Source organism: Merdimmobilis hominis (assembly GCF_900104615.1).
Taxonomy (GTDB): domain Bacteria; phylum Bacillota; class Clostridia; order Oscillospirales; family Ruminococcaceae; genus Merdimmobilis; species Merdimmobilis hominis.
This window is the reverse complement of record NZ_LT629939.1, coordinates 1,976,200-2,076,645: the sequence shown is the minus strand read 5'-3', so window position 1 is coordinate 2,076,645 and position 100,446 is coordinate 1,976,200. Positions and strand designations below refer to the sequence as shown.

The 100,446-nt window shown below is 56.2% G+C and carries 95 protein-coding genes, 2 tRNA genes and 1 riboswitch; of the genes, 34 read left to right on the top strand and 63 right to left on the bottom strand.

All coding sequences use genetic code 11. The annotated features are described in order from the left end of the window. From BQ5353_RS13080 to BQ5353_RS10005, 4 genes are all read right to left on the bottom strand, one after another. Positions 1–285: hypothetical protein (locus tag BQ5353_RS13080; protein WP_204211304.1), on the bottom strand; the 285-nt coding region annotated here is incomplete at its 3' end. A gap of 31 nt (positions 286–316) precedes the next feature. Next, positions 317–1,114, bottom strand: coding sequence for a 23S rRNA (guanosine(2251)-2'-O)-methyltransferase RlmB (gene rlmB / locus BQ5353_RS10015; protein ID WP_054331578.1), 798 nt, complete (start codon positions 1,112–1,114; stop codon positions 317–319). Between the two features lie 362 nt (positions 1,115–1,476). Continuing rightward, positions 1,477–1,740 carry a hypothetical protein gene (locus BQ5353_RS10010; RefSeq protein ID WP_054331577.1) on the bottom strand — a complete coding sequence of 88 codons (264 nt, stop codon included), beginning with the start codon at positions 1,738–1,740 and terminating at the stop codon, positions 1,477–1,479. A gap of 464 nt (positions 1,741–2,204) precedes the next feature. After that, complete coding sequence (locus tag BQ5353_RS10005) at positions 2,205–2,864, bottom strand: DUF6062 family protein (RefSeq protein WP_071428098.1); 660 nt, start codon at positions 2,862–2,864, stop codon at positions 2,205–2,207. A 252-nt stretch (positions 2,865–3,116) separates the two neighbouring features. Here BQ5353_RS10005 and BQ5353_RS10000 point away from each other — a divergent pair, with 252 nt between their 5' ends. Both BQ5353_RS10000 and BQ5353_RS09995 read left to right on the top strand, forming a co-directional pair. Then, positions 3,117–4,016 carry a DNA-3-methyladenine glycosylase family protein gene (locus BQ5353_RS10000; RefSeq protein WP_071428096.1) on the top strand — a complete coding sequence of 300 codons (900 nt, stop codon included), beginning with the start codon at positions 3,117–3,119 and terminating at the stop codon, positions 4,014–4,016. Then, positions 4,016–4,834 (top strand): MerR family transcriptional regulator, encoded by an 819-nt coding sequence (locus tag BQ5353_RS09995; RefSeq protein WP_054331575.1) that lies wholly within the window; start codon positions 4,016–4,018, stop codon positions 4,832–4,834. The genes BQ5353_RS10000 and BQ5353_RS09995 overlap by 1 nt, the downstream gene beginning before the upstream one ends. Before the next feature lie 121 nt (positions 4,835–4,955). Here BQ5353_RS09995 and BQ5353_RS09990 read toward each other — a convergent pair whose 3' ends face one another. Beyond that, positions 4,956–5,915 (bottom strand): hypothetical protein, encoded by a 960-nt coding sequence (locus tag BQ5353_RS09990; protein ID WP_054331574.1) that lies wholly within the window; start codon positions 5,913–5,915, stop codon positions 4,956–4,958. Positions 5,916–6,312: 397 nt separating this feature from the next. Here BQ5353_RS09990 and BQ5353_RS09985 point away from each other — a divergent pair, with 397 nt between their 5' ends. After that, entirely contained in the window at positions 6,313–6,714 is a 402-nt protein-coding gene (locus BQ5353_RS09985) for an ArsR/SmtB family transcription factor (RefSeq protein WP_054331573.1), read from the top strand. Here the strand turns inward: BQ5353_RS09985 and BQ5353_RS13420 are convergent. Then, a complete protein-coding gene (locus tag BQ5353_RS13420) occupies positions 6,686–9,955 on the bottom strand; it encodes a hypothetical protein (RefSeq protein ID WP_143117215.1) in 3,270 nt (1,089 codons plus the stop codon). The two genes, BQ5353_RS09985 and BQ5353_RS13420, sit on opposite strands and share 29 nt — an antisense overlap. Here BQ5353_RS13420 and BQ5353_RS09975 point away from each other — a divergent pair. Beyond that, complete coding sequence (locus BQ5353_RS09975) at positions 9,936–12,269, top strand: heavy metal translocating P-type ATPase (RefSeq protein WP_233424515.1); 2,334 nt, start codon at positions 9,936–9,938, stop codon at positions 12,267–12,269. The two genes, BQ5353_RS13420 and BQ5353_RS09975, sit on opposite strands and share 20 nt — an antisense overlap. Positions 12,270–12,563: 294 nt before the next feature. Here the strand turns inward: BQ5353_RS09975 and BQ5353_RS09970 are convergent, their stop codons facing one another. Next, the gene (locus BQ5353_RS09970) at positions 12,564–13,652 is read right to left on the bottom strand and encodes a hypothetical protein (protein ID WP_071428092.1); all 1,089 of its coding nucleotides are present in this window, start codon (positions 13,650–13,652) and stop codon (positions 12,564–12,566) included. A gap of 222 nt (positions 13,653–13,874) precedes the next feature. Here BQ5353_RS09970 and BQ5353_RS09965 point away from each other — a divergent pair, with 222 nt between their 5' ends. Continuing rightward, positions 13,875–14,138, top strand: coding sequence for a hypothetical protein (locus BQ5353_RS09965; protein ID WP_054331569.1), 264 nt, complete (start codon positions 13,875–13,877; stop codon positions 14,136–14,138). Positions 14,139–14,156: 18 nt separating this feature from the next. Here BQ5353_RS09965 and BQ5353_RS09960 read toward each other — a convergent pair whose 3' ends face one another. Next, on the bottom strand, positions 14,157–14,507 hold the full coding sequence (locus BQ5353_RS09960) for a sporulation initiation factor Spo0A C-terminal domain-containing protein (RefSeq protein WP_054331568.1): 351 nt from the start codon (positions 14,505–14,507) through the stop codon (positions 14,157–14,159). 304 nt (positions 14,508–14,811) lie between these two features. Here BQ5353_RS09960 and BQ5353_RS09955 point away from each other — a divergent pair. The 9 genes from BQ5353_RS09955 (at position 14,812) to BQ5353_RS09915 (ending at position 22,025) form a co-directional block, all read left to right on the top strand. Beyond that, positions 14,812–14,899 (top strand) — tRNA-Ser (locus tag BQ5353_RS09955). Between the two features lie 47 nt (positions 14,900–14,946). Continuing rightward, positions 14,947–15,037: transfer RNA gene (locus BQ5353_RS09950), tRNA-Ser, on the top strand. 481 nt (positions 15,038–15,518) lie between these two features. Beyond that, the gene (locus BQ5353_RS09945; protein ID WP_071428090.1) at positions 15,519–16,316 is read left to right on the top strand and encodes a DUF169 domain-containing protein; all 798 of its coding nucleotides are present in this window, start codon (positions 15,519–15,521) and stop codon (positions 16,314–16,316) included. Positions 16,317–16,321: 5 nt separating this feature from the next. Then, on the top strand, positions 16,322–17,131 hold the full coding sequence (locus BQ5353_RS09940) for an ABC transporter permease (protein ID WP_071428088.1): 810 nt from the start codon (positions 16,322–16,324) through the stop codon (positions 17,129–17,131). A gap of 23 nt (positions 17,132–17,154) precedes the next feature. Further along, a complete protein-coding gene (locus tag BQ5353_RS09935) occupies positions 17,155–18,213 on the top strand; it encodes an ABC transporter substrate-binding protein (protein ID WP_162273132.1) in 1,059 nt (352 codons plus the stop codon). Positions 18,214–18,262: 49 nt separating this feature from the next. Next, positions 18,263–19,276, top strand: a complete 1,014-nt coding sequence (locus tag BQ5353_RS09930; protein WP_054331566.1) for an ABC transporter ATP-binding protein — start codon at positions 18,263–18,265, stop codon at positions 19,274–19,276. 474 nt (positions 19,277–19,750) lie between these two features. Beyond that, positions 19,751–20,413 (top strand): amino acid ABC transporter permease, encoded by a 663-nt coding sequence (locus BQ5353_RS09925; protein ID WP_207733423.1) that lies wholly within the window; start codon positions 19,751–19,753, stop codon positions 20,411–20,413. A gap of 22 nt (positions 20,414–20,435) precedes the next feature. Next, positions 20,436–21,170, top strand: coding sequence for an amino acid ABC transporter ATP-binding protein (locus tag BQ5353_RS09920; RefSeq protein WP_071428083.1), 735 nt, complete (start codon positions 20,436–20,438; stop codon positions 21,168–21,170). Between the two features lie 51 nt (positions 21,171–21,221). Further along, positions 21,222–22,025, top strand: coding sequence for a transporter substrate-binding domain-containing protein (locus BQ5353_RS09915; protein WP_071428081.1), 804 nt, complete (start codon positions 21,222–21,224; stop codon positions 22,023–22,025). Positions 22,026–22,313: 288 nt separating this feature from the next. On the opposite strand, the gene BQ5353_RS09910 is transcribed toward BQ5353_RS09915, so the two are convergent. From BQ5353_RS09910 to BQ5353_RS09880, 7 genes are read right to left on the bottom strand one after another with little or no spacing between them, the layout of a single operon-like run. Continuing rightward, a complete protein-coding gene (locus BQ5353_RS09910; protein ID WP_143117214.1) occupies positions 22,314–22,880 on the bottom strand; it encodes a putative phage tail protein in 567 nt (188 codons plus the stop codon). Beyond that, complete coding sequence (locus BQ5353_RS09905; RefSeq protein WP_233424514.1) at positions 22,880–23,941, bottom strand: baseplate J/gp47 family protein; 1,062 nt, start codon at positions 23,939–23,941, stop codon at positions 22,880–22,882. Before BQ5353_RS09905 ends, BQ5353_RS09910 begins: the two co-directional genes overlap by 1 nt. Continuing rightward, positions 23,931–24,290: a DUF2634 domain-containing protein gene (locus BQ5353_RS09900; protein WP_233424513.1), complete on the bottom strand. Its 360-nt coding sequence runs from the start codon at positions 24,288–24,290 to the stop codon at positions 23,931–23,933. The genes BQ5353_RS09905 and BQ5353_RS09900 overlap by 11 nt, the downstream gene beginning before the upstream one ends. 4 nt (positions 24,291–24,294) lie before the next feature. Continuing rightward, a complete protein-coding gene (locus BQ5353_RS09895; protein ID WP_054332566.1) occupies positions 24,295–24,528 on the bottom strand; it encodes a hypothetical protein in 234 nt (77 codons plus the stop codon). Next, positions 24,525–25,451 (bottom strand): XkdQ/YqbQ family protein, encoded by a 927-nt coding sequence (locus BQ5353_RS09890; protein WP_071428075.1) that lies wholly within the window; start codon positions 25,449–25,451, stop codon positions 24,525–24,527. The genes BQ5353_RS09895 and BQ5353_RS09890 overlap by 4 nt, the downstream gene beginning before the upstream one ends. An 11-nt stretch (positions 25,452–25,462) precedes the next feature. Next, on the bottom strand, positions 25,463–26,215 hold the full coding sequence (locus BQ5353_RS09885; RefSeq protein WP_071428073.1) for a phage baseplate protein: 753 nt from the start codon (positions 26,213–26,215) through the stop codon (positions 25,463–25,465). Then, positions 26,215–27,210, bottom strand: a complete 996-nt coding sequence (locus BQ5353_RS09880; RefSeq protein WP_071428071.1) for a hypothetical protein — start codon at positions 27,208–27,210, stop codon at positions 26,215–26,217. The genes BQ5353_RS09885 and BQ5353_RS09880 overlap by 1 nt, the downstream gene beginning before the upstream one ends. Before the next feature lie 78 nt (positions 27,211–27,288). Here BQ5353_RS09880 and BQ5353_RS09875 point away from each other — a divergent pair, with 78 nt between their 5' ends. Beyond that, positions 27,289–27,507, top strand: a complete 219-nt coding sequence (locus BQ5353_RS09875; RefSeq protein ID WP_071428069.1) for a hypothetical protein — start codon at positions 27,289–27,291, stop codon at positions 27,505–27,507. Positions 27,508–27,692: 185 nt separating this feature from the next. Here BQ5353_RS09875 and BQ5353_RS09870 read toward each other — a convergent pair whose 3' ends face one another. From BQ5353_RS09870 to BQ5353_RS09850, 4 genes are all read right to left on the bottom strand, one after another. Continuing rightward, positions 27,693–28,115 carry a phage tail assembly chaperone gene (locus tag BQ5353_RS09870; RefSeq protein WP_071428067.1) on the bottom strand — a complete coding sequence of 141 codons (423 nt, stop codon included), beginning with the start codon at positions 28,113–28,115 and terminating at the stop codon, positions 27,693–27,695. A 330-nt stretch (positions 28,116–28,445) separates the two neighbouring features. Further along, complete coding sequence (locus BQ5353_RS09860) at positions 28,446–28,913, bottom strand: phage tail tube protein (protein ID WP_054332571.1); 468 nt, start codon at positions 28,911–28,913, stop codon at positions 28,446–28,448. Beyond that, positions 28,913–30,205 carry a phage tail sheath subtilisin-like domain-containing protein gene (locus BQ5353_RS09855; RefSeq protein WP_071428063.1) on the bottom strand — a complete coding sequence of 431 codons (1,293 nt, stop codon included), beginning with the start codon at positions 30,203–30,205 and terminating at the stop codon, positions 28,913–28,915. Before BQ5353_RS09855 ends, BQ5353_RS09860 begins: the two co-directional genes overlap by 1 nt. Further along, positions 30,202–30,672, bottom strand: a complete 471-nt coding sequence (locus BQ5353_RS09850) for a phage tail terminator family protein (RefSeq protein WP_204211302.1) — start codon at positions 30,670–30,672, stop codon at positions 30,202–30,204. The genes BQ5353_RS09855 and BQ5353_RS09850 overlap by 4 nt, the downstream gene beginning before the upstream one ends. 55 nt (positions 30,673–30,727) lie before the next feature. Here BQ5353_RS09850 and BQ5353_RS09845 point away from each other — a divergent pair, with 55 nt between their 5' ends. Further along, positions 30,728–31,546, top strand: coding sequence for a metallophosphoesterase family protein (locus BQ5353_RS09845; RefSeq protein WP_071428061.1), 819 nt, complete (start codon positions 30,728–30,730; stop codon positions 31,544–31,546). A 140-nt stretch (positions 31,547–31,686) separates the two neighbouring features. On the opposite strand, the gene BQ5353_RS09840 is transcribed toward BQ5353_RS09845, so the two are convergent. Beyond that, on the bottom strand, positions 31,687–32,859 hold the full coding sequence (locus BQ5353_RS09840; protein WP_071428059.1) for a M20 family metallopeptidase: 1,173 nt from the start codon (positions 32,857–32,859) through the stop codon (positions 31,687–31,689). Positions 32,860–33,225: 366 nt separating this feature from the next. Here BQ5353_RS09840 and trkA point away from each other — a divergent pair, with 366 nt between their 5' ends. After that, positions 33,226–34,587 (top strand): Trk system potassium transporter TrkA, encoded by a 1,362-nt coding sequence (gene trkA, locus BQ5353_RS09835; RefSeq protein ID WP_054332495.1) that lies wholly within the window; start codon positions 33,226–33,228, stop codon positions 34,585–34,587. A gap of 26 nt (positions 34,588–34,613) precedes the next feature. Then, on the top strand, positions 34,614–36,113 hold the full coding sequence (locus BQ5353_RS09830) for a TrkH family potassium uptake protein (RefSeq protein WP_341484278.1): 1,500 nt from the start codon (positions 34,614–34,616) through the stop codon (positions 36,111–36,113). A 137-nt stretch (positions 36,114–36,250) separates the two neighbouring features. Here BQ5353_RS09830 and BQ5353_RS09825 read toward each other — a convergent pair whose 3' ends face one another. Both BQ5353_RS09825 and BQ5353_RS09820 read right to left on the bottom strand, forming a co-directional pair. Beyond that, entirely contained in the window at positions 36,251–36,733 is a 483-nt protein-coding gene (locus BQ5353_RS09825) for an HAD family hydrolase (protein ID WP_233424512.1), read from the bottom strand. Positions 36,734–36,802: 69 nt separating this feature from the next. Next, on the bottom strand, positions 36,803–37,912 hold the full coding sequence (locus BQ5353_RS09820; protein ID WP_071428057.1) for a M20/M25/M40 family metallo-hydrolase: 1,110 nt from the start codon (positions 37,910–37,912) through the stop codon (positions 36,803–36,805). A 451-nt stretch (positions 37,913–38,363) separates the two neighbouring features. On the opposite strand from BQ5353_RS09820, the gene BQ5353_RS09815 reads away from it, so the two are divergent. After that, positions 38,364–41,786, top strand: coding sequence for a pyruvate carboxylase (locus BQ5353_RS09815; protein WP_071428055.1), 3,423 nt, complete (start codon positions 38,364–38,366; stop codon positions 41,784–41,786). A gap of 122 nt (positions 41,787–41,908) precedes the next feature. Here the strand turns inward: BQ5353_RS09815 and BQ5353_RS09810 are convergent, their stop codons facing one another. Genes BQ5353_RS09810 through BQ5353_RS09800 form a run of 3 tightly spaced genes read right to left on the bottom strand, consistent with a single transcriptional unit; the run spans position 41,909 to position 42,969 of the window. Next, positions 41,909–42,331, bottom strand: coding sequence for a DUF3796 domain-containing protein (locus BQ5353_RS09810; RefSeq protein WP_054332492.1), 423 nt, complete (start codon positions 42,329–42,331; stop codon positions 41,909–41,911). A 56-nt stretch (positions 42,332–42,387) separates the two neighbouring features. After that, positions 42,388–42,591 (bottom strand): helix-turn-helix transcriptional regulator, encoded by a 204-nt coding sequence (locus BQ5353_RS09805; RefSeq protein ID WP_054332491.1) that lies wholly within the window; start codon positions 42,589–42,591, stop codon positions 42,388–42,390. A gap of 12 nt (positions 42,592–42,603) precedes the next feature. Beyond that, positions 42,604–42,969 carry a DUF2178 domain-containing protein gene (locus tag BQ5353_RS09800; protein ID WP_054332490.1) on the bottom strand — a complete coding sequence of 122 codons (366 nt, stop codon included), beginning with the start codon at positions 42,967–42,969 and terminating at the stop codon, positions 42,604–42,606. A gap of 245 nt (positions 42,970–43,214) precedes the next feature. Between BQ5353_RS09800 and BQ5353_RS09795 the strand changes: the two genes are divergently transcribed. Further along, complete coding sequence (locus BQ5353_RS09795) at positions 43,215–44,234, top strand: peptidylprolyl isomerase (RefSeq protein ID WP_054332489.1); 1,020 nt, start codon at positions 43,215–43,217, stop codon at positions 44,232–44,234. 67 nt (positions 44,235–44,301) lie between these two features. Here the strand turns inward: BQ5353_RS09795 and BQ5353_RS09790 are convergent, their stop codons facing one another. The 3 genes from BQ5353_RS09790 to cuyB (BQ5353_RS09780) form a co-directional block, all read right to left on the bottom strand. After that, complete coding sequence (locus BQ5353_RS09790; RefSeq protein ID WP_267888296.1) at positions 44,302–44,937, bottom strand: amino acid ABC transporter permease; 636 nt, start codon at positions 44,935–44,937, stop codon at positions 44,302–44,304. A 119-nt stretch (positions 44,938–45,056) separates the two neighbouring features. Then, a complete protein-coding gene (locus BQ5353_RS09785) occupies positions 45,057–45,935 on the bottom strand; it encodes a transporter substrate-binding domain-containing protein (protein WP_054332488.1) in 879 nt (292 codons plus the stop codon). A 160-nt stretch (positions 45,936–46,095) separates the two neighbouring features. Beyond that, complete coding sequence (cuyB, locus tag BQ5353_RS09780; RefSeq protein WP_071428051.1) at positions 46,096–46,791, bottom strand: cysteate racemase; 696 nt, start codon at positions 46,789–46,791, stop codon at positions 46,096–46,098. A 294-nt stretch (positions 46,792–47,085) separates the two neighbouring features. On the opposite strand from cuyB (BQ5353_RS09780), the gene BQ5353_RS09775 reads away from it, so the two are divergent. From BQ5353_RS09775 to BQ5353_RS09755, 5 genes are all read left to right on the top strand, one after another. After that, entirely contained in the window at positions 47,086–48,162 is a 1,077-nt protein-coding gene (locus BQ5353_RS09775) for a DUF6612 family protein (protein WP_071428049.1), read from the top strand. Between the two features lie 262 nt (positions 48,163–48,424). Then, positions 48,425–49,219: a glutamate 5-kinase gene (gene proB / locus BQ5353_RS09770; RefSeq protein ID WP_054332485.1), complete on the top strand. Its 795-nt coding sequence runs from the start codon at positions 48,425–48,427 to the stop codon at positions 49,217–49,219. Then, positions 49,216–50,451, top strand: coding sequence for a glutamate-5-semialdehyde dehydrogenase (locus tag BQ5353_RS09765; protein WP_054332484.1), 1,236 nt, complete (start codon positions 49,216–49,218; stop codon positions 50,449–50,451). Before proB ends, BQ5353_RS09765 begins: the two co-directional genes overlap by 4 nt. A gap of 18 nt (positions 50,452–50,469) precedes the next feature. Beyond that, positions 50,470–51,183 carry a hypothetical protein gene (locus BQ5353_RS09760; protein ID WP_143117213.1) on the top strand — a complete coding sequence of 238 codons (714 nt, stop codon included), beginning with the start codon at positions 50,470–50,472 and terminating at the stop codon, positions 51,181–51,183. A 41-nt stretch (positions 51,184–51,224) separates the two neighbouring features. Beyond that, positions 51,225–51,304: riboswitch (ZMP/ZTP riboswitch) on the top strand. A 44-nt stretch (positions 51,305–51,348) separates the two neighbouring features. Beyond that, entirely contained in the window at positions 51,349–52,524 is a 1,176-nt protein-coding gene (locus BQ5353_RS09755; protein WP_054332482.1) for a phosphoribosylaminoimidazolecarboxamide formyltransferase, read from the top strand. Between the two features lie 173 nt (positions 52,525–52,697). Here BQ5353_RS09755 and BQ5353_RS09750 read toward each other — a convergent pair whose 3' ends face one another. The 19 genes from BQ5353_RS09750 to BQ5353_RS09655 form a co-directional block, all read right to left on the bottom strand. Continuing rightward, positions 52,698–53,486: a TatD family hydrolase gene (locus tag BQ5353_RS09750; RefSeq protein ID WP_054331828.1), complete on the bottom strand. Its 789-nt coding sequence runs from the start codon at positions 53,484–53,486 to the stop codon at positions 52,698–52,700. Between the two features lie 13 nt (positions 53,487–53,499). Further along, positions 53,500–55,461, bottom strand: a complete 1,962-nt coding sequence (metG, locus tag BQ5353_RS09745) for a methionine--tRNA ligase (protein WP_071428045.1) — start codon at positions 55,459–55,461, stop codon at positions 53,500–53,502. A gap of 260 nt (positions 55,462–55,721) precedes the next feature. Next, positions 55,722–57,008: a hemolysin family protein gene (locus BQ5353_RS09740; RefSeq protein ID WP_054331827.1), complete on the bottom strand. Its 1,287-nt coding sequence runs from the start codon at positions 57,006–57,008 to the stop codon at positions 55,722–55,724. A 240-nt stretch (positions 57,009–57,248) separates the two neighbouring features. Then, entirely contained in the window at positions 57,249–57,476 is a 228-nt protein-coding gene (locus tag BQ5353_RS09735; protein ID WP_054331826.1) for a helix-turn-helix domain-containing protein, read from the bottom strand. A gap of 13 nt (positions 57,477–57,489) precedes the next feature. Then, entirely contained in the window at positions 57,490–58,110 is a 621-nt protein-coding gene (locus BQ5353_RS09730) for a hypothetical protein (protein ID WP_054331825.1), read from the bottom strand. Positions 58,111–58,340: 230 nt separating this feature from the next. Continuing rightward, the gene (locus BQ5353_RS09725) at positions 58,341–60,455 is read right to left on the bottom strand and encodes a polyribonucleotide nucleotidyltransferase (protein ID WP_071428041.1); all 2,115 of its coding nucleotides are present in this window, start codon (positions 60,453–60,455) and stop codon (positions 58,341–58,343) included. A gap of 187 nt (positions 60,456–60,642) precedes the next feature. After that, the gene (rpsO, locus tag BQ5353_RS09720; RefSeq protein ID WP_054331824.1) at positions 60,643–60,909 is read right to left on the bottom strand and encodes a 30S ribosomal protein S15; all 267 of its coding nucleotides are present in this window, start codon (positions 60,907–60,909) and stop codon (positions 60,643–60,645) included. A gap of 172 nt (positions 60,910–61,081) precedes the next feature. Beyond that, positions 61,082–62,005 (bottom strand): riboflavin biosynthesis protein RibF, encoded by a 924-nt coding sequence (gene ribF / locus BQ5353_RS09715; RefSeq protein WP_071428040.1) that lies wholly within the window; start codon positions 62,003–62,005, stop codon positions 61,082–61,084. An 18-nt stretch (positions 62,006–62,023) separates the two neighbouring features. Next, positions 62,024–62,944 carry a tRNA pseudouridine(55) synthase TruB gene (truB, locus tag BQ5353_RS09710; protein WP_233424511.1) on the bottom strand — a complete coding sequence of 307 codons (921 nt, stop codon included), beginning with the start codon at positions 62,942–62,944 and terminating at the stop codon, positions 62,024–62,026. Next, positions 62,934–63,875, bottom strand: coding sequence for a DHH family phosphoesterase (locus BQ5353_RS09705; RefSeq protein WP_054331821.1), 942 nt, complete (start codon positions 63,873–63,875; stop codon positions 62,934–62,936). The genes truB and BQ5353_RS09705 overlap by 11 nt, the downstream gene beginning before the upstream one ends. 10 nt (positions 63,876–63,885) lie before the next feature. Next, positions 63,886–64,236, bottom strand: a complete 351-nt coding sequence (rbfA, locus tag BQ5353_RS09700; RefSeq protein ID WP_054331820.1) for a 30S ribosome-binding factor RbfA — start codon at positions 64,234–64,236, stop codon at positions 63,886–63,888. 148 nt (positions 64,237–64,384) lie between these two features. Then, positions 64,385–66,319: a translation initiation factor IF-2 gene (gene infB, locus BQ5353_RS09695; RefSeq protein WP_407657167.1), complete on the bottom strand. Its 1,935-nt coding sequence runs from the start codon at positions 66,317–66,319 to the stop codon at positions 64,385–64,387. 281 nt (positions 66,320–66,600) lie between these two features. Then, positions 66,601–66,951, bottom strand: a complete 351-nt coding sequence (rbfA, locus tag BQ5353_RS09685; protein ID WP_054331820.1) for a 30S ribosome-binding factor RbfA — start codon at positions 66,949–66,951, stop codon at positions 66,601–66,603. A gap of 148 nt (positions 66,952–67,099) precedes the next feature. Next, positions 67,100–69,550: a translation initiation factor IF-2 gene (gene infB, locus BQ5353_RS09680; RefSeq protein ID WP_074026327.1), complete on the bottom strand. Its 2,451-nt coding sequence runs from the start codon at positions 69,548–69,550 to the stop codon at positions 67,100–67,102. Continuing rightward, positions 69,547–69,876 (bottom strand): L7Ae/L30e/S12e/Gadd45 family ribosomal protein, encoded by a 330-nt coding sequence (locus BQ5353_RS09675; RefSeq protein ID WP_054331816.1) that lies wholly within the window; start codon positions 69,874–69,876, stop codon positions 69,547–69,549. The genes infB (BQ5353_RS09680) and BQ5353_RS09675 overlap by 4 nt, the downstream gene beginning before the upstream one ends. Then, entirely contained in the window at positions 69,869–70,138 is a 270-nt protein-coding gene (rnpM, locus tag BQ5353_RS09670; RefSeq protein WP_054331815.1) for an RNase P modulator RnpM, read from the bottom strand. Before rnpM ends, BQ5353_RS09675 begins: the two co-directional genes overlap by 8 nt. 61 nt (positions 70,139–70,199) lie before the next feature. Next, positions 70,200–71,252, bottom strand: coding sequence for a transcription termination factor NusA (gene nusA / locus BQ5353_RS09665; protein ID WP_054331814.1), 1,053 nt, complete (start codon positions 71,250–71,252; stop codon positions 70,200–70,202). Next, positions 71,252–71,743, bottom strand: coding sequence for a ribosome maturation factor RimP (locus BQ5353_RS09660; protein ID WP_054331813.1), 492 nt, complete (start codon positions 71,741–71,743; stop codon positions 71,252–71,254). The genes nusA and BQ5353_RS09660 overlap by 1 nt, the downstream gene beginning before the upstream one ends. A 202-nt stretch (positions 71,744–71,945) precedes the next feature. Continuing rightward, positions 71,946–72,485, bottom strand: coding sequence for a stage V sporulation T C-terminal domain-containing protein (locus BQ5353_RS09655; protein WP_054331812.1), 540 nt, complete (start codon positions 72,483–72,485; stop codon positions 71,946–71,948). Positions 72,486–72,799: 314 nt separating this feature from the next. Between BQ5353_RS09655 and BQ5353_RS09650 the strand changes: the two genes are divergently transcribed. Continuing rightward, positions 72,800–73,798, top strand: a complete 999-nt coding sequence (locus BQ5353_RS09650; protein WP_071428033.1) for a zinc ribbon domain-containing protein — start codon at positions 72,800–72,802, stop codon at positions 73,796–73,798. Between the two features lie 642 nt (positions 73,799–74,440). On the opposite strand, the gene rpoD is transcribed toward BQ5353_RS09650, so the two are convergent. The 6 genes from rpoD to BQ5353_RS09620 all read right to left on the bottom strand — a co-directional run bounded on the left by rpoD (position 74,441) and on the right by BQ5353_RS09620 (position 81,283). After that, positions 74,441–75,529, bottom strand: coding sequence for an RNA polymerase sigma factor RpoD (rpoD, locus tag BQ5353_RS09640; protein WP_071428031.1), 1,089 nt, complete (start codon positions 75,527–75,529; stop codon positions 74,441–74,443). 11 nt (positions 75,530–75,540) lie between these two features. Continuing rightward, positions 75,541–77,298 carry a DNA primase gene (gene dnaG, locus BQ5353_RS09635; RefSeq protein WP_071428029.1) on the bottom strand — a complete coding sequence of 586 codons (1,758 nt, stop codon included), beginning with the start codon at positions 77,296–77,298 and terminating at the stop codon, positions 75,541–75,543. A gap of 22 nt (positions 77,299–77,320) precedes the next feature. After that, a complete protein-coding gene (locus tag BQ5353_RS09630) occupies positions 77,321–78,316 on the bottom strand; it encodes a deoxyguanosinetriphosphate triphosphohydrolase (RefSeq protein WP_054331805.1) in 996 nt (331 codons plus the stop codon). Positions 78,317–78,498: 182 nt separating this feature from the next. After that, positions 78,499–79,131: a YigZ family protein gene (locus BQ5353_RS09625; RefSeq protein WP_054331804.1), complete on the bottom strand. Its 633-nt coding sequence runs from the start codon at positions 79,129–79,131 to the stop codon at positions 78,499–78,501. 82 nt (positions 79,132–79,213) lie between these two features. Beyond that, the gene (gene rpmE, locus BQ5353_RS12460) at positions 79,214–79,417 is read right to left on the bottom strand and encodes a 50S ribosomal protein L31 (RefSeq protein WP_074026324.1); all 204 of its coding nucleotides are present in this window, start codon (positions 79,415–79,417) and stop codon (positions 79,214–79,216) included. Between the two features lie 114 nt (positions 79,418–79,531). Next, positions 79,532–81,283 (bottom strand): phospho-sugar mutase, encoded by a 1,752-nt coding sequence (locus BQ5353_RS09620; protein WP_054331839.1) that lies wholly within the window; start codon positions 81,281–81,283, stop codon positions 79,532–79,534. 445 nt (positions 81,284–81,728) lie between these two features. Here BQ5353_RS09620 and BQ5353_RS09615 point away from each other — a divergent pair, with 445 nt between their 5' ends. The 3 genes from BQ5353_RS09615 (at position 81,729) to BQ5353_RS09605 (ending at position 84,322) form a co-directional block, all read left to right on the top strand. Continuing rightward, the gene (locus tag BQ5353_RS09615; protein ID WP_143117212.1) at positions 81,729–83,246 is read left to right on the top strand and encodes a YifB family Mg chelatase-like AAA ATPase; all 1,518 of its coding nucleotides are present in this window, start codon (positions 81,729–81,731) and stop codon (positions 83,244–83,246) included. Between the two features lie 54 nt (positions 83,247–83,300). Beyond that, entirely contained in the window at positions 83,301–84,044 is a 744-nt protein-coding gene (gene cuyB / locus BQ5353_RS09610; RefSeq protein ID WP_204211328.1) for a cysteate racemase, read from the top strand. 62 nt (positions 84,045–84,106) lie between these two features. Beyond that, the gene (locus BQ5353_RS09605) at positions 84,107–84,322 is read left to right on the top strand and encodes a DUF4177 domain-containing protein (protein ID WP_233424509.1); all 216 of its coding nucleotides are present in this window, start codon (positions 84,107–84,109) and stop codon (positions 84,320–84,322) included. A 141-nt stretch (positions 84,323–84,463) separates the two neighbouring features. Here BQ5353_RS09605 and BQ5353_RS13445 read toward each other — a convergent pair whose 3' ends face one another. The 3 genes from BQ5353_RS13445 to BQ5353_RS09595 all read right to left on the bottom strand — a co-directional run bounded on the left by BQ5353_RS13445 (position 84,464) and on the right by BQ5353_RS09595 (position 87,282). Continuing rightward, positions 84,464–84,631 carry an HAD hydrolase-like protein gene (locus tag BQ5353_RS13445; protein ID WP_407657166.1) on the bottom strand — a complete coding sequence of 56 codons (168 nt, stop codon included), beginning with the start codon at positions 84,629–84,631 and terminating at the stop codon, positions 84,464–84,466. Next, positions 84,625–85,113 (bottom strand): HAD hydrolase-like protein, encoded by a 489-nt coding sequence (locus BQ5353_RS09600; protein ID WP_321164295.1) that lies wholly within the window; start codon positions 85,111–85,113, stop codon positions 84,625–84,627. The genes BQ5353_RS13445 and BQ5353_RS09600 overlap by 7 nt, the downstream gene beginning before the upstream one ends. 69 nt (positions 85,114–85,182) lie before the next feature. Further along, complete coding sequence (locus BQ5353_RS09595; protein ID WP_054331802.1) at positions 85,183–87,282, bottom strand: sodium-translocating pyrophosphatase; 2,100 nt, start codon at positions 87,280–87,282, stop codon at positions 85,183–85,185. Positions 87,283–87,701: 419 nt separating this feature from the next. Between BQ5353_RS09595 and udk the strand changes: the two genes are divergently transcribed. Further along, positions 87,702–88,319, top strand: a complete 618-nt coding sequence (udk, locus tag BQ5353_RS09590; protein WP_054331801.1) for a uridine kinase — start codon at positions 87,702–87,704, stop codon at positions 88,317–88,319. A gap of 237 nt (positions 88,320–88,556) precedes the next feature. Next, positions 88,557–89,897, top strand: coding sequence for an APC family permease (locus BQ5353_RS09580; RefSeq protein WP_054331837.1), 1,341 nt, complete (start codon positions 88,557–88,559; stop codon positions 89,895–89,897). A gap of 45 nt (positions 89,898–89,942) precedes the next feature. On the opposite strand, the gene BQ5353_RS09575 is transcribed toward BQ5353_RS09580, so the two are convergent. From BQ5353_RS09575 to BQ5353_RS09565, 3 genes are all read right to left on the bottom strand, one after another. Further along, entirely contained in the window at positions 89,943–91,832 is a 1,890-nt protein-coding gene (locus BQ5353_RS09575; RefSeq protein WP_204211300.1) for a DUF2207 domain-containing protein, read from the bottom strand. A gap of 80 nt (positions 91,833–91,912) precedes the next feature. Beyond that, positions 91,913–92,464, bottom strand: coding sequence for a LemA family protein (locus BQ5353_RS09570; protein ID WP_054331836.1), 552 nt, complete (start codon positions 92,462–92,464; stop codon positions 91,913–91,915). 130 nt (positions 92,465–92,594) lie between these two features. Beyond that, positions 92,595–92,828 carry a hypothetical protein gene (locus BQ5353_RS09565; protein WP_054331799.1) on the bottom strand — a complete coding sequence of 78 codons (234 nt, stop codon included), beginning with the start codon at positions 92,826–92,828 and terminating at the stop codon, positions 92,595–92,597. Positions 92,829–93,017: 189 nt separating this feature from the next. On the opposite strand from BQ5353_RS09565, the gene BQ5353_RS09560 reads away from it, so the two are divergent. The 3 genes from BQ5353_RS09560 to BQ5353_RS09550 all read left to right on the top strand — a co-directional run bounded on the left by BQ5353_RS09560 (position 93,018) and on the right by BQ5353_RS09550 (position 95,777). Further along, entirely contained in the window at positions 93,018–93,803 is a 786-nt protein-coding gene (locus tag BQ5353_RS09560) for a ZIP family metal transporter (RefSeq protein ID WP_054331798.1), read from the top strand. A gap of 31 nt (positions 93,804–93,834) precedes the next feature. Then, positions 93,835–94,665: an MYG1 family protein gene (locus BQ5353_RS09555; RefSeq protein WP_071428022.1), complete on the top strand. Its 831-nt coding sequence runs from the start codon at positions 93,835–93,837 to the stop codon at positions 94,663–94,665. A 305-nt stretch (positions 94,666–94,970) separates the two neighbouring features. Then, a complete protein-coding gene (locus BQ5353_RS09550) occupies positions 94,971–95,777 on the top strand; it encodes a hypothetical protein (RefSeq protein ID WP_054331797.1) in 807 nt (268 codons plus the stop codon). 575 nt (positions 95,778–96,352) lie between these two features. Here BQ5353_RS09550 and BQ5353_RS09545 read toward each other — a convergent pair. The 4 genes from BQ5353_RS09545 to BQ5353_RS09530 all read right to left on the bottom strand — a co-directional run bounded on the left by BQ5353_RS09545 (position 96,353) and on the right by BQ5353_RS09530 (position 99,798). Further along, a complete protein-coding gene (locus BQ5353_RS09545) occupies positions 96,353–96,886 on the bottom strand; it encodes an amidase domain-containing protein (protein WP_054331796.1) in 534 nt (177 codons plus the stop codon). Positions 96,887–96,980: 94 nt separating this feature from the next. Next, the gene (rlmH, locus tag BQ5353_RS09540) at positions 96,981–97,463 is read right to left on the bottom strand and encodes a 23S rRNA (pseudouridine(1915)-N(3))-methyltransferase RlmH (protein WP_054331795.1); all 483 of its coding nucleotides are present in this window, start codon (positions 97,461–97,463) and stop codon (positions 96,981–96,983) included. Positions 97,464–97,477: 14 nt separating this feature from the next. Next, entirely contained in the window at positions 97,478–98,269 is a 792-nt protein-coding gene (locus BQ5353_RS09535) for an MBL fold metallo-hydrolase (RefSeq protein WP_071428020.1), read from the bottom strand. Between the two features lie 245 nt (positions 98,270–98,514). Continuing rightward, the gene (locus tag BQ5353_RS09530; protein WP_071428018.1) at positions 98,515–99,798 is read right to left on the bottom strand and encodes a UDP-N-acetylglucosamine 1-carboxyvinyltransferase; all 1,284 of its coding nucleotides are present in this window, start codon (positions 99,796–99,798) and stop codon (positions 98,515–98,517) included. Between the last annotated feature and the right edge of the window lie 648 nt (positions 99,799–100,446).

Genomic DNA, 100,446 nt, shown 5'->3' with positions numbered 1-100,446 from the left:
TGCCGGGGCAGCCCCTTTGGCGAGGGCCTCCTGCTGGGAACGCTTGGCGCTGCTGAACAGCTCCTCCGGCGCCCGCTGGCGGGGCTTGGAGGCGGGTTCTTCCTCTTTCCCGCCGCGGATAGCCTCCGTTGGGGCGGGCCTTTCCTGCTGGGGGCGTTTGGCGCTGCTGAACAGCTCCTGAGCGGATTGAGGCGCCTTGGCTGGGGCTTCCTCTCCCTGGGCTCGGGCCGCCTTCTTCCGCTTGATTTCTTCGAGAATATCGTCAACGCTCTGGTTCTTGTCCATCTCAATTCTCTCCTTTGCTGTAGTTGCCGGGCTACTTTGCCTTGAGCCCCATCCGCTGGCGGGCGATCTCATAAATCACAATGCCGGCAGCCACCGACGCGTTGAGGGAGTTGATCTCCCCCCGCATGGGCAGCGCCACCGTAAAATCACAGCTTTCTTTGACCAGGCGGCTGACCCCCTGTCCCTCCGAGCCGATAATCAGGGCGACCCCGCCGGCGTAGTCCACCGAGCACCAGGGCTGGCCGTCCATATCGGCGCAATAAGCCCAGATGCCCTTCTTTTTCAGCTCTTCAATGGTGGACACCAGGTTGGATACCCGGGCCACTGGAAGGTGTTCCATCGCCCCAGCCGAAGTCTTGGACACAGTGGCGGTGAGCCCCACCCCCCGCCGCTTGGGGATAATGAGCCCATGGGCCCCGGCGGCTTCGGCGGTCCGCATAATGGCCCCCAGGTTGTGGGGGTCTTCGATTTCGTCGGCGATGATAATAAAGGGGGCTTCCTCCCCGGCGCGGGCTAGGATGTCCTCCACCGTGCTGTAGGTATAAGCCGCTGTAATGGCCGCCACTCCCTGGTGGTTGTTGGGCCCGCTCAAGGAGTCCAGCTTCAGGCCGTTGACCTCTTTGACCGGTATGCCCCTCTCTCGGGCCATAGCAGCTATGCGGGGGATGCTTCCCTTCATCTCCCCTTTTTGTATGTAAACCGTCTCCACTTCCCGACCGCTTTTGAGCAGTTCGGTCACCGCATTGCGGCCCAGGACCACGTCCTCCCGCAGCTGAAACTCTTTCTCCTCCCGCGGTTTGGGGGAGAATGGTTTTTGTTGTTCCCTCATGGTTCCTCCTATCGTCCGATGTGAACGGTATGTAAGGGGATCAGCTCCCCATTCTGTCAACGTTATTTCTGTCTAAGGCTGGGGATTCTTCCCCAGTGGCCGCCTTGCGACCATTGTACCACAAAGTCTGCACAGACCATAAGAATTGCGGAGCGGCTCTCGCCGCAAAGGGCTTCACCCTGCAAGCAATTCTTCGAATGTCACAGTTTCACTGTGGCTATTATACCATAAAGTCTGCACAGACCGGAAAAATTCCGATTGCCGCTTTGCGGCGGGAGGGCGCTCCGCCCGAGAGGGATTTCTTCCCCAATGATCGCTTTGCGATCATTGTACCACATTTTTCCCCTTAGAAAAACAGTTTTCTACATTCTTAAAAAAATGGCGGCAGCAGTCGCCCCCAGGGCAGCTGCGGAACCCAGCTTCAGCGCAGAGTACACCAGCGGCTTCTTCAGCCGGGCTGCAGCGGGCTTGTAGCTGATGCCAGAGAGATACTCTCGGGCTTTTGTTTTCAGCACGCCCTCGTCCCCATCGCTGTGGCCTGGACGGATGAACAAAATCGCCTTTTCAAAATATTGGTTCTCGGTCTCAAGAACCTCGATGATGCTTTTATTTACGCCTCTTAACATGGCTCCACCTCCGCTAGTTGAATGGGAAGCACGGCGGAAATCCTTCCCTTTCCTGCACCTGGCCGTGTTCCCTGGCAGTTGTTAGTGTGGACGCCATCCGGGACGATATACATTTTTTCCAGGTTGGGGTAATTTGCCTTGCCGGGAATAAGACATACCAAATCTTGTGTTTTTTGTAAAAAACGTGTCAATTCTGGCACAAGATGTGTTTGTCAAGAGGGTCATTTTCCTGATTTCCCCATTTTTTGCCGGAAAAAGGCAAAATCCCCTATGGATTATACTAATTGTAAAAATTTGCTTCCCTGAACTACCGGTGAAAAACTTGGGATAAGCCTGTGGAAAACTCTGTGGAAAGTGTGGAAAGATCAGATCATGCCCACCTTTTTGTTTTTTCTACCTTTGGGGAAAACACTCCCTGGGGCTTGTGCGAAAAAATTTTGTTACAAATAGTTTTATACAGCGGATTATTCAGACTTCCCGGCAGACAGCTTTTGGACAGCATTGGACACCGCCCCTTTCTCCTGTAAGGTCAGTGCATTTTTTCCTGCATTCCGGTAATCAAAGGAGGAGCAGAACGCCCCGATCTCCCCCTCCAATTTGGCCAGCGAGCGGTCCAATGCCTCGGCGGCCGCCTGGTGGAACTCCCGGCTACGACGGCCCTTCCCCGCCGTGAGGAGCAGCCATCCATGTTCTGGGCAAAGGCTGTCCAACTGGGCAAACACCTCCCGGAAGCGGGGATCCTCTGCCCAGCAGAGGGCTACATTCTCCGCCATGGCTGCCATCGACCGCTCCAGCTGCTGGCAGAGGTAGCATCCCCCCAACAGTCTATCCAATCGGGGGCCGCCAATCCGCTGGCTTCTCAGTTCCCGGCGCAGCTCCCCTACCCGCGTTTGAAGCAGAAGGGCAAAGGGGAGCTTTCCCTCCTGGCGGGCCAGCATCCCCATGTGACGGGGGCAGAAGCCCAACCGATTGGTCTCTTCCCGGATGGAGGGCTCCATCATGGCGGGGCCCAAAATGCCGCTCAGGGCCTGCTTCTCCAAGATTTGATAAATCCGGCAGAGGGGGCACCCCTCCCCCGAGCCAAATCCATCCCATACCGGGATGGTGTACAGCGTTTCCCTCATCCACAGCGCTCCTTTCGTTGTTCGTTGTTCTAAGTATATGGGAGTGACCAGTTCCTTGCAAGAACAAGCTCCCAAAATTGTCACAAAATAAAGTTATTTTTTCCCTTTTGCGACTATATTGTGTCCACAAAAATACAAAAATTCTATAAAAATTTTCTGATTTAGTCAATAATTGACAAAAAATTTTGTTTGCTTTTTTCTCTCACTGTGTTATTATGGGATACATTGGCTGTTGATCGTGGAGGGATAGAAATGAAGATTTTAGAGCGGGATGGAAACCTGGTTGTCTGCGGCGTGACCGACTTGGATTTAGCCCAAACGCTGGACTGCGGTCAATGCTTCCGATGGGAAGAACTGCCCGACGGTTCATTTTTCGGCGTCGCCTTAAACCGGCCTTGCCATCTTGCCATGGAGGGGGAAGAGCTCACCTTTTACAACTGCACCCGCGAGGAATACGACGCCTATTGGGAGCCCTACTTTGACCTGGGTACCGACTACACCGCGGTCAAAGAGGCCCTTTGCCTGGACCCCGTTTTAAAAAAAGCCATTGACTTCGCCCCCGGCATCCGGGTGCTGCGCCAGGACAGCTGGGAGGCCTTGTGCACCTTCATCCTCAGCCAGAATAACAACATCAAGCGGATCAAGGGAATTGTGGCCCGGCTGTGTGAAACCTTTGGGGAGCCTTTGGCCGGCGGCTGTTATGCCTTTCCCACACCTCAGCGGCTCGCCGCCCTGGAGCCGGAGGATCTGGCACCGCTGCGTTGTGGGTTCCGGGCCCGCTATGTCATCGACGCTGCCCGCCGGGTGTACGATGGCCGTGTGGACTTGGAATCCCTGAAAACCCTCCCCCTCCAAGAGGCAGAAGAGTCCCTGATGCAGATATTGGGGGTGGGGATCAAAGTGGCGGACTGTGCCCTCCTCTACGGCTGCGGGCGCACCGACTGCGTCCCGGTGGACGTGTGGATCCGCCGGGCTATGGAGGAGCTTTTCCCCGGCGGCCTGCCGGACTGCGCCCGACCCTACGCAGGCCTGGCACAACAATATCTCTTTCATTATGTACGCCTCTGCCCGGATGCCCTGCCCCAGCACCTCGCCCAAGATTCCACTGGAAAAAAGGCCCACAAGCCCCATCGGAAGGAGAAGGAACTGTAATGCAACTTTATTCCATTGGCGATACGGCACAAAAGTCCCGCACCACCATTGAAACACTGCGGCATTATGATCGCATTGGATTGCTAAAGCCCGCCTGTGTTGCCGCCGGTTCCGGATACCGGTATTATTCCAACCGGGAGCTGCTTACCTTGTTGATCATCCAATACTGCAAGCGCCACGGTGCCTCGTTAAAAGAGATCTCCGCGCTGCTGAGTCAAGAGGATCCAACTGTATTTCTCTCCTTTTTCCGGGAATCGGAGAAAAATATCGATGAGGAAATCGCCTTCCTCCAGGAGGAAAAGAACTGCTTCCGCGCCTTGCGCCGGGAATACGAGCTGCAAATGCAGCTGTTCAGCCACCCGGAGGAGCCCAGCTACAGCTTGAGCGAGACGCCAGTGCGGCATATTTTCCTCTCCAATTCCCTCAGCGATCCCACGCCGGAAAACTTCTGCCTTCTGGAAGAGGAAATCCGCCAGCGGGCCGCCTATCCCCGCAAGATGGTTCTAGACCAAGGCCTGCGGCGAATCACCTGGTTCACCCCTAAGGGGAAGAAATCCCGGCTGTTTTCCATCTGCCGCCATTACTCCCCGCTGGAGACAGAGGTGCGCGATCTCTCCCCCAGCCGGTATCTGATCCGCTCTTGTCCCAAGGACAAGCTGGAGGAAGCTTCCAAAGACCTTCTGCGGGTCGCCCAGGAAGAATACCAGTCCTCCCCAACCTTCTTGGTGCAGTCGGTGGTGTTCACCGGCGTATCCCGCTGGGATTACCGCCTTGAAGTCCCTTTGGACCGCCGCGGGCAGGATTTTTTCATCGAATAGCAGGATATAACCATTGGACAGGGCTTTCGCCCTGTCCATTTTGTTATCTCTCCGGATTTTAACCGGTGTTTTAGAAAGACAGGTGCAAAAAAGGCAGGGCCTGGCCCCGCCTTTTCTTTGACTATTCCGCTTTTTGGGGAAACAGGGCATCGCCGGTCAGCTCCCTGCCGTTGTAGAGGATGGAGCTCTCTTCCCCTATGTCCCAGGCACCGTCCCGTTCCTCGGGGAAAACATGGCGGTAGGTGAAGCCATGGTTGTCCAGCACCTCCACTACAAACTCCACCTGATCCCCTTCCGCCACGGGGATCGCGGTCTTCATCTTCGCTTCGGCCTCATAACTAATATCCCCCATGTCCTCGAAAGAGATGGGGGAAGACTGGACTGCCTCCCCGTTTTTTACCAAGGTCAACGTGCCGGAGACCGGATACTGATCCGGCCGGTCGTCATAAAACTTATCGTAGCAATGGATAAGGAAGTCCATATTCCACTCCGTTTTCGCCCCGCTGCGGCTGCTGCTGCCCGACCGGGAGATGCTGACTTCCATCAGGAACCGGTCCCGAACCGGTTCGTACCAAGGCAGGTACTCCACCGTCTTGACCCCGTTTTTCTCTACAATCATCTGCACCCGAAGCTGTTCGATCAGCGGAATGGAGGCAGTGGCGGTGTAGGTGAGGCCGTCCTCCGCCAGTGAGGCTGGCAGGGTCATGCTCCAATCCGGGTAGGCATCATCCAACAGGCGGACCGATACCACTGCCCCAGGGGTGACCTGTTTGGGGACAACTGCCAAATCCACAGTGGTAGTTGGCTCCTCCCCATCGGTGTTCAAGCTTCCGATGGCGATCCGGCCGTCAGCCAGCATCGACGCCTGCTGGTCCAAGATATTCTGCATCTGGGAAAGGCCGTTTTGAATCTCCCGCTGGGTCCTGCTGTCAAGCTGCCCCACTGTGTTCTGCATTTGGGTCATCCGATCATCCAGCCGGCGGATGGTGGTATGGGCCAACATCAAAGCCGCACCCAACAGGATGACCACCCCGATAAGGACGGTTTGCCGTTTTAATAATTTATCAAGTTTTTCTTCCATGGCGATTCCTCCTTCTCTCCATCTTTCCTCCACAATCTGTACAGACCGGAAAAATCCCGGTGCCGCTTTGCGCGGGAGGGCGGTCCCTCAAAATTGCGTGCCACTGTGTGGCTAAAAGCAATTTTGCGCATGTTACAAGCAGCGCTTGTAACAATGGACTGTGGATTTCTTCCCCAATGATCGCTTTTCGATTATTGTATCATAAAGGTGGGTTCCCCGCTAGAAAAACTGCCTCCCAATTGGGCTACCGGAAAAACATTGTTCAAAATGCCGATAATTTTCGGCAAAATTTTCTATCGAAACCATTGACAGAATAAAGCCCATTGAGTATGATAAAAGCGAAACATGAATATATATTCATATGTTCAGATTAAGCGGACACACAAGGAGGTACGCCATGAGCAAGGACATCTACCAAAGTATTGATGAAACCGAGGAAATCCTCTGTGAGGAATACCATCCCCACGAAAGCAGCATTCAGGCCGCCATCCAGGAGATGCCCAGCGACGACGAACTGTTCGACTTGGCGGAGACCTTTAAAATCTTCGGGGATTCCACCCGCATCCGCATCATCTGCGCCCTATTGCCTGGCGAGATGTGCGTCTGCGATCTGTCGGATCTGCTGGGGATCTCCCAATCAGCCATCAGCCACCAGCTGCGGCTGCTGCGGGCCAGCCGTCTGGTAAAAAACCGGCGGGAGGGCAAATCCATCTACTATTCTCTGGATGACCAGCACATTTATTCCATCATCAGCCAGGGCTTAAAACACATTAGAGAGGAAGATCATCATGAGCACTAAGGTATCTGAACAAGAAAACCAAGGCGTTTCGACCTGCTCCTGTGGACATTCCCATGAGGAAGAGAATGAGTTGACCGGCCACATCCACTGCACCTGCGGCTGTGAAGACGGTCACCATCACCACCATGAGCACAAGCACGAGCACGGCGAGTCCTGCTCCTGCGGCCATGACCACTCCCACGAAGATGAGGACGACAGCCTGACCGGCCACATCCACTGCACCTGCGGCTGTGAAGACGGCCACCATCACCACCATGAGCACAAGCACGAGCACGGCGAGTCCTGCTCCTGCGGCCATGACCACTCCCACGAAGATGAGGACGACAGCCTGACCGGCCACATCCACTGCACCTGCGGCTGTGAGGACGGCCACCATCACCACCATGAGCACAAGCACGAGCACGGCGAGTCCTGCTCCTGCGGCCATGACCACTCCCACGAAGATGAGGACGACAGCCTGACCGGCCACATCCACTGCACCTGCGGCTGTGAGGACGGCCACCATCACCACCATGAGCACAAGCACGAGCACGGCGAGTCCTGCTCCTGCGGCCATGACCACTCCCACGAAGATGAGGACGACAGCCTGACCGGCCACATCCACTGCACCTGCGGCTGTGAGGACGGCCACCATCACCACCATGAGCACAAGCACGAGCACGGCGAGTCCTGCTCCTGCGGCCATGACCACTCCCACGAAGATGAGGACGACAGCCTGACCGGCCACATCCACTGCACCTGCGGCTGTGAGGACGGCCACCATCACCACCATGAGCACAAGCACGAGCACGGCGAGTCCTGCTCCTGCGGCCATGACCACTCCCACGAAGATGAGGACGACAGCCTGACCGGCCACATCCACTGCACCTGCGGCTGTGAGGACGGCCACCATCACCACCATGAGCACAAGCACGAGCACGGCGAGTCCTGCTCCTGCGGCCATGACCACTCCCACGAAGATGAGGACGACAGCCTGACCGGCCACATCCACTGCACCTGCGGCTGTGAGGACGGCCACCATCACCACCATGAGCACAAGCACGAGCACGGCGAGTCCTGCTCCTGCGGCCATGACCACTCCCACGAAGATGAGGACGACAGCCTGACCGGCCACATCCACTGCACCTGCGGCTGTGAGGACGGCCACCATCACCACCATGAGCACAAGCACGAGCACGGCGAGTCCTGCTCCTGCGGCCATGACCACTCCCACGAAGATGAGGACGACAGCCTGACCGGCCACATCCACTGCACCTGCGGCTGTGAGGACGGCCACCATCACCACCATGAGCACAAGCACGAGCACGGCGAGTCCTGCTCCTGCGGCCATGACCACTCCCACGAAGATGAGGACGACAGCCTGACCGGCCACATCCACTGCACCTGCGGCTGTGAGGACGGCCACCATCACCACCATGAGCACAAGCACGAGCACGGCGAGTCCTGCTCCTGCGGCCATGACCACTCCCACGAAGATGAGGACGACAGCCTGACCGGCCACATCCACTGCACCTGCGGCTGTGAGGACGGCCACCATCACCACCATGAGCACAAGCACGAGCACGGCGAGTCCTGCTCCTGCGGCCATGACCACTCCCACGAAGATGAGGACGACAGCCTGACCGGCCACATCCACTGCACCTGCGGCTGTGAGGACGGCCACCATCACCACCATGAGCACAAGCACGAGCACGGCGAGTCCTGCTCCTGCGGCCATGACCACTCCCACGAAGATGAGGACGACAGCCTGACCGGCCACATCCACTGCACCTGCGGCTGTGAGGACGGCCACCATCACCACCATGAGCACAAGCACGAGCACGGCGAGTCCTGCTCCTGCGGCCATGACCACTCCCACGAAGATGAGGACGACAGCCTGACCGGCCACATCCACTGCACCTGCGGCTGTGAGGACGGCCACCATCACCACCATGAGCACAAGCACGAGCACGGCGAGTCCTGCTCCTGCGGCCATGACCACTCCCACGAAGATGAGGACGACAGCCTGACCGGCCACATCCACTGCACCTGCGGCTGTGAGGACGGCCACCATCACCACCATGAGCACAAGCACGAGCACGGCGAGTCCTGCTCCTGCGGCCATGACCACTCCCACGAAGATGAGGACGACAGCCTGACCGGCCACATCCACTGCACCTGCGGCTGTGAGGACGGCCACCATCACCACCATGAGCACAAGCACGAGCACGGCGAGTCCTGCTCCTGCGGCCATGACCACTCCCACGAAGATGAGGACGACAGCCTGACCGGCCACATCCACTGCACCTGCGGCTGTGAGGACGGCCACCATCACCACCATGAGCACAAGCACGAGCACGGCGAGTCCTGCTCCTGCGGCCATGACCACTCCCACGAAGATGAGGACGACAGCCTGACCGGCCACATCCACTGCACCTGCGGCTGTGAGGACGGCCACCATCACCACCATGAGCACAAGCACGAGCACGGCGAGTCCTGCTCCTGCGGCCATGACCACTCCCACGAAGATGAGGACGACAGCCTGACCGGCCACATCCACTGCACCTGCGGCTGTGAGGACGGCCACCATCACCACCATGAGCACAAGCACGAGCACGGCGAGTCCTGCTCCTGCGGCCATGACCACTCCCACGAAGATGAGGACGACAGCCTGACCGGCCACATCCACTGCACCTGCGGCTGTGAGGACGGCCACCATCACCACCATGAGCACAAGCACGAGCACGGCGAGTCCTGCTCCTGCGGCCATGACCACTCCCACGAAGATGAGGACGACAGCCTGACCGGCCACATCCACTGCACCTGCGGCTGTGAGGACGGCCACCATCACCACCATGAGCACAAGCACGAGCACGGCGAGTCCTGCTCCTGCGGCCATGACCACTCCCACGAAGATGAGGACGACAGCCTGACCGGCCACATCCACTGCACCTGCGGCTGTGAGGACGGCCACCATCACCACCATGAGCACAAGCACGAGCACGGCGAGTCCTGCTCCTGCGGCCATGACCACTCCCACGAAGATGAGGACGACAGCCTGACCGGCCACATCCACTGCACCTGCGGCTGTGAGGACGGCCACCATCACCACCATGAGCACAAGCACGAGCACGGCGAGTCCTGCTCCTGCGGCCATGACCACTCCCACGAAGATGAGGACGACAGCCTGACCGGCCACATCCACTGCACCTGCGGCTGTGAGGACGGCCACCATCACCACCATGAGCACAAGCACGAGCACGGCGAGTCCTGCTCCTNAGCACGGTGAGTCCTGCTCCTGCGGCCATGACCACTCCCACGAAGATGAGGACGACAGCCTGACCGGCCACATCCACTGCACCTGCGGCTGTGAGGACGGCCACCATCACCACCATGAGCACAAGCACGGTGAGTCCTGCTCCTGCGGCCATGACCACTCCCACGAAGATGAGGATGACAGCCTGACCGGCCACATCCACTGCACCTGCGGCTGTGAAGACGGCCACGACCACCATCATCCCCACGAGGATGACGACAGCATCACCGGACATGTGAAGTGCAGCTGTGGATGCGAGGACGGTCACGACCATCATCACCACCATCACTCCCACGACGACAGCATCACCGGACATGTAAAATGCAGCTGTGGCTGCGAAGATGGGCACGAGCACACCCATGAACACTCCCACTCCGCTGTAGCCACCGCGGAAAAGCCTGCATTGACCACAAAAAAAGAGTTCCACTTTATGGACCTCTATTACGATTACCCCGAGCGGATGGTGGCGGCAGCCGCAGTCATCTATTTGGCTGTGACCTTCCTGCCCCTGCCCCAAGTGGCAAAGCTCCCCTTGATGGTGCTGGCCACCCTGACCGCCGCTCTCCCCTTGCTGTGGGGCGGCGTCAAGAAGATCTGCCGACTGAAATTCGATGAGACCTCCCTGTTGACCATCGCGGTCATCGCCGCCTTCTTGATCGGCGAGTACTCTGAAGCGGTCATGGTCACCATCCTGTTCCGGGTGGGCAACCTGATTGAGGATTCTGCCATCGCCCGCAGCAAACGGGATATTGAAGCACTGACCAAGATCCGCCCCAACACCGCCAACCTGGTCCGGCCGGACGGCTCGGTGGTTGCCGTGGCTGCCAAGAGCGTGAAGATCGGCTCCACCATCGTAGTCAAACCCGGCGAAAAGGTGCCTGTCGACTGTGTCATCCTGGAGGGCGGTTCCGCTATGGACACCTCGGCCCTCACCGGCGAAAGCCTGACCCGCAACGTGGAAAAAGGCGATACCCTCCTCTCTGGTATGGTCAATGTGGACGGCATGCTGACCTGTAAGACCACCGCCAGCTTCCACGATTCCGCCGCCAGCCGCATCATCCAGATGGTTAAGGATTCCACTGCCAAAAAGGGCAAAACCGAGAACTTCATCTCCCGGTTTGCCAAGGTCTACACCCCCTTTATCATCTTTGCCGCCGCGGCGCTGGCCTTCCTGCCCCCGCTGCTGGGCATGGGCGAGCTCTCCATGTGGGTGGGCCGTTCCCTGGTGTTCCTAGTGGCCTCCTGCCCCTGCGCCCTGGTCATCTCCATCCCTCTGTCCTTCTTCGCCGGCATCGGCGCCAACTCCAAAATCGGCGTACTGGTCAAAGGCTCCAAATACATTGAAACTCTGTCCAAAGCCAACTGTGTGGTCTTTGACAAAACCGGCACCCTTACCAGCGGCAAGCTGTCGGTCACCTCGGTGGTGTCCTGCTCCGACCTGTCAGAAGAGGAAGTCGCTGAGCTGGCTGCCATCGCCGAAAGCTACTCCAACCATCCCATGGCCCAGGCCGTGGTGGCCAACCACCCCAATGTGGACCTCTCCGGCGTCAGCGATTACAGCGAGATCACCGGCAAAGGCGTCTCCCTCAAGAGAAACGGCCAGGATGTCCTCTGCGGCTCCCACCGTCTCATGGAGGACAACGGGGTGGACATCTCCGGCCAGCCGGAAGCCAACATCTATCTGGCGGTCTCCGGTAAGCTGGTGGGCTATATCACCCTGTTTGACAACCCCCGAGAGGATGCCAAGGAGACCATCCAGAACCTGAAGAAACTGGGTGTTTCCAACACCGTGATGCTGACCGGCGACTCGGCCTACGCCGCCGGCAAAGTCCAGGAGATGGTCGGCATCGACAAGGTTTACGCCGAACTGCTCCCCGAGGACAAAGTCTCCCATCTGGAAAAAATCAAAAACGAGAATGGTGTCACCCTCTTTGTGGGCGACGGCATCAACGACGCTCCAGTTCTCGCCATGGCCGATGTGGGCGTGGCAATGGGCTTCGGCACCGATGCCGCCATCGAGGCCGCAGATGTGGTCCTCTTATCCGACAAGCCCTCCAGCCTGCCCCGCTGCATTGAGATCTGCCGCCGCAATATGTCCATCGCCAAATTCAACATCGTCTTCGCCCTTAGTGTCAAAGCTGTTGTGCTAGCCTTGGGTGCCCTGGGCATGGCCCAGATGTGGATGGCTGTTGTGGCCGACGTAGGTGTCAGTGTCTGCGCAGTGCTCAACGCGACCCGCATTATGCGCGTCAAACAATAACCCTTTGTCTCCCCTTTTTCCTTTATAAAAGGCCCTCCGGCAGATACCGGAGGGCCTTTTCCTATTTCTGTTGTATTCCATGGAGCCCTAAAGGGAATCCACGCAAAACCGGGGCTACCCGGCATCGCGGCCGCACTTTGAATAGGGAACGCAGAAAACTCCCACCGCTCCGCCTCCCCTTGGGGAATGGCCATCCCCTGGCACCGGGGCTGCTCCTGGGGCAACCCGTCGATCGAAAATAGTTTCCGTCCCTTTTGTGGCATAAGATCCCCCTCCTTCCCCTCGCAAAAATTCCTATCCTTGTTCCTCTGGGCGCAGAGGTTCCTGGAGCGTCGGGGTCTTGGGCGCATCCTCCCCAGAGGGCTGGTCTAGGATGGCCGCCTCCCCCTTCGGCCCCACGGCGATGGGGTAGCTTTTTCCCGTGGCCGGGTCGACCGCCTCAAAGGTGCGGTAGGAGCCGCCGCCCATGGCGTCCAGTTCCCCCAGCAGCTTGACCGACTCATACCGGCAGATGCTCTCCCCCAGCTTTTTCGGTACCGTTTGAAACAGAATCTTGGGGAGAATCGTGTTGACCATCAGCACAAAGACAAGGGCGGCTAGGACCGGGTTGGCATAGAACAGATTTTTTACAAAGTCCGCCGCCCGTTCATTGAGGTGGAAGGGGTCGGTAAGCAGCTCGCAGCAATGGGTGAAAATCGCCTCATATTCCATATTCTCCACTGGCTGGGGAACATCGTCCTCCCAGGCGCCGTCAAACATCCCCCAGCGGCGTTGGGCATAGCCGGAGAATGCCTGGCCCACCGCCTCCACTTGGAGGGCATTCTGTTCCCACCAGGCGGGCTCCAAAGCGCGCAGTAGCCCTCCGGCGGCAGCGGCAGCGTCAAAAATGCCAGGCAGATCCTGTCCCCAGAGCCGGGAGACACGGGAAGCCTCTTCCAGCGCCTGCTGTAGCCCGCCTATATCCTTTGCTGCAGAGAACGCGGAATTTGCGGAGCGAAGGGCTCTCTCCATTCCGGATATAGGGTGATTGATCTCCCAATTCCTCTGCCACTCCAGCGCGGGCTCTATCCCCTGGAGAACCTGCGCCAAATTCTCCTGAGCCAGGAAGTTCCCCATTGGCAGAGAATCCGCCAGCCCAGCGGCGGCGCTGGATAAGCCAGCTGTCCCCCAATGGGTTTGCTGAGCAAACGCCTCCCCCACACCCAGTAAAATCTGGCTGATTCCGCTGTGGGGGAAGTTGTCCTGTATCCGCAGTGAATCCTCCCACGCGGAAAAAAGGGACGTGTCAAAGACCTGGAATGCCGCAGAAGAAAGCGCCCGCTGGGCTGTGTCCATTGCTTCCAGCGCGCCTTGGAGCCGCAGAGATTGTTTTAATGTCGCCATGGGACCCTCCCCTTTCCCCTTGATTATAGCCTAAATTTTGGTAAACGAAAAGACGGGTTTCCAGCTGGTTTTCCCCATGCTCTCTGCCCATTTTCAAAAAACTGTTTTAAGAGGAAGGAAAACAAAATATCTTCGAGAATTTGTCGAAAAACACTATTGAATGGCGAACTGATGTTCGATATAATAAAAATAAGCTATCATGTCGAAAAGGGAGGCATGGGGATGGTATGTCAGCAGTTGCAGCATTGGCTCCAAGCAGCCCACCGGCTGGTAGAGGAATGGGACACCCCTGAAATGGTGGCAAAGCGGGCAGGCAAACAAGAAATTCAGCTGTACCAGGTGTTCCATTCCCTGAGTGGGGAACGGATTCTTGTAGAGGCAAACAGCATCGACGCCGCCAGGCTGCGGGCCGGGTTGGCTGTGGGTCTCACCGCCCAACAGGCCAGGCGGGAGATGATCGCCTACCGCCTCCCCAAAATGGATTGAGACGGCGTGACTCCCCCCCTACTTTGCCAGAACAGCAGCGTTTTCCTGCTCTTTCAAGTAGGTCACCAAATAGTAGATCAACTCATTGGGCAAAGGCTTTTCCACCAAACGCCGGCCGGCGATTTCCTGAAGAAAGATTTTATCTCCGTGTACCCAGATGTCTTCCACCGTCCTGGCAATGGATCGGGTCACTGCATCTGGGGTGGTGTCAAACTTCTCCGCCACTTTGCTGTAAATCTCGTTGATCAATTTGCGGAAGGGGAACTCCTCCATCTCCAGAAGGAGTTCCAGTGCATAAGCGAGGTAACGGTATCCCGCATTGGTGGAATTCCCTCCAATTCTGCGCAATGTTCGTTCGATGTGATTCATGATGCGTCATCCTTTCGTTGTATGGGTTAACGCCAGAATACCGTAATTTCCGCATATTGGTGAAAATCAGTCAAAACAAGTCATTATTTGACCACAAAATTGTAGGGAATTAAGAAGAATCAAAAGTTTTTCGAAGAATTCCCCCAATCATTCTACAATCCGGTAAATGCTATAAAATAACAGAAAAATCAATAGGAGCCCGTCCCTTTTCTATAGAAAAAATTTGATGCCAGAACACTGGATTTTTTGGAAATTCTCTTGACTATTGGGCAATACTATGGTAGTATAACTATTGTCGCTATATGGAGAGGTGTCCGAGCGGTTTAAGGAGCTGGTCTTGAAAACCAGTGACTCGTCGAGAGCCGTGGGTTCGAATCCCACCCTCTCCGCCAAATTCTCCATGGCATACAATTCAATAACTGGAATGGCAAGTCACTATGGAGATGTACTCAAGTTGGTGACGAGGCGCCCCTGCTAAGGGCGTAGGTCGGGAAACCGGCGCGAGGGTTCGAGTCCCTCCATCTCCGCCAAACCTGCGGTCAGCAATTCGCGACCGCAGGTTTTTTCTATTTTAAAGTTTTGTGCCCGTGCCCAAACGGTATCTATTTTGTAACAGTTATATAATCATATCCACAGCATTCTGTGCAAACGATGTTGTGGTCATAAGGAAGAGGTCCTGTTAAAGCAGACCTTTTCCTTTTTTCAATCCTTATAACTCGCCTGCTATCTAGGATGCTTTAACTGACACAAACCAATATCAAGGGAAAACCCCCGGCCAGGTTCTATCGCCTGACTGGGGGTTTTCCCTTTTTGTGCCTATTCCCTCTCTGTGGCGGTCTTGTTATGCTTTTTAACTAAGAGACAATCTTATTATATTCTTCTTTCATATTTTGTCGAAATTTGTATCAACAGAATCTATATGCCTCGGCTTTCCATTGGATTAATCAATTGGAAATATTCAGTCTTGTAAGATAGAATATAAAAAGTTACAAAAAATAAGGAGGGCTCAATATGGATGGGCAACAGGATATTACCAAACGAGCATACGCACTGTTAGATCTTGACCGGCGTATCGTCGGAGTCCAGTTTATCTACGAAAAAGAAAGGTTTGACTGCATAGACGCTATTGAGCCGCTCCGCCCCATGTATTACTGCCAGGCTGTAGCCTCTGCCAGCAGCGGAAACCGGATTAAGCTTACCAAAGATACCTCAGGCTGTAGCGGTTCTTCCAGGGCTTTGGGGTTCGTACCACCTGCTCCACAATACTATACCGGTGAATCGGGTATGGCCCTGGGCCTCTATGAAAACCAGCAGGTTGCCAAGTCAGTAGCTTTGAAATTTGCCATTCTAAACCGCCCGCTCTACGGAATTGTCATCATGCCGCTAGAGTGTTTTGAAGAAGAACCCGACGTGGTGCTGTTTATAACAAATACCAGGGAAGCTATGAGAATTGTCCAGGGTTATACCTGCACCTACGGACTACAGAATAATTTCTGCATGAGCGGGAACCAAGCAGTCTGTGTGGAGTGCACCAATTACCCTTATATCAACCAGTGTATTAACCTTTCCGTGTTCTGTGCTGGTACTCGCTACCGGACAAATTGGAAGGAGAGTGAGGTCGCCATTGGGGTTGCCTACAGCAAATTTGCCGGTTTGGTGCGGGGAATACAAAACACAGTCAACGCCATTGAGCGCAATCGCCGAAAGGCGGAGATAGAACGGGACCTTCGCCGGGACTCCCTCTACGACCTGGATATCCAGTATGGGCGCACCTACTTTTTAAAAAACGATCGGTCTTCAAAGGAGTAATGGATATGGCCACAAACAGAGGGAGACGAAATCGGGCGGCAGTGACGGCAGGTGTGCGGTATGCTATTATTTTCGCCCTCTTGGCTCTTTGGGAATACAATACTCGCATTGGTGTATTGAACCCTTTTTACACAAGCTACCCCAGCGCAATATTGGCGGATTTGTATGAGTTTACCATGAGCGGTGAACTGGCCCACCATGCTTCCATTACCATTGGAGAAGCTTTGTCCGGGTTGTTTTTTGGTACCGCATTCGGAGTTGGGTTCGGAGTGCTGTTTAGCCAAATCAAATTTTTAGGCAGCGTGATAACCCCTATCCTGACAGCTATTGCCGGAATTCCCCAGCTTACTCTATCGCCTCTTTACATTCTATGGTTTGGGTTTGGATTTAAGTCCAAGGTAATCCTCGCCGGGATGATGGTGTTTTTTGGTGTGTTCGGCTCCACCTATAACGCCATTAAAAACCTGGATCAGCGCTGGATTGAAGCATCTAGCTTGTTGGGGGCAAATGCATTCCAAACACTGACCTTAGTGGTTATTCCCGCTTGCGCCCCCTGGATCATCTCCAGCATCCGGAGCGGGATTGGCTCGTGCATGGTAGGCGCCATCATGGGGGAATACATCGGAGCCTCCGGTGGCTTTGGATGGATGATATCCTTTGCTGCCTCCTACTTTGACCTCGATCGCGTTTTGGCCTGCGTCTTGATCTTATTGGTTTTTAACCGCACTCTCAACTGGGTTCTCGACCGTTTGGAAGGGCGGATCCTCCACTGGAGGACGGAGAGCAACCTTTCCTTAAAAACGGCAGCCGATTAAAACAAATGAAAGAAGAGGGAAACATGATGAAAAAACGTATCTCCATTTTGCTGGCAGCTGTGCTGATGTTCTCAGCTTTGTTCGCCGGCTGCGGCAACACCACAAACCAAAACAGCACCCCCTCCGGCAGTTCTTCCTCCACTGGGGAACTGCAAAAGGTCGTTGTCACCGAATTCCGCGGCGTAAGCTGGACCCCTATGTACCTGGCTTACCAGCTGGGTTACTATGAGGAGGAGGGCCTGGACGTCCAGCTCCTTCGCATCGACGATGGCCCCAACTGCTTCAAAAGCATGCACACTGGGGATTCCCAGTTCTGCATCCTGTCTCAAGAGGTCTCGCTGAAAGCCCAAGAGCAGAACCAGCGCTCCACTGTTATCGCCACCATGCTGGACACCCGCTATTACTCCTTTGTCAGCACCTCCGATATTGAAAAGGTGGAAGATTTGAAGGGCAAAACCGTCTTTGCAAGCACCCCTGGCTCCGCCCCCTACACCTTCTGTGTCGCCATTTTGGAGGAAGCCGGCCTGGAAGTCGGTAAGGATGTCACTCTGGTCAATTTGAACAAGGGTGCGGTTGTCGCTGCACTGCAGAAGAATGAAATCCAGGCTGCGTTCATCAATGCAGACAACTACAAAGAGGCCGATGAGGTGGAGGGCATCCGCTATCTGGTGGATACCCGCAGACCGGAGGACGCTGCCCGCTATCTGAAGAGCGATTCCTTCCCTGCCGAGGTCATTCTCTGCACCGAAGCCTATAAAAACGAGAATCCCGAGATCGTCCAAGCATTTGTCAACGCCACCTGCAAGGGGCTTGACTGGCTCCAGAACCACACCTCCCAAGAGGCGGCCGAAGTCCTCGCGGAGCTGTTCCCCGGCATGGCCACCGAAGATCTTGCCGATAAAATTGAAATTATGCGCGGCGCATTCAGCAAGAATGGCTATGTGAGCGAGGAAGGGCAAAACGCCGTGGTAGATTTTGCCAAACGTTCCGGCATCATCACCTCAGACCTATCCTACGAAGACACAGTAGACATGAGCTTTGTGGAAAAAGCCATCGAAAACGGCTACGCCCAGGCAAACTAGCCTCAGCTCTCCAACCGGGCCCAATTCTCACGTTTTATGGGAGGCATCCATGAGTTATATTGAAATCCAAGGGGTAAACAAAACCTTTGAAGACGGCAGGCAGATTCTCAAAGGGATCAACCTGTCCATTGAAAAAGGAGAATTCATCACCTTGCTGGGGGCATCCGGCTGTGGCAAAACTACCCTGCTGCGGAGCATCGCTGGATTGGTGGGCATCGATTCTGGCAGCATCCGGATCGACGGAGAGGACATCACTCATGTAAGCCCCCGCCAACGCAACTTGGCCATGGTCTTCCAGCAGTACAGCCTCTTCCCTTCCATGAATGTATACGACAATATTGCGTATGGGCTTCGCATTCAAAAGATGCCTCGGAACGAGATTGACCAAAAGGTGAAAGAGGCCCTAGCCCTCATCGAGATGGAGGGCAGTGAGGCAAAATACCCCTCTCAGCTCTCCGGTGGGGAACAGCAAAGGGTCAGCCTAGCACGTGGGATTGTGACAAACCCCAAGGTCCTGTTGCTAGACGAGCCCTTCAGCGCCATCGATGCCAAGTTGCGCAAAGCACTGCAAATCCGCATCAAAAACATTCACACATCCCTGGGGATCACTACTATATTCGTCACCCACGACCAGGAAGAAGCCATGCGGATGTCCGACCGGATCTATCTGATGAACGCAGGGCGCGTTGAACAGAGCGGCTCCCCCATGGAGCTCTACCTTTCCCCAAAGACCCACTACGCGGCCAGCTTCATCGGCCATTACAATATCATCCCGGGGGAACTTTGGGCTCTCCTTGGCTTTACTCAGGATCCCAGTGGCAGTTATGCCGTGCGCCCAGAGAGCATCTGCCTTTCCGATACCCCTCCTTCCCAAGGACAATTCACCCTGGAAGGCGTGGTCAAGCAGGTGATCTATCAAGGCAACGTCATCCGTTACACAGTGACGGCAGGTCAGCTGCAGTTGGATGTGGACCAACTTTATGAGGGGCAACATCAGTTTTATAGAGGCGATACTGTTTATCTTATGCTAGACAACAAAGATGTCATCCATTACGAAGCATAACTCTTGCTACTCCATTTCTCCCTGGGGCATACACACATATAAACGCCGGTCTTTCAACCATTTTTACAGGTGATCACCTCCAGATATCCGCTTTTTGTTTGCTGGAAATCCGTTTTGGGGAGTCATATAAAAAGAATCCACATAAACTGTGTTTATGTGGATTCTTTTTATACTATCGAACACAGGACAATTTTTCATTTCTTCTATATCCCTATTTAGACATATTAAAAAACTCCGAATAATTCCGAAAAGAATATTTCCGCCTTTCACTTTTCACAATTGCAAAATCAAAAATTCAAATTCTCAACCATTTCAAAAATATATAATAAAAAATATGTTCAAATTTTGTGAAAAACAGAGGAAAAATAGAAAAAGTCAATTGAATTTTCGGTTCAATTCAAAAAAACAATTTGATTTCTGGTGGCATTCGACGTAAGCTGATAAAAGTCAAACAATTAAAAAGGAGAGGACATTTTGGATTTCGAATTTATCGTCAAAATCATCCCACAGCTGATTGCTGCAACAAAGCATACAATCAGCCTGGCAATCCTATCATTGGTCATTTCTCTGACCTTAGCAATTATAATTTCATCCATTATCTACTATAACGTAAAAATAATTACGCCTATTCTTAAAGTGTATGTTTCCTTTTTCCGCGGCACCCCAGCTCTCTGCCAATTGTATTTGATTTATTTTGGGCTTGGCAACATGGGGATTCCCTTCTTTGCCAAAATGACCGGCTATACTGCCGTGGTAATTGCCCTGTCTTTGAATATGTCCGCCTATATGGCGGAAAACCTGCGGGGCGCCCTCTCATCTGTAGAAAAGGGCCAAAGTGAAGCAGGCATTTCCATTGGCATGAGCAGCTTGCAAATTTTCTCCTTGGTTGTCTTCCCACAGGCCTTCCGGGTTGCCGTACCTTCTCTGAGCAATAGTTTTGTGGACCTGGTAAAAGGCAGTTCGATGGCGTTTACCATCGGTGTGGCGGAGCTGATGGCTTCCGCCAATATGGCCGGTATTGCAACTTACAACTTCTTTGAAGCTTTTTTTGTGGCCGCCATCATCTACTGGATCATCACCATCTGCATCAATTTCCTGCAAAAGATGCTGGAAAAACGACTGAATCGGGCGTACTAAAACCGCTTGGGGAGAAAATATCATGATTAAAATTACCAATCTGCATAAAAAGTTCGATCAGCTGGAGGTCCTTCGTGGGATCGACCTTGAGATTCAAAAGGGGGAGGTAGTCGCAGTCATCGGACCCTCCGGCACTGGGAAGTCCACTCTGCTGCGCTGTATCAACTATCTGGAACAGCCCGAGCAAGGGACCATCGCCATCGGGGAGGTTTCGGTGGATGCCCAATCCTCTACCCCTAAGGAGATCAAAGCTCTGCGCCATCAATCCGCTATGGTGTTCCAAAGCTACAACCTATTTAAAAATATGACTGTCCTGGATAACGTCCTCCAACCGCTGGTGACCGTCCAAAAGATGCCCAGGGGCAAGGCCCTGGAAGAAGCCCGCGGCTATTTAAAACAGGTGAGCTTACTGGACAAAGAAAACGAGTATCCCTCCCGCCTCTCTGGTGGCCAACAGCAGCGGGTTGGTATTGCCAGGGCTATGGCTGTAAAGCCCCAGATCATACTCTTTGATGAGCCCACCGCAGCCTTGGACCCCAGCCTGGTGGGAGAAGTTCTGGAGGTTATCCGCGACCTGGCCAAAAAGCACACCACCATGCTGATTGTCACCCATGAGATGCGCTTCGCCCGGGAAGCGGCAGACAAGGTGGTCTTTATGGCCGATGGCCAAATTGTGGAGCAAGGCCCTCCCGAGCAGATCTTCGGCAACCCTCAAAATGAGAGAACAAAGAACTTCCTCCAATTATCCCAGCGGTAAGAGAAGGAAATTTTTTGTCAATAAAAGTGAAGTAAAAGCGAGGAATAACAGATGAAAAAAACAAAAAAAATTCTGGCACTTCTCCTGACCGCGGCGCTGGTCGGCAGCGCATTTATGGGCTGCTCCAATGGAAATGAACCGGAGGCGTCGGAAGACCCCTCCAATCCTACCACCATCAAAGTAGGCTCCTCTTTCACCTACTATCCCTTCGACTATATGGAAGGCGACCAAAAGGTCGGCTTTGAGGTAGACGTCTGGAAAGAGATTGGTGAGCGCAGCGGTTTGGAGGTTATCCATGTACAGGCTGCCTACTCCGGCCTTTTCGGCATGGTGGATAAGGGCGACATCGACACTATTGCGAACCAAGTTTCCAAAAACCCTGAACGGGAAAAGAACTACAACTTCTCCGTCCCCTACTGCTACAACCCTCTAAAGATTGTTGTCCCCAAAGGAAATCCGGAAAATATTCAGAGTCTGGACGACCTCATCGGCAAAAAGGTGACCTGCGGCGTTGGCGGCAATGAAACCGACATGCTCAAGGAGATGTATCCCAACGGGGAAATCGAGCTTATCCCCGTGGAAACCGGCAACCTTCTCCAGGTAACAACAGGCAAGACCTCCGCTTGCATTCAGGGTGCTGCCGCTTCCTCTGTCGAAATCAAAGACAACGATCTTCCTCTTGAAATCGTCGGCGACGCCATTTACCTGGAGGAAGATGCCTATCTGTTTGCCAAAACCGAACGCGGCGATGCCCTGCGCGCCAAGGTGGATGCCGCCCTGACTGAAATGCACGAAGATGGCACCTTGACTGAGCTCTCCAACAAGTGGTTTGGCTACGATATCTCAAAAAAATAAATCCATATGTTGTTTCCCCCGGCCCTCCACCAAGGAGGGCCGGGGGATTTGTTGTTGTCCGCTTAACTGCATCAATGACGGCGGTCTAATCCAGCCTGCTTGTCCAAGGTATTTTGGGGGCACAAGAGGGGAGCCGGCTATTGTAGCCGGCTCCCCTCTTTATAAATATGCAAAACGGTGCATTTTCCACCCTAAAAAAAGGCGGACGCTGCTGTCCAGCACCGGCATGTTGTCGATGAGAACCCCACGCAGACAGTGTACTCATAATGAGGCAAGGCCACATACAAGTTAGCGGTTCCCGCTGGCATTGTTGTCTCCCCTTCGCAGTTGATCCCAGCTCCCCTGTTTGGCGGTTCCCCAACTCTTGGAAAGCACTTCTCCCCAGGTGACATAGACGTAGGCAATCTCCAAGATCAGGTTTGCTGGAATGGTCTCATAGGCGGTGGCATACAGCGGGGCCAGGTCAGCAATCCGGCTCTCTCCCCTGTACCGCACCTTGACGGTGTAGCCATCCAGGTAGATCTCCACGGTTACCCCCATATATGCTTCGATGATCTCTTTCAGGGTTATCAGGTTGATGGGCGGTTTGGTCCGCAGCTTGGCGAGCACCGCCTCCCGGCGGGCCTTCAAGCTGCTGTTGAGAGGGGAGGAGACCCCCAGCAGTTTTTCCCATCGGGCGATGCCCTCCTCATCCGCGGCCTGAGGGAACCGATTGTACACTAGCCGGCGCAACTCCCCTTTGATGTTGTCAATCTCCGGGTTGACCGCCTGGGCAATGGCTGCCACCTCTTCGATCTGGTCCCACATCTTGGGCAAAAAGGACGCGTAATCCGACTGAGAATCCCACCACAGCATTACACCACCTCCGAAACGGTGATCGTGCCAGTTTTGGCCACCTGATAGCTGTCAAAAGTTTTGGAGAGGGCGAGGTTTGCACTCCCACCCCCCAAGGTGACAGTTCCCACATCCAGGATGCTCTCATGGCTGGTAAGGATGGCCGATACCAACCGGGCATAAAAGACAGTGGGGGCTTCAAACCCAATGGAGGAGATGTAATCTCGGATGGCCTCCTCCACATAGGGTTTCACCAGATCCAGGTTGGCGCCGCTTTTGAGGGAAAGCTGGGCGTCCACTGGAATTTCCAGACTGGTACAGGACTTCACGGTGACGGTGTGGCCAATGGGTGCGATCCCCGATCCATCCACCCCCATGAGGGTTTGGACTTTGTCCACCAGTTCGGTTGTAGCTGGCTCCTTCTGCTCGTCGGCGATGACGATGCCCACCTGGCCGGCTCCCAAAGAAGGAGCTCCAAAGACAGCGGCGGCCCCCACCCCCTCAATCGTCAACGTCTTTTCCCGGTAGTCGGCGATGTTGCCGCCATAGGGGGTCTCCCGCACCGATTGGGCAAACCTCGCCCGGAACTCCTCATCGGTCTCGGCGTCCCGGGCAGGGATTAAGACTTCTCCCAGTTCCGCCCGGCCCAGGCCGGAGATGTTGTCGATGGGCAGCAAGTCCCCGGATAGGAGGTTGGCAGCTGACCCCGCCGTCTGGGCCACCGCCTGGTACACCCCGAAGGAGATCTCCTTTTCAATCTGAAAGATCATCCCCCCCAAGCCGAGGCGGGCCCCCACCGGCACTGCCATAGGCTCACCGGCAGAATCGGTACAATCCACCTTGCGCACGCTGTAGGTGGCCGTCTCCCGATCCAGCCCAAAGGCGGAACAGGAGAGGTCCAAAAAATCCCCGGTGGCTGTATCGGGGAATACTAGGCTCACCGCCCAGCTCAAAATGTAATGGCACTGGGCAATGGCCCAAGCCACCGGCGCCAGCAGGGTATACAAAACACTGCCCTCCCGTTTGTCGTACCGGCTGGGCAGCCGGGCAAGCATCCTTTGTAAAATTACGTTATACTCCAAGCTCCATTCTCCTTTCCATGGTAAAGCTGCCTTCGGCGGAAACCACGGTAAATTGGCAGATCACTTCATCCCCGGAAAATTCCAAAGAGAAGTCCTCCACCCCCTCAATCCGGTCGTCTTGGGTGAGGGCCTCGGCAATGAGCCTCTCCAGTTCCCCCCGGATCAAGTCCCGGTGCTTCCCCCGCAGGGTATCCACCTCGCTCCCGTATTCCCCGGAGAAGATGACATGCCGGAATCGCGGGGTTTCCAGCGCTAGCTTTGCCGCCTGCTGTACCGCCGCCAGGCCGTCTACCTCCCCAAAAATCCGGCCACGTTCAAAGTCGAGGCCAAGGGTCAAACTCGGTTCCATTCCATCACACCTTTCCCAAAATGATACAGGTTTGCCCATGGCGCAATACGGCAACCTTATCCCCTACCTTCGGCATATACTCCAGCGGGTGTTTGACCGCCACACAGGCCCGGGCCCCGCTTTGACCCTCTAGTTTTACTTCGACGGGGCCAGTCATCACCCCGATTTGGATAGCCGGTTGGTCGCTGTTATCCAGCACCCCGGCCGCAATCTCTTTCACCAGTTCTACAATGCTCATTGAGCACCTCCTACCAGCTCCACTTCCATGGTGTGATCCCCATGGCGGATGGTGTGCCGCACCCGATCCACCACCATCCAGCCGTCCAGGGAGAGATCCGGCAGCACTACACGCACCCCCCGTCCTCCCCGGACCCGCAGATCGCCCAGGCAGGAGAGGGACAACGTCTTTCCAACTCGGTTCTTCTCCTGCAGCAGCGATTTGCCCAGCTGGTCGGCCTGGGCCTGATTCTCCCCACCATCCAATTTTTCCAGGTGCTGCAAAACGCCCCAGTTCTTCATGGAGGCATTGTCCTCATAGAGGAGCGCCCCGTTGCCCGGCTGCACCAGCTTGATCCGGTTGGCGGCATTTTCCAGGCTCTCCTCCTGGCTGTAGCCGGTGATCAAACTGCCCTCCCCCAAGATGATCGGCTGCCGCAAATCCTGGAGCAGAGCGAGGCGGATGGCTCCAAAATCGTCGTAGAGGCAGTATTCCGCCCCGGTGAGCCGTTTCAATTCCTGGATGGAATCATACAGCACGTCCAGCCAAACTTTGTTGTCAAAGGTCTTGTCCGGCAGCGGGAACCCGGTGGAGGCGCACTCCCCCAGCCGGAGGCCCAGCGCCATGCACCCTTGTGCCAGTAAGGCTTCCAAAGTCATCCCTTTGCGGAAGATGACATCCTGGGCTTTCAGGTACCGCAGCTGGTCGTAGGCGGTGAGCCGCACCGTTCCCGCCCCCTCCCTCCGGATGGAGAACACCCGCCCGCTGAAGGCCTGCTGGCCGTCCTGTTCAAAGGTGATCAGATCCCCAGGGGAGAATCCCCCTCCCAGCACCGTCACTTCCAGTCGGGCCGCGCCGCTCCGATAGGTGGATTCCCAGGTGATACCAGTGGCGGCATCGGTCAAATCGAACACTTTTCCGGAGGATTCTATGTACAGTTTCAACAAACTCCCCCCTACATCTGGTTGCCAAAGTCATAATCATCCGGCAGATTCAGCTTTTGGATTCTGTCCTTCACATCATTGGCAATGCCCACCCATTGGCGCATCTTTTCTCGGTCGGCGGCCAGGTCAATGGCGGAGTCATGTACCTCAGTGGGTACAATCTGAATCGGCACAAACGCCGGGGCAATCGCCGGGTTGATCACCTTTCCCATGGCAAAGGCGAGGACAGTTTTTGCCCCAGTTTCCACCGCCTTCTTCTGGGAGGGGGTGAGCTTATCCTGCAACGTCTCCCCGGGGGAGAGGGTCACCGTCTTGGGTTCCGGCACCGTTCCGGGCCGGGGCAGACTGGGGATATCGGTGGTTTTCACCCCAAATTCCCGGTATTCTTTCAGCCGGATCGAGACTTCATAGTCTCCGTCCTCGCCCCCTTGTTCGGTGGTGTCCATCTGTTCCAAGGTCACCCGCATGGTCAGCTTATCGCCGCCCACCGCCACAAACCGGAAGGGCTTTTTCTCCTCCTGGAGCGCCCGCAGTTTGGCAATCAGCTTCCCTGGGCTCTGGAAGGCGGATTCCTCCACATAACTGTACACCTGGCCGGGGAACTCGGTGGTGAAGGAGACCGTCCGCAGCTCCCGGCTGTCCGGGGTCTGCACCCGCCCCTGGCCCAGCACGTCGTATTCCCTGGATTTCATCCCGTGCTGCACCGTCAATTTGTCGGTGCCCACCGGCAGATGGATGCCGTCTAAAAACAGGCTGTATCCCATTAGTAAGCCACCCCCAGTCTAGCGCCGTCCAGTTCCGCCCGCATCCGGCGGTACAGCTCTCGGATGCAGTAATCGGCGGTTTCCTCCCGGTCTACAGCAAAGGAGTTGTTCATGGTGATTTGGTAGACGGTGTCGCCCTGCGGTTGCAATGAACTCCATGGCTGTTGAACCTCCAACATGGCGCTTCTGTCAGTAAACGATGCGTCAGTGCCCAACTCCCTTGAGGTGGCGTTCATTTTCTCCATTGCTAGGCTGGAGATGCTCTCAATTTTTCTACTGGCTGTAGGAAGAGATTCCTTAATGCTGTTGGATACCTTTGGCGTAATGGCTTCTGTGACATTCTTTTTCATGCCCCAGAAAGAAAAATCAAAATTTTTGCCTGTTGCCCATTTCATGACGGCGTCAACAAGCTTTTTTCCCAAAAAAAGAATTGCCCCAAGCCCCAACAACGGCATCAAATATGGTATAATGGCAGTAAAGGCGGCGGATAACGCCCCCATTATGCTTCCACCAAAACCCGACAGCGCCGCCTTGACCGCGGAAATCCAACCGGGCAAGGTGCCGGAGCTGATCCCCTCTTTGACCGAAGGCAGCAGCGTAAACCCTTCCACCATTTGTTTAAAGCTTTCTGGGTTTCCGCTCACCCGCCCAGCTTCCGGTCCAAAAATTTCCCTGAGAAATGGCATCGCTATTTTTTTTATTTCCTTCCAGTTGTTTTTGACTCCTGCAATCGCACCGAGCCATCCTATAGCGTCTTTGGCCAATGAAATAAGATCAATGCTATCCTCTCTTTTTTCTGCCTTGTTTTCGACTCCGTATTGGTTGATGAAACCAAGTGTATTGTTCCGGATGCCTTTAACATCATCAGCAATCCCGTCCAGCTCCACCGCCATCAGGGTTATGGGAGTCAATAGGTCTGGGCTCTTTAGGTAATCCAAAAAACCGGTTTCCATGGTATCTTCCCAGTGGGTAATCGCCCCTAGAAATCTATCCATATTTTCCTCCTTTCTTCGTTGAAAGTTCTGTACTTGTATACTATCATTGAATTAATAGAAACAAAAGGAGATTTATTTATGATCCGTGTTGCACATATCTATTTACCTCATTTGAGTGATGATAAAAATGCTAAATATCTTGAAGATTACATAAACAAACATGGAATCACAAAAAATGATATAGTACAATTCATTGCTAATGATTCTGTCAGCACAATCTTTTTGGTGTATGAAGATAACAAACCGTATATCCCCGAAACCGAATCCACAGAATCTGAATCATCATCTCCCCAATAACGGAAAAGGGCGGGTTACCCCGCCCTAGTTCCGTTTCGCCAGGGCCCGTTTCTCCTCCTCCAAATAAATGGCGCAGGAGGCAATGGTCAGCGCCCGTTCCTCGCGGCTCATGGCGGCGAATTCCCCAAACCGGATATGCAGTTTCTGCAGGGCATAATGGGCAAAACCGAATTCATTGCCCTCTTTTATGCCCTGCCGGATGCGTTTTTTGCTTCATCCAGCAGGTCACCGGGGCTTTCCAGCAGGCCGTTGACTTGGCATGCCGCCTGGTAAGCCGCGGCGAATTCACCCATTACCGGCAAAAGGGCTTTCATGGTTTTCACCTCATCGCCCTGGGTGCCCAAGGCTTCCTGCAAAGCGGCGTCAGAGAGGTCGGGGTAAACGATAGAGGCCGCTACCAACCCCTCTTTATAGCCCTGGAGGTCGAAGTGTTCGCCTTTGCTGTCCCGCCGCATGCAGCGCCGGTTGATGGCCTCATTTTCCTTGTGGGAGATGGGGCGGAATTCCCACAGGATGGGGTTGCCCGCCTCATCCAAATACCGCTGGGATACTGGTGTTTGAATCGGTTCCAAGGGAATGGGATTTAGAAACGCTTGAATGCTGTTCATTGCACATCCTCCTAATACATAAATTTGGCAGTTGTTTTTTCCGGGCCACCCGCGCCCCGCCGGAGATTGCAGAAAAAAATCCGGTTCACCCCCGCGAGGGCATCCGCGCCAGCGGAAAGATGGATTACCCTGTGCTTTCCAAGTTCACTCCCTCCAGCAGAGGGGGATTTTTAAGGGGGGCCGGACTTCAGCTGTGCCGCGTGCTGTGCGGCCCCCCTTAAACACGCTTTTGGGTCCAGGGCCTTTTTCGTGTAAAAAGGCGCCTGGCCGGGGGTGCGGGGGCTGGAAGCCCTAGCGAATTGGGGTTATAAGGCCCCCGCCTTAAAAGCCCTATCGAACCTCTGGTTCCACAAACCGGCTGAGGATTTCAAAATCCCCGGCGGTGAAGTCGGTGTCAAAGGTGGCGGCGTCATCGGTGGAGTCGTCGATGTGGACGAGTGCCGCCTTGGAGAGAACCACATCTTTCAAGAGGATTTCACTGCGGCCCACCGTGGACTGGGGGTCCTCCATCACCGTCTGGATGGTGATGGGCTCCAAAACGCCGGTCTCCTTGTAGGATTTGGCGTAATCGATAAAGTCGCTGGTCATCAGGTAGGCGGTCAAACTGCCGGTGATCTTCATGCCGGTGGGCTTGGTCTGTTCCACCCGGTTGCCCAGCATCTGTTTGGTTTTGGTTTTGATTTCCACGTTGGCGCTGAGCTTGGAGAGTTCAAACAACCGGCGGTTCTTGCCGTTTTTGGTGATATATGCACGGCCCTCCTGGGCGTTGACCGTATCGGTCAGACGAGTGTATTCCATTATCGCACCTCCGCAGTCAGATAGAATTTATCGCCGGTGTCCACCGGGCTGATGGCGTAGTTGACCACAATGGCGTCGCTGTCGGCGCCCTTGAGCACCTCCACGTCGCTGGCCGCTTCAAAGTTCTCAATGCTGCCCTGGTCCTGTAAGGTGGAGAAGTACTCCGCCAAGCGGCCCTTGACCCGGGAGCGGCCCTCTTCGCTGTTGGCCACCTTTCCCAGGAATTCCTTTTTCAGTATGTCGGCCACATCCCGGGCGCTGGTGTCAATCACCCGCAGGATCTTGTTTTTTCGAAGGGATTTGGGCTTCTCGCTGTTGTAGGTGGTCAGGGTGTTGATGTCATAGACCAGCCGCACCCCGTCTGCGTCCACATCAAAGACGCACTGGCCGTCCAGCACTGCGGTCTCCTGCATCAAGCGGGTGTACCGGGGCCTCACATCCTTCATGCCGGATACCACCTTATAGGTGTTGCTCTCGGTCATCTTGGCCCCTGCGGCGGCTCCGGCCAGCCAGCAAGCAGCCATGCGGGCGGGGATTTCCACCCCGTCTTCATCTACAAAACCCTGCCGCAGGGAGAGAACCCCCTCGTGGTCGGCTTTCTCATCCACCACCACACACTGGATGAACTGTTCGTTCTGCCGGCGGGTCTTCACCCAGGGGATCAGCTTGGCTTTTACCCCAGTGTCCTCCCCGCAGTAGACGATGACGTCGAAGTCGCAGAGCTCATAGGCGGCGAGAGCGGCCTCATAGTCTGCGGCCTCCGGGTTCCCACCATCGGTGCCGCCGGTGAGGGTCACGCTGGCCTCTCCCAAACTGCCGGAGCCCTCCAAGGTGATCCAGCCGTTCTCTTGAAAGTCCCCAGCGGAAGCAACCATCTGGGCATCCACCGCTTTGCCCGCCAGGTAGGTAGTGATTTCAAACAGTTCGCCGTCCGCTTTGACCGCCACCGACAGGTCGTTGCCCCGGCTGCCGCCCCATTTGGCTTTGGCGGTTAGGCCGCTTACCAGCTGGGCGCTGGCCTGTACCCCCTCATTGAGGCGGTAGACAAAGGCTTTGGTGGCATTCTGGAAGAGCAGCTTCAGGGGCAGCATGGCGCTGTCCTCCATGGCGTAGCCCATCTTGGCGGTGAGGGTCACATCCTCCACCTCCAACACCTTTTTGGGCTCGCCCCAGGGGAACACCCCAAACACTGCCACCCGGCCCCGCTGGCCAGGGGTGAAGGCGTGAAGGCCCGAAGCGGTGAAGTTGGCATACACCCCGGGCAAAATCTTGTTTTGGCTGATAAAGCTCATCGAATCGCTCCTTTCGTTGTCTCACGCTGCATAGTCTGTGCTTCTTCTGCCACAGGGGCCTCCCGATATCGGACTTCAAATCCCACCGTGGCTTGGTCTTTTCCCACTGTGGCAATCATCCCTTGGGGGATCACCAATCCCGAAGCGGTCTCCAGCCGGTCCAATTCCCGCAGCAGGTTCATGGCAACTGTCAGGCTGTCGGCAGATTCCATTCCGGCCAGGAAGGCCACCTGGAATTTGGCGAGGAATTCCCGCGCCCCCATCCGTTTGCGTCCAGCCTGTATAGACGGGCAGTCCACAAAGAAACAGGGCGGGCTCTCCCCGGCTTGGACCGGCCCGCGATGCCGGGGCACATCCTGGTACAGCGCCTCCAACCTCTGGTCGATCCCATCTAAGATCTCTGGTACGATAGTTGTTCCCCCCTTTTCCACTCCAGCTTTCCGCCGGAGCACACTCTTATGAAACACCCAATCAACCGTCTTATTCGTCCTGTTATAAGCCCTATATCAAGGAGGAAGTATTATGCTCATGCCCTTTGCCCACATCAGTGACACCCATCTGGATTGCCCTGGCAGCAGCGACTTCATCAAAAGGCTCCACCGGGAGGTTCGGGATCCCTTGGAGAATCTCACCTGCTGCCTTCAGGAACTCGCCGCCCGTAAAGTGGCCTTTGTCCTCCACACCGGGGATATGGTTCACGAGGGCGACGCTGGAGATTACGCCATCCTGCGCCGCCTGTTTGATAAATACCTCCCCGGTGTGCCGGTGATTGCCGCTATGGGCAACCACGACCACCGCGCCGCCTTCCGGGAGGGATTCTTGGGGATCCCTTCCCCCGGCGATGAAGATTTTACCCAGGAAGTAGTGCTGGATGGCCTTCGCATCCTGGTCCTGGACTCCGCCAAATCAGGGCTCATCGGTTCGGTAAGCGATGCCCAAGTGGACTGGCTGGAAGAACGGCTTGCCTCCCCTGCACCTCGGGGCACCTTTTTGATGATGCACCACCCCACTGTTTGCGAACATCCTGCTATGGCCTTGGAAGTTTCACCCGAATTCTCCTCCCTGGTGGAGAATTCGGATATTCACGCCATCTTTACCGGCCACACCCATTCCAACTACAACGGTTTTTTTGCCGGGAAGCCTCTTTACACTGCCGATTCCCTCGCCTTTGGGATGCTATATATCCAATCGGAGGTCATCTACACCTCCCGCAGCTCCTACAACCTCTGCTGGCTGGATGAACAGGGCCGGGTCACCACTCACAACCAGCTGCTCTATCCGGAGGTGCAGGTCCTCCAGCGAAAATCCATTGCCCAAATGATACAGGGCCTCCCCCGTTAGATGTTACCTAGTCCCTCAAAAGGGCTACAAACGGTCTGCATTCCTTATATTCCCGCCGCACACCACGTGTAAAATCCAGAAAAAACCACCCCAGTGGCAATGCCACTGGGGTGGTTTTCTTCAACATACGCTTTAAATGGTTATTTTAGCCGGCCCAGGTTGAGGATCACCGCCACGATCATCTCAGTGCGGGTGAAAAGGCTCTCCACCACCGCATACTCCCGGTCGGTGTGGTTCCACTGGCCCTGTACCCCAAAGGAGCAGATGCTGGGGGTTCCCGCCATGGTCAGGTAGGAGGCGTCGGAACCGCCGCCCAAAGTGGTGTACCCCACTTCTCCAAATCCGTTTTCCAGCGCCACATCGTGAACCATGTTGTAGAAGTTCATCCCCGCGTCGGTCACTTCAAACACCGGCATAGTGACCCGCAGTTCCAACTGGGTAGAAGTGCCCTCCACATGGGTTTGGGCACAGATCTCCTTCGCCGCCTCCATGACGCGGTTCATCTCCGCCATCTTCTCGAACCGCATGTCGATCTTCATCTCACAGCGGCCGGGGATGGCGTTTTGCACCGTGCCGCCCTGGATGACGCTGCATGTGACAGTACTGCCTTTGTCAAGATCGGTCAGCTTCTGCAAATCAATGATTTTATAGGCCATCTCCTCGATGGCGTTGCGGCCGCTGGGGAAGTCATTGCCCGCGTGGGATTCCACGCCGGTGACCACACAGTGGCCGAACACCGCCGCCTTTCTTCCCACACAAAGGCGGCCGTCCACCAAACCGGTCTCCATATTAAAGGCGCAGATGCCGCCCTCCCCCTCCTTCAGGTAGAGGTCCGACCCGCTGGAGTTCCGGTGGCCAATCTCCTCATCCGAGACATAAATCACCTTGATGGGGTGTTCGTTGAACCCGATGCTCTCCAACGCTTTGATCACATATAGGGAGATGACGATGCCGCCCTTCATGTCCAAAGCGCCGGGACCGTAAGCTTTGCCGTCCTCGATACGGAAAGGGTTCGCCCCAAAGGTGCCTTTGGCAAACACTGTGTCAAAGTGCCCGGAGAAGATCACCGGCTTGCCGGGGCGGTCCGCTCCAATGGTCCCCACCAGGTATTTTCCAGCATTGGGCCCGACATCCGCCAGGCGGCAGTCCATGCCGGTCTTCTCAAACTCTTCTTTCAGGCGCTGGGCAACCTTGTCCAAGTTCTCCACTTCAGGGGCGTTGCCCTCCAGGTTGACCAGGTCCCGCCACAGGGCGATCATTTCATCCCGATGGCTCTGCACATATGCTTTTATGGCTTCCAGTCGTTTGTCCATGGTATTTTTCTCTCTTTCTCTCAAACTGCGGGTTTCCATTCTTTGGGATGCTTGATCTAATCATAATCTGCCCTTGGGTAGGCTGTCAACCGCTTTGCCCATTCCCGCAGATACTCCCGCTAAAAATCTACAAATATTCCATAGTAGAATCTTGTTTTTTATTAAATTCCCTAAGATGTGTGGCATTTTCGTATTTTTTCTGAATTTTTTTCGAATTTCTTCTTGTCAGTTGCCAGAATAATGCTATACTGGTCATAGATTAAGAACGCATAAAGGAATACCCCAATTTTACCCCAAAATCATCAATTTCCATTAAAACCCTGTAAAGATCCATCTATAATTTTATTGCAGAAAGGGATCCGAACCATGAACATCGTCATTGTGGGGGACGGCAAAGTCGGTGCCGCCTTAACCCAGCAGCTTTCCAAAGAAGGACATGACATCACCGTGATCGACAACAACGCCGAAGTGCTCACCAATTCCATGGAACTCTATGACATCATGGCCGTCCAAGGGAACGGTGCCAGTCTGACGGTGCAGAAGGAAGCCAACGTGGGCTCCAGCGATCTGGTCATCGCCGCCACCAGCGCCGATGAGATCAACCTTCTGTGCTGCATTCTTGCCAAAAAATTAGGCGCCCCGCACACCATCGCCCGGGTCCGCAACCCGGAGTATGCGGAGCAGTTGATCTTTTTGAAAGAAGAGCTGGGCCTTTCCATGACTATCAACCCGGAGCGCACCTCCGCCCGTGAGATTTTCCGCATCCTCCAGTTCCCAACCTTTATCAAGCGGGACTCCTTTGCCGGTGGCAAAGTGGAGATTGTGGAACTGCGCATCTCGGACAAAAGCAAGCTCCATGGCAAACCCCTGAGCGAGCTATATGAGACTGTCAAAGTCCAGGTTCTGGTCTGCGCTGTGGAACGGGGCGGGGAGGTCACCATCCCCACCGGCGCTTTTGTCCTACAGGCCGGTGATAAAATCTATGTCACTGCCGCCACCAACCTGCTGGCGGACCTGATCAAAAACTTGGGGATCATCCCTCAAAAAACCAAGAGCGTCATCATCGTAGGCGGCAGCCGCATTGCCATTTATTTGGCTATCATGTTGCTCCACGCGGGGATCCGGGTAAAAATTGTAGAGCGGGACCGGGCCACCTGCCTCAAATTGGCGGACCTTCTCCCCAAAGCCCAGATCATCTGCGGGGACGGCAGCCAGCAGACCCTTCTTCACTCCGAGGGGCTGGAGGAGGTCGACGCCATCGTCACCCTGACCAACATCGATGAGGAGAATTTGATCATCTCCATGTACGCCCACCACCTGGGAGTTCCCAAGGCCATCACCAAGGTCAACCGGTTAGAGTATGTGGGGGTCTTTAAAGACATGGGGATTGACAGCGTCATCAGCCCCAAGTCCCTCACCGCCAACGAGATTGTCCGGTATGTGCGGGCCATGGAGAACACCACTGGTTCTTCCGCCCTCACCCTGCACCGCATCGCCAATGACCAGGTAGAGGCATTGGAGTTCCTTGTCACCGGATGCACCCGCCACCTGGGGGAGTCCCTGGCAGAGATCTCCCTGAAGAAAGGGATTTTGGTGGCCTGCATCAGCCGCCCCGGCAAACTGATCATCCCCAAGGGCAGCGACCATTTCCAAAAGGGCGACCACATCATCGTAGTCACCACCGCGGACCGGGTCATCGGCGACATCAACGACATTTTTGAGGACTAGCGGGGGATAAAAGGATGAATTATCGAATGATCGCATATGTCCTCAGCCGCTTGCTGGGCATTGAATGCCTGTTTATGCTGCCAGCGGCCGCCATCTCCTATTTTCAAGGAGAGGGTTCCTCGGTCAGCGCCTTCATTGCCGCCATCTGCATCATGTTGATGGCCGCCGGGCTTTTAGCCCTTTTCAAACCCCGCAAAAAGGCAATCTATGCCCGGGAAGGTTTTGTGGTAGTCGCCCTCGCCTGGATTCTCATGTCCCTGTTCGGTTGCCTGCCCTTCTATATCAGCGGGTATATCCCTCACTTTGTGGACGCATTCTTTGAAATCGTCTCCGGCTTCACTACCACTGGGTCCACCATCCTGACCGATGTGGAGATCCTCCCCATGGGCCTCCTCTACTGGCGCAGCTTCACCCACTGGGTGGGCGGCATGGGGGTTCTAGTCTTCCTGCTGGCCATCGTTCCCATGGCAAAGGGGGAGGGCTCCACCATCCACATCTTAAAGGCGGAAAGCCCCGGCCCCGTGGTGGGCAAGCTGGTTCCCCGGATGCACCAGTCGGCTAAAATCCTCTACAGCATCTATATCGTCATGACCATTGTGGAAATTATCCTTCTCCTCTTAGGGGGAATGCCGTTGTTTGACAGTGTGCTACACTCCTTTGGCACCGCGGGCACTGGAGGTTTTGGCATCAAAAACGCCTCCCTTGCCGCTTATGACAGCTACTACCTCCAATCGGTGATCACCGTGTTTATGGCTTTATTTGGGGTCAACTTCAACATCTTCTATTTCCTGCTGATCAAAGAGTATTCCCAGGCCCTGCACAATGAGGAACTGCGGCTGTACTTCGGCATCATGTTCGCCTCCATCGCCGCCATCACCTGGAATATCCTGCCCACCTATGGCGGCAGCTTCCGGGACGCCCTGCACCATGCGGCCTTCCAGGTCTCCTCCGTGATGACCACCACTGGCTATGCCACTGCTAACTTTGACCTGTGGCCGGAGTTCTCCCGGCTGATCCTCCTGCTTTTGATGTTCATTGGGGCGTCGGCGGGCTCCACTGGAGGAGGCATCAAAGTGGCCCGGCTCCTGATATTGATCAAATCCGCCGCCCGGGACATCCGTTCCCTCCTCTCCCCCCGCACCGTCAAAGTGGCCAAAATGGACGGCAAGGTGCTGGATGACCAGGTCATCCGCAGTGTGGATGTCTACATGATCTGCTATTTCCTGATTTTCGGGTTTTCCATGTTGTTCATCTCAGTGGACAATTTTTCCATGACCACCACCATCAGCGCCGTGGCCTCCTGCCTCAATAACATCGGCCCGGGGCTGGATATTGTCGGCCCGGTAGGCAACTTCTCCCAGTTTTCCGATTTCAGCAAGTTGGTGCTCACCGCCGATATGCTCATCGGCCGGCTGGAGATCTTCCCCATTTTGTTTCTGTTCGCCCCCTCGGTGTGGCGCCAGAAACAAAAAACAGCGGAGATCGCCGGCAGCTACCGGGAAGCCACCAGCAACATCGACCTGTAACCACACCAAAAACTCCCCTTGGAAGACAGTTTCCAAGGGGAGTTTTTTCTTTGTCTGTATGGCCCAATATAGAAGGTATCACCTGTGATCCCGTGGCCCTTTTCCGCGTTTTACCCAGGAGAGATGATCTCCCCTTCTTACCCCCGCAGGGTAGCCTTGAGCCGGTGGGGTTTCAGCAATAGGTCCAGGCCGTCCTCAATGGACGGCACCAGGATATCCGCCACAGCCAACGTTTTGGCAGAGCACCCCTCTTTGCCCAGAACTGCCACGGAGATTCCCGCTCCTTCCAGCATCTCCCGGTCGTTGTTCCCGTTGCCGATGGCCATGGTGGACTCCCGGCCCAGCCGCTCCACCAGGCGGAGCTTCTCCTTGGCTACCGCTCCACCGCCGTATACCAGCACCTCCAATGGGAGCCCGGCGCACTGGGCCTTGACAGTGCCGTTGGTGTCGGCGGTGATTACAAACACCTGGATCCCCTGGGCTGCTATTCTTTCAATCCTCTCCGCCGCGCCGGGCAAGAGTTCCCCATCCAGCGCAATGGTTCCGTTGTAATCCAGCACCAGGTTTTCAATGGCCGCCTCTCCCCAGCCGGGGATTTCCAGCTCCAGCATCCCATCCATCCTTTCTTCGCCTCACAAGGCAGATAAAAGGGGCCGGTCTTTCCCCGGCCCCTTTCAGAAGCAGTGTTTTTATTCGGTCATCAAGGTGACGACAATCCGCACCGTCTGGGCAAACTCCGCCAAGTTCAGCTTCTCTTTGGAGCTGTGGACGTCGGTCATGCCGCAGGCCAGTCCACAGGCCATATAGCCATGTCCCGCCATGATATTGGAATCTCCGCCGCCTCCGCCGATGATCTGTTTGGGGGTGATCCCCTCTTTCACGTAGGCGGCATAGCACTGTTTGTACACAAAGGATTCCGGGTCCAGCTTCTTGGTGGGGTAGTCGTAGCTGACCTGGACATCCACCTGGGCGCCGAATGCAGCGGCGGCCTCCTCACAGGATTTGCGGACCTTCTCAATCTCCGCCTCCAGGGTTTCGGCGCTGTGGGAGCGGATTTCCGCAGTAAAGAAAGCGCTGTCCGAGACCACATTGGTCTGTCCGCCGCCTTCCACCCGGCCCACATTGGAGGTGGTCTCCGGGTCGATCCGACCGAAGTGCACCCCGGCGATGGCTTTGGCCATGGCGCAGCAAGCGTTGACGCCTTTTTCCGGCTCGATGCCCGCATGGGCCTTTTTGCCGGTGAAGGTGGCAACTATCCCCACCTTAGCGGGGTTCTTCATGGTCATGACACCAGGGGAGCCGGCAGAATCGATGACGTAGATATTTTTCGTGGGCAGTTTGGAGAAATCAAAGTTTTTAATGCCCATCATGTTCAGCTCTTCACAAATGGTAAAGAGGAAGTACATCTCCCGGTGGGGGATGTTGTTTTCCTTGACGTAGTCGTAAGCCTCCATAATGGTGGCGATGCCAGCTTTGTCGTCAGCGGCCAAAATGGTGTCCCCACTGGAGACCAGGTAGCCGTCTTTGACCACCGGCTTGATGCCGCGGCCGGGTTCCACCGTATCCTGGTGGGCATTGAAGCAGATCGCCTCCCCTTCCATAGTGCCGGGGATGTGGACCAAGATGTTGCTGCCGTTGCCGCCGAATTTTTCACCGGCCTGGTCCCGGTAGACCTCCAGCCCCTTATTTTTAAAGTAGGTTTCCAAAAAATCCGACATGGGCTTCTCTTCATAGGATACGCTGTCGATGGCGATCATCTCCAGCAGCCTATCCAAAAGGCGTTTTTCATTGACCTGCATAAAAGCTCCTTTCCTCCGGCGGTGGCGCCGGCTGCGCGCTTGCAAGATTTTCCTTTTCTCCAGTATACCAGCCCCAGCGCGGCATTGCAACGGACCGCCCCTGCAAAATCACTAGGAGGAATTTTGTGCAATTCCCCACGGATTTTCCAAACAAGAACAACCGTCTCCTCTGGAAGTACTGCCCGGTAGTTCCCATCCTGCCGCTTCCGGCAAAAAAATGGAGAAATCTTGTCCTCAAAAGGAAAATAAGCCAAAATCAGCGGTGATTTATCAAAAACTTCGGTGAATTTAGATAATTTTTTTCTCTAGTAAAAAAAGGGGTATCTTTTTTCACCCGATCGTGATAGAATGAAAAAAATGAAATTTAATAGATTCAAAATTTCAAATTTTATTCCTCTTTTTCTTTTTTTCACTTATTTTTCCTGCATTTTGATTTTTTGAGGTGATTTTCATGCAAAAACAAATCAAAAAAGTTCTTGTGGCCAACCGGGGTGAAATCGCCATCCGGGTGTTCCGCGCCTGTTATGACCTGGGCCTCTCCACCGTGGCCATCTACTCCAAAGAGGATAAATACAACCTGTTCCGCACCAAAGCGGATGAATCCTACTTAATCGGAGAGACCAAAAGCCCCCTGGGCGCCTACCTAGCCATCGATGAGATCATCCGATTGGCCAAGCGCAAGGGGGTGGACGCCATCCACCCCGGCTACGGTTTCCTGTCGGAGAACGCTGACTTCGCCCGCGCCTGTGAAGAGGCCGGCCTCATCTTCATCGGTCCACCCTCCTCGGTGCTGGCCGGCATGGGCGACAAATTGAGCGCCAAAGATATCGCCCTTCGCTGCGGCGTCCCCACTATCCCTGGCACTACCGAACCCCTGGCCTCTCTGGAGGATGCCCTACAGAAGGCCTCCGAGTACGGCTATCCTGTGATCTTGAAGGCTTCTGCCGGCGGTGGCGGCCGGGGCATGCGGCGGGCAAACACCCCCCAGGAGCTGGCCGACGCCTTCCAGCTGGTGAAAAACGAGTCCCGCAAAGCCTTCGGCAGCGAGGACATCTTCCTGGAAAAATACCTGGAAAATCCCAAACACATCGAAGTGCAGATCCTCGCCGACCAATACGGCAACATCGTCCACTTGTATGAGCGGGACTGTTCAGTCCAGCGCCGCTACCAGAAGGTGGTGGAGTTCACCCCCGCCTTCACCCTGCCCGAGGAGCTGCGGCGGGAAATCCACTCTGATGCGGTAAAGATCGCCCGGGAGGCCGGTTATGTCAACGCCGGCACAGTGGAATTCCTGGTGGCTGCCGACGGCCGTCACTACTTTATTGAGATGAACCCCCGCATCCAGGTGGAGCACACCGTCACCGAGATGGTCACCGGCATCGATATCGTCAAGGCCCAGATCAACATTGCTCAGGGCCTGCCCCTCTCCCACCCATCCATCGGCATCCCCAGCCAGGAGGCGGTGAGCCAGCGAGGTTACGCCATCCAGTGCCGGATCACCACCGAGGACCCCCGCAACAATTTCGCCCCGGACACCGGCAAGATCACCACTTACCGTTCCGGCGGAGGCTTCGGCGTCCGTCTGGATGCGGGCAACGCCTTCACTGGGGCAGAGATCACCCCTTACTACGACAGCCTCCTGGTCAAGATCACCACCTTCGACAACACCTTTGAAGGCACCGCCCGCAAGATGCTCCGGGCCATTGCGGAAATCCGCATCCGGGGCGTCAAAACCAACATGTCCTTCCTCAACAACATCCTAACCCACCCGGTGTTCTTGTCCGGCCGGTGCCACACCAAGTTCATCGACGACACCCCTGAGCTGTTCGCCACCACCGAGTCCAAGGACCGGGCCACCAAGGTGCTCAAATACCTGGGCAACATCATCATCCAAAACCCGGAGGCCCCGGAACGCACCTATGAAGCCCCACGGGTGCCGGATTTCACCGACGTCCCCCGCCCTACCGGCCTGAAACAGTACCTGGACCAGCACGGCCCCGAGGGCCTCAAGGATTGGATCCTCAGCCAGAAGAAGCTGCTGATCACCGACACCACCTTGCGGGACGCCCACCAGTCTCTGCTGGCCACCCGGGTCCGCTCCCGGGATCTGATTACCATCGCAGACGCCACCAGCCACATTTTAAACGGCGCCTTCTCTTTGGAGATGTGGGGCGGCGCCACCTTCGACGTGGCCTACCGGTTCCTCCACGAATCCCCCTGGGAACGGCTGGATGAGCTGCGGCGCCGCATCCCCAACATCCCTTTCCAGATGCTGATTCGGGGCGCAAACGCCGTGGGCTACACCAACTACCCGGACAACGTCATCAAGGAATTCATCCGGGAGGCGGCAAGAAGCGGCATTGACATCTTCCGGGTGTTCGACGCCCTCAACTGGATTCCCGGCATGGAGCTGACCCTGGAAGAAGTAGCCGCCGCAGGCAAAGTGGCCGAGGCTTCCATCTGCTACACCGGTGACATCCTCGACCCCAAAGAGGATAAATACCCCCTCCAATACTATGTAAACCTGGCCAAGGAGCTGGAGAAGCGGGGCGCCCACATCCTGTGTATCAAAGACATGGGCGGTCTCCTCAAGCCCTACGCCGCCAAGAAGCTGGTCAAAACCTTAAAGGAGGAGGTGGGCCTGCCCATCCACCTGCACACCCACGACACCAGCGGCAACCAGATCGCCGCCCTATTGCTGGCCGCCGAGGCCGGGGTGGACATTGTGGACACCGCCATTTCCTCCCTCTCCTCCCTGACCAGCCAGCCGTCGATGAACTCCCTGGTATACGCCCTGCAAAATGGCGAGCGGGACACCGGCTTCGACCCGGCAGAACTGCAAAAACTATCCAACTACTGGGCTGATGTCCGCAAATTCTACCAGGAATTTGAAGCGGATATCCACACCCCGGAGACGGAGATTTACCGCTACGAAATCCCCGGCGGCCAGTACACCAACTTAAAACCTCAGGTGGAGAGCCTGGGCCTGGGCCACCGGTTCGATGAGGTCAAGGAGATGTTCCGCACTGCCAACCTCCTGCTGGGCAACCTGATCAAGGTGACCCCCTCCTCCAAAATGGTGGGTGACCTGGCCATCTTTATGGTGCAGAACGGCCTGACCCCGGAGAACATCCTGGAGCGGGGCAGGGATTTGACCTTCCCCGATTCGGTCATCGGCTACTTTAAAGGGATGATCGGCCAGCCCCAAGGCGGCTTCCCCAAGGAGCTCCAGAAGGTGGTCCTCAAAGGGGAGGAACCCATCACCTGCCGCCCCGGCGAACTCCTTCCTCCCGCGGATTTTGAAGCCATCCGTGCCAAGCTGGAGGAGTTCTACCCGAACCCCACCAACCGGGATATCATTGGTTACTGCCTGTATCCCAAAGTGATGGAGGACTTCCTGCGCTACCGGGAGACCTACGGCGACATCAGCCGGATGACCACCCCCGCCTTCTTCGGCGGACTGACCCGGGGCGAAACCACCGAGCTGGCCATTGAGGACGGCAAGACCCTGATCATCAAATACATCGGGCCTGGCGAACTCAACGCCGACGGCACCCGGTTCCTCCAATTCGAGCTCAACGGCGCCCGCCGGGATATCGCCGTGGAGGACAAAACCGCTCCCGCCGCCCAGGAACATGTCCGCTTGGCCGACCTCTCTGACCAATCCCAAGTGGGGTCCAGCATCCCCGGTGCGGTGAGCAAGGTCCTGGTCAAACCTGGCGACAAAGTCGAGGAAAACCAAGTCCTCGCCATCATCGAGGCCATGAAGATGGAGACCAGTGTCTGTGCCCGGATGGGCGGCACCGTCAAGGAAATCCTGGTCAAAGAAGGCCAGTCGGTCAAAGCCGGCGAACTGCTCATCACCATCCAGTAACCCAGCCCTCCCCGCTATGGGCGCAGGACTTACCCAAAAAGAGGAATCCCAAGTGGGATTCCTCTTTTTTTATGGGGCGCGCCGCCTCTGATTCTCTTTTGCTTCCAAACAGCTGGATGGGGTTACTCCTCATTCTCAAACCGGTACAGCAGATACTGCTGTAGGAATATCGAAAGGCCAAATGCCAGCCCCAGCACTGCAATGAGGAGCGCCAGCATGTCATAGGCTTCCAGCCGGAGCACCGACATGGACAAAATTGCCGCTGCCAAAATAAGTGTCAAGGCAAATTTGTTGGCGATGGCCATGGCGCGGTAGGCGTTTGCCTGGAAGCGTTCGTCCATCAGGGTGTGGGACATTTTTCCCTCATAATAAAAGCCAAAAAACCCGAAAAAAGCAAAGAAAAAGAAGAAGGTCGGCGTGGGCAAAATTTCAGTAATATGGTAGATTTTGGGGAGGAACCCTGCAACCCCCACGAATCCAAGTATGCCCAATATGCCCAGCTTGGGGGAAATCGTCCTGGTGTATTGGCTCTTCTGTTTTGTCATTGTATCAGCTCCATTCTCATAAGCGCCCTACGAGAGGGCCGTTCCCGCAGTACCTCTTAGGATTCAAACACAAAAATCTCTTCAATGGGGGCGCCCACCGCCCGGCTGATGTCCACTGCCAGCTTGAGGGAGGGGTTGTATTTTGCCACCTCCAGCCGGACGATGGTCTCCCGCCGGACCCCAACCCGCTGGGCCAGCTCTTCCTGGGTGAGGCCCGCCAGCTGCCGGTATTTCTTTAAATTGCTCTCGAAGTCAGGCATGTCGGCTCCCTCCTAGCGGGTCTCGTAGTAGTAGAGGGCGCCGGAGTAGGCCAGCAGCGTCCCCGCCCAGCCCAAGGCGCTGGCAATCACCATAAACTCCCTTGTGCCAAAGGGGAATCCGCCGGAGAACCCGATGATAAACAGCGCCAGCAGAGGAATGAAAAAGGCCACATTCCGCGCTTTGGCGGCGTTCTCCCAGTAGCGCTCGTCCGGGGTTTCCCTAGTCACCTTGGCCACTGGGAAGTACCCGAAAAAAGCCAGCCAGGAGAACCAGAATAGGTCAGAGAGTTCATGGGTGGTGAAATACCGGATTCCCAAAAACCCAAGAAATCCCAAAAATCCAAGCAGAAACTGTCTGCGGTGCCGATTGTTTGTCATAAGAACCGCTCCTTTCATTAGTGATTTATTTATCACTTTACGATACAAATATATCACTATCATTTTTTCTTGTCAAGGGCCTCCCCTCGTTTTTTGCTGGAAAAATCTGACCGGAGAAAATGTGTCGGTTTTTTGAATTTTCCCCCTCTCCCTTGATTGAACCAGCCCAGTGCGGTACAATACTTTCTATAGCGCCGGTTTCCTCCGGCATCTTTCTACAACAAAAGATAGGAGAACCCTTTTCGATGAATGGAACAAAAAAGATTGTAACCGCTCTTGTGGCCAGCGCCGTGGCCCTTTCCCTGTTCGCCGGCTGCCAGCAGAAGACCTCCCCCTACCTGGTGGTGGATGGCAAAGAGGTCGCAGTCCCCTATGTCCTGAAAATTGGGGACGAGAAAATCTCTATGGAAGAGTATCGCTATTATTACCTCAACACCAAAGCCCAAGCGGAGATGTACATGGGCTCCGATATCTGGGAGACAGTCCCTGAGATGGCTGACAACCTCAAAGCCACTTCCGAGAGCATGATCCGCCAGAGCCGGGCCATCCGCAAACTGGCCGCAGACAACAATGTCTCCCTGGATGATGAGGATCAAAAAACCATTGACGAGCGCCTCGCCTCCAACAAGGAGAGCGCCGGCGGTGAGGAGGGCTACCAGGAAGCGCTCACCAGTATGTACCTGACCGAGCCCCTGCTGCGGGAGTTTATCGGGGATGATATCCTGCTGACCAAGACCGAGGAAGCCCTCTACGGCCCCGGTGGCAGCGAGGAGATCACCGACCAGGATGTGACCGATTATATCCTGGGCAACTATGTCCGGGCCAAGCATGTGCTCATCAACAAGAGCGAAACCGGCGACGCGGCAGAGAATGCGGCGGCCAAGCAAAAGGCACAGAACGTTTTGGCCCAGGCCAAAAACGGCGCAGATTTTGACGAGCTGATCAAACAGTACGGCCAGGACCCCGGCACCGAGGTTTACCCCGACGGCTACGTCTTCACCAAAGGGGAAATGGTGGAAGAGTTCGAAACCGCCGCCTTTGAACTGGCGGAAAACGGCATCAGCGATGTGGTGGAGACCACCTACGGCTATCATGTCCTGCTCCGCCTCCCCATCACCGACGAGTATATCGCCGAGAACAAGGACACCTACCGCCAGTCGATGATGGATGAAAAAATCACCCCCCTCCTGGAGGAGGCCTACGACAGCCTCACCGTGGAAACCTGGGAGAAATACGACACCATCACTCCTGAAACAGTAAAGTAAACTGCTATTAAAAAACCCCCTCCGTAGAGGGGGTTTTTTAGTTTTATGGTTTCTCTTCTGCCCGTGGCTAATACGCTTGGTTTAAATGGTGTTCAAGCTTCCCCTGCAATGCAGTCAGCAGCACAATAATGCTCCAATATATAACAATTACAGCGGTGTAGCACTCCAGATAGCGGTAGGAGAAATTGATCTCCATCGTTGCTCCTCCCATCATATCCCGCAGGCCAATGGTGTAACACAAAGAAGTGGCTTTAAATAGGTCGATAAACGAGTTCATCAAGCTGGGAACCGCCACACGAGCGGCCTGGGGAACAATAACCCGGCGCATCGATTGGGAAAATGTCAAGCCGATGGATAAGGCGGCTTCATACTGCCCTCGGTCCACCGAACTGAGGGCCGCCCGGATATTCTCCCCCATAAAAGCGCCATAGCTCAGGGAGAGGATGGTGCAGACCGCCATAAAGCGGGACATCCCCCGGATAAAGGGAAACACCTGGGCCATGCCGTAGTAAAGAAGAAATATCTGGGCGATAAAGGGGGTGGAGCGAAAAAAAGACACATATACATTGGAGATTGGATAGAGCATCTTTACACGGAACCGCCGTATAAGGGCCAGAATCATCCCAAAAACAAGGGCCGCCAGCAATGACACAACAGCCACAGCAGCGGTAGTGGGCAAGAATTGTAAAATCTTTGGAAACACCTTCACAAAATATTGCACATTGAATGCACTGCTCACAAATACTTTCCTCCCCCAAAGATAAGGCAGGGCAGATACAGTTGAAACAACCTGTATTGCCCTGCCTTCTTATTCAGCTGCAACTATTTTGCCTGGCTTGCTTCATACTCCTTGGCAGCGTCCGACAGCATGGGGTCAAACCCACACCATTTGATGCAGATTTCACTCAAAGTGCCGTCTGCTTTCATCTCAGCAAGGGCTTTATCTACCTCTGCACGGATGCGGTCTCCCCGCTCTGTTTTGGCAAAGGGGAAAGCATTGACTTCGGTGTAGATGGGATCGCCGATGGGTTTCAAGTGCAGGCCAGACTGTTTCATCGCGTAATCCAAGACCGGCTCTGCGTAGGGGGCGGCGTCTACACGGCCCGCTTCCACCTCTTGCAGCATAGTCAGGTCGGAGGGGAAGGTCAAAATCTCAATTTTGCCCTCTGGATCCAGTGCCTTGATGTACTCGTGGGCTGCGCTCACTGTTTCCAGGGCGATCTTTTTGCCGTAGAGGTCCTCAAACTTGGTGATTTCGTTGTTTGACTCCTGAACAACCATCCGATAGGGGCTGAAAAAGTAAGGTTCGGAGAAGTTGTATTTTTCCTGTCTGGTGGGGGTGATGCTGATCTGCTTTGCTGCAGAATCCACGCGGCCCGCATCAATGTCGCCAAAGGCAGCGTCCAGGTTTTCCACAACAAAGACGATCTCTTTGCCGGTTCGGCGGCCGATCTCTTCCCAAACCTCGATGTCGATGCCTTCCAGGGTCTCGCCATCCTCTTTCAGCTGGGTGAACATGGGGTAGCTGCCCGCAGTCGCCACGCGGATGACGTTTTCATCTTCTGCAGTCCCGCTTTGTCCCTCGCTGCTGGTGCTGGAGCTGCTCCCAGAAGGGGTAGAGGAAGGGTTGGAACAACCGCTGAATACCGCTGCCAGAGCGCATACGGCCAGCAAAGAGGCTATCCATTTTTTGATCTTCATCACATAATCTCCTTTTTCACATAATTGTTGAGAAAATTGCATTTGGCAATCGTCCCACACAGGAAAAAGGATAACAGCCTTCCGGCCCGTTGTCAGCAAATATTGAAATTATCAATGTCAGCTGATTTGGCTATAGAAAACACAAGCTTTGAAGATAGTGTTATTTGATTTCGCCCCCACAAAAACGGATGGCCGCTTTTGCCAGCTCTAAGGTGGGGTCAACAAAGCTCCCCGAAAGGGAAAGCTGCTCCACCGCCAACGGCAGTTCGGTGCACCCCAAGATAAAGTAATCCGCCCCGGCAGCCTGCAGATCCTCCAGCATCCCTTGGAAAGGCGCGGGATCGGTCAGCCGCTCCCCCGCTTTGATCCGATAGATCCCATCCATGAGAATCTCCCGATGGCGGTCGCCCGGAAGCAGATAGGCGACCCCTTCTTGGGAGAGGGCCTTCTCATAAATCCCGGTGCACAAGGTTCCGGTGGTGGCCAGGATGCAAGCGGTCTTCCCTGGGTGTGCAGCCGCACAAGCCTTAGCAGTAGACTCCAATATGCTGATAAAGGGGATTTTTGTCTCCAGCTGCAGCCGGTCCAGAAAGTAGTGGGCCGTGTTGCAGGGCATGACGATGCAGTCGGCGCCGCAGGCTTCCAAGTGGCGCAGGGCGTCCAGCATTTGGGGGACCGGATCCTTCCCCCCCTTTAAAATGGCCGTGGTGCGGTCGGGGATCTGGGGGTTGTTGTCGATGTAAATACGGATGTGATCGTTGTCCGAATCCGCCTTGGTCAAAGCGACGATCTTTTGAAACAGGTCGGCCGTGGCCATAGGGCCCATGCCGCCTAAAATACCAATGCTTTTGTGCATAAAAATGTCCTCCTTATCGATGCCCAGCGGGGGGAAGCCCCCATGGCGGGGTATTTGCCAATTGTGGTTCTGTGGTATCCCCAAAATTGCCCTTGAAACATTGTAGCACAACTCCCTGTAAAATGGGAGGGGCCGTGCCTCGATTCCCCTGTCAAAAGACGCCGTCGTTTTCAAATGGATTTTGTCACTTTTTCCACACCTTCCCTTGTAAAAATAAAGGGAATCCGCTATACTGAAAGAAGTACACCACTACTTACAGCCATCCTATTTTCGGATGCAAGGAGGAAATCCAATATGAAAAAAACGTTTGCACTGCTGCTTGCCACGCTGCTGGTGTTTGCAGGCTGCAAGGCCACTGACCCCAAAGATGCGTTTTTCAGCGCTTTGGAACGAAACAGTGAGGTCAAAAACGCCCATGAAGTTGCAGCCATTTCCCTGGTGATGGACAACGAAGGCTCCCCTTATACCTTTATGGACATCCAGTTGGAAGGCGACGTCAGCCTGGAAACCTACGACATGGCGGTGAAATACAACTTCAGCCTCATGGACATTGGCATGAAGATGGAGCTCTACAAAAAAGGGGAGGATGCCCTTGTCAAAATGCCCATTGTCGCCAAATACGTCCAAATGCCGTCAGAGCTGTTCAATATCTACAACCCTGAAGAGATGAAGTCCCTGCAGGACTTGGTCTCCCAGGAGAGCAAGAGCCTTTACGAGCAGATGGGGGAATCCCTCCAGATCAACAAAAAGGGGTCGGATATCGTTGCCTCTTTTGAGTTGGACGGCGCTGCAACCAAATCCTTCCTCACCGATGTATTGGTGGATAAAATTCTGAAAAACCCGGAATTGCGGGAAAAATCCATTGAACAATCCTTCCAATCCCAAAAGAAGACCTGGGAGGAATACGGTTTTGCCGAGGATTTCACCGAAGAGGATTGGGCCTCTATGCGGGAGGAAGCTGCCACCGCCTACGACGAACAGATGGACAGCTACTGCGAGATGATTGAGAAGATGGAGATCACCTCCCTGAAGGGGCAGTCCACCATCGGCAAAGACGGCTACTTTTCCAGTTCGGAGTTCGAGCTGAAATTCAGCATGTATGACACACCCATGACGATGAAATACAGCGCGGCCCTCTCCAACATCAACAAGGTCCAGGAAATCTCCTTCCCCGAAGTGAGCCCCTCCGGCATCGTCAAGCTGGATGACATCTCCCGGGGGAAGGTCAGCGTGGACGACCTCAACCCATTCTTTGGCATGATCCAGCGGATGCAAGAGGAAAGCTGGAAAGATTGGGAGGACAGCCAGGATGATCTCCCCACCTCGGTTCCCCTGCCGGAGACCGGCACCCCTGCCCGGCCTTCCCTCTAACCCCACTCCCCAAGGCCCTGTGAACCAAGTTCACAGGGCCTTTTTGTATCCCGGCAGATCCCACGTAAACTCCCCCAGCTCGATTCCAAATGGTGCCTCATCTATGCGCCCTTCCCTCATGCAAATGCGAAATTTGGGTGAATTTTCGGCGGAATAGATGAAAAATCCTGCTCAATATGCTATAATAACTCCATTCCCTTCCCCATTCCCGTCAGGGCATGGGCTGTGGAAAAGTAAGAAAGTTTGTGAGGAAGTGTGTGACATGGCATCTTTTCAGGACGCAAAACGAATTGTAGTAAAAGTGGGTTCCTCCACTTTGACCTATGAAACCGGCATGATCAACATCCGCCGGGTAGAAAAGCTGGTCAAAGTTTTGGCGGACCTGCGCAACAGCGGCAAAGAAATTGTGCTGGTATCCTCCGGCGCGGTGGCTGTTGGCGTCGGCAAACTGGGCCTGAAAGAGCGACCTCATGACACACCTTCCAAGCAGGCGGCGGCGGCCGTCGGCCAGTGCGAGTTGATGTACCTTTACGATAAGCTGTTTGCCGAGTACAACCACAATGTGGCCCAAATCCTGCTGACCCGGGACATTGTGGAGGTGGAAAAACGGACCGAAAACGTGGTCAACACCTTCAACCGGCTGCTGGAGATGGGGGTGATCCCAGTGGTCAATGAAAACGATACCGTAGCGGTAGAGGAGATTGAATTCGGCGACAACGATACCCTCTCCGCCATTGTGGCCACCCTGGTGGGTGCGGATGCCCTCATCCTGATGAGCGATATCGATGGCCTCTACACCGCCAACCCCCATGAAAATCCAAACGCCACCCTCATCCGCCGGGTAGAAACCATCGACGACTCCATCCTCTCCATCGCAGGCGGAGCGGGCTCCAACCGGGGCACCGGCGGGATGATCACCAAAATCCACGCCGCACAGATCGCCTGTTCCAAGGGGATTGATATGGCCATTATACAAGGGGAAAACCCCGATCTGCTCTACGATCTGATGGAGGGCAAAGAGGTCGGCACCCATTTTATAGGAGGGAACACCAAATGATTCAACTAGGTAAACGGGCAAAAGTAGCCTCCCGCGGCTTAAAAATCGCCTCCACTGCGACAAAAAACAACGCCTTACTCGCGATTGCAGACGCCCTTTGTGATAATATGGAGATGGTCATTTCCGCCAACCAAAAGGACATCGCCGCCGCCCGGTCCTCCGGCATCAGCGAGGCGATGATCGACCGGCTCACCCTCACCGAGTCCCGCATCCGCTCTATGGCGGACGCGGTGCGCCAGGTGGTAAAACTGGAGGACCCGGTGGGCAAGGTGGAAAACGGTTTTACCCGGCCCAACGGCCTGCGCATCTCCAAAACAAAAGTCCCTCTGGGCGTAGTAGCTATTATCTTTGAATCCCGGCCCAACGTGACAGTGGACGCCGCCGTCCTCTGCCTCAAATCCGGCAACGCCTGCATCCTGCGGGGCGGCAAGGAGGCCATCCACTCCAACAAGGCTTTGGCCGGCATCATGCGCCAGGCCATCGCTGGAGCGGGCATCAGCCCGGATGCCATCCTGTTGGTGGAGGACACCTCCCGGGAATCCGCCGCTCAGCTCATGCGGCTGAACGGCTATGTAGATGTCCTCATCCCCCGGGGCGGGGCGGGGCTGATCAAATCGGTGGTGGAGAACGCCACCGTCCCGGTCATCGAAACCGGCGCTGGCAACTGCTTTATCTTTGTGGACGACAGCGCCAACTTTGACATGGCCGCCAGCATCATCGACAACGCCAAAACCAGCCGTCCCTCGGTCTGCAATGCGGTGGAAAACGTGCTGGTCCACCGGGCTATCGCCCCCGCCTTCCTGCCCCAGATGGCCGAAGCCCTCGCCCATGCCGGGGTGGAGATCCGCGGGTGCAGCGAGACCTGTGCCATCCTTCCCAGCGCCAAGCCCGCCACCGAAGAGGATTTCTACACCGAGTACAACGACTATATCCTAGCTGTCAAAGTGGTTTCGGGGATTGATGAGGCCATTTCCTTCATCGAGAGCCACTCCACCCACCACTCGGAAGCGATCATCACCGAAAGCTATGCCCACAGCCAGCAGTTCCTCTCTCAGGTGGATTCGGCTGCGGTGTATGTCAACGCCTCCACCCGGTTCACCGACGGCGGCGAGTTCGGCTTCGGCGCGGAGATTGGCATCTCCACCCAAAAGCTCCATACCCGCGGGCCCATGGGCCTTTCGGAATTGACCACCACAAAATACATCATCTTTGGCGACGGCCAGATCCGTTAGCCAAACGGGAGAATTGTTATGTCGAGTACTACCCCTATGCCCCAGCCCAGGCGGCGAAAAAACCGCCGTGCAGCCCCGCTGGGCGCCCTCTTCCTGGTGCTGGCCGTCATCGGCCTGGCAACGGTGGGGATGCTGTCCATCAACCTGACCCAGCAAGTCCTGGACAATTCCAAGGAAAAGGCCAAGTTTGAGCGGATGCTGCTTCCCGTCCTCATGTTTGACCCAGTCCCTTTTGAATCCCCAGCGGAGGCCGACCCCCTTGCCATTTTGCAGTATTCCCTCTGGTCAGCTTTATACAGCGACAAGCGGGACAGCTACGTCTACAGCGACAATGGCCTTCTGATGGTGCCGGTTTCTGATGTGGACGTGGAGTGCGCCAAGCTGTTCGGCCCCGACATCAAGCTGGAGCACAAATCCTTCGGAGACCTCAACATCACCTATACCCTCAACACGGAGAGCAACGTCTATGAGATCCCAATAGCCGCCCAGGTTGGATACTATACCCCCAAGGTGGAGAAAATCTCCAAAAAGGGCGACACCTACACCCTGACCGTGGGGTATCTGCCGCCGGGCAATGCCTGGACCAGCGACCTCTCCGGGACCAAATACGAGCCCACCCCTGACAAATACATGCTGTATGTAATGAAAAAAGTCAAGGGGGGCTACAACTTGGTTGCCATCCGCGACCTGCCTACCAACAACGCCAGCAGCGGCATGGGTATCCCCGGCTAACTGGTTGACAGCCAGCGGCTGGGCGTGTATACTAAACTTTGTACCGGTCCTATGACTGACGGAATGTGGGAGCACCCACAGGGAGTAGGATCGAGGAGAGCCGACCGTCTGGGCAATTTTGCCCGGATGGCCGGCTCTTTTGTCATTTGAAAGGAGACTTCCCCTATGAACGAACTGGCGCTGAAATACGGCTGCAACCCCAACCAACCGGAGGCCAAAATCCGCATGAAAGATGGCTCGGACCTGCCCATCACCGTGCTGAACGGCCGCCCTGGTTACATCAACCTGCTGGACGCTCTCAACAGCTGGCAGCTGGTCAAAGAACTGAAGGAGGCTACCGGCCTACCCGCCGCTGCATCCTTTAAACATGTCAGCCCTGCCGGGGCTGCAGTGGCCGTCCCCATGAGCGATGTCCTCAAGAAGATTTACTTTGTGGACGACAAGCCCCTCTCCTCCTTAGCCACCGCCTATGCCCGGGCGAGGGGCGCTGACCGGATGTCCTCTTACGGGGACTTCGCCGCCCTCTCGGATGTCTGCGACAAGGAGACTGCCGCCCTCATCAACCGGGAGGTCTCCGATGGGGTCATCGCCCCCGGCTATACCGAGGAGGCCCTGGCCATCCTCAAAGCCAAACGCAAAGGCAGCTACACGGTGCTGCAAATCGACCCCAGCTATGTCCCCGCCCCGGTGGAGAGCAAGGACGTTTTCGGAATCACCTTTGAACAGCACCGCAACGACGCCAAAATCACCGCAGAGCTGCTCACCAACCTGGTCACCGAGAACAAGGAGATCCCCGATGAGGCCCGGCGGGATTTGATTGTCTCCCTCATCACCCTCAAGTACACCCAGTCCAATTCGGTCTGCTACGCAAAGGATGGCCAGGCCATCGGCGTGGGGGCCGGGCAGCAGTCCCGGGTCCACTGCACCCGCCTGGCGGGCAACAAGGCGGACAACTGGTTCCTGCGGCAGAACCCCAAGGTCCTCTCCCTGCCCTTCCGGCCTGGCATCCGCCGCGCCGACCGGGACAACGCCATCGACGTCTACATCTCCAATGAGTACATGGACCTGCTGGCCGACGGTATTTGGGAGAATACCTTCACCGAAAAACCGGCCGTCTTCACCAAGGAGGAAAAGGCCGCCTGGCTCTCCCAGCTCACCGGCGTTTCCTTGGGGTCCGACGCCTTCTTCCCCTTTGGGGACAACATCGAGCGGGCCCACAAGAGCGGCGTCTCCTACATCGCCCAGCCCGGTGGCTCGGTGCGGGATGACAACGTCATAGCCACCTGCGACAAGTACGGCATCGCCATGGCCTTTACCGGCGTCCGCTTGTTCCACCACTAAGCTAAAACCCCCCGTTCTTTCCAAAAGAAAGAACGGGGGGTTTTCACAAATTGGAGCCGACCAAAGAAAATAAATATACAAAATGTACTATTATCGTTATATATTATCTAATTTCAGACCGGCTGAGGTAAATTTATAATTTTAGTTTTAAATAATACAATTTGTATTTCCAGTTATTCGCCCAAGCCCTCCGGCAGAGGGATTTCAAAAAGCCGGCAGGCGTTGCGGCAGGTGGCGTCAGCCACCTCCTGGGCGGTGATCCCTTTGATGGCGGCGATGGCCTCGGCCATGCGGGGCAGCATAGTGGAATCGCACCGCTTGCCCCGGTAGGGCTCCGGGGCCATGTAGGGGCAGTCGGTTTCAATGAGAAGGCGGTCCAAGGGCGCGGCCTCCACCACCTCCCGGATGCGGCGGGCGTTTTTAAAGGTAATGACCCCGGTGACCCCGATGTACATCCCCAGCCGCAGCACCTCTTTGGCGGTCTCCACCGAGCCGGAGAAACAGTGGACCACCCCTTTGGGCCGGTACTGGTTCAGCAGGCGCATAGTGTCCTCCACCGCCTCCCGGGAGTGGATGATCACCGGCATATCCAGTTCTCCAGCCAGCTGGAGCTGGGCCTCAAAGGCGGGGATCTGCCGCTGGCGGGGGATGTCCTCATAGTGGTAATCCAAGCCGATCTCCCCAATGGCCTTGACCTTTTCCTCCCCGGCAAGTTCCCGCAGGAGGGCAAGGCTTTGAGGGGTAACCTCATCCGCCGCGTCTGGATGGCAGCCCACTGCCGAATAGAGGAAGGGGTACTCCTTTCCCAAGGCGATGCCCGCCCGGCTGGCTTCTAAATTGCAGCCGGCGTTGAGCACACGGCACACCCCCGCAGCAGGGAACGAGGACAGAAGTTCCCCTCTGTCCTCGCAAAACCGTTCATCGTCATAATGGGCGTGGGAGTCGAAGATGTGATGAACCATTTCCCCAGCCCTCCTAGCGGACTTTGGAGCCGCAGGGGATGGCGCCATCCACAAATAGGACCTTGATTTCCTCGCCGCAGTCGGCCGCCAGGATCATCCCCTCAGAGGGGACACCCCGCAGTTTGGCGGGCTTCAGGTTGGCTACCAGCACCAGCTTTTTGCCGATCAAATCTTCTGGGGTGTAGAACTTGGCGATGCCAGATACCACTTGGCGGCCGCCCATACCGTCATCCAATTGGAGTTTCAGCAGCTTATCCGCCTTGGGAACTGGTTCGCAGGCGGTCACCTGGGCCACCCGCAGTTCCACCTTGGCAAAGTCGTCGATGTCGATGAGGGAAACCACCCCGGTTTCCTCTTTCTTCTCCTCTTTAGGGGCTTCAGCCTTGGCAGCAGCCTCCATCTTGGCTTTGCGGTCAGCCTCCAGCTCGGCCAGCTCCTTGGCCATGTCGATGCGGGGGAACAGGGTCTCCCCTTTCTTCACAGTGACGTTGACTGGCAGCAGGCCAAAGGTCCCGGCAGAAGCGTACTGGCTGATCTCCTCCCCAGCGCCGATCTGCTCAAAGATCTTGGGGGTGGTGGCGGGGATAAAGGGGGTCAGCAGGATGGCGCACACCCGGATGGTCTCCACCAGGTTGTACAGCACGGTGGCAAGGCGGGCCTTGTTGGCCTCATCCCGGCCCAGGACCCAGGGGGCGGTCTCGTCTACATATTTGTTGGCGCGGCTCACCACCTTGAACACCTCGATGAGGGCGTTCTGGAAGGCGTATTTCTCCATCTGCTCCTCATATTTGGCCTGAAGGCCACCCACCATGGCGATCAGCTCATCGTCCAGGGGATCAGCCTGGCGCTCCTCTGGCAGGGTGCCGCCGAAGTATTTCTCAATCATCGAAACGCTGCGGGAAACCAGGTTGCCCAGGTCGTTGGCCAGATCGGAGTTGATGCGGGTGATCAGCCCTTCGTTGGAGAACACACCATCCGACCCAAAGGGGAATTCCCGCAGGAGGAAGTAGCGGATAGCATCCACCCCATACCGCTGGCAGAGGACGACCGGATCCACCACATTGCCTTTGGATTTGCTCATCTTGCCGCCTTCCAGCAGCAGCCAGCCATGGCCGTACACCTTTTTGGGCAGGGGCAGGTCTAGGGCCATCAGCAGGGCGGGCCAGATGATGGAGTGGAACCGCATGATCTCCTTGCCCACAAAGTGGACGTCTGCGGGCCAGTATTTCTCAAAATCATCGTATTTGTCGTTCATGTAACCCAAAGCGGTGATGTAGTTAGAGAGGGCGTCCACCCAGACGTACACCACATGGGCGGGGTCAAAGTCCACCGGGACGCCCCATTTGAAGGAAGTCCGGGTGACACACAGGTCCTCCAGGCCGGGCTTAATGAAGTTGTTGATCATCTCGTTGAGGCGGGACTGGGGCTCCATGAAGTCGGGGTGCTCCTCATAGTACTCCACCAGCCGCTGGCTGTACTTGGACAGCCGGAAAAAGTAGGCTTCCTCTTCGGCGTCGTGGACTTCCCGGCCGCAGTCGGGGCATTTGCCGTCCACCAGCTGGCTCTCGGTCCAGAAGGATTCACAGGGGGTGCAGTATTTGCCCTTATAAGTGGATTTGTAGATGTCCCCTTGGTCATACAGCTTTTTAAAGATGCGCTGCACTGCCAGCTCGTGGTAATCGTCGGTGGTGCGGATAAACCGGTCGTTGGAAATGTTCATCAGCTTCCACAGATCCTGGATGCCGGCCACCACGTCATCTACATACTGTTTTGGGGTTTTGCCCACCGCCTTGGCTTTCTCCTCAATCTTCTGGCCGTGCTCGTCGGTTCCAGTGAGGAACATGACGTCATAACCCTGGAGGCGTTTATACCGGGCCATCACATCGGTGGCCACGGTGCAGTAGCTGTGGCCGATGTGCAGTTTATCCGATGGGTAATAAATTGGGGTGGTGATGTAAAACTTTTTATCGCTCATTGTTTCTCCTCCTCCTGTAGGGGCCGTTGATCCCGATGACAGCCCTATAGGTACCGTCAAAAAGACGGGTGATCTCATTGAAATATACTGTTTTATTATACCACCGTTTTTTCCCAAACTCAACCAATCGCCCCTCTCCCATCCGCTTTTTTCGCCCTTCCCCCGCCGTGGATATCCCATCAAATTAGACTTTTAGTATAAAAAATATATTATATACAAAAAGAGAGGCAACCGACACGGCTGTCTCTCTTTTTTCATTTCTATTTGCCATCCTGCTCTATCTCAGAAGGCCCCTCTTCCGGGGTGACCTCCACCAGCAGCTTGATGATCCGCTGGTTCTCCTGTTCCAAAACGGTGATGGTCAGATTTTTATATGTGAAGCTCTCCCCCACTTCGGGGATGTGCTCCAGCATCTCCATAGCCCAGCCGCTTATGGTGTTGTAATCGCTGTCAAAGGAGCGGTCATCCACCCCCAGTTGTTCAAACATCTCATAGACGTTCATGTCGCCGGTGACTTCATAGCGGTTTTCGCCCACCTGGACCAGTTCTTGAACCTCTTCCTCATCTTCATCCCAAATATCGCCCACCAGTTCTTCCAGCAGGTCTTCCATGGTGACAATACCCATGGTGCCGCCGTAATCATCGGTGACCACAGCAATGTGGACTTTGTTGCGTTTAAAATCCGACAGCAAGGTGGAAATCTTCTTGGTCTTGTGTACAAAGAGGGGGTCGCTGAGAAGGCGGCGCAGGTCGATCTCCCCGCCCCGGATGATGCTTTCCAGCAGGTCGCGGGCCTGGAGGATGCCGATGATGTTGTCGGTGCTGCCCTGGTACACCGGGATTCGGGTGTAACGGGACTCCATCACCGTTTTGATGGTCTCCTCAATGGGGTCATCGATGTCCACCGCGATCATATCCACACGGGGGGTAATAACCTCCTGGGCATCGATTTCATCAAATTCCAAAGCAGATTGGACCAGGTCGCTCTCCTGTTCTTCCAGCACCCCTTCGCCCTCAATGGTTTCGATAATCACCTTCAGTTCCTGCTCGGTCACCGAGGGGCTGTTGTCCCCCGATCCGGTGAAGCGGGCCATCATGCCTTTGAGTTTTACAAAAAACCACACAAAGGGTTTTAGCACCGTCATCAGCATGCCCAGAGGGGCAGCAAAGCGCAAAGCCAAGGCTTCGCTGTTCTCCTTGGCATAGCTTTTGGGAAGGATCTCACCAAAAATCAGCACCAGCACAGTCATCACTGCTGTGGAAATTGCCGCGCCAGACGCGCCAAACAAATTTGTGAACAAAATGGTGGCGATGGCTGTGGAGGCGATGTTCACCACATTGTTGCCGATGAGAATGGTGGAAAGGACATTGTCATAGTCCTCGGCGATTTCCAAGGCTCGCTGCGCCTTGGTGCTGCCGCCGTCCACATAGTTGCGCAGGCGTATTTTGTTGACGGTGGAAAATGCGGTTTCCGAAGCGGAAAAGAATGCGGATAGAAGGATCAACACCACGATGGATGCGAACATGACCCAACTGCTACTGTCCAAACTGTCTCAACTCCAATTTCATTTACTGTATTTTTAGGCTTGTTAGTTACTAATTGTATCAGAAACCCGGCGTTCCCTCAATGGGTCAAAAGGGTGGTTTCCACCGATTTTTTCCCTTTCTCAGGGGTTTTTGCCCAAGGTGACCCTCGCTCAAATCCTGCCGCCCGCTAGGTCGCCCGCACAAGCCCGCTTCCAATTTCACTTTTCCCCCTTCCCAACAAAACATGAAAAGGGGACCGACTATTTGCCCATCTCTTCCGGGTCGTCGGGCTGATATTCCAGGATATCCCCCGGCTGGCAATCAAGCACCCGGCAGATGGCGTTCAGAGTGGAAAACCGGATGGCGCTGATTTTTCCCGTCTTGATATTGGAGAGGTTGACGTTGCTGATGCCCACCTGTTCTGCCAACTGGTTGAGAGAAATTTTCCGGTCGGCCATCACACGGTCCAATCGCAGGATAATTGCCATAGCCCCGCCCCCTTTATAACGTCTCGTCCGCCTGGAGCTGTAACTCTATCCCGTATTCAAAGATCAGCCCCACCCCATAGAGGGCCAGGCCCATCAACGGCAGCAACAGATAAAAATAACCACGGGGCGAACCGCCAAGGGTGATTTCCAACTGGAAGGGGACGCCGTACATCATCGACAGGGCATAGCTGTTTGTGATGTTGAACACTGGTGCAATAAGAGCGGTGGAAATGCCCATCCGTTTCAGCCGCTTGGCGGTCGGGATGGAAAATGGGGTATATTCTTCCCCTGCGGCATCCTGGAAAATTTTGACTAAGCAATGGATGGAGTAGGCGGCCAACCCATTAATGCTGGTGGAAACCACAATGGCAGAAAGGGTTTCCCCTCGGACGCTGAACTCATCCGGCAAGGGAGCGGGCAGTGGCCCATATCGGGTAGAGCTGTTCTTTAAGCCGTAGTAGACCGTCCCCTCCCCGGCCGGGAACACCCCGAAATCCTCTTCCGAAGAGACAGCGCAGTACAAAAGGCCGATCATCCCGCTTAGAACCGACAGCCACAACAGGATGCTGGCCGCTTTGATCACCAGGCCCACCAGTTTGCTGTATTTGCGAAAGCGTTCAATTTTTAGGTTCATTCCAATCCCCCCCATCTAGTTTCTGCCTTCAGTATAACAAGGAATATACTGTTTTTCAATATATTTTTAATGTTTATCGTTAAATATTTCTCGTTTTACAGTATTTCCCCGTTTTTCTTTCATAATCGCGTCCAGGTTCTCGAGCTTAAGTCTTCTTCTCTACCCGTTTTCCCCCTTTTCAACAAAACAAAAAAGCGGAGGGCAGTGCCCTCCGCTTAAAAACAGGGATATTATTCAGATTTCCGTTTGGCCTCCACGGCAGCCAGCGCATCCTTGCGGGACAGGTTGATCCGGCCCTGGGAATCGATCTCAGTGACCTTGACCAGGATCTCGTCACCGACGGTGACTACATCCTCTACCTTCTCCACCCGTTTGGTATCCAGCTTGGAAATATGAACCAAGCCCTCCTTGCCAGGGGCGATCTCCACAAAGGCGCCAAAGGCCATCAGGCGGGTGACACGGCCCTTGTAGATGGCGCCCACCTCAGGGTCCATGGCGATGGTCTTGATGATCTGGATGGCCCGTTTTGCCCCTTCAATATCAACGGAGGAGACAAAGACGCTGCCGTCGTCCTCAATGTCGATCTTGACGCCGCACTCCGCGCTGATCTTCTGGATGACCTTGCCGCCGGAACCGATAACTTCACGGATCTTATCGGGATGGATCTTGATGGTCAGCATCTTGGGCGCGTATTTGGAAAGCTCCGCTCTGGGGGCGGGGATGGCTTTGAGCATGATGTCGTCCAGGATGTGGATCCGGGCGGCGCGGGTCTTTTCAAAGGCCTCTTTGATGATGTCATAGGTCAGGCCGTCGTTTTTGATATCCACCTGGATGGCGGTAATGCCTTTATGGGTGCCGCCCACTTTAAAGTCCATGTCGCCGAAGAAATCCTCCAGGCCCTGGATATCCACCATGGTCATCCAGCGGTCGCCCTCGGTGATCAAGCCGCAGGAGATACCGGCCACCGGGGCTTTCAGGGGAACGCCAGCGTCCATCAGAGACAGGGTGGAACCGCAGATAGAACCTTGGGAGGTGGAGCCGTTGGAGGACAGAACCTCAGAGACCACGCGCAGGGCGTAGGGGAACTCCTCCACCGAGGGGAGCACCGGCACCAGAGCCTTCTCCGCCAGGGCGCCGTGGCCAATTTCCCGGCGGCCAGGGCCTCTGGAAGGACGGGTCTCACCCACCGAGTAGGAGGGGAAGTTGTACTGGTGCATATACCGTTTGGTTTCCTCGTTGTCAATGCCATCCAGCAGCTGGCTGTCGCTGATGGGGCCCAGGGTGGTGATGGTCAGCACCTGGGTCTGGCCGCGGGTGAACATGCCGGAGCCGTGGACGCGGGGGATCAGTCCAACTTCAGCCGCCAAGGGGCGGATCTCATCCAGGCCGCGGCCGTCGACCCGCTTGCCCTCGTCCAGGAGCCAGCGGCGGACGACGAATTTCTGCAATTTGTAGATGCACTCGTCGATCTTGGCGATCTCCTCAGGGTAAACCTCGTCGAATTTCTCGTGGATCTCCGCCACAACGGGAGCTAGGCGCTCCTCGCGGATGTTTTTGTCGTCGGTGTCCAGGGCGGCCTTTACCTTGTCGATGGCGAAGTCCTTAATGGCCTCGAACATCTCGGCAGGCACTTCCTGGGAGACGAAGTTGATCTTGGGTTTGCCAATCTTAGACTGCACATCCTTCAGGAAAGCGCACATCTTCTGGATTTCCTTGTGGCCGGTGATGATGGCCTCCAACATGGTGTCCTCGGGGACCTCATTGGCGCCGCACTCGATCATGCAGACCTTCTCCGCGGTGCCGGCGACGGTCAGGTTGAGGGTGGATTTCTCCCGCTCCTCAGCGTTGGGGTTGAGGACGATCTTATCGTCCACCAGGCCCACGCTGACACCGGCCACCGGCCCGTTCCACGGGATGTCGGAGATGGACAGGGCGAAGGCGGTGCCCATCAGGCCAGCGATCTCAGGGGAGTAATCGGGGTCGACCGACAAAACGGTCATCACTACCGACACATCGTTGCGCAGGTCGTGGGGGAAGAAGGGGCGGATGGGGCGGTCCACCATCCGGGAGGTGAGGACGGCCTTCTCGCTGGGGCGGCCCTCCCGTTTCAAGAAGGAGCCGGGGATCTTGCCCACGGCGTACAGCTTCTCTTCAAAATCCACCGAGAGGGGGAAGAAATCGATGCCGTCCCGGGGTTTGGCCGCCATAGTGGCGTTGACCAGCACCGTGGTCTCACCGTAGCGGACCAAGCAGGAACCGCCGGCCAGGCAGCACATTTTGCCGGTTTCAAAGCTGATCTTTTTGCCGGCGAACTCAGTTTCAAATACGTGGTAGTTTTCAAACATGCGGGTGTTTCCTCCTTGTTGATTGGGCCGGCCCCACCCGGGATGCTTTTAGCAATTAACCCAGCGCTTGACTGTGCTTTCAAGCCCTCGATTCACTGCTAAAACCCCCGTATGGATTCCGGCGGATTCCAGTTGCTAAACGCAGTGAAAGGCAGGTGCCAAAACACCTGCCTTTTTGCGCAAAAACTTACTTACGAAGGCCCAGTTTAGCGACGATGGCACGGTACCGCTCAATGTCCTTCTTCTGGAGGTAGTTGAGCAGGTTTCTTCTGTGGCCGACCATCTTCAACAGGCCGCGGCGGGAATGATGGTCCTTTTTGTGGACCTTCACATGCTCGGTCAGGTCGTTGATTCTCTTGGTGAGCAGAGCGATCTGGACCTCAGGGGAACCGGTGTCATTCTCGCTGGTGCGGTTAGCTTCGATAATTGCGGTTTTGTCTTCTTTCAGCAGCATTGGTATCACCTCAAATTAAATTTACGACTCAAATCATAGCAACGGGACGGGTGATCCCCTCATCAAGAGGCATTTTCTCCACAAAGCCAAGAAATGGTCATATCAAGAAAAGATTATAGCATATTGAGAATGTGTTGTAAAGGCTTTTCCCCGCTCCCGCAGGAAAAAACAGCTACAGGGCCTCCCGGCAGATCTCCCCTGCCTGGCGGGCGTTTTCCCGGATGGTGTCAAACAGTTCTTCCAGAGAGGGGAACTTCTGCTCCCCCCGGATGAAGCGGTGGAACTCCACCGTCAGATTCTGGCCGTACAAGTCGCCGGAAAAGCCGTTGAGCAGCGTCTCACAGAGAACTTCCTCGCTGCCCACCGTAGGCTTGACCCCCACATTGGCAGCACCGGTGTATCGCCTGCCGTCGGGCAGGGTGACCACCACGGCGTACACCCCGAATTTTGGGATGGTCATCCCTATGGGGAACCGCTGGTTGGTGGTGGGGCAGCCCATGGCGCGGCCCAGCTGCCGGCCGTGGATCACTTCCCCTTCTATGGCGAAGGGGCGGCCCAACAGACGGTCCACCGCCTCCACCTCCCCTTCCCGCAGCGCCCGGCGGATGCGGGTGGAACTGATGGGCTCCCCTTTCTCCAGCACCGGGGGGACCAGCTGAACCTCTACGCCCAAGGGGGCGCAGATCTCCTGGAGATCCCGGGCAGAACCGGCGGCGTCCTTCCCAAAGTGGAAATCCTCCCCGCAGGCGATGAATTTGGCATTCATCTTCTCCACCAGGACCTGGGTGACAAAGTCCTGAGGACTCATCCCCCGGAAGCGGGAAAAATCCGGGGTGATGACCCACTCCACCCCCAACCGTTCCAGGGTTTTTTCCTTCTGGGCCTCGGTTTGCAGCAGGCTGAAATCCCGTTTGGATTCTGGCGCACCGCCCATGGTGGTGAAGGTGAAAACGCAGGGGATCAAACCCGCCCCCCTTTGGGCAACTGCTGCCCCAATCACCGCCTGGTGCCCTCGGTGGACCCCGTCAAACAGCCCCAAGGCGATGGCCGACGGCCCGGCGGGGAGGTTTTCCTCCAAAGATTCTGTTGTAATCAAAGGCTGTCCCTCCCTTAACTATGCCAGCGCAAATAAACTCTTGGTTTCCAAAAGGCCGGTCTCCCGGTTAACGGCGGAGACCCCCAAAAAGATGCCCCCTGGCCCGTAGACCGCGATGTCCCCCTCCACATGGGAACAACGGGTCTTTTTCGGGTCCAGCTTCACCCCGTTTTGGTACATCTTCGCCTGTTTTTCGCTCAAATCCACCCGGTATAAAGAGGCGAACGCCTTCTCCACCGGCAGCACCCGGCTGGCTAGCTCCCGGTCGGCCAGCAATTCTTCCGCCTGCTCCAAGGTGATGCAGTCCGCCTCGGTGAACCCGGCGGCCATGGTGCGCCGCAGCTTGGTCAGGGCGGCGCCGCAGCCCAGCTTCTCCCCCAAATCGTGGCAGAGGGTGCGGATGTAGGTCCCTTTGGCGCAGAGGACGTCGATGGCATACTCCCCCGTCTCCGGGCTCTCCTCCAACAGGTCGATGGAGAGGATGGAGACCTCCCGGGGCTCCCGCTCCACCTCGATGCCCTGGCGGGCTAGGTCGTAGAGCCGCTGTCCCCCCACCTGTACAGCGGAGTACATGGGCGGCAGCTGGAGGATGTCCCCCACAAAGCCCTGGAGGGCCTGCCGAACCTCTTGGGCAGAGGCGGTCACCGGCCGCGCCCTTACCACTTTTCCAGTGATATCCTGGGTGTCGGTGGTGATCCCCAGCCGGAAGGAGGCCCGGTAGCGCTTGTTCTGATCCGGCAGGATGGCGCAGGCCTTGGTGGCCCGCCCCAAAAACAGGGGCAGAACCCCAGTGGCCATAGGGTCAAGGGTGCCGGCGTGTCCAATTTTTTTAGTGCGGCAGATGCCCCGCATCCGGGCCACTACATCAAAGGAGGTGTAGTTTTCCGGCTTGTCTATGCAGATGATACCGCACAGGTTCATGGTGTCATTACAGGTCATGGGATAGGGCCTCCAGCACAGTTTGTTTTGCTTGTTCCAAAGGGCAGCGCAGGGTGCATCCCGCAGCGCGGGAATGGCCGCCGCCCCCCATCCTCCGGCAGACCTCGCTAGCATCGATGGGTTCGCCGGTCCGCAGGGAGAGCCGCCAGATGCCGTCCGGCTGTTCCCGGAATGCGGCGCCGGCCACAACCCCCTCCACCCGGCGGGGAATGGAGGAAACCCCTTCCAGGTCCTCCTCCAACGCGCCGGACTTTTGCAGCATCTCCTGGGTGACGGTGATAAAAGCACAGCGGCCGCCAAAGTGGTATTCCAGGGTTCCCTCCGCCAGCCGCTTCAATTCCATGCTGGCCTTGGTCTTTGTCTCAAACAGCCACTTGTTGATAGCCCCCACATCTGCCCCTAGCTCCATCAGCTGGGCCGCGATGCGATGGGTGCGGGCGGTGGTGTTGCTGTACCGGAAGCAGCCAGTGTCGGTGGCCATGCCGGTGTACAGACAGCCCGCAATAGCCGGAGTGATTGCCGCCCCCATCTCCCCCAGCAGCAGGAAGAGGATTTCACAGGCCGCCGCCGAATCCCCTTCCAGCAGCAGGCTTTTGGCATACCCGGTGTTGGAGGGGTGATGGTCGATGCACAGGTCCACCCGGTCGCCATAGGAGGAAAGGCCGCCCAAGAGGGCTGCGTCCGCCACATCCACCGCAACGACAAACTGCGGGGAAAAGTCCAGGGAGGGAACCCCCTGGGCCAAGTATTGATACCTGCGGGGAAGAGGGTCGCTGCACAGAACCCTGGCCCGTTTGCCTAGGCCCAGGAGGGCCAGGCAGAGGGCGTAGCCACAGCCCAGGGTGTCCCCATCGGGGCTGCGGTGACAGAGGATGGCAACGTCCTCGCTTGCGGCCAGAAGGGACGCCGCCTTTGCGTAGTCGGTCAGCATAGCGGCCTCCTTATTTCTTCTCGTCAGCCAAGCTGCCCAGAATCCGGGCGATGTCCGCACTGTGGGCGATGGAATCATCCGCCACGAACTGGAACGCCGGGCTGCGGCGCATCTCCAGCCGGTTATTGATCTCCCGGCGGATAAAGCCGGCCGCACTGTTGAGGCCCTTTACTGCGGTTTTGGCGTTCTCCATCCCTTCCATGGAGGAGATATACACCTTGCAGTAGGATAGATCGCTGGAAAGGTCGATCTTTACGATGCTTAAAAGGCCGGTAATCCGGGGGTCTTTCAGGGAGCGCATGATGTCGGTCAATTCCCGGTGGATGTCTTCCGACAGGCGGGAAACGCGAAACGAAGCCATGTTGTTGCCTCCTTTTGCCAGAAAGCACAACTTCCCACCGCGCAGGCGGCGGGAAGCGGGTGCAGTCGGGTTGTCCTATTTGCTCAGCTGCCGCCCCGCCCTCCCTACTGAAGAGGGGACAACAGCACGGTTGTATTGTTCCAAAGGGCTAGTCGCGGTATTCCTCCACAATGTATGCTTCGAACACGTCGCCTTCCTTGATGTCACTGTATTTCTCCAAGGTCATGCCGCACTCAAAGCCTCTTGCCACCTCTTTGGCATCGTCTTTGAAGCGTTTGAGGCTGGAGAGCTTGTCGTCGGCGATGATGATGCCGTCCCGCACCACCCGGATGTTGGCGGAGCGGGTGATTTTACCCTCCACCACATAACAGCCGGCCACAGTGCCCACATTGCTGATCTTGTACACCTGGCGCACTTCGGCGCGGCCCAGGTCCACGTCCCGGTATTTGGGGGCCAGCATGCCCTTGAGGGCGGACTGCACATCCTCGATGGCGTCGTAGATGATGCGGTACAGGCGGATCTCCACCCCATCCCGCTCGGCGTTGTCCCGGGCGACAGGGTCGGGCCGGACGTTGAAGCCGATGATGATGGCGCCGGATGCGGTGGCCAGCATCACGTCGGACTCGCTGACTGCGCCCACCGCGCCGTGGATGACCCGTACCCGGACCTCGTCGTTGGAGAGTTTTTCCAGGGATTGTTTCACTGCCTCCACCGAACCTTGGACGTCGGCCTTGACAATGATGGGCAGCTCCTTCATCTCCCCTTCGGAGATCTGGCTGAACAGGTTGTCGAGGGTGACCTTCTGGTAGGCCTTGAAGACCTCTTCCTTGGCCTCGGTGCGGCGCTTCTCCACCAGCTCCTTGGCCAGGCGCTCATCCTCAACGGCATTGAAGATATCGCCGGCAGAGGGGACTTCCGCCAAGCCGGTGATCTCCACAGGGGTGGAGGGTCCGGCGGACTGGACCCGCTGCCCCTTGTCGTTGAGCATCACCCGGACCTTGCCCAGGGAGGTGCCCGCAATGACGATGTCGCCGGTGTGCAGGGTGCCGTTCTGGACCAGGATGGTGGCCACAGGGCCGCGGCCTTTGTCCAGTTTGGCCTCGATGACTGCGCCCTTGGCCAGGCGGTCGGGGTTGGCCCGCAGCTCCTGGACTTCGGCCACCAGCTGAATATTCTCCAGCAGGTTGTTGACCCCTTCGCCGGTCTTGGCAGAAAGGGGAACGCAGATCACATCGCCGCCCCACTCCTCGGGCACCAGGCCGTACTCGGTCAGCTCCTGTTTCACCTTGTCAGGGTTGGCGGTGGGTTTATCGATTTTGTTGATGGCCACAATGATCGGCACCTCGGCCGCCTTGGCGTGGTTGATGGCCTCCACCGTCTGGGGCATGATGCCGTCGTCGGCGGCCACCACCAACACCGCGATGTCGGTGACCTGGGCGCCGCGGGCCCGCATGGAGGTAAAGGCCGCATGGCCGGGGGTATCCAAGAAGGTGATGGGCTCGCCGTTCACCTGAACCTGGTAAGCGCCGATGTGCTGGGTGATGCCGCCGGCCTCGCCGCTGGTGACGTTGGTGTTGCGGATGGCATCCAAAAGGGAGGTCTTGCCGTGGTCGACGTGGCCCATGACCACCACGATGGGGCAGCGGGGCTGGAGGTTCTCTTCCGAGTCTTCCTCTTCCACAAACAACCGGTCCTCAATGGTGACCACCACTTCCTTTTCCACCTTGGCGCCGATTTCCATGGCCACCAGGGCGGCGGTGTCGTAGTCGATCACCTGGGAGACCGAAGCCATGACGCCTACCCCCATCAGCCGTTTGACAATCTCAGCGGCGGTGACTTTCAGGCGCAGGGCCAGGTCGCCGACGGTGATCTCATCGGGGATGGTGATCTCCAGTTTCTGGCGGCGCTGCCGCTCCAGTTCCAGGCGGCGGAGTTTCTCCTCCTCCTTCTGTTTGCGGCTCAGCACCGGCTTGCCCCGCTGGGCAGAGCGCTGGTTGATCTTCTGTTTTTTGACGCCGGTATCCTTCTGGGCCACCAGGTTGGTGGGGGCAATCTGCTCATACCGCTCGTTGTATTTGTCCAAATNCGCCCAAGAGGGCTGCGTCCGCCACATCCACCGCAACGACAAACTGCGGGGAAAAGTCCAGGGAGGGAACCCCCTGGGCCAAGTATTGATACCTGCGGGGAAGAGGGTCGCTGCACAGAACCCTGGCCCGTTTGCCTAGGCCCAGGAGGGCCAGGCAGAGGGCGTAGCCACAGCCCAGGGTGTCCCCATCGGGGCTGCGGTGACAGAGGATGGCAACGTCCTCGCTTGCGGCCAGAAGGGACGCCGCCTTTGCGTAGTCGGTCAGCATAGCGGCCTCCTTATTTCTTCTCGTCAGCCAAGCTGCCCAGAATCCGGGCGATGTCCGCACTGTGGGCGATGGAATCATCCGCCACGAACTGGAACGCCGGGCTGCGGCGCATCTCCAGCCGGTTATTGATCTCCCGGCGGATAAAGCCGGCCGCACTGTTGAGGCCCTTTACTGCGGTTTTGGCGTTCTCCATCCCTTCCATGGAGGAGATATACACCTTGCAGTAGGATAGATCGCTGGAAAGGTCGATCTTTACGATGCTTAAAAGGCCGGTAATCCGGGGGTCTTTCAGGGAGCGCATGATGTCGGTCAATTCCCGGTGGATGTCTTCCGACAGGCGGGAAACGCGAAACGAAGCCATGTTGTTGCCTCCTTTTGCCAGAAAGCACAACTTCCCACCGCGCAGGCGGCGGGAAGCGGGTGCAGTCGGGTTGTCCTATTTGCTCAGCTGCCGCCCCGCCCTCCCTACTGAAGAGGGGACAACAGCACGGTTGTATTGTTCCAAAGGGCTAGTCGCGGTATTCCTCCACAATGTATGCTTCGAACACGTCGCCTTCCTTGATGTCACTGTATTTCTCCAAGGTCATGCCGCACTCAAAGCCTCTTGCCACCTCTTTGGCATCGTCTTTGAAGCGTTTGAGGCTGGAGAGCTTGTCGTCGGCGATGATGATGCCGTCCCGCACCACCCGGATGTTGGCGGAGCGGGTGATTTTACCCTCCACCACATAACAGCCGGCCACAGTGCCCACATTGCTGATCTTGTACACCTGGCGCACTTCGGCGCGGCCCAGGTCCACGTCCCGGTATTTGGGGGCCAGCATGCCCTTGAGGGCGGACTGCACATCCTCGATGGCGTCGTAGATGATGCGGTACAGGCGGATCTCCACCCCATCCCGCTCGGCGTTGTCCCGGGCGACAGGGTCGGGCCGGACGTTGAAGCCGATGATGATGGCGCCGGATGCGGTGGCCAGCATCACGTCGGACTCGCTGACTGCGCCCACCGCGCCGTGGATGACCCGTACCCGGACCTCGTCGTTGGAGAGTTTTTCCAGGGATTGTTTCACTGCCTCCACCGAACCTTGGACGTCGGCCTTGACAATGATGGGCAGCTCCTTCATCTCCCCTTCGGAGATCTGGCTGAACAGGTTGTCGAGGGTGACCTTCTGGTAGGCCTTGAAGACCTCTTCCTTGGCCTCGGTGCGGCGCTTCTCCACCAGCTCCTTGGCCAGGCGCTCATCCTCAACGGCATTGAAGATATCGCCGGCAGAGGGGACTTCCGCCAAGCCGGTGATCTCCACAGGGGTGGAGGGTCCGGCGGACTGGACCCGCTGCCCCTTGTCGTTGAGCATCACCCGGACCTTGCCCAGGGAGGTGCCCGCAATGACGATGTCGCCGGTGTGCAGGGTGCCGTTCTGGACCAGGATGGTGGCCACAGGGCCGCGGCCTTTGTCCAGTTTGGCCTCGATGACTGCGCCCTTGGCCAGGCGGTCGGGGTTGGCCCGCAGCTCCTGGACTTCGGCCACCAGCTGAATATTCTCCAGCAGGTTGTTGACCCCTTCGCCGGTCTTGGCAGAAAGGGGAACGCAGATCACATCGCCGCCCCACTCCTCGGGCACCAGGCCGTACTCGGTCAGCTCCTGTTTCACCTTGTCAGGGTTGGCGGTGGGTTTATCGATTTTGTTGATGGCCACAATGATCGGCACCTCGGCCGCCTTGGCGTGGTTGATGGCCTCCACCGTCTGGGGCATGATGCCGTCGTCGGCGGCCACCACCAACACCGCGATGTCGGTGACCTGGGCGCCGCGGGCCCGCATGGAGGTAAAGGCCGCATGGCCGGGGGTATCCAAGAAGGTGATGGGCTCGCCGTTCACCTGAACCTGGTAAGCGCCGATGTGCTGGGTGATGCCGCCGGCCTCGCCGCTGGTGACGTTGGTGTTGCGGATGGCATCCAAAAGGGAGGTCTTGCCGTGGTCGACGTGGCCCATGACCACCACGATGGGGCAGCGGGGCTGGAGGTTCTCTTCCGAGTCTTCCTCTTCCACAAACAACCGGTCCTCAATGGTGACCACCACTTCCTTTTCCACCTTGGCGCCGATTTCCATGGCCACCAGGGCGGCGGTGTCGTAGTCGATCACCTGGGAGACCGAAGCCATGACGCCTACCCCCATCAGCCGTTTGACAATCTCAGCGGCGGTGACTTTCAGGCGCAGGGCCAGGTCGCCGACGGTGATCTCATCGGGGATGGTGATCTCCAGTTTCTGGCGGCGCTGCCGCTCCAGTTCCAGGCGGCGGAGTTTCTCCTCCTCCTTCTGTTTGCGGCTCAGCACCGGCTTGCCCCGCTGGGCAGAGCGCTGGTTGATCTTCTGTTTTTTGACGCCGGTATCCTTCTGGGCCACCAGGTTGGTGGGGGCAATCTGCTCATACCGCTCGTTGTATTTGTCCAAATCCACATGGCTCGCCCGCATGTCGACATGGCGCACACCGGTGCCATCGTCAGTCCGTTTGGAGGGATCGGGAGCGGGGCGGGCAGGTGCCGCAGGACGGGGAGCTGGCCGGCCCTGCTGCTGGCGGGGCTGGCTCCCCCCCTGGGGACGGGGGCCACGGTCGCCCTGAGGGCGCTGTTGGCCGCCGCGGGGCTGCTGGGAATTCCCCTGGGGCCGCTGGCCTTGGGGACGCTGGCCCTGCTGGGCGGAGCGGCTTTCCCCGGCGGGCTTCTCCTCGCCCTTCGGGGCGGCAGCCTGCTGGGGCCGGGCTTTTTCACCTAGTTTAAAATAGGTTTCAAAGCTCCGTACTTCCTTTTGCTTGGTGTAGTGGTCAAACACGATGTCCAGCTCTTCCTCGGTCAGTGCGGTCATGTGTTTTTTGGGGCTGTCGGTATTTTGGGTCAAAAGATCTGCTACCTCTTTGCTGGGTACATTCAGGTCTTTTGCCACTTCATGTACGCGGTATTTATCCATCATAAGCACTCGTCCTCCTTGTCTTGGTGGTCAATCAATCCACACAGCTTGCCGGCCAAACCCTGGTCGCTTACCGCCAGTACGCCGGCCCGTTTGTTTACGAACTGCCAAATCTCATCCATGGTGCTGGGGATGGGGAGCACCCGCACCCCGCCCTTTTGAGCGGCAAGTTCCACCTCTTTTTGGGTCTTTGGGGAAAGATCGCTGGCGATGATTACCACCTTGGCCTCTCCTGACAGAATGGCCTCCCCCACGACGTCAAAGCCCAATAGCAGCTTGCCGGCCCGTTTGCACAGGCTGATGGTGGAAAGAATCCTGTTGTTATTCACCTTTTTGCATTTCCTCCTCCATGCGGTCGTATACCTCTTCGGGAATCTGGCAGGAGAAAGCGCGCTCCAGGCGGCGGGCCTTTCGCGCCTTTTTCAGACAGTCAACATTCCGGCAGACGTATGCGCCCCTGCCGGACTTTTTGCCCGTCAAGTCCAGGGAAATCTCCCCTTCGGGGCTTTTTACCACCCGCACCAGCTCTTTCTTGGGCTTTTGCTCGCCGCAGCCGGTGCACATTCTGACCGGGATCTTCCGATTTTGCACGTCAACCATCCTTTCCTACAGGGTTGTATGAAAACGCCCTTATAGGGCGGAATCAGCGGGTTTATTCCTCGCCGTAGAAGCCGCTTTCCGGCCGGATGTCGATCTTCCAGCCGGTGAGGCGGGCGGCCAGGCGGGCGTTCTGGCCCTTGTTGCCGATGGCCAGGGAGAGCTGGTTATCCGGCACAGTGACCTTGCAGCTCTTGGGGGACTCCTCCTCGATGTCCACACCCAGCACCTCGGCTGGGGAGAGGGCGGCGGAGATAAATTCCGCCGGGTCTTCGGAGTATTTGATCACGTCGATCTTCTCCCCACCCAATTCATCCACAATGCTGGAGACCCGGGCGCCTTTGGGGCCGATGCAGGCGCCGACCGCATCCACGTTGGGGTCTTTGGAGTAAACGGCGATCTTGGTGCGGCTCCCCGCCTCCCGGCTGATGGCCTTGATCTCCACGGTGCCGTCGTAGATCTCGGGCACCTGCATTTCAAACAGCCGTTTAACCAGCCCAGGATGGGTGCGGGAGATCATCATCCGGGGGCCTTTTTCCCCGTTGGAGACATCCACCACATATACTTTAATCCGGTCGCCGTCGTTGTATTCCTCCCCGGGGACCTGTTCCGCTTTGGGGAGGATGGCTTCGTTCTTGCCGATCTCCAGGGTGACGCTGCCTTTTTTGAGGTCGTGGCGCAGCACGGTGGCGGTGACGATGTCATACTGCCGGTTCTGGAACTCGGCCAACAGCTGGCCCCGCTCCGCCTCCCGAATGCCCTGGCGGATGACGTGTTTGGCGGCCTGGGCGGCAATGCGCCCGAATTCCTTGGTCTCCAAGGGGATTTCCACCACTTCGCCAACCATGGCGTGCTTGTTGTATTTGGCGGCGTCGGCCATCAGGATCTCGGTGGTGGGGTCTTCAATATCTTCCACCACCGTTTTGCGGACCGCCACATAGAAGCGCTGGTTCGCCGGGTCAATTTCCACCACATTGTCCTCGCTGCCGCCCATGTCCCGCTTGACTGCGATGGAGATCGCACCGGCAATCTTCTCGATCAAATACTCCATGGGGATGCCTTTTTCCTTCTCCAAAAGGGCGAGGGCCTCGAAAAATTCGCTGTTCATTACTCTTCTCCTCCGGTTGTAAAGTCGTCATACAATCTGACAAAAGCAGCTTCGCTTTTGTCAAAGGTCATTTCCACATCGTCTTCCAGGAGGACGGTGATCTTGCCATCCTCATAGGCGGTGAGTTCCCCCACAAAATCCCGGACGCCCTCTACAGGGCGGATTAACCGCACGCTGACTGGGGCGCCGATGTACTGGGCAAAATGCCAGTCTTTCACCAACGCCCGTTCGATGCCGGGGCTGGAGACCTCTAAGTAATAGCTCTGGCTGATGGGGTCGGCCTCGTCCAAGATGTCGCTCATCCGGCGGCTGAACGCCTCGCAGTCGTCGATGGTGACGCCCCCCTCTTTTTCGATAAAATACCGAAGGTACCAGGAGCTTCCTTCCTTTTCATACCGGACGTCCCACAGCATGAGGCCCATCTCCTCAATCACCGGCTCGGCCAGCTGGGTGGCGACGGCCACTGTGTTTGGTTTTTTACTGCCTGCCATTGTATCCTCCTCATGGCGTCCCCCAAGGGGACCCCCGCAATTTTGCCCTACATAAACGAAAGAGCGGGAATCGTTTCCCACTCTTTCGTCTTGCGTACTATATATATAATTTACCACAACTCCGCCCAACATTCAAGTCTTTCTTTCGGATTTTAGGCTTAAAAAGGCGCAAAATCCCGTATTTATTGGATAGAGAGGGGAATTATTCCTCCATCTGCTTGCCCAGAAAGGCCGCCGCCGCTGCAATCAGCTTGACCTCGGTGTCACCGGCAGGGCCTCCACCCTCCCCGGCCAGCAGCAGGATAGAGCCGCACACATCGCCCGCCGCCACGATGGGGGCTGCTACCATGGCGTACCGGTCCACCCCCTCCACCGGCTGGATCCGGCGGCCGTCATCGGTGAAGGCAAAGCTTCTGCGGTGTTCCATCACCTCTTCCAAGGCGGGGGAAACCCGGCGCTCCAGCAGCTCCTTTTTAGGGATGCCCGCAACGGCGATCACATGATCCCGGTCGCAGACCACCACTGGCAGGCCAGAGGTTTTATACAGCACATCGGCGTACTGGGCAGCAAAGATGCCCAATTCCCCGATGGGGGAGTATTTTTTAAAGATCACTTCTCCGTCGTTGTCGGTGTAAATTTCCAAGGGGTCGCCTTCCCGGATGCGCATGGTGCGCCGGATTTCTTTGGGGATGACCACACGGCCCAGATCGTCGATTCTTCTCACAATTCCCGTAGCTTTCATCTATGATATACCTCCTGTATTGACTAATCCATCGTTCGCGCCGAACTATTCCTATTATTTACAACGCCCAAAGGATTATGCCGCCAAAACCCGAAAAAAACGGAAATTCCGCCGGGCCCACACAAGGGAATTTTTGCCGGTTGATTGACATTTGTGCCCCGAATCTTTAATATAAAAACAGAAGAAAAATTTGTCAAAACCCGTCGCGCCCCTACCGTTTATCCCCTCAGCTTTGGTCGTGGGCGGGGGATTTCCAGCGAAACCCAGCGCATTCTGTGTCTTTAAGAGTAATACCATCTGAAAGGGGAATGACCATGTTCTGTTCCCGGTGCGGGCGCACGCTGCCGCCCAACGCCAAGACCTGTCCCTTCTGCGGCTCCCCGGTGGACGCTTCCCGCTATTGTCAGTTCTGCGATAAAACCACCCGTTATGACAGCAGCTCCGAGCCGGAGACCACCTGCCGCAGCTGCGGGGAGATATTGGGTGCCGGTTCGCTGGGCGGATACTGCCGCCACTGCCTCAAGGATCCCAAAACCTATCAAAAGGCCCAGGAGAGGATACAGCTGCAAAAAAGCGCTGCTTCCCAGGCCAGAAGCAGCGACCAAGGGCGGGTGAAGACCACCCTGGAGCAGTTTAGCCAAGCGGCGGAACAGGTCCGGCCTAAGACATTTCGAAGCCGCACCACCTCTTCCTCTCGGGATGCTCGCGCAAAAAAGGGTAGTCCCCGGGGCTGTTTGGTGACTATCGTTTTTCTGCTGATCTTCTTTCCCATGCTGATCAGCATCATCCAGCTGGCGTTTGAATTTGTGGAAGACAGTTTTGACTCCCCTCGTCCGGAACCCGCCGTCCCTGAGCCGTCCTACAGTGCCCCGGCCTATGAGGATGCCCGCCCGGCTGGTTCCCCGCTGGATGACCCCGACTATCGGAGACAGCAGGTCTATGATATTGTGGAGATGGACATCGCCTCCAACTTGGCTGTGTACGCCGACGCAGACGCCCAGTTCCTGTCCATCACCTTTGACGACGAGCTGTACTTTGAGGACTACGGGCAGTTGTGGTGCAGCGGGCTGGTGGATTACAGCCTGGATGGTTCCTCCCTCTCTTCGGACTTCACCGCCTGTATCATGGTTTCGGAATACAGCTATTATGTGGTCTATTTGAGGCTGGATGATATAGAAATTACCGATCAGCGGGAGCTGCTGGACAGTTTTGGCTGTCTCACCCCTGAAGGGGCTGAGGTTTTGGGCGACTATGGTTATGAAGCTGGGGATCCTATCTACGACCTGGATGATCCCATCTATATCGTTTATTGATTCCTTGCCTCTTAGGGTTTCCAAACAACAAGGCGGCCATCCGTGGATGGCCGCCTTGTTTAAAAAACTAATTAATATATCGCCCAACTCATCCAGCAGGAAACTAGCGGCGATCTATTCTGTATTGAAACGGTCTAGGAGTATCCCGTCTGACACGATCCTCTTTTGGAATTCGCCTACAATGAGCGCTCGGAGAACGCAAGACCGGAGCTTACCGAACAAATTGAAAATCCCGACAGCTATGATGTAATTTTCCTTAAGAATCAGTTTCTTGCTGATATGTTCCTAACAACCAGGTTTATCTTCTTTGATTTTGAACGACCGTTCCCTCTGTTTTTTGTGGAATATCTTGCCATTATAGGCCTATTTGTGTCCTTAGCACACTATGGAACCAGAGGATTCCAAAAGATGGCCGAATAGGGTTCTATTATAATCTGCAGGTTTCTCACCATCATTGCCAGCGGGAAAAATTGTCCAGATGGAGGGGCAAGCATCCCACAACTGCAGCACAATAAAACAAAAAGGGGTCATCCCAATTGGGATGGCCCCTTTTTCTACTATAGCATGTATGGATTGTGCATTTCCTCCGGCCGGAATGTCCTGCCGGTATGTTGTTATTCCCATGAAAGAGGGGAAAATAGCTTAGTCCAGGAAGTCTTTCAGCTTTTTGGAGCGGCTGGGGTGGCGCAGCTTCCGCAGGGCTTTGGCCTCGATCTGGCGGATGCGCTCCCGGGTGACGTTAAACTCCTTGCCCACCTCTTCCAAGGTGCGGCTTCTGCCGTCCTCCAAGCCGAAGCGCAGCCGCAGCACCTTCTCCTCTCTAGGAGTCAAGGTCTGAAGCACTTCGCCCAGCTGTTCCCGCAGCAGGGTGTGGGAAGCGGCCTCTGCCGGGGCGGGGGCATCGTCATCAGGGATGAAGTCGCCCAAATGACTGTCCTCTTCCTCGCCGATAGGGGTCTCCAGAGAGACCGGCTCCTGGGCGACCCGCATGATCTCCCGCACCTTATCCACCGGCATGTCCAGTTCGTCGGCGATCTCCTCGGCGGTGGGTTCGTGGCCGTTTTTGTGGAGCAGCTGGCTGGATACCTTTTTCACCTTATTGATGGTCTCCACCATGTGGACTGGAATGCGGATTGTCCGGGCCTGGTCGGCGATAGCGCGGGTGATGGCCTGGCGAATCCACCAGGTGGCATAGGTGGAGAACTTAAAGCCCTTGGTGTGGTCGAACTTTTCCACCGCTTTGATCAGGCCCAAGTTGCCCTCCTGGATCAAATCCAGGAACTGCATCCCCCGGCCCACATACCGCTTGGCGATGCTGACCACCAGCCGCAGGTTTGCCTCCGAGAGGCGTTTGCGGGCGTAAGGATCCCCCTGGGCCATACGGGTGGCCAGGTCGATCTCTTCTTCTGGGGTCAAGAGCGGCACCCGACCGATCTCTTTGAGGTAGACCTTGACTGGGTCGTCGATGCTGATACCCTCGGCGGAGAGAGAGACCTCCAGATCCTCGTTGTTCAGCATGGGTGTGGCGAACTCGGTGTCAATGGTCTGGGCGTAGTCCTCTACAATCTCAATATTCAAAGATTCCAGGGTGTCGTAGAGCTTATCCACCTGCTCCACGTCAAAATCCAGCTCCTCAAGAGCGTCGGTGATCTCCTTGGTGGTCAGCTTGCCTTTGGCCTTCCCCTGCTCCAGAAGATCGCGGATGACCTGCTTTTTGTCTTGTGTAGCCAAATTGATTCCCCCTATTTCTTGTTGGCCGCCAGGCTTTTGGCGTATTCCAGCCATTCCTCATTGGACATGCCTGCGACCTGATCCGGTGTTTTTACCGATTGGTATTCCAGTATAGTTTTCATGCAGTCCTCAGCTTCCTGCATCGTGTAGGCCACCCCTTCCGCCGATGCCAGCAGATAGGAGACCCGGGCCATCTGTTCCGGCTCCAACAAAGCGGAGAGGGACATCATCCCGATGTCCTGCCGGTTTTGCAGCCGCTGCCACAAAGCCTCAAACAGCTCCCGGTTTTTCTGGGTGACAAACTGCTCCGGCCGGATTTTGGCGGCGATGGCATCGTAGAAGTCCGGGTGCTTGAGCAGTGTGGTGATCAGCTTGTCCTCCGCCAAAGCGTAGCGGATGTTCCGGCTCCGCTCCAAATCCCGGGGCTGGCCGGCGGCTGATTCGCTGTAGGGGCGGATGTCCCGCCGGGCTTTTTTCTCTGCCGCCCCAGCCCGCCGCCGGCGCAGAGCTGCCACCTGGTCGGCCACCGCCTCCTTGGAGACCGAGAGCTCCTGGGCGGTGCGGATGATATAGACATCCCGCTCCACCGGGCTGTTTATGCCCGCCATCAGAGAGCAGAACTCCTTGAGGAAAGCCACTTTGCCGTCGGCGGTCTCCAGGTCAAACTTTTGCCGGAGCTTGGCAATTTCAAAATCCACCGCACCGGCACTCCCCTCCAGAAGGAGCTTAAACCGGGCGGGGCCGAATTTCTTGATGTATTCGTCGGGGTCCTTGGCGTCCGGGATGGAAAGCACCCGGATCTTTACCCCAGTCTCCTCAAACAGGCTGATAGCCCGCCGGGTAGCCTTCTGGCCGGCGCCGTCAGCGTCGTAGGCGATGATCACCTGGTTCACGTACTGGGAGATCAGCCGGGCCTGTTCCGCGGTCAGGCTGGTCCCCAGGGAGGCCACAGCGTTGTCAAACCCCGCTTGGTGGATGGAGATGACATCCATATACCCTTCGGCCAGAATCAAAGAGCCCTCTTTGGTGTTCTTGGCGATATTCATAGCAAAGAGGTTCCGGGTCTTTTTAAAGACCAACGTATCTGGGGAGTTGAGGTATTTGGGCCCGTCCCCCTCCAGCACACGGCCGCCAAAGCCGATGACGCTGCCCCGCAAATCGATAATAGGAAACATCACCCGGTCGCGGAACATATCGTAATAGCCCCCGTTTTTTCCCTTGCCCACCACCGCCGCGGCGGCCATTTCCTCAAAGGAATACCCCTTCCCCTTCAGGTGGTTTTTCAGGGAGTCAAAGGTGTTGGGGGCATATCCCAACCCAAATCGCTTGATGGTTTTATCCGAGAGGCCCCGGCCCCGCAGGTAAGCGATGGCCCGCCGGTCCGGCCCGTGGGCCAGCTGGTCGAAAAAGAAGCGGGCGCTCTCCCGGTTGATCTCCAATATCTTCGTCCGCAGAAGGGCGGTCCCATCGTCCCGCGCCTCCTCCGGCAGGGTCATCCCCGCCCGCTGGGCCAGGAAGCGCAGCGCCTCTACATACTCCAGGTTTTCAATCTTGCGGATGAAGGTGACCACGTCCCCCCCTGCCCCACAACCAAAGCAGTAAAAGGACTGGTTCTCTGGGTAGACGGTGAAAGAGGGCGTCTTCTCTGAATGGAAGGGGCAAAGCCCTTTCAAGTTCCGCCCGGTGCGTTTGAGGGGCACGTAAGAGGAGATGACCTGTTCGATGTCACTGCGGTATTTCAGTTCTTCAATAAAGCGTTCCGGAATCAAACCGCTCCCCCCTTTTTGGCGGTTAAATCCCCCACGCCCGGGGGATCATCAGCTCCTCATACACCGCGACGGCATAGCGGTCGGTCATGCCGGAGATGTAGTCGCAGACCGCCCGGTCCAGGTCTTCCTGCTGGGCGATTTTCTGGTATTCCTCCGGCATTTTTTCCGGTGAGGAGGCAAAATAGCGATAGAGATAGCGCAACAGGGTTTGGGCTTTCCCCTCTTCCCCTTTGGCGCTGGGGTTGGTGTAGACTGCGTCGAACAAAAAGCGGTTGAGCTTGTTGTAGGCATCCTGCATCTCTTGCCCCAGGCGGATGTTGTCACTGCTGTTTTCGATGATGGCGGTGATAAAGGTGGTAATCCGGTCAGATTTGGTCCTCCCCAACAGGTATTTCAAATCCCAGGGGATGTCGTCCTCCCGCAGGACACCGGCCCGCACCGCGTCCTCAATGTCATGGTTCATGTAGGCGATCTTGTCCGCATACCGGACAATCCGCCCCTCCAAGGTCTCAGCCTCCTTGCCGCTGGAATGGCAGGCGATGCCGTTTTTGACTTCCCAGGTCAGGTTGAGGCCCCGGCCGTCGTTCTCCAGCCGTTCCACCACCCGGACGCTCTGGGCGCTGTGGCGGTAGCCATGGGGGCAGATCTCATCCAGCACCTGTTCCCCGGCGTGGCCGAAAGGGGTGTGCCCCAGGTCGTGCCCCAGGGAGATGGCCTCGGTCAGATCCTCGTTGAGCCGCAGGGCCCGGGCGATGGTCCGGGCAATCTGGCTCACCTCCAAGGTATGGGTCAGGCGGGTGCGGTAATGGTCCCCCTCCGGGGAGAGAAACACCTGGGTCTTGTGCTTGAGACGCCGGAAGGATTTGCAGTGGATAATCCGGTCCCGGTCCCGCTGGAAATTGGTGCGGATGGGGCAAGGTTCGTCCGGCCGGACCCGGCCTTTGGTCTCAGAGGCCAGGGTGGCGAAGCTGGACAGGGTTTTCCGCTCCAGCTCCTCGGTCTGTTCCCGTATGGTCATAAAACGTCCCTCCTGTCAAAACCCAACGATGTAGGGGTAGAATCCTTAGATATATACTATATACCGTATCGATTTAAAAATTCCTGCCTGACGCCCAAAAATTCTTGAAAAACGGTGAATCAGCCTCAGTTCCCCACAAGGGGTCTGGATTCGACAATCCAAGGGAAAAAAACACGCCCTCGTCACGGTGCGATGTGGGCGTATCGTTTTTCCAGCACATGGGGGAACACTTGGGCGCTGGTCAGTTCCTCCAAATCCTTGGCGAAGCGGGGCAGGTGTTCGTCCTTCATCAAAATGCGAAGGCGCACCGCCGCCCCAAAGTCGCTGTCCTCCACCACTGTTTCATAGCGGGGGAGTATGTAGGTGATCTTGCCATAGAGGGAGTAATCCATAGTCAGCTCCAGCACGGTGCAGGGTTGCATATTCAGGATGCCGGCGGCGTCCACCGCCAGCTTTGCGCCGTGGGAATAAGCCCGGACCAGGCCCCCTGCCCCCAGCAGCACCCCGCCAAAGTACCGGGTGACCACCACACAACAATCCACCAGCCCCTCTTTGAGCAGCACCTCCAGGACCGGCACGCCGCCGGTGCCCTGGGGCTCCCCGTCGTCGGAGTAGCGGCGGATCTGCCCCTCCCGCAGCACATAGGCATAGACGTTGTGGTTCGCCTCCCGGTGCCGTTCCTTCACCGACTGGATAAAGGCCACTGCTTCTTCCTCGGTGCTGACTGGCTGGATCGACCCGATAAACCGGGATTTTCGCTCCACAAATTCGTCGGTGCCAAAGCCGCGGATGGTCTTGTAACCGGACTGGGCCATGGGGGTTCCTCCATTCTATGAAAATTAGGGCGGTGCAAACTCGATCTGCACCGCCCCTATCCACTTGTTATCTCGATGCGAACTACTTGTCCAGACCGAAGCGTTTGTTGAAGCGATCAACGCGGCCGCCGGTATCGACCAGTTTCTGTCTGCCAGTGAAGAAAGGATGGCATTTGGAGCAAACCTCCACGCGGATATCCTTTTTGGTAGAGCAGGTCTCTATAACTTCACCACAAGCACAAGTGATTGTTGTAGGTCCATAGTTGGGATGAATACCTTTTTTCATGTAAAAGTCACCTCTTTCAAATCCATATGCCTTCTGCGCATATAACAGTAATATGTTAGCATAACCCCAAACAAAATGCAAGCCTTTTTTCTGGGAAATGTTGATAACCTGCCCTTACGCGCCCAAAAACTCCTTTGCCCAACCGGAAAGCTGCTGGTAAAAGTTTTCCACAGCCTGGCGGTCCTCCCCGGTGAGGGAGTAGTACACCTTGATTTTCGGCTCGGTGCCGGAAGGCCGGATGATCACCGATGAGCCTCCCTCCAGGCCGTACTCCAGCACATTGGATTTGGGAAGGCCGATCGTCTCCGCTTCGTCGCCGCACACCCGCTGGGAGGAGGCATAATCCGCACGGGAAACCACCTTCTGCCCGGCGATCTCGGCGAGGGGCTCCTTGCGCAGGCCCTCCATAATGGCAGCCATCTTCTCCATGCCGTCGGACCCTTCAAAGGCGAAGCTGTCCACCGCGTTTTTGTAATAGCCCACCTCGGCATACAGGGCGTCAAGGGCGTCCACCAGGGTGCGGCCCTGGGATTTGTGCCAAGCGGTCATCTCGGCGATGAGCATCGATGCCACCACCGCATCCTTATCCCGCACATAGCTGCCCACCAGGTAGCCATAGCTCTCTTCGAATCCCAGGAGGAATCGGCCTTCCTCCCCCTTAGCTTCCAATTCGCCGATCAACTCGCCGATGTATTTGAACCCGGTGAGGACATTCCTTACCTCCACCCCGTATTTTGCCGCCACCGCATCCACCATGCTGGTGGTGACGATGGTTTTCACCATCAGGGGATGCTCTGGCATGGTGCCGTTTTCCTTCCGGCTGGAGGCGATGTAGTCCAGCAGGAGGACGCCCACCTGGTTGCCGGTGAGCATCACCATCTCCCCGTTGTGGCGCACCGCGATACCCACCCGGTCGCAGTCCGGGTCGGTGGCCAGCAGCAGGTCGGCCTGGAGTTCATCGGAGAGGTTGATGCCCAGCTGCAATGCCTCTTTTACCTCGGGATTGGGGTAGGGGCAGGTGGGGAAATCGCCGTCCGGGTGCTCCTGTTCCGGCACCACATATACATCCCGCATGCCGGTGCGGGCCAAAACCTCCCGCACCATCCGCAGCCCCGAGCCATTGAGAGGGGTATAGATGATCCGGATGGGGCACTGTTCCCCAATGCCGGGGTTGACCCGCTGTTCCATTACCTTTTCCAGGTAAGCCTCCTCGACCGACTGCTCAATGCAGCGGATGTTGCCTACATTGGTGGCCATGTCATAGGCGCCCCGCTTTACATCGTCAAACAGGTCGGTGCGGCGGATCTCCCGGGAGATCTCCTCAACCGCCTCCTCGGTGATCTGGCAGCCATCGGGGCCGTACACCTTGTACCCGTTGTACTGGGCGGGATTGTGGCTGGCGGTGATGTTGATCCCCGCGTGGCACCGGAAATAGCGAACGGCGAAGGAAAGGCAGGGGGTGGGCATGATATCTGGGTACAGCCAGACGGTGATGCCGTTGCCCACCAATACCTGGGAGGCATCCCGGGCAAATTCACGGGATTTGCGGCGGCTGTCATAGGCGATAGCCACAAAGGGGCGCTCATAATGGTTGTTGAGATAGTTGGCAAGGCCCTGGGTGGCCTGTCCCACCGTGTAGATATTCATCCGGTTGGAGCCGGCCCCCAGAATTCCTCGCAGGCCCGCCGTCCCAAAGGAGAGGGAGGTGTAAAACCGCTCGTAGATCTCTTTGTTCTTCTTTTCAATTTCGGCAAGCTCCTGGATAAGGTCTTTATCGTCGATTCGGTGGGAGCGCCACCGTTCGTATTCCCGTTTGATTTCCTCTGGAAGTTCCTCTTTGTGAAAAAGCTGTTTGATCTGGTCCATGAAACCCATATTGTACAAACCTCCTTTATATCTTTGTTTGTGGGCCCCCACGTACAATTCCCGCGCGCCGCTCGCTCTCCGCCTAAAGCTGCACCCACGCGACCGGCGTACCTTGCCGTTTGCCATGGTACAATAGCCACAGCTTCATTGTGGCTATTGTACCATGGCAAATCCTGTTTGGCAACGAATAACCGGAAATATCTTCCAAACTAGATTCGACGTTTTTCACCGATATTATGGTAAAACTATCTAATATTTTTTCAATATGTTTTCTTTTCTTAGAATTTATGCTACAATATTTGCAAAGAAATTATGGGGGAAGAACCCCTTCTGTCGCAATGCGGCAACAGGGTTTTTCCCGTTTGAGCTGACAGTATTATCTAAAATGCGGCGGCATGCCCCTTATGACGGGAAAGCCGCCCCATCCTAAAGGAGGAGATTCCCTGTGTTCTGCAGCACCAGAAGCATCGGACTTTTGGGTTTGGAGCCCTTTTTGATCTCGGCCGAGGCTGACCTTACCCGGGCGATCCCCTCCTTTGACATCGTCGGCTTGCCGGATGCGGCGGTCCGGGAGTCCCGGGACCGGATTCGTTCCGCCATAAAAAACAGCGGCTTCGATTTCCCGGAGCGGAAGGTGGTAGTCAACCTGGCTCCCGCCGGCACCAAAAAAGCCGGGGCTTCTCTGGATTTAGCCATCTGTGTGGCGCTGCTCCAGGCCGCCGGCCAGCTGGAAGGGGATTTCTCCTCCATGGCCTTTGTGGGGGAACTCTCCCTGGGTGGGGAGATCCGTCCGGTACACGGGGTACTCCCCATGGCCCTAGGGGCCAAACAGCTGGGGATCGCCTCCTTATTTGTCCCCTATGAAAATGGGGCCGAAGGAGCTGTTGTACAGGGAATCACTGTCTACCCAGTCAAAAACCTGGCCGAGCTAGCGGAACACCTGCGGGGAACCCACACCTTGTCGCCAGCACAGCCCCTTCCCGAAGGGGAACTCCCCTCAGGCCCTTTGCCAGATTTTGCAGAGGTCAAAGGCCAGCAGGCCGCCAAACGTGGGCTGGAGGTGGCTGCCGCAGGGGGACACAATCTCCTGATGATCGGCCCGCCTGGCACGGGGAAAAGCATGCTGGCCAAGCGTCTCCCCTCCATCCTGCCGCCCCTCTCCTATGAGGAGTCGGTGGAGGTGACCCAGGTCTATTCGGTTGGCGGCCTCCTCACCAGCGGAGGACTGCTGCGGCAAAGGCCCTTCCGGGCGCCTCACCACACCGTTTCGCCTGCCGGTCTCACCGGGGGAGGGTCCAGCCCCAAGCCCGGTGAAATCTCCCTGGCCCACCGCGGGGTGTTGTTTTTAGACGAGTTGCCCGAATTCTCCCGCCAAGCCATGGAGGCCCTGCGTCAGCCCCTTGAAGACGGGGTAGTGACTATTTCCCGGGCCAATGCCCGCATCACTTACCCCAGCCAAGTGATGCTGGTGGGGGCGATGAACCCCTGTCCCTGCGGGTACTACGGCCACCCGACCCGGCCCTGTACCTGCTCGCCGGCCGCAGTGACCCGGTATCTCTCCCGGGTGAGCGGCCCCCTGCTCAGCCGCATCGACCTGCACATTGAGGTACAGCCAGTGGAATACGAGGCCTTTTCCTCCCCCACCCCAGAGGAATCCTCCCGGGAGATCCAAAAGCGGGTGATAGCTGCCCGGGAATTCCAGAGGCTGCGGAACCCCTCCATCCTCTGCAACGCCCAGATTCCCCCTTCTCTCCTGAGGCAGAGCTGCCCGCTGGACGATGGGGCCGACCGCCTGTTAAAAGCCGCTTTTGAGCGGATGGGTCTCTCCGGGCGGGCCTATGAGCGGATTTTGAAAATGGCCCGCACCATCGCTGACCTGGATAGGAGCGAGGTCATCCGCGCTCCACACATCAGTGAGGCGGTGCAGTACCGCAGTTTGGACCGAAAATATTGGAACCGCTGACAGCCCTCCACCAAGAAGGGCCCTCAATGGAATGAAACTCCAAGCCGCCTCCTCATCCTCATTTTCGGGGGACCGCCGGCTAGAAATCTCAAAGGGGCCGTTGCCCCTCAAGGAGGAATATTTCTGTCAGAAAAAACCATCGACCTCTTCCGCCGGATTGTGGAGGAAACCCACGCCTCCAAGGAGGAGGAGCACATCCATATTCTGGTAGACTGCAACCCCAAAATGCCCAGCCGGCAGGAGGCCATCCTCTGCGGCGGGCCAAGCCCCGTCCCCGCCATGGTGGAGACCGCCCGCAACCTTCAGCAAGCCGGGGCAGACTGCATCATACTGGGGGCAAACACCGCTCACTATTTTCTGGATGAAGTGTCCGCCCAGGTTGATATCCCCTTCCTAGACATCCTGGAGGAAGCGGTGAAAGAACTGCTCCGCCAGGTGCCCCAGGCCAAACGGGTAGGGGTGCTAGCCACCTCCGCCGCTATGGAATCTGGGCTCTACCAGAGCTACTGCGCCCGCCGTGGGATAGAGGTCATCCCCTTGGATCCCACTGTTCAGCAAGCCGTGCAAACTTCCATCTTCCACTTCAAATACCACGGCCTCCTGCCAGAGAACCGCCAGTCCATGGCGGACGCTGCCCACCGTCTGGTGGAACAAGGCGCAGAAGCTCTCCTTTTGGGCTGCACCGAAATTCCCCTCATCCTGTCAGGGGTAGATTTTCCCATCCCGGTCATCGACCCCAATGCAGCTATCGCCCGGGCGGCAGTCGCCTACGCCAAAGGCATCCCCTGCTCCGTCTAATGGCCGTCTTTGAGTTCCTAAATTGAAAAGGGAACACAGCAAAAGGGGCGGCAACTGCTCCGATGAAAACCTATACCTTTATGGAAACATTTGAATGCAATTCCTATCTCTATGACACGACGGGGTTTGGGGGAGGAAGCGTTGATGCTGCCCGTTTCCAGGACGAACTCAACCTCCTGGGCAGCGATGGATGGGAATTGGTGAGCAGCTTTTCCACCACCCAATCACAAGGCTCATCCAAAAGCATTGTCTGCATCTTCAAACGCAAACGAATTTGAAGACACAATATATACAAAAAGTATTTTTCTTTATCTAAAATCCAAATTACACAAAAAATAGCACTGCGGTTTTTGATTTGCCTTATGCTTTTGGGCTGGATGCCTCTTCCAAAGAAGCGCTGTCCTCCTCTCCCTTTTGGCCTAACGGAGCTTCTCCAGCAAACGGCTCAGTTCTTCCACCGATTGGACCACAAAATCCGCCCCGGCCGCTTCTAGCTCCCCGGGGGCGGCATAGCCATAACGCACCCCAATGGAAGCGACTCCATTGGCCTTTGCCCCCAGAATGTCATATTTGCGGTCGCCTACCATGACTGTTTGATCTGGCCGGGCGCCCAACTGGTGCAGGGCTTCGGCAATAACCTCCTTTTTCTCCCCCGGGAGTTGTCCGGCAGACTGCCTACCGCCACTTTAAAATAGGGCGCTAAGCTAAAGTGTTCTAGAATCTGCACGGCATAGGTCTCCAGCTTGGAGGTGGCCACCCCCAGAGTGAATCCGGACTGGACGAAACGGTCCAACATCTCCGGGATGCCGGGATAGATCTGGTTTTCATACAGGCCCTGGGTTCCAAACCGCTCCCGGTACTTGACCACGGCAGCCTGGGCAGTTGCTTCATCAAACCCGCACTCCTCCCGGAAAGAATCCAACAGAGGCGGGCCAATAAAACAGGCAAGGCTGTCCGGGTCCTCCACCTGGATGCCAAACTGGGCCAGGGCATATTGGACGCTGGTGGTGATGCCGACCTTAGGGTCGGTCAAAGTGCCATCCAGGTCGAACAAAATGTATTTTACCATTGAAAAATTCCTCCTTGTAATACAGAAGCACCCCCACCGAATCCGGTAGGGGTGCTAATTTTAGAACGATTACAGCAGGGATACACTGGCAAACACAGCCGCAAACACAATGGAGACGGTGGAAACCAGTTTAATCAGAATGTTGATGGCAGGACCAGAGGTGTCCTTGAAGGGATCGCCCACGGTGTCGCCGACAACAGCAGCTTTGTGGTTGTCGCTGCCTTTGCCGCCCAGGTTGCCAGCCTCAATGTGCTTCTTGGCGTTATCCCAAGCGCCGCCGGCGTTGGACATCATAACAGCCAGGACAAAACCGGTGACAGTGCAGCCGGCCAGCATGCCAGCCACGCCGTTGACACCCAGGATCAAGCCCACCACGATGGGAACCACCACAGACAGGATTGCCGGAGGAATCATCTCTTTCTGAGCGGATCTGGTGCACATGTCCACACAGGTGGCGTAGTCCGGTTCCGCAGTGCCTTCCATCAGGCCCTTGATCTCCCGGAACTGACGGCGAACCTCGGTGACGATGCTCATAGCGGCACGGTTAACCGAGCTCATGGTCATAGCGGCAAACACGAAGGGGATCATACCGCCGACAAACAGACCGATCAAAACGGTGGGGTTGATGATCCGCAGGTCGAACGCATTGGCATCAACCAGCTCAACCTGCTGGATGAAGGAAGCGATCAAGGCCAGGGCAGTCAGCGCGGCAGAACCGATGGCAAAGCCTTTACCGGTAGCTGCGGTGGTGTTGCCCAGGGAGTCCAGAGCATCGGTTCTCTTGCGGACGTCTTCGCCCAAGCCAGCCATCTCGGCGATACCGCCGGCGTTGTCAGCCACAGGGCCGTAAGCATCGGTAGCCAGGGTGATGCCCAGAGTGGACAGCATGCCCACTGCGGACAGGCCAACGCCGAACAAGCCGGTGTTGAAATCCACAGGACCGCCGGTGAGGATACCACCGGCCAGATAGTAGCTGACCAAAACGGAGATACCAACGATGACCACAGGGATGGCGGTGGACATCATACCCAGGGACAGACCGCTGATGATGACAGTGGCAGGGCCGGTCTCAGAGGAGGCGGCCAACACCTGGGTGGGTTTGTAGGTATCAGAGGTGTAGTACTCGGTGAAGTAACCGATCAGGATGCCAGCCAGCAGACCAGAGAGGATGGCGAAATACAGGCCAATCTGCTCCATGCCGAAGGCATATTGGATCAAGAAGAAGCTGCACACAGCAACCAGCACAGAGCTGATGTAGGTGCCTTTGCGCAAAGATTTGAGCAGATCCATCTGAGTGGCGTCCTCTTTGGTTTTGACAAAGAAGGTGCCGATGATGGAGGCAAACACGCCGATGGCAGCCAGGGCCATGGGCACAGCCATACCGGTCAGGCCAAAGCCAGCGGTGACAGCCAGGGCACAAGCGGACAGGCGAGCGCCTGCATAGGATTCAAACAGGTCGGCGCCCATACCAGCGACGTCGCCCACGTTGTCGCCCACGTTGTCGGCGATGACGGCGGGGTTACGGGGGTCATCCTCAGGGATGCCTGCCTCAACTTTACCCACCAGGTCAGCGCCTACGTCAGCGGCCTTGGTAAAGATACCGCCGCCCACTCTGGCGAACAGAGCCATAGCGGAAGCGCCCATACCGAAGGTCAACATAGCGGAGGAGATCTGAACTGCCTGCTCTGCTGCTGGCAAGTTCGAATAATAGAACTTCAGGATGTAGTACCAGATGGACATATCCAGAAGGCCCAGGCCAACAACCGAGAAGCCCATGACTGCGCCGGCGGAGAAGGCCACTTTCAGGCCCTTGTTCAGGCTATGCTCCGCAGCGTAAGCGGTTCTGGCGTTGGCGGATGTGGCAATGTTCATGCCGAAGTAGCCGGACAGCGCGGAGAATACACCACTGCTGACAAAAGCCACGGGGACAAACATGTTCACATAACCCAAGAAGCTCAGGCCCATCAATACGACAAACATGATCGCGAAAAATACGGCGACACCTTTGTACTGGCGTTTGAGATATGCCATTGCGCCACTTCTGATGGATGCGGCAATCTTCTGCATCTCGGGGGTGCCTTCGCTCTCGGATGTTACCTTTTTGGACAGCGAGAACGCGAAGAGCAGCGCCGCGACTGCGCCGATCGGTGCCAGGATCATCAAATCCATTTCTTCCACTCCTATTCATACTTACGTTTTTGTTCATGTTCCACGCAACAGCTATGATAACACACTTTGCCTCCAAAGTCTGTTCACAGAAGCGACAAACATTCCACAAAAATCTGTAACTATTTTATGGCATATTTACCTGTTTGTCAACAAACAACGGCAAAAATTAGCCCTGTTTTTTCTAGTTTTGCCATAAAATAGTGGAATATACAGAAATCGCCGCAGGATTGCTCGCGCCAATTGGTCATTTTTTTATCCTTTTGGCAGTCCAATAAGAAGAAAACCGTCGGCACGTGTCAATTGATTCACAACCAAACCTTCCCCCACTCCCCTCTTTGTGCTATAATAAAGAAAATATATGGGGGACAAACCCAGGGCCAAATCCCTCAAATTTTTTGCCCATATGGAGGAGGTTTTTTATGAAACAGCCCATCATCATCGGCATTGCCGGCGGAACCGGCTCCGGCAAAACCACCTTGGCCCGCAAGCTCAAGGAAGCCTTCCAAGAGGATGTCACCATCCTGTGCCATGATTATTATTATAAATGCAATGACCATCTCCCCTTCTCCCAGCGGGTCACCCTCAACTACGACCACCCCAACGCCTTTGACACCGATTTGATGGTGGACGACCTGAAAAAGCTCAAACAGGGCATTGGTATCGACCACCCAATCTATGACTTTGTCCAGCACACCCGCAGGCCGGAGACGGTGCACGTCGATCCCACCCCGGTGATCATTGTGGAGGGGATTTTGATTTTTGAAAACAAAGCCCTCACCGATTTGATAGATATCAAGGTGTTTGTGGACACCGACGCCGACGTCCGCCTGATCCGGCGGCTGCTGCGGGATGTCAAGGAACGGGGCCGGGATCTGGATTCGGTAGTCAACCAGTATCTGGCCACCGTCAAGCCGATGCACGAACAGTTTGTGGAACCCAGCAAGCGCAATGTGGATATCATCATCCCTGAAGGAGGCCACAACCGGGTGGCCATCGGCATGCTGCTGGAGCAGATCAGTTCCTTTTTGCAGCAGTGATGACCCGTGTTGACCTTAAAAAGTCCGCCCAGACAGGCGGGCTTTTTTGTATTCCCAAGCCTTTTTTCTCTGGCAATCGGCTGGGGGATGGAAAATATTTCACGGATTTTCCTCTCTATATCCCTTTTTATTCTGTTATCCTTTACAAAAACCTTTGCAGAGGCGGATTTGTTCTTGACTCCCTTGCTTTTATACTTTAATATGTTAAATAATATGACCGCCAAAGGAGGTATCCCCATGAAACAGAAAAAATACGGCTTGCCAACGGCCATCACCATGATCGTCGGCATTGTTATCGGCTCCGGCATCTTTTTTAAAAGCGACAATATCCTCGTCTACACCGGGGGCAACGTCGCCATTGGCATCCTGGTCTTCTCCCTAGCGGCCATCAGCATCATCTTTGGCGGGGTAGCCGTCGGAGAGCTGGCCGCCCGCACCGACGAGCCCGGGGGCCTGGTCACCTATGCCCAGCAGTTCTGCTCGGACCGCGCCGCCTGCGGTTTTGGCTGGTTCCAGCTGTTTTTGTACTGCCCTTCCCTGGTCTGTGTAGTCTCCTGGGTAGGCGCGCTTTACACCTTTATGCTATTCGGGGTAGAATCCACCCTGCTTCAGCAGGTCCTGCTGGGGTGCGGCTACATTCTTCTTTTCTTCTCCCTGAATATTATCTCCGCTAAGCTGGGGGGATATTTTCAAAATCTTGCCACCATCATCAAGCTTCTCCCCCTTATGCTCATCGCCGGGGTCGGCCTTCTGTTCGGCGACCCTCTGCCTATGATGGGGGAATCCCTTTCCACCGCCGCTTCGGTTTCCCCAGGTTGGATTGCCGCAGTGGGCCCTATCGCCTTCGCCTTTGACGGCTGGATCATCTCCACATCGGTGGCCCACGAGATCAAAGATTCCAAGCGGAACCTTCCCCTTGCGCTGATCATCTCCCCGCTGTTTATCCTGCTGGCATACATCTTGTATTTTGTGGGGATCTCCGCCCTGGTGGGGCCGGAGCAGGTCATGGCCATGGGGGACGCCCATGTGGACTATGCCGCCAACCTCCTCTTCGGCCCGTCGGGCGCTAAGATTCTGTTGGTATTCATCGTGGTCTCGGTGTTGGGCACAGTCAACGGCCTGGTACTTGGCCTGATCCGGATGCCCCATGCCCTGGCCATCCGGGGAATGCTCCCCGCTTCCCACCTGTTTTCCTCAATCCACAGCAAACTGGGGGTATCCCTCCCCTCCGCCCTTTTCTCCTTCGCTCTTTCCCTGTGCTGGATGGTGATCCATTATTTCACCCAGCGCTACGGCCTTCTCCCCAATTCGGATATTTCGGAAATTTCCATCACTATTTTGTACGGCGGCTATTTGGTCCTTTACTGGAAGGTGATCCAGCTGGCGCGCCAGGGAGAGATCCAAAGCCCCCTTCGGGGATATGTCGTCCCTCTGCTGGCCTCGGTAGGTTCCCTATTTATCCTGTGGGGCGGGATGCAGAACCCCCTGTTCCCGCTGTACGCCCTCACCTGTGCTGGTGTGCTGTTTCTTTCCCAGTGGTATTACCGCCGGGCTTTTTCTTCCCCAAAAGAAAGCTAAAAAATCCCCCCTGTTAATACAGGGGGGATTTTTTTGTATCTTCTTTTACCAGCTCCTTCCACCGCCTCCGCCGTGGCCGCCGCCGGAGAAGCCGCCGCTTCTTCCGGATCTCCCGCTACCCCGGTTGGATGATCGGGCAGAAGGCGGTGGCGGGGGAACAGAGGTCATGACATGGGCCATAGAACGGGTGCAGCGGTTCAGCCGCCGAACCATCCACATGGTGGTGTAAACCGAATGGGGGTCGCTGCTGACATACCAGGTCGGCGGCGGCACCGCGATAGATTCAAACTGTTTGGCCCACTTGTCAGTGAGGCCCAACACATAGGCAAAGGGCAGGACGCTGTAAAAATACTCCGGGTTTTCCTCCACCAGGGTGTTGATCCGGTCCAGCTCCGCCGTTTCGATAAATTCCCGCAGGCCCAGAATCTTCTCGGTCCAAGCCTGGCCCTGGGGGGTGTGTTTCTTCGTGACCACGGCCAGCAGTGCCAGCAGGACACTGGCCCCAATGCATAGGAGGGTGGCCGCCGGCATACTCACAATATAAACCCCATAGCACATCAAAAACAGGAGGGACACCCCGCACAGCACACAGGAGCCGCCGAAGAGGCCCAGCCGCTTACCGGAGGATTGGCTGTTCCATCGGTCATAGGTGACCATCATCAGGATGAGGGAGACCAGGAAGAGCACAGCAAACAGCGCAACCGGCACAAACCACAGCTCGCTGACAACCTTTATGTAGGAGCCTAGAAGAGCCAAGGCGGCGATGGGGACAATGGCGATCAGAGAGGCAAGCACCCGCGCCACCTGGGAGCTTCTGGTAAAGATGCGCCGGCTCTTGGAAGACTGGAAGTAGTCCTTTAGCTGGGTCTTGGAGCTCTCTAAAGTGGAGTGGAACTTCTCCTCCAGCTCTTTGTCGCTCACCGAATCTCGGCTGTGAAAAAGGCCCTGGAACAGGATGTTTTCATAGGATTTGGCATCCATGGGGAGCTCCTGTAGTTTGTAGAGCACAAACCCCGGGTCAGTCTCCTCAATTTTCAGGTAGCCCTTGCTGGCCCAGTAGATGATGAGGGAGATCAAATCCTCATTGTCAGAATAGCCGTCGATGATATACCCTACATCGGCGCTGGTCAGCCCTTCTGGAGGGTAGAACTCGATGGTGGGGACCAGCTTTTCATCCCGTCCCAGCTTAAACCAGAGGAAGATCCCCGCCGCCCCCGCCGCCAGGGTGATGGCGTAAAGGAGGACCACCAGGCCCAGGTCAGTGCGCACCCCCACAAAGTAGCCGTCGGGCAGGTTGACCCGCAGGGTGATCCCCTCGCCGGGGGAAAGGGAGCGGGTCAACTGGCCGGAAATGGTGTTGCCGCTGACCGACCAATCCACCAAACCGGTATCCACCCCTCCGTACCGGCCTCCGGTGAATTCCACCTTTTGGGTATCAAAGGACTTGGGCAAGGTGACGGTGAAGGCCCCCGCTGCGATGGGGGCATCCCAATCATCGGGGATCAGGTTGTAATACACCTCGTCCAGGATGGAGGTCCCATCCTCCCCGGGGTCGTAGGAATAAGAGATGCGGTAGCTCTGGTCGCCGGTGACGTACCGGTTGGGATCGCCGATTTGAATGACAAAATTGCCGTCCTCTTTGTAGGTGGTGAAGGGGGCGCCTTCCACATTGACATCGGTGATTTTGGCCCGGTAGCTGTGTTGGAGCAGTTTCCCTTCAATCTCCCGGCCAATGGCCCCCCGGTAGGTGATATACCGCAGGATTCCACGGCGAGACTGGTTGTAATGGACGTTCAGCTCCTCAGTGACGTGGTAGACATTGTCCTCCCCCACCTGGATGGAGACGTTGTATTGGTCAATTTCATAGGCGTAGCGGCTGGAGGTTCGGCTCGGGCGGCCGCTCACTGCAAAACCGGAACAAGTGAATAAAAACACCAGCGCCGCCGCCAGCAGGAATGCGGACAATCGTTTGTGTTTGATGGGGTTCGCCTCCTTTTTTCTTCAGGTTTGGGGGCTTAGAACTGCACCCGGACGTTCTCCCGCTCCGAGGGGTCGTTGACCTCAAACATCGAGCGGCGGTTGAAGTGGAAGGCAGAGGCGATCAAATTGCTGGGGAACATCTCAATCTTGCTGTTATACTGCCGCACCACTGCGTTGTAATATTTGCGGGAGGAGGCGATTTCATCCTCCAAATGGGCCAGCTGATTCCGCAGGTCGGCAAATCCGGTATCCGCTTTCAGCTGGGGATATGCCTCGCTGACGGCAAACAAGGACCGAAGGGTGCCCTGGAGCATATTCTCCCCCTTGATCCGATCCTCGGTGGAAGAGGCGTTCATCGCCATATTCCGGGCGGCGATAACCCCTTCCAAGGTCTTGGACTCATGGGCGGCATATGCCTTCACCGTCTCCACCAGGTTGGGGATCATGTCGTACCGTTTTTTCAGGTAGACGTCCATGGTGGAGAAGGACTCCTCACATTTGTTTTTCAGCTTGACCAAGCCGTTGTAGGCGGCGATGATCCAAACTACCAGGGCGATGAGCACGATCAATAGAATCCATTTAACCATTGTTTTTTCCTCCAAATATAAGGTAAGCACTGCGGCCCTCCAGAAGGAGTTTTTGCCTCAGCCGCTGCATGTCCAGTGCCATATGAGTATTATATCATATTTTTGTGGGAGAATCCAAAGCGAAATCCCCTCAATTTGCCCCCTTTGGACAGGGATTGGTGGAATTGCCCCCGTTGGCGGCCTGCACTTGCTGCTGCACCTCCAATTGCGCCCTGCGGCCCGCTATGGTGAGGATGACATCTGCCGCCACCGTCAATACATTGCCTAGGTTGTTCAGCTCCTCCGCCGACTTGCCGCCGGAGGAGAGGGAAACCCCCAGCAAAAATCCAAGTGCGCTCAATTCTTCCCCTGTCAAAGGATGCATCCCGTCCCCTCCCCTCCTAAAATGCCTATGCAAAGGTTGATGGGTGAGAACCGGCCAACTAAAATTTCCCCCTTCTCCCGTCAACGCCAGGAAAGTCCCCGCACCAATCCAAAATATTTCCGCCTTTACAAATATACTCATAAAGTATATAATTGATCCATATGGAATCAATGAAACGAGGTGCATGGTATGGGATATTCCCTTTGGCTCGCTTTTTTAGGCACCGGCTTCTCCTTTTTGGGGACAACGGCTGGCTCCGCTATGGTATATCTGTTCCGGGATGATATGGACGCCCGCGTTCACCGGGTCTTCCTGGGTTTTGCCTCCGGCGTGATGATCGCGGCTTCCTTTTGGTCGCTGCTTCTCCCTGCCCTAGATATGGCCGGGGACGGTCTCTCCGCTCTGATTCCCGTCGCCGGCGGGTTCGCTGCCGGAGGGATTTTCCTCTACCTTCTGGATCAATTGATGCCCCACCTCCACGCAGGGGCCGACTGCCCGGAGGGCAAACCCTGTTCCCTGGGCCGCTCCACCTTGCTGGTTCTGGCGGTAACCCTCCACAACATCCCCGAAGGCATGGCGGTGGGCCTCTCCTTCGCCCTGGCAGCCGCAGGGGATTCCACCGTCACCATGGCAGGGTCCATCGCCTTGGCCATTGGCATGGCGCTGCAAAATTTCCCAGAAGGGGCGGCTATCTCCCTTCCCTTGCGCCGGGAGGGCATGAGCCGGCACAAGGCCTTTTTATATGGGGCTGCCTCCGGTGCAGTGGAGCCAGTCGCTGGGATTATCGGCGTGGTGCTGGCCTTTACGGTGGTCCACGTCATGCCGTTTATGCTCTCCTTTGCCGCCGGCGCCATGATCTATGTAGTGATCGACGAACTGGTCCCGGAAGCCTACAACGAACACAGCAACGCCGGAACTTTAGCCGCCTTAGCCGGATTCCTGTTGATGATGGTGCTGGATGTAGCCCTGGGCTAAACTTGACAGTGAGAAAGAAGGAGCGTTATCTATGGATAAAACAGTAATCCCGGCGCGTGGGCTGACCCACAGTGGAAAATTTCACGCCGATGACGTGTTTTCCACCGCCCTGCTGGAACTCCTGAACCCGGAATTCCAGGTGGAACGCGTTCTGGAGGTGCCGGCAGACTTCGATGGCATTGTCTATGATATTGGCGGCGGAGCCTTTGATCACCACCAAACCGGTGCCCCCGTGCGGGAGAATGGGGTTCCCTATGCGGCTTTTGGCCTTCTGTGGCGGGAATATGGCCCCTCCCTGGTGGGGGAGGAAGAAGCCCTTCGGCTGGATGAAAATTGGATTCAACCCCTGGACTTGGAAGACAACACCGGCTGCGGCCATCCCTTAGCCGAGGCCATTGGGGGATTTAACCCCCTGTGGGACTCCCCGGATACACCGGGCGATCGATTCCCCTCTGCTGTGGCCTTTGCCAAGGTGATTTTGCAGCACAAATTGGAGGAGATTTGGGGTATCCAGCGGGCGAAATCCCTTGTGGAGGAAGCCCTTAGCTCTATGGAGGATCGAATTGTCCTCCTGCCCCGGTTTGCCCCGTGGAAAATGAGCCTCCCCAAAAGCGAGGCCCTCTTTGTGGTGTACCCCTCCCAGCGCGGCGGATACAGCGCCCAAGGGGTCCCCGACCCGGAGAGCGGGGAATTGAAATGCCCTTTTCCCCTGGCATGGGCAGGCAAGCGGGACAATGAATTGGCAAAACTCGCTGGACTTTCCACTTTGCGGTTTTGCCACAATAGCCGGTTTTTAATCGCAGCGGATTCCCTAGAGGATGCCCTTGCCGCCTGCCGGATTGCCCAGCGCACAAATGCATAACCGTTTATCCGGAGGGGTGTATCCCCTCCTTTTTTCTGTTTCTTCAGTCGAATTACAAGCGGTAAACTTAAGATTTTATGAACTTCCCGCCCAACCCCTTGAGGTTTGTTCCTTTCATGGTACAATAGTCACAGCAAGGCTGTGCCATTCGAAGAATTGCTTACAGGGCGCAGCCCTGTGCGGCAAGCCGCACCGCAATCCTTACAGCTTGCACAAACTTTCCGTTAAATCAATCACAGCAGAGCTGTGCCATCTGTGTAATGTTATGGTGGAAAAATTGTTGGGCGACGAAAGGAGGGTATCCTATGAAACATCCAAAACTGCGGCTGTTGGCCGTTTTGGCTGCGGTAGTCCTGACTGCTGAAGCGCTGTTTGTCCCCGCTATGGCAGCGGATTCCTTGGAGCAAAACATCAAAAATACCCAGGGCTTTTTCGCGGAAAAACACTCCGCCCCCATCTGGCTGTTCCAGCAGGTCAAGGAGCGGGAGGGCAGTGTCCTCACCCTGTCTGACGATTTCTATTCGGTGGAGTTTAAAAGCGAGGACATTGGCCCCCTTGATCCCAAACTGGAGCGGTATGACCTGAACATGGTCCGGCTCACCGGAGAAAAAGACCTGAAATACGCCAATGAGGCCGTGGGTGAAAAAACCCCAAAATACTTGCTCCGGGTCTCGGACGGGGTCAATTTCCCTGGCAAAGCCACCTTCACCCTGGTGGACTGCCACTTTCGCCCCAACTCTACCCTTCACGTATATGAAGCGCATGAGGATGGCACCTTTACCTTTTTACAGGACACCACAGTGAGTATGAACGGCGATGCCTCCTTTGCCCTTACCAAGGGCGGGGATTACCTGGTGACCTCCCGGCGGGTTGGGGAAAAATTGCCCATGTTTAACTTTGAGCGCCCCACTTTGACCGAGCTCACCGAGCTCCTCACCTTTACCGATACCGATACGGAAAATCAATACTTGTTGGGTGAAGTAACCACCTGGGAAGAGTATTTTGCCAACTACCAGGAGCCGGATTTCCCCTACGATATCGAGTATGATTACCTGGAAGAGGGCCTTTCCTACAGCTATGACCTGGACCACTGGTCCAACCGCAGAGACTAGCGTACACAAAAAGAACCGGGGTATCCGCAGTGGATGCTCCGGTTCTTTTTATTGGGGGAAAGGCTGAGCCGTGGCGGTCAACCCCAACGCGAAAAAGGCCCTGGACCCAAAAGCACATTTAAGGGGGGCCGAACCACCCGTGGCACAGGCGAAGTCAGTACGGTCAGCATCAGCTGACTGTGCCCCCTTAAAAATTCCCCTGTTCCTGGGATAGTATCATATAAAATTATGTATTTGTCTCCGGTTTGGGTTCTTCCAATAAAATTGTATCATGAAAAAGAGAAAAAAGGCGAATATGCGACCACTTGGTAGCAGAGTAGAAATAACTTTGAATATGCCCCGCGAGGGCATCCGCGAAAGCGGAAAAATCCCTCGCTCGAGGCGTGGAGAGCGAGGGATTTTCCGAGCGTACCAATTGTTGCGAGAAGTAGGGGGGGCCGGGGTCTCCCCGGCGAGCTTTCGTCCCTTTCTCTCATTTTAGAAAGGGATCGCGGTGGTTTGGGGGCGTGCAACGCCCCATAAAATCAGTTTCAGGATGGAATCTTGAATGGGGTTAGGGGCCGACAGGAAGGCCCCTACGATCCGGGCACCCACACCTTTTCCAAAGAGCGCACCCCCAAGATGTGCAGGCAGCGCATCTCCTCAATAGCATAGGTGGAAAGGGGGCGGTTGTCGCTGTCAATGCTATGGGCCGCCACCAAGGTATTCCTCAACGTGGCGGGATTTCCCCGGGAAACCACCACTGGGCTGTGGTGGAACACCCTTCGGCCGGTGAGACGCAGCTGAATGACATCCCCTGGCTCCACCTGTTCCAGCGGAACCTCATCGGCATAGGGGCCGATTCCCCGGTTCTCGGTGAGGAATTGATAGAGGTAAATCACACCCGTCCATGCCGGGGCGCGGTGGTGCAGGTCGTAGTAATACCATCCGTAGGTGGGAGTGGGGTTCATCACCCCCGCCCCTGCATAGATGCACTGGGAGGCAAAGTTGGTGCAGTCGCCCCCCAGCTCTTCAAAATCGGTAAAGGCGGGGTTGCGGCCAAAGGCCCATTTATGGGCGTACTGCACAGCAAGTTCTCGGTTGTATGGACGGTGGACATATTCTTTCATCGGTCCCTTCCCCCTTTCAAACCATCCTATGCCAGCGTGGGAAGGGGAGTTCCCGGGCAGAAAAAAAGCCCCGCTTGGGGCTTGTGGAAAACTCTTATTTGTGGTACCGGGTCCCGGCTTGAATGGAAAAGGCCCGGTAGATCTGTTCCAGCAGCATGACCCGGGCCAGCTGGTGGGGAAAGGTCATTTTGGACATGGAAAGCTTCATCCGGGCGGCGGCTTTCACCTGGTCGGAAAGGCCGCAGGAACCCCCAATGACAAAGGCGATGCTGCTCACTCCCTGGATGGAAAGTTCCGCCATCCGGCCTGCCAACTCCTCAGAAGAGAGCTGTTTTCCCTCGATGCAAAGCATAACGGGGTAGCATCCAGCCGGCAGTTTTTGAAGGATCCGCTTTCCCTCCTCCTCCATCCCCGCCCGGATCTGGGCTTCGCTGGGGCGGTCCGGCAGCTTGTATTCCTCAATTTCGGTGATGGTCAGTTTGCAGAACGCCCCCAGCCGTTTTTGGTATTCAGCACTGGCCTGCCGCAGGTAACTTTCTTTCAACTTCCCCACCGCAAGAATGTGGACAGACAGCATCTTCCCTTCCCCCTTTACAAAATCATCATCTCGCCGGGATCACACCGCGGCGCCACCGACAGGAGGTAATCCTCCCCCAGGCGGCAGCCGGCTTCCTCCAGGGTTCCACGGATGGTCTCATAGGCCAATTGGGGCAGGTTGTTCTCCTTGCTCAGATGGCCCAAAACCACCCGGGTCGTCCCTGTTTTGACCAGCTCCTTGGCCTCGCAGGCACAGAAGTCGTTGGAGAGATGCCCCATATTCCCTTTGATCCGCCGCTTGAGGGAATAGGGATAGGGGGAGGTGATCAGCATCCCCTCGTCGTAGTTGGATTCCAGCAACACCAAATCGCAGCCGGAAATCCCCGCATGCACCTCCTGGGAAACATATCCCAAGTCGGTGGCAATGCCGATTTTGCGCTCATCCGGGGTGTATATCCGGTATCCAGCGCTTCCCAGGCTGTCGTGGGAGGTCTCAAAATGCTCTATGTACAGTTCCCCCAGGTCAAAGCCCAGGGAAGGCAGCGGGTTCAAATCGGCACCAGGGGGGACAAGGTCGTTCTGTGCCAGGTATTCCATGGATTTTTCCGGCCCGAACACCGGGATGGGCAGCTTTTTGAGCAAGACTTTCAGCCCTTTGATGTGGTCCACATGCTCGTGGGTGATCAAGATTCCCCCGATGGCCTTCAGGGGGATCTCCCGCTGGGCCAAGGCGGTTAAAATTGCCTTGCAGGAGGCTCCTGCATCCACCAGGACGCCGCCTTCGGCGCTGCCCACATAGGCGCTGTTTCCGCTGCTGCCGCTGCATAGGGGACAAAAACGTGCCATGCTCTTCCTCTTTCCACCAGGGGGCCTGGACGCATAGCCGCGCCCTCCCCCTTTTTTGATTCCTCCCGCGGGAAGGCCACCCATCCCCCGGGCAATTTTAACGGGAAACCGGGGCGCCGGCGGCGCTTCCGATCCTCCGCTCCCCAATCTGGGAATCCCCCTTGGGGACAGCTCTGAATAAAACTCCAAAAAAGGATCGGATCATCTGCCCAAAAACAGATCATCCGGTCCTTTTTCACCGTATGCTACAATGCTTTGGCCATCGCGCCCTCTACCACGTCGATCTTTTCGATGTCCGCACCCAAGGCGACCAGCTTGTCCACAATGTTTTCGTAGCCCCGTTCAATATAATGGATGTCCTCAATATAGGTGGTACCTTGGGCCATCAGCCCGGCGATGAGAAGGGCTGCCCCCGCCCGCAGATCGGTGGCTTTCACCGGTGCGCCGGAAAGGGATGGAACCCCTTCCACCACAGCGACCTTGCCATCCACCTGAATTTTTGCGCCCATCCGCTTGAGCTCATCGGTGTAGCGCATCCGGTTATCCCAGACCCCTTCGGTGACGATGCTGGTGCCCTGGGCCATGGTGAGCATAGCGGTCATCTGGGGCTGCATGTCAGTGGGGAAGCCGGGATGGGGCATGGTCTTGATGTTTACCTTTTCAATGGGGGCTTCCCGCCGCACCCGGATGCTGTCGTCGTATTCGATGACCTCCGCCCCGGATTTGACCAGTTTATCGGTGATAGATTCCAAGTGTTTGGGAATGACATTTTTGATAAGGACGTCACCGTAGGTGGCGGCGGCGGCAACCATATAGGTGCCCGCCTCAATCTGGTCCGGGATGATGGAATAGGTAGTGCCGTGGAGGATATCCACCCCATGGATTTTGATGACATCGGTGCCAGCGCCCCGGATATCTGCCCCCATGGAGTTGAGGAAGTTGGCCAAGTCCACAATGTGGGGTTCTTTGGCCACATTTTCCAGGATGGTGAGGCCCTTGGCTTTGACTGCCGCCAGCATGACGTTGATCGTCGCCCCGACGGATACCACGTCAAAATAGATGTGGGATCCCAAGAGGAGATCGGCCTTGGCGTTGATCATGCCGCCGTCGATGGTGACATTGGCGCCCAACGCTTCAAACCCCTTGATATGCTGGTCAATGGGCCGAACGCCGAAATCGCACCCACCGGGCATGGAGACGCTGGCCTCGTTGCAGCGGCCCAGCAGAGACCCCAAAAAATAATAGGAAGCCCGCATCTGCCGCGCCATTTCATAGGTGACGGTGGGCTCCACCAAATGGGTGGTGTCAATCTCCACTGTGGTTTTGTTGAGAATGCGGATAGTTGCACCCATCCCCTCCAATATATGAAACAAATTGGTCACATCACTGATGTTGGGAATATTTTCAATCACACAGCGATCCTTGGCCAAAACCGTAGCGGGTATGATGGCGACGACGGCGTTTTTTGCACCGCCGATGGTGACCTCTCCCCGCAAGGACGCGCCGCCTTGAACGACAAACTTCTCCAAAGCGTTTACTCCCTTTCCATATAGAAATCCTCTGCCTATAAAACCGGCAAAAAAACAACCCCTTTGGCTACAAGCGGCAACAAGCGCCAAAGAGAAACATGAAAAAACAAAAAAATCGGATTTGTATCTCGCTGGGTCTTCGCAGAAAACAAACTCTTTCTGTCGTTATTATATCACCGCGGCAGGCAAAATAAAAGCCCTCGGGAAATTTACCGCCAATCTGCGCCTTTTGTTTCATAATTATTTCCGCTCGGTGACATCTCTTAGCTAACCCATCCAAAATTATGTAAAAAAATAAGGTTAATCAGACATTTTTCACAATATAATTGGGTTCAACTGGCAAAACCATTTTCTTTCCTCTGGCACCATAATGCCCCTTCCAAAATGGCCTACAATTTCTCCTCACGGCTCTGTGGCAACTAGTATTATAGCAACCTTTCCGAAAAATTTCTACGAAATTTCGTCTCTTCCTGTTATTTTTTATTGATTGCCATAGGAGATTTATAAAGTGACCATGAGGCATCTCTGGAGGATCTTTGAAACCGCAGTGTTTGTCCAAGCAGGCCGGACATATACAGGATAATCAAGCGAACAGAATTTTTTTAATTTTAATACTTTGCCCCCGCCCAGGCAGAAAAATACGGCGGG

Excerpts from the sequence above, each read along its gene's own strand:
- rlmB (WP_054331578.1), bottom strand. The coding sequence starts at position 1,114 with ATGAGGGAACAACAAAAACCATTCTCCCCCAAACCGCGGGAGGAGAAA.
- BQ5353_RS10010 (WP_054331577.1), bottom strand. The coding sequence starts at position 1,740 with ATGTTAAGAGGCGTAAATAAAAGCATCATCGAGGTTCTTGAGACCGAG.
- BQ5353_RS10005 (WP_071428098.1), bottom strand. The coding sequence starts at position 2,864 with ATGAGGGAAACGCTGTACACCATCCCGGTATGGGATGGATTTGGCTCG.
- BQ5353_RS10000 (WP_071428096.1), top strand. The coding sequence starts at position 3,117 with ATGAAGATTTTAGAGCGGGATGGAAACCTGGTTGTCTGCGGCGTGACC.
- BQ5353_RS09995 (WP_054331575.1), top strand. The coding sequence starts at position 4,016 with ATGCAACTTTATTCCATTGGCGATACGGCACAAAAGTCCCGCACCACC.
- BQ5353_RS09990 (WP_054331574.1), bottom strand. The coding sequence starts at position 5,915 with ATGGAAGAAAAACTTGATAAATTATTAAAACGGCAAACCGTCCTTATC.
- BQ5353_RS09985 (WP_054331573.1), top strand. The coding sequence starts at position 6,313 with ATGAGCAAGGACATCTACCAAAGTATTGATGAAACCGAGGAAATCCTC.
- BQ5353_RS09970 (WP_071428092.1), bottom strand. The coding sequence starts at position 13,652 with ATGGCGACATTAAAACAATCTCTGCGGCTCCAAGGCGCGCTGGAAGCA.
- BQ5353_RS09965 (WP_054331569.1), top strand. The coding sequence starts at position 13,875 with ATGGTATGTCAGCAGTTGCAGCATTGGCTCCAAGCAGCCCACCGGCTG.
- BQ5353_RS09960 (WP_054331568.1), bottom strand. The coding sequence starts at position 14,507 with ATGAATCACATCGAACGAACATTGCGCAGAATTGGAGGGAATTCCACC.
- BQ5353_RS09945 (WP_071428090.1), top strand. The coding sequence starts at position 15,519 with ATGGATGGGCAACAGGATATTACCAAACGAGCATACGCACTGTTAGAT.
- BQ5353_RS09940 (WP_071428088.1), top strand. The coding sequence starts at position 16,322 with ATGGCCACAAACAGAGGGAGACGAAATCGGGCGGCAGTGACGGCAGGT.
- BQ5353_RS09935 (WP_162273132.1), top strand. The coding sequence starts at position 17,155 with ATGATGAAAAAACGTATCTCCATTTTGCTGGCAGCTGTGCTGATGTTC.
- BQ5353_RS09930 (WP_054331566.1), top strand. The coding sequence starts at position 18,263 with ATGAGTTATATTGAAATCCAAGGGGTAAACAAAACCTTTGAAGACGGC.
- BQ5353_RS09920 (WP_071428083.1), top strand. The coding sequence starts at position 20,436 with ATGATTAAAATTACCAATCTGCATAAAAAGTTCGATCAGCTGGAGGTC.
- BQ5353_RS09915 (WP_071428081.1), top strand. The coding sequence starts at position 21,222 with ATGAAAAAAACAAAAAAAATTCTGGCACTTCTCCTGACCGCGGCGCTG.
- BQ5353_RS09910 (WP_143117214.1), bottom strand. The coding sequence starts at position 22,880 with ATGCTGTGGTGGGATTCTCAGTCGGATTACGCGTCCTTTTTGCCCAAG.
- BQ5353_RS09900 (WP_233424513.1), bottom strand. The coding sequence starts at position 24,290 with ATGGAACCGAGTTTGACCCTTGGCCTCGACTTTGAACGTGGCCGGATT.
- BQ5353_RS09895 (WP_054332566.1), bottom strand. The coding sequence starts at position 24,528 with ATGAGCATTGTAGAACTGGTGAAAGAGATTGCGGCCGGGGTGCTGGAT.
- BQ5353_RS09885 (WP_071428073.1), bottom strand. The coding sequence starts at position 26,215 with ATGGGATACAGCCTGTTTTTAGACGGCATCCATCTGCCGGTGGGCACC.
- BQ5353_RS09880 (WP_071428071.1), bottom strand. The coding sequence starts at position 27,210 with ATGGATAGATTTCTAGGGGCGATTACCCACTGGGAAGATACCATGGAA.
- BQ5353_RS09875 (WP_071428069.1), top strand. The coding sequence starts at position 27,289 with ATGATCCGTGTTGCACATATCTATTTACCTCATTTGAGTGATGATAAA.
- BQ5353_RS09870 (WP_071428067.1), bottom strand. The coding sequence starts at position 28,115 with ATGAACAGCATTCAAGCGTTTCTAAATCCCATTCCCTTGGAACCGATT.
- BQ5353_RS09860 (WP_054332571.1), bottom strand. The coding sequence starts at position 28,913 with ATGGAATACACTCGTCTGACCGATACGGTCAACGCCCAGGAGGGCCGT.
- BQ5353_RS09855 (WP_071428063.1), bottom strand. The coding sequence starts at position 30,205 with ATGAGCTTTATCAGCCAAAACAAGATTTTGCCCGGGGTGTATGCCAAC.
- BQ5353_RS09845 (WP_071428061.1), top strand. The coding sequence starts at position 30,728 with ATGCTCATGCCCTTTGCCCACATCAGTGACACCCATCTGGATTGCCCT.
- BQ5353_RS09840 (WP_071428059.1), bottom strand. The coding sequence starts at position 32,859 with ATGGACAAACGACTGGAAGCCATAAAAGCATATGTGCAGAGCCATCGG.
- trkA (WP_054332495.1), top strand. The coding sequence starts at position 33,226 with ATGAACATCGTCATTGTGGGGGACGGCAAAGTCGGTGCCGCCTTAACC.
- BQ5353_RS09830 (WP_341484278.1), top strand. The coding sequence starts at position 34,614 with ATGATCGCATATGTCCTCAGCCGCTTGCTGGGCATTGAATGCCTGTTT.
- BQ5353_RS09825 (WP_233424512.1), bottom strand. The coding sequence starts at position 36,733 with ATGGATGGGATGCTGGAGCTGGAAATCCCCGGCTGGGGAGAGGCGGCC.
- BQ5353_RS09820 (WP_071428057.1), bottom strand. The coding sequence starts at position 37,912 with ATGCAGGTCAATGAAAAACGCCTTTTGGATAGGCTGCTGGAGATGATC.
- BQ5353_RS09815 (WP_071428055.1), top strand. The coding sequence starts at position 38,364 with ATGCAAAAACAAATCAAAAAAGTTCTTGTGGCCAACCGGGGTGAAATC.
- BQ5353_RS09810 (WP_054332492.1), bottom strand. The coding sequence starts at position 42,331 with ATGACAAAACAGAAGAGCCAATACACCAGGACGATTTCCCCCAAGCTG.
- BQ5353_RS09805 (WP_054332491.1), bottom strand. The coding sequence starts at position 42,591 with ATGCCTGACTTCGAGAGCAATTTAAAGAAATACCGGCAGCTGGCGGGC.
- BQ5353_RS09800 (WP_054332490.1), bottom strand. The coding sequence starts at position 42,969 with ATGACAAACAATCGGCACCGCAGACAGTTTCTGCTTGGATTTTTGGGA.
- BQ5353_RS09795 (WP_054332489.1), top strand. The coding sequence starts at position 43,215 with ATGAATGGAACAAAAAAGATTGTAACCGCTCTTGTGGCCAGCGCCGTG.
- BQ5353_RS09785 (WP_054332488.1), bottom strand. The coding sequence starts at position 45,935 with ATGAAGATCAAAAAATGGATAGCCTCTTTGCTGGCCGTATGCGCTCTG.
- cuyB (WP_071428051.1), bottom strand. The coding sequence starts at position 46,791 with ATGCACAAAAGCATTGGTATTTTAGGCGGCATGGGCCCTATGGCCACG.
- BQ5353_RS09775 (WP_071428049.1), top strand. The coding sequence starts at position 47,086 with ATGAAAAAAACGTTTGCACTGCTGCTTGCCACGCTGCTGGTGTTTGCA.
- proB (WP_054332485.1), top strand. The coding sequence starts at position 48,425 with ATGGCATCTTTTCAGGACGCAAAACGAATTGTAGTAAAAGTGGGTTCC.
- BQ5353_RS09765 (WP_054332484.1), top strand. The coding sequence starts at position 49,216 with ATGATTCAACTAGGTAAACGGGCAAAAGTAGCCTCCCGCGGCTTAAAA.
- BQ5353_RS09760 (WP_143117213.1), top strand. The coding sequence starts at position 50,470 with ATGTCGAGTACTACCCCTATGCCCCAGCCCAGGCGGCGAAAAAACCGC.
- BQ5353_RS09755 (WP_054332482.1), top strand. The coding sequence starts at position 51,349 with ATGAACGAACTGGCGCTGAAATACGGCTGCAACCCCAACCAACCGGAG.
- BQ5353_RS09750 (WP_054331828.1), bottom strand. The coding sequence starts at position 53,486 with ATGGTTCATCACATCTTCGACTCCCACGCCCATTATGACGATGAACGG.
- metG (WP_071428045.1), bottom strand. The coding sequence starts at position 55,461 with ATGAGCGATAAAAAGTTTTACATCACCACCCCAATTTATTACCCATCG.
- BQ5353_RS09735 (WP_054331826.1), bottom strand. The coding sequence starts at position 57,476 with ATGGCAATTATCCTGCGATTGGACCGTGTGATGGCCGACCGGAAAATT.
- BQ5353_RS09730 (WP_054331825.1), bottom strand. The coding sequence starts at position 58,110 with ATGAACCTAAAAATTGAACGCTTTCGCAAATACAGCAAACTGGTGGGC.
- BQ5353_RS09725 (WP_071428041.1), bottom strand. The coding sequence starts at position 60,455 with ATGTTTGAAAACTACCACGTATTTGAAACTGAGTTCGCCGGCAAAAAG.
- rpsO (WP_054331824.1), bottom strand. The coding sequence starts at position 60,909 with ATGCTGCTGAAAGAAGACAAAACCGCAATTATCGAAGCTAACCGCACC.
- truB (WP_233424511.1), bottom strand. The coding sequence starts at position 62,944 with ATGACCTGTAATGACACCATGAACCTGTGCGGTATCATCTGCATAGAC.
- BQ5353_RS09705 (WP_054331821.1), bottom strand. The coding sequence starts at position 63,875 with ATGCTGACCGACTACGCAAAGGCGGCGTCCCTTCTGGCCGCAAGCGAG.
- rbfA (WP_054331820.1), bottom strand. The coding sequence starts at position 64,236 with ATGGCTTCGTTTCGCGTTTCCCGCCTGTCGGAAGACATCCACCGGGAA.
- rbfA (WP_054331820.1), bottom strand. The coding sequence starts at position 66,951 with ATGGCTTCGTTTCGCGTTTCCCGCCTGTCGGAAGACATCCACCGGGAA.
- infB (WP_074026327.1), bottom strand. The coding sequence starts at position 69,550 with ATGATGGATAAATACCGCGTACATGAAGTGGCAAAAGACCTGAATGTA.
- nusA (WP_054331814.1), bottom strand. The coding sequence starts at position 71,252 with ATGAACAGCGAATTTTTCGAGGCCCTCGCCCTTTTGGAGAAGGAAAAA.
- BQ5353_RS09660 (WP_054331813.1), bottom strand. The coding sequence starts at position 71,743 with ATGGCAGGCAGTAAAAAACCAAACACAGTGGCCGTCGCCACCCAGCTG.
- BQ5353_RS09655 (WP_054331812.1), bottom strand. The coding sequence starts at position 72,485 with ATGAAAGCTACGGGAATTGTGAGAAGAATCGACGATCTGGGCCGTGTG.
- BQ5353_RS09650 (WP_071428033.1), top strand. The coding sequence starts at position 72,800 with ATGTTCTGTTCCCGGTGCGGGCGCACGCTGCCGCCCAACGCCAAGACC.
- BQ5353_RS09630 (WP_054331805.1), bottom strand. The coding sequence starts at position 78,316 with ATGACCATACGGGAACAGACCGAGGAGCTGGAGCGGAAAACCCTGTCC.
- BQ5353_RS09625 (WP_054331804.1), bottom strand. The coding sequence starts at position 79,131 with ATGGCCCAGTCCGGTTACAAGACCATCCGCGGCTTTGGCACCGACGAA.
- rpmE (WP_074026324.1), bottom strand. The coding sequence starts at position 79,417 with ATGAAAAAAGGTATTCATCCCAACTATGGACCTACAACAATCACTTGT.
- BQ5353_RS09620 (WP_054331839.1), bottom strand. The coding sequence starts at position 81,283 with ATGGACCAGATCAAACAGCTTTTTCACAAAGAGGAACTTCCAGAGGAA.
- BQ5353_RS09605 (WP_233424509.1), top strand. The coding sequence starts at position 84,107 with ATGAAAACCTATACCTTTATGGAAACATTTGAATGCAATTCCTATCTC.
- BQ5353_RS13445 (WP_407657166.1), bottom strand. The coding sequence starts at position 84,631 with ATGGTAGGCGACCGCAAATATGACATTCTGGGGGCAAAGGCCAATGGA.
- BQ5353_RS09600 (WP_321164295.1), bottom strand. The coding sequence starts at position 85,113 with ATGGTAAAATACATTTTGTTCGACCTGGATGGCACTTTGACCGACCCT.
- BQ5353_RS09595 (WP_054331802.1), bottom strand. The coding sequence starts at position 87,282 with ATGGATTTGATGATCCTGGCACCGATCGGCGCAGTCGCGGCGCTGCTC.
- udk (WP_054331801.1), top strand. The coding sequence starts at position 87,702 with ATGAAACAGCCCATCATCATCGGCATTGCCGGCGGAACCGGCTCCGGC.
- BQ5353_RS09580 (WP_054331837.1), top strand. The coding sequence starts at position 88,557 with ATGAAACAGAAAAAATACGGCTTGCCAACGGCCATCACCATGATCGTC.
- BQ5353_RS09570 (WP_054331836.1), bottom strand. The coding sequence starts at position 92,464 with ATGGTTAAATGGATTCTATTGATCGTGCTCATCGCCCTGGTAGTTTGG.
- BQ5353_RS09565 (WP_054331799.1), bottom strand. The coding sequence starts at position 92,828 with ATGCATCCTTTGACAGGGGAAGAATTGAGCGCACTTGGATTTTTGCTG.
- BQ5353_RS09560 (WP_054331798.1), top strand. The coding sequence starts at position 93,018 with ATGGGATATTCCCTTTGGCTCGCTTTTTTAGGCACCGGCTTCTCCTTT.
- BQ5353_RS09555 (WP_071428022.1), top strand. The coding sequence starts at position 93,835 with ATGGATAAAACAGTAATCCCGGCGCGTGGGCTGACCCACAGTGGAAAA.
- BQ5353_RS09550 (WP_054331797.1), top strand. The coding sequence starts at position 94,971 with ATGAAACATCCAAAACTGCGGCTGTTGGCCGTTTTGGCTGCGGTAGTC.
- BQ5353_RS09545 (WP_054331796.1), bottom strand. The coding sequence starts at position 96,886 with ATGAAAGAATATGTCCACCGTCCATACAACCGAGAACTTGCTGTGCAG.
- rlmH (WP_054331795.1), bottom strand. The coding sequence starts at position 97,463 with ATGCTGTCTGTCCACATTCTTGCGGTGGGGAAGTTGAAAGAAAGTTAC.
- BQ5353_RS09535 (WP_071428020.1), bottom strand. The coding sequence starts at position 98,269 with ATGGCACGTTTTTGTCCCCTATGCAGCGGCAGCAGCGGAAACAGCGCC.